Origin of the sequence: Nocardia ignorata NBRC 108230, assembly GCF_001612905.1 — a bacterium.
Classification (GTDB): Bacteria; Actinomycetota; Actinomycetes; order Mycobacteriales; family Mycobacteriaceae; genus Nocardia; species Nocardia ignorata.
Window position 1 is genome coordinate 336,951 of the sequence record NZ_BDBI01000002.1, and the last position, 115,343, is coordinate 452,293.

Below are 115,343 nucleotides of genomic sequence, written 5' to 3' on the forward strand. Positions count from 1 at the left end.
CCACCGGCAAGCCCAAGGGGGTTGTCGTCTCGCACGCCGCGATCGTCAACCGGCTGATCTGGATGCAGGACGCCTACCGCCTCACCCCCGCCGACACCGTCCTGCAGAAGACACCCGCCACCTTCGACGTCTCGGTGTGGGAGTTCTTCTGGCCGCTGCAGATCGGTGCCCGTCTCCTCCTGGCCGCCCCCGACGGTCACCGTGACCCGGCCTACCTCGCGGACCTCATCGACCGTGAAGCCGTCACCGTCGCCCACTTCGTCCCCTCGATGCTCACGGCGTTCGTCGGCGCGCTGGGTGCCGACATCGCCCCGATGACCGGGCAGCTCACCGCGCCCCGGTGCGCGTCGCTGCGGCTGGTCTTCGCCTCGGGCGAGGCGCTGCCGCCGACGCCCGCCCAGGCCGTGCGCGAGCTCACCGGTACAGCTGTGCACAACTTGTACGGCCCCACGGAAGCCGCAGTCGACGTGACTTTCCACGAGGTCGTCGACGCCGACGAGGTCACCGTCCCGATCGGCGCCCCGGTCCACAACACCCAGGTCTACGTCCTCGATACCCGCTTGCGTCCGGTTCCGCCCGGCGTCCCCGGCGAGCTCTACCTGGCAGGTATTCAGTTGGCCCGTGGCTACGCGGGTCGCCCCGACCTCACCGCCGACCGCTTCGTCGCCAACCCGTTCACTCCCGGCGAGCGCATGTACCGCACCGGTGATCTGGTGAGCTGGACGGTCCTCGCCGACAGCGACCCGGCAGCGAGTGTGTCGCACATCGACGCCCGCACCAGTGGTGCTGATTCCTCGGACGACACCGATATTCGCGTCGGAGGAGACGTGGACAGAGCGCCGGTGCGCTGTGCACGTGGCGAGCTGCAGTACTTGGGCCGCACCGATTTCCAGGTCAAACTGCGCGGGCTCCGGATCGAGCTCGGTGAGATCGAAGCAGCGCTGTCGAGGGTGCCCGAGGTTGCCCAGGCTGCGGTTCTGGTCCGCGACGACGTGCTGGTCGGCTATCTCGTCGGCGCCCCGGATCTCGAGGCCGTCGAGTCGACGCTGGCTCGCACCCTCCCGGCCTACATGGTCCCGTCGGCGTTCGTGGTGCTCGACGAGTTCCCGCTGAACGCTTCCGGCAAGCTCGACCGGAAGGCGCTGCCCGCACCGGTTTTCGAGGCCGCGGCATTCCGTGCGCCGTCGACCGAGGTGGAGCGGATCGTCGCCGCCACCTTCGCCGCCGTGCTCGGCTTCCCGGCCGATCGGCAGGTCGGTCTCGACGACGACTTCTTCGCCCTCGGTGGCAACTCGCTCACCGCCACCCAGGTCGTCGCCCGGCTCGGTGCCGCCCTCGACACCCAGGTCCCCGTGCGTCTGCTCTTCGACGCACCGACGGTCCATACACTGGCCGAACGATGCGCGGCTCTGCAGGGCATCGGCGGCCGGGTAGCGCTCACGACTCGCGCACGCCCGCAGCATATTCCGCTTTCGCCCGCGCAGCGGCGCATGTGGTTCCTCAATCGCTTCCTCGCCGACGCCGACGGTCCCGGCGACGCCGTCGACAACATCCCGGTCGCCCTGCGCCTCACCGGCGACCTCGATATCGCCGCGCTCGAGGCGGCCCTCGCCGATGTGATCGACCGGCACGAAACCCTGCGGACCAGTTACCCCGAAGGCCCTGACGGCGCCGAGCAGCGGATCGCCGCCGCCGCCCCGCTCGCGCTGACACCCGAGCCGGTCACCGAACGGGAACTGCCCGCCCGCCTGCTGGCATGTGCCGCGGTGCGCTTCGACCTGACCACCGAGATCCCGTTCCGCGCGGCACTGTTCGCGACGGACGACGCGCACGTCCTCGTCCTCGTCGTCCACCACATCGCCGCCGACGGTTTCTCCCTCGGCCCGCTGGCCGCCGACCTGATGACCGCCTACGCCGCCCGCCGCGACGGCATCGCCCCCGCCTGGTCGCCACTGCCGGTCCAGTACGCCGACTACGCCCTCTGGCAGGACGAGGCACTCGGCGACCCTGTCCACCCCGGCTCGCTCGCCCACACCCAGCTCGCCTTCTGGCAGCGCACCCTCGCCGGTCTGCCCGAACAGCTGGAACTGCCGACCGACCGGCCACGTCCGGCCGATTCGAGCTTCCGCGGCGGCGTGCACCGGTTCCAGATCGACTCCGATCTGCACAGTGAGCTGCGGGAACTCGCGCGCAAGCACGAGGCGACCCTGTTCAGCACCGTGCACGCGGCGCTGGCCGTGCTGCTGGCGCGGCTGTCGGGCAGCGGTGACATCGCCATCGGCACCCCGGTCGCCGGCCGCGGGGAGGCCGCCATCGACGGCCTGATCGGCATGTTCGTCAACACCCTCGTCCTGCGCACCCAGGTCGACCCGCGCGCCGAATTCGAAACCACCCTCGATGCCGTGCGCGCGGGCGACCTCGACGCCCTCTCCCACGCCGACGTCCCCTTCGAGCAGGTCGTCGAGGCCGTCGACCCGGCACGGGCCCGCAACCGGCACCCGCTGTTCCAGGTGGCTCTCGTCCTGCAGAACTTCACCGTTCCCGCACTCGACGCGGCCGGATTGCACGCGGCCCCCGTCGATTTCGACGCCGCCGTCGCGAAGTTCGACCTCCAGTTCACCCTGCGCGAATCCGACGACATCGACGGCCGCGCAGACGGCATGGCCATCGAAATCGCCTACGCCACCGACTTGTTCGACGAATCCAGCGTGGCTGTCCTCGCCCGCCGCTTCACCCAGGTGCTGGCCGCTGTCGTCGCGGACCCGACCGTCGTCGTCGGCGACATCCAGTTGCTCAGCGCCGAGGAGCAGCAGCGCACGCTGCACGACTGGGCGAGCGTCGAGGCCGCGGTGGCCGAGACCGGCGACAGCATGGTCGACCGGTTCGCCCGCGCCGCCCGCATCGATCCGCAGGCCGTCGCGGTGAAGGCAGGGGAGCGGCAGCTCACCTACGCCGAGCTCGATGCCTGGTCCAGCCGTCTCGCCCGGCGTCTCATCGCGGCAGGAGTCGGCCCCGAGGCGCTGGTGGCCGTCGCTCTTCCGCGCACTGTCGAACTCACCGTCGCGCTGCTCGCGGTGCTGAAGGCCGGTGGCGGTTACCTGCCGATCGACCCGAACTATCCCGCCGACCGGATCGAGTACGTCCTCGACGACGCCCGCCCGCTGTGCGCCGTCGCCAATGCGGAGACCGGCCTGCCGCGCGACTGGTTCGGCGGGCCGGTGATCGACCCGAACTGCGGCAACCTGGCCGACTTCGGAGCCGAACCGCTCACCGACACCGATCGCCGTGCCCCGCTCGCACCCGCGCACACGGCCTACGTCATCTACACCTCCGGTTCCACCGGCCGCCCCAAGGGCGTGCAGGTGCCGCACGCGAACGTGCTCGCGCTGCTGGATAATACGGCCGCGAAGTTCGAGTTCGGGCCGTCGGATGTGTGGACGATGTTCCACTCCTACGCCTTCGACTTCTCGGTCTGGGAACTGTGGGGAGCCCTGCTGCACGGTGGCTCGATCGTCCTCGTCGACTACTACACCTCCCGCTCACCCGAACAGTTCCGCGAACTCCTGATCCGCGAACAGGTCACCGTCCTCAACCAGACCCCATCGGCCTTCTATCAGCTCATCGCCGCCGATCTGGACGCCCCGGCCATCGCCGCCGATGGGGTCGCGCCCGCCGTCGCTGCCGATCCGGTCGCATGCGCCACCGATGCGGACCGGCCGTGTGACCCGTCCGTCGGTGCTGAATCCGGCAGTGGGGACGCCGACCCGGATGCGCTTCCCGCGGGCGGCAGGGCAGACCGCGCCACGGCGGATGCGCAGGGTCTGCGTGGCTCGGCCGAGGGTGCTCCCGCCGACTTCGCGCTACGCGCGGTGATTTTCGGCGGTGAAGCGCTGGAACCGCAGCGACTGGATGCTTGGTTCGCCCGCCATCCGCACGCGCCTCGACTGGTGAATATGTACGGCATCACCGAGACCACCGTGCATGTGTCCTACCGCGAGATCACCCCGGACACCGGCTCGGCCAGCGTGATCGGCGGCGCCATCGCCGGACTCACCGTGCGCGTCCTCGATTCGCGGCTGCGTCCCGTTCCGGCGGGCGTGCCCGGTGAAATCTACGTGTCCGGCCCACAGTTGGCGCGCGGCTACCTGAACCGACCCGGCCTGACGGCGAGCCGCTTCGTCGCCGACCCGTACGGTCCGCCCGGGTCGCTCGCCTACCGGTCCGGCGACCTGGCCCGCTGGAAGGCGACCGGTGACGGCGCCGACCTCGAGTACCTCGGTCGTGCCGACCAGCAGGTGAACCTGCGCGGCTTCCGGGTGGAACTCGGTGAGATCGAGGCGGCGTTGCTGAACAGCTCGGCGGCGCCCCGCGAAGTCGCGGTGCTGGTGCGTACGGATCTCGTCGACGAGCCAAGGATCGTGGCCTACCTCGTGCCGGGTACCGCGCACATCGATGCCTCGGCGCTGCGCCAGGAACTGTCGCGCACACTGCCCGAGCACATGCTTCCGGCCGCGGTCGTGCCCGTCGAGCGGATTTCGCTGACGGTCAACGGCAAACTCGACCGGGCCGCGCTGCCCGCGCCGGTCTTCGAGGCCACCGTGTACCGCAAGCCCGCCACGGTCACCGAGGAGATCGTGGCCGCGGTCTACGCCGAGGTACTCGGCACCGGTGACCAGCCGGTCGGCGCCGACGACGACTTCTTCGCCCTGGGCGGCAGCTCCCTGCTTGCGGCCAAGGCTGTGGCCCGCATCGGCGCGGCACTCGACCGCAGGGTCGGTGTGCGCACCCTGTTCGAGGCGCCGCGCGTCGGCGACCTGGCCGCCGCCGTGGACGCGCAGGCGAAGGTGGACCGTCCCGCCCTGGTCGGCCGGGCACGCCCCGACCGCCTGCCGCTCTCGCCTGCCCAGCAGCGCATGTGGTTCCTCAACCGCTTCGACCGCACCTCGGTGGCCTACAACATCCCGTTCGCCCTCCGCCTCACCGGCGACCTGAACATCCGCGCACTCCAAGCGGCCGTTGCCGATCTGATCGCCCGGCACGAATCCCTGCGCACCATCTACCCCGAAGTCGACGGCACCCCCGTCCAGTCGATCGTCCCCGCCGCGCAAGCGATCGCCTCCGGCGGCGGGCTCCCAGCCGCCGCGTCCTTCGACGTGGTCGAGACCCGCGTCGCCCCAGTAGCCGATCACGTCGCAGCCGCGACCGTCGATTCGACTCCTGCGCGGGCCGGAGCCATCCCGGCGCTGGTCGCGGTGGACATCACCGATGAGTCTGTGCCGCACGCTGTTCGGGAGCTGGCCGAAACCACCTTCGATGTCACCGCCGAAATCCCGGTCCGGCTGCGGCTCTTCCGCCTCGGCGAGTCCGAGTTCGTGCTGGCGGCGGTCCTACATCACATCGCCGCCGACGGTTCGTCGATCGCACCGTTCGTCGCCGATCTGATGCGCGCCTACACCGCCCGGCTCGCCGACACCGCGCCCGGCTGGACGCCGCCCGCCGTCCAGTTCGCCGACTACGCCCTCTGGCAGCGTGAACTGCTCGGCGACGACAGCGACCCCGAATCGGTCGCCGCCCAGCAACTCGCCTTCTGGCAGCGACAGCTCGCGGGCCTCCCGGATCAGCTGGCGCTGCCGACCGATCGTCCGCGCCCGGCCCGGCAGAGCCTGCGCGGCGACAAGGTGACTTTCACCGTCGACGCCGACCTGCACGCCGGGCTCGCCGCGCTCGGCCGCGCGCACGGCGCCACCCTGTTCATGGTGGTGCACGCGGCCTTCGCCGCCCTGCTCGCGCGGCTCTCCGGCACCGGCGACATCGCCGTCGGCACCCCGACCGCCGGTCGCGGTGAGGCCGAACTCGACGAGGTCATCGGCATGTTCGTCAACACCCTGGTGTTGCGCACCCCGGTGACGCCCGCGGCGCCGTTCACCGAGCTGCTGGCGGCGGCCCGCACTGCCGACATCGCCGCCTTCGCCCACGCCGATGTGCCGTTCGAGCGGCTGGTCGAGGTGCTCAACCCGGCCCGCTCCACCGCCCGGCACCCGCTGTTCCAGGTCGGCTACTCCTTCCAGAACCACGATCGTGGAAACCTGGAGTTGCCCGGCCTCACCGTGACCGACATCGAATTCGATTCCGGCGTCGCGCAATTCGATCTGCACCTGTTCGCCCTGGACAACTACACCGCCGACGGGTCACCCTCGGGTATCGACATGGTGCTCGGCTACGCGACCGACCTGTTCGACGACACCACCGCCGAGCGGTTCGCCCGGTCTCTGCACCGCATCCTCGAATCCGTCACCGCCGTACCGGAAACCCGCGTCGGCGACCTCGACCTGCTCGGCGCCGACCGCGTTCGTGTGCTCGAGACATGGAACGCCACCGCGCACCCGGTCGCCCCGGCCACGCTGGCCGACCTCGGCGCCCGGCAAGCGGAGCGGACCCCGGACGCGACCGCCCTGATCGACGCCGATACCGGGGAATCCCTGGACTACCGCACCTTCGACGCCCGGGTGAACCGCATCGCCCGCCTGCTCATCGCCGAAGGTGTCGGCCCGGAACGCACCGTGGTGCTCGCCATGCGCCGAGGGCTCGACCTGGTGATCGCCATGCACGCCGTGGTCCGTGCCGGTGGCGCGTACGTGCCGATCGACCCCGACCACCCGGCCGACCGCATCGCCTACATCATCGAGACCGCCGCGCCGATGTGTGTGCTCACCACCGTTGCCGACGGTGTGCCCGTCACGGTGAACGTTCCCGTCTTCGAGCTGGATCATCGTGCGCTGGAGGAGGTGACGAACGAGCCGGTCACCGATGCCGAGCGCATCACCCGGCTGCGCCCGGAGCACCCCGCGTACGTCATCTTCACCTCAGGCTCCACCGGCCTGCCCAAGGGTGTCACCGTCCCGCACGCGGCCGTCGTCAACCAGCTGGCCTGGCTGCACGACCGTTTCACCATGACCGGCACCGACCGTGTCCTGCTGAAGACACCGGCCACCTTCGACCTGTCGGTCTGGGAATTCTGGTCCCCCCTCACCAGCGGTGGGGCGCTGATCGTCACCCGCCCAGGTGACGAACGAGAACCAGATCGTCTGCGCGACATCATGAACCGCTACGGCGTCACGGTGCTGCACGCCGTCCCATCACTGATCGGCATGCTCCTCGCCGGTGCCGATGTCGACGCCCCGACCGCAACGACCCTGCCCCTGTCGCTGCGCGCGGTCCTCGCCATCGGTGAAGCGCTACCGGCCGCGACCGCCACCCAGTTCCTGGCGTCCGGCACCTCGGCTCGTCTGCACAACCTGTACGGGCCGACCGAGGCCGCTGTCTCGATCACCGAACACGAAGTCGCGCAGCACCCTTCGCATGGGGTTCCGATCGGCTCGCCCGAGTGGAACAGCGCGGTGTACGTGCTGGATACCCGACTCAACCCCGTGCCGATCGGGGTGGCGGGCGAGCTGTATCTGGCCGGCGCGCAGTTGGCCCGTGGCTACCACGGCCGCTACGCCCTGACCGCCGATCGCTTCGTCGCCAACCCCTTCGAGCCGGCCGGGACACGCATGTACCGCACCGGCGACATCGTCCGCTGGCGCGACGACGGCACGCTCGAATACCTGGAGCGCGCCGACTTCCAGGTCAAGATCGGTGGCTTCCGGATCGAGCTCGGTGAGGTCGAAACGGCCCTGCTGCGCTGCACCGATGTGCGTGCGGCGGTCGCGATCGCCAAGGACGACGACCGCGCGGGCACCCGCCTGATCGCCTACGCGGCGGTTGCCGACCTGACACCCGGTGACGAGCAGACCATCGCGTCGCGCCTGCGTGGCGAACTCGCGGGCCACCTGCCCGCCTATATGGTCCCCGCCGCCGTGGTGGTGCTCGACAGCCTGCCACTCAATGCCAACGGCAAAGTCGACCGAGCCCGGCTGCCAGAACCGGCCTTCACCGAGGCGGCCTTCCGCGCACCGGTCACCGCGCTGGAACAGCTTGTCGCACAGGTTTTCACCGAGGTGATCGCCTGCCCGAGCGCCGGTCTCGACGACGACTTCTTCGCCCTCGGCGGCAACTCGCTGATGGCGACCCGGCTCGCCGCCCGGCTCGGTGCCGCACTCGGCGCCCAGGTGCCGGTCGCGGCCGTTTTCGAGGCACCGACCGTCGCGGCCCTCGCCGAGCGGCTGGCCGCCGCCGACCGCACGGACGCACGCCCGCCGCTCACCCGGCGCACCGAGGCCGGACCCGCCGTCCTCGCACCCGCGCAGCAGCGCATGTGGGTGCTGCACCAGCTGTCCCCGCAGTCGTCGGCGTACCACATCCCCGCCGCCATCCGCCTCACCGGCGAACTCGACCTGGCGGCCCTGCAGGCCGCGATCGCCGACCTGCTCGCCCGCCACGAGAGCCTGCGCACCCGGTACCCGGACACCCCGGACGGACCGGTGCAGCAGGTACTGCCCGCGTGGTCGTCGGCGGTCGACCTGACGCCCATCCCGGTCGCCGCCGACGACGTCGAGGCCCGGATCGTCGCCCTGGTCGCCCAGCCGTTCGACATCACCGCCGCACCGCCGGTTCGCGTGGCGCTCTACAAACTCGGTGAGAACGAGCACGTACTGGTCGTCGTCGTCCACCACATCAGTGGCGACGGTTACTCGATCGCACCGCTCACCCGGGATCTGGTGCGCGCTTACGTCGACCGTGCTCAGGGCAACGAACCAGGCTGGGCGCCACTGGAAATCCAGTACAGCGACTTCAGCGTCTGGCAGCGAACCATGCTCGGTGACGAGCACGACCCGGACAGTGTGGTGTCCCAGCAGCTGCGGTACTGGTCGCAGGAGCTCGCGGGCGCACCGGAACTTCTGTCGCTCCCGACCGACCGCCCCCGCTCCACGCGACGCGAGACGCACGGCGCGACTGTCGAATTCGGGGTCGATTCAGCACTGACCCGACGCCTGGACGAGGTGGCTCGCAGCAACAACACCACCTTGTTCACCGTCGTCCACAGCGCTCTCGCCGTGCTGCTCGCCAAGCAGTCGGGCAGCAGCGATGTCACCGTCGGTGCCCCCGTCGCCGGTCGCGGTGCGCGCGAACTCGACGATCTCGTCGGCATGTTCGTCAACACCGTCGTGCTGCGCACCGAGGTCGACTCCCGTGCCCCGTTCACCGACCTGCTCGCCCAGGCCCGCCGCCGCGACCTGGCCGCCATCGCGCATGCCGATGTCCCGTTCGAGCAGGTGGTAGACGCGCTCGGGCGGACCAGATCGGGCGCCTACACGCCGCTGTTCCAGGTGATGCTCACCTTCCAGAACATGCCACCGGGCAGCATCGACCTACCCGGCCTACGCGTGCAGCCGCTCGACCCGGGCCTGACCGAAGCCAAGTTCGACCTGCACCTGACCGCCGTGCAGCGCTACGACGCCGACGGCGAACTCGACGGCATCGACATGCATTTCGGTTACGCCACAGACCTTTTCGACGAGAAGACCATCCGGGTGCTCACCGAGCGATTCCGCAAGGTGCTCGCCGCCGTCGCCGCCGATCCCGCCGTGGTGGTTCGGGCCATCGACGTGCGCACCGACGCCGAGCAGGCACCCACCGCACCGACCACCGCCGACCTGCCGAGCCTGATCGGCTCAGCGGCCCGTGTGGCGCCGGCGACCGTGGCATTCGTCCACGGCGAGCACGCCATCTCCTTCGCCGAGCTCGACGCCAAGCTCACCGCCGTGAGCCGGTCGATGGGCGCGAAGATGAAACCCGAAGCGCTGATCAACGTCGCGCTGGCCGGGCTGGTGCCCGGTGTGCTCGGCGCCCTCGGCGCGGCGGGTCTAGCCACCACTTTGCACACACTGGTGACCGATGCCGCCGCGGTGATCGCCGGGGCGGGGTCGGCTGACGACTCGGAAGGACAACTCTGATGTCGCACACGAATTCGGTCACGGCCGCCGTCCCGTTCGACACGCTGGGGCGTGAGCTCCCGAACGAAGACGGGCGTGACCCGGCGACCCTGCTCGCCGCATTCATCGACCAGGTCGCCGACGACCCCGATGCGCTCGCTGTCGTCGACGGCGAACGCGCCCTCACCTACGCCGAGATCGCCGACCGCGCCGAAGAGCTGGCGGCGGTGCTGGTGGAACGCGACGCCGGTCCCGAGACCACGGTCGCGGTGTGCCTGCCCCGTTCCGCCGAACTGGTGGTGGCCGTGCACGCCGTGATCGCCTCGGGGGCGGCGTTCGTTCTGCTCGATCCCGACGCACCCGCCGACCTGCGTGCCCGCACCCTTGCGCTGGCGGCGCCCACCCTGCTGCTCACCCGGACCGTTCCCCCGTCCGCCGACCCGGGTCTCGACACCGGCTCGACAACCGATGCTGTTGTCGAACAGGGTGTTTCGGTTCAGGTGTTGACCGGCGCGGACAACCCGCCTGCTGAAGGTTCCCGTGCTCTTCCCGGTCCGGGTGCCGACAATCCCGCCTACCTCGTCGTCGACCCGACCGCCTCGACCGCCGTCGTCATCGGACATCGTGCGGCACACGCCAATTCGGTCTGGCGGTATCGGATGTGCGGCATCGGGGCAGGCGATTCCGTGCTGTGGCACGCACCGCTCGCCTCCCAGGCCGCGATCGGTGAACTCCTGCTCGCCCTGCAATCGGGCGCGGCACTCGCACTGCCCGTCGGCGACACCCTCGCCGAGGCGATCGCCGAAACCCGGGTTACCACAGCCGCGTTCGACCCGGCCCAACTCGCGGAACTGACCGAGCTACCCGACGCCGAGGAACTACTCGACTCGCTACGCGTGGTACTGGCCCGAGGCGCGACCCTCCCGGCGAGAACCGCCGCGGCCCTGCGTTCGGTGAGTGGCGCCACCCTGTGGCAGGTGTACGGCAGACCGGAAACCGCGGGCGAGGTCGTCGCCCACGAGGTGACCGGCGCCGACCTCGAAGTGGTGCCACTCGGGTGCGCCGCCGACGACGTGGAACTGCTCGTTCTCGACGAACATCTCGAACCCGTCGCCGACGGTGAGGTGGGCGAACTGTACATCTCCGGCGTGCAATTGGCGCGCGGCTACCTCGGCAGGCAGGCGACCGCCGCCACCTTCCTCGCCAACCCCATCGGACCCGTCGACGACCGCATGTTCGCCACCGGCGACCTGGTGCGTCGCAGGCCACCGGGGGAGGGGTGGGCCGCCGAACTCGAATACGTCGGGCGGGTGGACGATCGCGCCGACCGGTACGCGGTCGTCCCGGTACGCGGCGGACTGCCGGGTGAACTCCTGCTCGACGAGTTCGAAGCCCAGGCCGCCGCGACGCCTTTCGATCCGGCCGTCGTCCACGCGGCGGGTTCCGGATCGATCATCACCTACGGTGACCTCGACCGGCGGACCAATCAGCTCGCCCGGCACCTGGCCGCGCTCGGCATCGGGCCGGAATGCCCGGTGCTGGTGGATATTCCGTGCTCGATCGAGCTGGTCGTCGGTGTGTACGCCGTGCTGAAGGCGGGTGGCGCGGTGGTGCCGGTCGAGGCCGGGGTGCTGCCGCCGGTCGTCGGTCCCGCGCTGATCGTCACCGTGGCCGGGCGCGAACACACTGCGGTGTACGACATTCCGCGGGTGGTCATCGACGACGTGGCGCTGTCGGACTACTCCGACGAACCCATCACGCCCGGTGAGCGGCGCGCGCCCGTACTTCCGCAGCATCCGGCCTTCGTGCTGTATCCGCGCGGCGCCGGGCAGGGCGTCACCGTGAGCCACGCGGCGGCGGTGCACCGGATCACCGCCATGCAGAGCAGGCACGGGCTCACCGGCCGCGACGTGTACCTGCACCAGGCCACCGAATGGCACGGATATGTGCTGCCGTTGCGGGTCGGCGCCACCGTTGTCCTCACCGAACCTCCTGATCCGGCCCGGTTGACCGACCTGATCGCCACCTACGGCATCACCGCCGCCGACTTCACCCCGCAGCGGCTCACCGAATTCACCGAACACCTCACCGGCGTCGCCGACGGTGTGCCGACCCTGCGCAGTGCCGTCGTGCTCGGCGCCCCGCTCACCGCCGCACAGATCCGCGACTTCGCCGCCGTCTCCGCCGCGCACCTGCACCACGACTACGGTCGCGCCGAAGCGACCGTCACCCTCACCTACCCCGAACAACCCCGCGCCGACTCGGGTGAACCCCCGCCGGTCCGGGTTCGGGAATGGAACCGCCGCGTCTACGTGCTCGATGCGCGACTGCGCCCGACCAGTCCCGGCGTCGCGGGCGAGCTGTACCTGTCGGGCGCGCAACTGGCTCGCGGCTACCGCGACGACCCGACCGTCACCGCCGAACGCTTCGTCGCCAACCCCTTCGGCATCCCCGGCGAACGCATGTTCCGCACCGGTGAACGCGCCCGCTGGGAAATCGACGGAACCACCGCCGCTCTGGTCCGCCTCGGCACTACCAACCCCACCAGGAAGGCACTCCCATGACCAACCCGTTCGACGACGACAACGCCCAGTTCTACGTCCTCGTGAACTCCGAAGGCGAACACTCCCTCTGGCCGACCTTCGCCGCCGTCCCCGGCGGCTGGACCGTGGCTTTCGGTGCCGCCCCCCGCACCTCGTGCCTGCACTACGTCGAATCCCACTGGCTCGACATGCGCCCCAATTCCCTCATCGCCGCCATGGCCAACGACCCCCGCCCCGAGTAGGCCCGTCACCGTCGGGGCCGGCTTCGGCGGGACAACTAGCCGAGCAGTACCCGGCGCATGAGGAAGCCGACTCGGGCGCGACCGGCCAGGGGTGTGTTGCCGAAGGCTTGGCCGAGGTCGATGACCATGGCGAAGGCCGCGTGGACGAGGAAGCGGGCCTCGGCGGGGGTGAGGGTGGGACGGACCTCGCGGACGAGGCGGGCCCATTCCTGGACGCTGAGACGCTGGATATTGCGCAGGACCGCGCGTTCCTCGGCGGGGACGTGGCCGAATTCGGCGTAGTAGACCACCGCGAGAGCGCGTTCGTCGAAGGTGTCGGCGACGAACTGGTCGATCAGCACATCGAGGGCGGCGGCACTGTGCGGGGTGCTCGCGACGGCGGGACCGATGGCGCCGGACACCCGGTCGGCGGCGCGGCGGAACGCGGCGGCGAGGATGTCGCTCTTCCCACGGTAGAAGCGGTAGACCGCCGAAGCGGCGGAAAGACCGGCGGCGGAGGCGATGTCCTCCACACTCACATTCGGGTAGCCACGTTCGTGGAACAGCTCGACCGCTTTGCGCAGCAGCAGTTCGTGTTTGAACGCGGCGGGGATCTGTGCCCGCACCGACTGCTCGGAAGCTGTTGCGGCAGGCGGAAGCTCGCACTCGAGCAACGACATGCACGCCGAGCCGAGAAGCTTGTGCACCGCCCGCGCGGGGAGGGCGGCGTGGTGGTCGGCGAGGCTGGTGACCACGCCGAACATGGCCGTGGACACCAGGCGTAGCTCCTCGGCACTCAGTTCCGGACGCAGGACGGCGAGTTCACGGTCGAACCCGGCGAGGACGGAACTCTGCTGCCGATCGAGAACCGCCCGGTCGGCGGGCTCGAGATAGCGACCCTCCCAGCGCACCAACGTGACGGTCGCCCGGTTCTCGAGGGTGGCGCCGATGAGCCCGGCGAGCCTGTGCCGCAACCGTTCCGGCGCCGACCGGACCTCGGCGGGTACCTCGACGGCCGTGGTGAAAGCCTGGCCGACCCGCAGCAATTCCTCCCGGAACAACGCGTACTTACTGGGGTAGTGCCGGTACAGCGCGGCCGAGCTGATGCCGAGCGCGGCCGCGATGTCCTCCATGCTCACCCCGTGATACCCGGCGGCCCCGAACGCCGCCGCCGAGGTGGCCGCGATCTGCGCGCGCCGATTCTTCGGCCTGCGCCGCACACCATCGACTACCGACCCACGTGCCACACGAGACTCGCCGACATTCATACCCGAAGTGTATTAAACGGTGTCGGAGGGCGTGATCCGGGCATACCAGTCGAGCAGTGCCGGGTCGTCGACCGCGCTGCGTTCCACGACGCGAGCCGGATCGGCGCCCTGGAAGAGCTTCTTGATGGGCACCTCGAGCTTCTTGCCGGTGCGGGTGTGCGGAATGCCCGGGGCGTCGCGGATCTCGTCGGGCACGTGCCGGGGCGAGACCTCGCTTCGGATGGCGGCATTGATCCGGGTTTTCAGCTCGTCGGTGAGTTCGGCGCCGGGTGCGAGCACGACGAACAGCGGCATCCAGTAGCCGCCGTCGGGCTGTTCGGCGCCGATCACCAGGGCCTCGGCGATCTCCGGGAACTGCTCGACCACCTGGTAGATGTCGGCGCTGCCCATGCGGATACCGTGCCGGTTGAGGGTGGAGTCGGAGCGTCCGTGCACCACCACGCTGCCGTGCTCGGTGAGGGTGATCCAGTCGCCGTGGCGCCACACGCCGGGGTAGGTGTCGAAATAGGCGTCGCGGTAACGCTTTCCGTCCTCGTCGCGCCAGAAATAGACCGGCATCGACGGCATCGGCTCGGTCACCACGAGCTCACCGACCTCGCCGCGCACCGGCTTGCCCTGCTCGTCGAACGCGTCGAGAGCCACCCCGAGATACGGTGCCGACAGCTCACCCGGCCACACCGGTACGGTCGGCGCGCCACCGGCGAAGGCCGACACCACATCCGTGCCACCGCTGATCGAACTCACCTGCACACGCGGGCCGACGTTCTCGCTCAGCCACAGCGCGCTCGTCTCCGGCAGCGCCGAACCGGTGATGCCGACCGTGCGCAGGGCGGACAGGTCGTGATCGGTGCGCGGCACCGCACCGGCCTTGATGCAGCCGAGCACATACCCTGGGCTGGTGCCGAATACGGTGGCACCGACCTGGGCGGCGATGCGCCACAACGCATCCGGGCCGCCCGCGGTGGGGCTGCCGTCGTAGGTGACGATGGTCGCGCCTGCCAGCAACCCGGCGACCTGGAAGTTCCACATCATCCAGCTCGGGCTGGTGTACCAGAAGAAGACGTCATCGGTGCCGATATCGGATTGCAGGGCAACCGCTTTGAGGTGCTCGAGCAGCACGCCACCGTGGCCGTGGACGATGCCCTTGGGCAGTCCCGTCGTGCCGGAGGAGAACACGATCCACAGCGGATGATCGAAATCGACCGGGGTGGTTTCGATGATGCCGAAATTCTCGTCGGTGACCGTGTCGGCCCAGGCCAGTGCGTCCGGCACCGAGAGACCGAGCTGAGGCACGACGACGGTCGCGCGCAGACCGGGCAGCCCTGCTCGCAGCGCGGCGATATCGGCTCGCTTGTCGTGGTCCTTGCCGCCGAAACGGTAGCCGTCGGCGGTGACGAGCACCGTCGGGTCGAGTTGTCCGAGCCGGTCGAGCGCGGCCTTGGCGGAGTAGTCCTGTCCACAGGCGCTCCACACCGCACCGATGCTCGCGGTCGCGAGGAAGGCGACGACCGCCTCCGGGATGTCGGGCAGATACCCCACCACCCGGTCACCCGCCTCGACCCCGTGTTCCCGCAGGGTACGGGCGAGAACGGTGACCTGCTCGATGAGGTCGGACCACAGGATCTCGCGCGGTTCGGCGTCCTCGTGCAGGGCGATGATCGCGGGCCTGCCGAACTGGGCCATCCGGATGATCTGGTCGACGTAGTTCAACCGCGTGCCCGGAAACCATTGTGCCCCCGGCATTTCCCGGGAACCGAGGACCTCGCCCGCCGTCTCACCGAGTTCGAAGTAGTCCCACAGCGCCTGCCAGAACCCCTCGAGGTCGTCGACCGACCACTGCCACAGGGCTCGGTAGTCCGGATAGGAGACGCCGGTGCGGGCGGTGACGAACGCGGCGAAATCGGTGATCCGGGCAGCCGCGATGTCGTCGTCGGTCGGTACCCATTGTGGTTGCACTGGCGTGGTCCTCCTCGGTTCAGGACAGGTCGGCGCGGCGCACGATCTGCTCGGCATGACGCAATACCGGTGCGTCCACCATGCGCCCTTCGAAGGCGAATACGCCACGGTGGTTCGGGACTTCGGCGAGAACCCTTCGCGCCCAGTCGGTTTCGGCCTCGGAGGGCGCGTACCCGGCGCGGATCACCGGAACCTGACTCGGGTGGATGGCGACCTTGCCGTCGAAGCCGACCGCGACCGCGTCGAGCGTTTCCGCCGCCAGGCCGTCCAGATCCTTGATGTTCAGATACACCGAATCCAGCGCGAACCGGCCGAACGCCTTGGCGGCGAGCAGGCTGGTGGAACGCACATGCCGGGCGATGTCGCGGTAGCTGCCGTCGGCGTGCCTGCTGGCATTGCCGCCGAGCCCGGCGATCAGGTCCTCCGCGCCCCACATCACCCCGATGGCATTGTCCACCTGCACCGTTTCGGTGACGCGCACGGCGCCCAGGGGTGATTCGACCAGCACGATCACCTCGCACTCGGCGAGATTGCGCACCTGCTCGGCGGACTCGCACTTGGGCAGCATCACCCGCCGGTAGTCGGTCTTGGCGAGCACCGCCAGGTCATCGGTGTGGTCGTCGGTGCCCGCGGCGTTCACGCGGATCACGGTGTGCTGCGGGTCCAGTGGGGTGTCGAGCAATGCCTGCCGAGCGGCGGCCTTGTCGGCGGGGGCCACGCCGTCCTCGAGGTCGAGGATCACCACGTCGGCGGCCGCGGCGGCTTTGGCGAAGCGTTCGGGACGGTCGGCGGGGCAGAACAGCCAGGCCGGACCCGTCGGCTGCCAGGCGCTCATGTGGTCGGCGCCTTGCGTACCAGGGTCTGCCGGACCGCGGTCGCCACCACCACGCCGTTCTGGTTGCGCGCGGTGTGCGTGAGGCTGACGATGCCCTCGCCGGGACGGCTCTTGGACTCGCGTTTGCCGGTGACCAGGGTTTCGGCGTACATGGTGTCGCCGTGGAACAGCGGGGCGGGCACGGTCATCTCGGAGAAGCCGAGGTTGGCGACCAGCGTGCCCTGGGTGAGCTGGGCCACCGAGAGCCCCACCAGCGTCGACAGCGTGAACATCGAATTCACCAGTCGCTGGTTGAACGGTGGCTGGGCGTCGGCGAACGCCGCGTCCAGGTGCAGGGCCTGGGTGTTCATGGTGAGGGTGGTGAACAGGACGTTGTCGGCCTCGGTGATGGTGCGGCCGGGCCGGTGCTCGTAGATCGTGCCGATCTCGAACTCCTCGAACCACAGGCCGCGCTGCACCACGCGCTTCTCGGTCACAGTCCGAGCTCCCTTGCGATCAGCATCAGCTGTACCTCCGTTGTGCCCTCACCGATTTCCAGGATCTTGCTGTCACGGTAGTGCCTGGACACCACGTACTCGTTCATGAACCCGTTGCCGCCGAAGATCTGGGTGGCGTCGCGGGCGTTGTCCATGGCCGCCTCACTGGCCACCATCTTCGCGATCGAGGCCTGCTTCTTGAACGGTTTGCCCGCCAGCATGAGGGCGGCCGCGTCGTAGTAGGCGGTGCGCGCGGTGTGGGCGCGGGCCTCCATCCTGGCGATCTTGAACGCGATGGCCTGATTGCGGCCGATGGCCTGGCCGAACGCCTGCCGCTCGCCCGCGTACCGCACGCTCTCGTCCACACAGCCCTGCGCGGCGCCGACCGCGAGCGCGGCGATGGCGATGCGGCCCTCGTCGAGGATGCGCAGGAAATTGGCGTAACCGCGACCGCGCTCACCGAGCAGGTTCTCGCGCGGCACCCGCACATCGGTGAAGCTCAGCGGATGGGTGTCGGAGGCGTTCCAGCCCACCTTGTTGTAGGCGGGCTCGGCCACGAAACCCGGCGTCGAGGTCGGCACGAGGATCGTGGAGATCTCCTTCTTGCCGCCGTTGTTGCCGGTCACCGCGGTGACGGTGACCAGGCGGGTGATGTCGGTGCCCGAGTTGGTGATGAACTGCTTGCTGCCGTTGATCACCCAGCTGTCACCGTCCTCGACGGCCGTGGTCCTGGTGCCACCGGCGTCGCTGCCCGCGTCGGGCTCGGTGAGGCCGAAACCGGCCAGCGCCTGCCCGCTGGTGAGCTGGGGCAACCACTCCGCGCGCTGGTCGTCGTTGCCGAACCGGTAGATCGGCATGGCGCCGAGGGACACACCCGCTTCGAGGGTGATGGCCACGCTCTGGTCGACCTTGCCGAGTTCCTCCAGCGCGAGGCACAGGGCGAAGTAGTCGCCGCCCATGCCGCCGAACTCCTCGGGGAACGGCAGGCCGAACAGGCCCATGTCGGCCATGCCTGCCACGACCTCGTACGGAAAGCTGTGGTCGGCATCGTGTTTCGCCGACACCGGGGCGACGACCTGCTGGGCGAAGTCGCGCACGGTGAGGGCGAGCTGACGGTATTCCTCCGGCAGGGAACCGGTGGACAGGTAGTCGGTCATGCGGTGGTTCCTTCACGTTCGGTGTCGGCGTCGGCCGTGTTCGTGTCGTCGGTTTCGGCGGGATGGGCGACGACGCGCACCAGCACTTGGTCCAGCTTCACCTGGGTGCCAGGCGAGGCGAGCACCTCCACCGTGCCCGCTACCGGTGCGGTGAGGGTGTGCTCCATCTTCATGGCCTCGATCACGATCACCGGATCGCCAACGGCGACCGTCGCACCGTTCGCGACCGGTGCCGCGATCACCGAACCCGGCATGGGGCTGCGGATTTCGGCGTCACCGACGTGCGCGGCATCGCCACGCACACTTGCCTCCGCCACTTCGCGCAGCACGCAGACGCGCCCGTTGCCGCTCACCCACAGCTGGTCGTCGGCTTCGGCCACTCGCAGGGTGCGTCGCAGGCCGTTCACGGTGAGTGCGAGTCCGTCGTCGAGCAGCGCGGCTGTCAGTGAGCAGGCGACCGGATCGCCGGGGCGTTGCGATGTAGCCGGGTGCTGCGGGCTGCCCGGGTCTTGTGTGTCGTTCGCCAACCACACATTGGCGGAATCCGGTGTACCCGTGATGAACACGTGGCGCACCTGATCGCCCGAAGCGAGCCGGATCGCGGTCGGCGCCGGCGTTCCGAGTCGCCAGCCCGACGGAATCGACCACAGGTCGGCATCGGGCTTCGGCCAGCGACGCAGCCAGTGATACGTGGCGGCGGCGATGAATTCGTCATCGGTCGGCTCGGCGGGGGCGAAGTCGGTGACGCGGCGGTCGAGCAGCGCGGTGTCGAGGCGGCCCGCCTGCACATCGTCGTCGGCCAGCAGGAAGCGCAGGAACTCGATATTGCTGGTGACACCGAGCAACACCGTCTGTTCCAGCGCCCGGTCGAGCGCGGCGAGCGCATCGGCGCGGGTGTTGCCGCGGGCGATCACCTTCGACAGCATCGGGTCGTAGTCGCTGCCGACCACGGTTCCCACGGACAGCCCCGAATCCACCCGGATGCCCTCGCCTTCCGGCTCGGTCAGGGCGAGCACCGTGCCACCGGTGGGCAGGAATCCGCGGCCCGGGTCCTCGGCGTACACGCGGGCCTCGATCGCGTGCCCGACCAGGTGGATCTCGTCCTGGGTGCGCGCCAGTTTCTGCCCGGCGGCCACCCGGACCTGGCATTCCACCAGGTCGATGCCGGTGACCATCTCGGTCACCGGGTGTTCCACCTGCAGTCGCGTGTTCATCTCCATGAAGAAGAACTCGTCGGGCCGGTCGGCCGAGACGATGAACTCCACGGTGCCCGCGCCCACGTAGTCGACGCTGCGCGCGGTATTGCAGGCCGCGGTGCCGATCCGGGCCCGGGTGGCGGCGTCGAGCAGCGGCGAGGGTGCCTCCTCGATGACCTTCTGATGCCTGCGCTGCAAACTGCACTCGCGCTCGCCCAGGTGCACCACATTGCCGAAAGCGTCTGCCAGCACCTGCACTTCGATGTGCCGTGGCCGGGTGACGAAACGTTCCAGGAACAGGGTGTCGTCGCCGAAGGCGGCGCCGGCTTCGCGGCGGGCGCTCACCAGCGCGGCGGGCAGGTCCTCGGCCCGCTCGACCAGGCGCATGCCCTTGCCACCACCACCGGCCGACGGCTTCACCAACACGGGATAGCCGATATCGGGTGCGGCGGTGATCAATTGGTCGTCGGTGAGGCCGGGTTCGGCGATGCCGGGGACCACCGGCACACCGAACGCCGTCACCGTCTTCTTCGCGGTGATCTTGTCGCCCATCACCTCGATGGCCTTGGCGGGCGGTCCGAGGAAGACGATGCCCGCATCGGCCAATGCGGCGGCGAACGCCGAATTCTCCGACAGGAAGCCATAACCCGGGTGCACCGCCTGCGCGCCGGAACGCACAGCGGCGTCGACGACCTTCTCGATCGACAAGTAGCTCTCGCGCGCGGGCGCCGGGCCGAGTCGCACCGCGACATCGGCCTCGCGCACATGGCGCGCGTTCTTGTCGGCGTCGCTGTACACCGCGACGGAACGAATGCCCATGGCACGCAACGTCTTGATGACGCGCACCGCGATCTCACCGCGATTGGCGACCAGGACGGTGTCGAATTCGACGGGTTGGGATTTGTTCAGCATGTCGCTCACATCCGGAAGACGCCGTAGGAAACGGGTTCGAGTGGCGCTTGCGCACACACCGAAAGGGCTAGTCCGAGCACGGTTCTGGTGTCGGTGGGGGCGATCACGCCGTCGTCCCAGATGCGCGCCGTCGCGTAGTAGGGGTTGCCCTGGGTTTCGTACTGCTCGCGGATCGGGGCCTTGAATGCCTCCTGATCCTCGGCCGACCAGGGCTTGCCCGCGCTGTCGAGCTGGTCGCCGCGCACCGTGGCCAGCACCGAGGCGGCCTGCTCGCCACCCATCACCGAGATGCGGGCGTTCGGCCACATCCACAGGAAGCGCGGCGAATACGCGCGCCCGCACATGGAGTAGTTGCCCGCACCGTAGGAACCGCCGATCACCACCGTCAGCTTCGGCACCCGCGCGCACGCCACCGCGGTGACCATCTTCGCGCCGTGCTTGGCGATACCACCGGCCTCGTAGTCGCGGCCGACCATGAAGCCGGTGATGTTCTGCAGGAACAGCAGCGGAATCTTGCGCTTGTCGCACAGTTCGATGAAATGCGCGCCCTTCATGGCGGATTCGCTGAACAGCACGCCGTTGTTGGCGACGATGCCAACCGGATGACCGTGGATGCGGGCGAAACCGGTGACCAGGGTCTTGCCGTACTCGGCCTTGAATTCCTGGAAACCGCTCTCGCCGTCGACGATCCGGTCGATCACCTCGCGCACGTCGTACGGTGTGCGCGGGTCGACGGGGACCACGTCGTAGAGCTCGTCCTCGGGCTTGGCGGGCGGGGTGCTCGGCAGCACCTCCCACGGGGCCTCGGGGCGCGGGCCGAGCGTCGAGACGATATTGCGCACGATGCGCAGCGCGTCGCGGTCGTCGTCGGCGAGATGATCGGTGACGCCGGAAGTGCGCGAATGCAGCAGGCCACCGCCCAGTTCCTCGGCGGTGACGACCTCGCCGGTCGCCGCCTTCACCAGCGGCGGGCCGCCGAGGAAGATGGTGCCCTGGTCGCGCACGATCACGGCCTCGTCGGCCATCGCGGGCACATACGCGCCACCGGCGGTGCACGAGCCGAGCACAGCCGCGATCTGCGCGATGCCGCGCGCGCTCATGTTCGCTTGGTTGTAGAAGATGCGGCCGAAGTGGTCGCGGTCGGGAAACACCTCGTCCTGGCGGGGCAGGAACCCGCCGCCGGACTCGACCAGGTACACGCACGGCAGGTTGTTCTGCGCGGCCACCTCCTGGGCGCGCAGGTGCTTCTTCACCGTGATCGGGTAGTAGGTGCCGCCCTTGACCGTCGGGTCGTTGGCCAGCACCAGGCATTGCCGGCCCGCGATCCGGCCGATGCCCGCGATCACGCCCGCGCCGGGGCATTCGTCGTCGTACATGCCGTTGCCCGCCAGGGGCGCCAGCTCGAGGAAGGGGCTGCCCGGGTCGAGTAGTTCGTCGATGCGGTCGCGGGGGAGGAGCTTGCCCCGGGCGACGTGGCGTTCGCGCGACTTCTGCGGGCCGCCGAGCGCGGTCGTGGCCAGCCGTTGCCGCAGGTCCGCCACCAGGGCGAGGTGCGCGTCTCGATTGCTCGTGGCGGCCTCGGTGTCGTTGCCGAGGTCGTGTGTCACCGTCATCGGGCCATCCTGCCATCCGGTTAATCGCCAATAACTGAAATTCAGGTTAATGTTGATTAACCAAGTTGTCCAGAGGTGGAAGGAGCGCCGGTGGCCGAACCCGTCCAGGCGACCCGGCGCGAGCAGCTCAAGGCGCAGCGCCGCGAGCAGTTGCTCACGGCAGGCGCCCGGTTGATCGCCGACCGGGGTTTCCTCGGTGTGCGCCTCGACGACCTGGGCGCCGCCGTCGGTATCAGCGGACCCGCCGTCTACCGGCACTTCGCGAACAAAGAGGCACTGCTGGTCGAACTGCTCGTCGGCATCAGTGAGCATCTGCTCGCCGGCGGCCGCGCCGTGGTCGCCGAATCGTCGACGGCCGCCGAAGCCCTCGCCGGCCTGGTCGACTTCCACCTCGACTTCGCCTTCGGCAACCCCGAACTCATCCGCATCCAAGACCGCGACCTCGACAAGGTCCCCACCCCCGAACGCCGAGTCCTGCGCCGCACCCAGCGTCAATATGTGGAGGTGTGGGTCGAAGTTCTCCGTGAACTGACCCCCGCCCTCCCTGAGGACACTGCCCGCATCCAGGCCCACGCCGCCTTCGGTTTGATCAACTCCACGCCGCACAGCGCATCGGCGGCGAGTGCGGCCAAGGCTCGGCCGGTGCTGCGAGAGATGGCATTGGCCGCACTCGGGGGCCTGCGGGGCTGCGTCGAGCGGATCGGGTCCGAGGATTCCGGATCGCTCACCCGTCCACGGTGACCGGGAGGTCCAGCGGGGCCAGCCGGCCGTCGTTCATGCGGTAGACGGCGTCCATGCGGTGCAGGTGGGTGGGATCGTGGGTGACCAGGATGGTGGCGGCGCGGTGGTCGCGGGCGATGGTGGTGATGAGATCGATGATCGCGGCGCCGCGCTCGGAGTCCAGCGCGCTGGTCGGTTCGTCGACCACGAGCAGGGAGGGGTCGTTCATCAGGGCGCGGGCGATATTGACCCGCTGACGCTGTCCGCCGGAGAGCTGAGCCGGACGCTTGTCCGCGTGCGCGGACAAGCCGACCGCGTCGAGTAGCTCCCTTGCACGCGAACCGGTTACGTCCCGCCGAGCGGGCGACCGAAAGAACGCGCTCCCGCCGAGGTGCGCGGTGACCTCCAGCTGTTCGACCGCTGTCAGTGCCGGAATGAGATTAGGCTGCTGGAAGACGATGCCCATCATGGTGCGGCGGACGGTGGCCGCTTCCCTCCTGTTGAGCCTCTCGAGATCGACTCTGCCCGTGCCTGTTTCGAGCATCACTGAGCCCTCGTCGGGTCGGATCAGGGTTGCGGCGACGGCGAGCAGGCTTGACTTGCCCGACCCGGACGCACCGGTGACAGCGGCGATCGTGCCGCCGGGCACATGCAGGTCCACCGTGTCGAGCGCGGTGAGCCGCCCGGCGCCGTCGGGATAGGTGAGCGTGACATCAGCGAGGGTGAGCGCCATGGGAAGTCCTTCAGCGAGTCGCGCCGAGCGCGGTCAGTGGATCGGTGGTGAACAGGAAGCGCAGCGCGACCGCGGCACCGGCGAGACCAAGCACGATCAGGGCGAGCGCGGGCAACAGAGTCGTCGAGAGCGAGAGCACGAAGGGCATTGCGTCACCGATGAACAGTGCGGCGGTCGCGGTGATACCCAGGCCGGCCGCGACACCGGTGACGAGCACGATCGCCGCCTGCGCCAATGCGTCGAGCACCAGCGAACCCGAAGTCGCGCCGAGGGCCTTCAACGTGGCGATATCCGGCTGCCGCTGCACCGTCCACACGGTGAAGAAGGCGCCGATCACCAGCGCGGAAATGGCGAACAGCAGCACCGTCATCAAGGTGAGCGAGCTGTTCTCGGCCTGATAGGAGCCGATCGCCGCGACGGCGTCGCGGGCGGCAACCGTGTGCGTCCCGGCTTCGGCGTCGAGATTGTCGCGGGGGTCGTAGCCGAGCACGGCGAGAACCGTTGCCGCGCCGGCGCGGGGGCTTACCGCCTGCCAATCCGACATGCTCGTCCAGAGCACCGGGGTGTGGCTGTACCACTCGTCACCGGCGACGTCGGCGACGGTGAACTCGCGCCCGGCCAGCACCACGGTGTCGCCGGTGTCCGCGGCCAGTTCGCGCGCGGCACCGACACTCAGCACCACCGCACCCGGTGCGGTAGCAGGGCGATTGCTGAATGCGGACGGATCGCCGCCGAACACCGCGACCTGTCCCGGGCTCCCGCCCGCGTGTTCGGCACGGGCACGCGAGATGCCGATCGGGGTGACCTCGATCCCGTTAACCGCCCGCCACTGCGCGAGCTGTTCCTCGGTGAGCACCGAGGAGTCGAAGGAGGGGGCGGCGCCGGTGTCGGCGAACACCACCCGGTCGGCGCGCAGGCCCTGGACGGCGGAGATGTTCTGGTGGGCCAGCCCGGCGGTGAGACCACTGAGGAAGCTGACAAGCACAGCGACCAGCAGGACAACTGTGGTGATCAACAGGAATCGTCCGCGGGCGGCCCGCAGATCTCGGAGTGCGACGAACATGCCTCCACCCTCGTCGGATGCGCGTGCCGTGCCATCGCACCGGCGCAGGAAATCTGGTCCATCCAAGGTCGGCCCGTGTTTACACCTTTCGATGGATGCCGCCGCGATAGCCGCACATAAGCTGGTCGGGTGAAGTCGTCCCTGCTGACGCCGGTCGTCACCACCCTGCGCCTCGGTCTGCACGTGCTGGTGACGGTGCTGGCCGTGGTCGTTGCGGTGCGGGCGCTGCTGCCCGGCGGGGGCGGACACGGTGCCCTCGTGGTGGGGTTCACGGTGCTGTGGTTGGTCGTCTACTTCGCCGGCACCGAGATGCCGCTGCGCTCGGGCGATCGGAGCCCGCGGATCGTCTGGGTGTGGCTGGCTGCGCTCACCGGGCTGTGGCTGGCTCTGCTCGGGTTCACTCCCGACGCGGTCTACCTCGCTTTCGGACTGTTCTTCGTCTACCTGCACCTGCTGCCGAGGCCATGGGGCATCGCCGCCGTTGTACTGGCGACGGTGGTCGGAGTGGTCGGATTCGCGGCGCATCGTGGCTGGTCGGCGGGGGCGGTGGTCGGGCCGGTGCTCGGTGCGCTGGTCGCTGTCGGGATCGGGTTCGGGTATCAGGCGCTGTATCGCGAGGCCGTCGAACGTGAACGCTTGATCGACGAGTTGGTCAGCACCAGGGCGGTTCTCGCCGACCGGGAACGCACGGCGGGCAGGCTCGCCGAACGCGAGCGCCTAGCCAAGGAGATCCACGACACCGTCGCCCAGGGGCTCAGCAGCATCCAGTTGCTCCTGCACGCAGCCGAACAGGCCGCGCCGGATCACCCGGTGCTGGACCGGATTCGGCTCGCCCGCGAGACCGCCGCCGCCGATCTGGCCGAAACCCGAAGGCTCATCCACGAATTGGCGCCCGCCGCGCTGGAAGGACAGTCGCTGGCCGAGGCGCTGGACCGGATCTGCGAACGCGCGGGGACGGCCACGCTGTCGACCCAACTGCTGGTGGAAGGCGAACCGGAACAGCTGCCGATGCCGGTGGAGGCGGCGCTGGTGCGGATCGCGCAGAGCGCCGTGGCCAATGTGGTGCAGCACGCCGCCGCCTCGCGTATGCGAGTCACCCTCACCTACGACGACACCGACGTGCACCTCGATATCGTCGACGACGGCGTCGGCATCGATACCGAGGTCCTACGCAGGCCACGCTCCGGGGCATACGGATTGGCCGCGATGCGCAGCCGCGTCGAGCAACAGGGCGGACGGATGACCATCGAATCGGAACCGGGACACACGGCTGTCACCGCGTCCTTTCCCCTGGGAGCGGGCGCATGATCCGGCTGCTGCTCGCCGACGACCACGCCATCGTGCGGGCCGGTCTGCGCGCCCTGCTCGAGGCGGCAGGCGACATCACTGTCGTCGGCGATGCCGCCGACGCCGACGCGGCGGTGGCCTTCTGCGCCGCGAATCCGGTCGACCTGGTGCTGATGGATCTGCGCTTCGGGGACGGCCGCACCGGCGCCTTTGCGACGGCGAGCCTGCGCGCTCTCCCCGACCCGCCCGAGGTCCTCGTGGTCACCAATTACGACACCGATGCCGACATCCTCGGCGCTATCGAGGCGGGTGCCGTCGGCTACCTGCTCAAGGACACCCCGCCCGCAGAACTCCTCGCCGCGGTACGCGCCGCCGCGGCGGGGGAGAGCGTGCTCTCGCCGACGGTCGCGTCGCGCCTGATGACCAGGGTCCGGCGCGCCGACACCACACTCAGCCCGCGAGAGGTCGAGGTGCTGCGGCTGGTCGAGGCCGGGTTGTCCAATCGGGACATCGCCAAGCAGCTTTTCCTCAGCGAGACGACGGTGAAGTCGCATCTGGTGCACATCTACGCCAAGCTCGGGGTGAAATCCCGGACCTCGGCCGTGGCGACCGCGCGGCAGCGACGTGCGCTCTGATATCGGCCGACAGTGGCTACAATTAGTTATGCATTTGTCGCCACTATAAGGAGCGTCATGGAGATCGGTGTGCGGGGCCTGCGGGACCATCTCAGTAGCTATCTGGCTGACGTGCGAGCGGGCCGGACGGTGACAGTGACCGATCACGGCAAGCCGATCGCCCGGATCGTCCCTGTTGATCGGCTGACCGCACTGGAGCAGCTGCGGGCGGAGGGGCGAATTCAGCCGGCTCGAAAGCGTAAGCAACCCGCACCGGAACCGGTTCAGGGCAGTGGAATCGTGTCCGATCTGATCGATGATCAGCGCCGGTGATCGGCTACTTCGATACGTCGGCGTTCATCCCGCTGCTGGTCGTAGAGCCCAACAGTGCCGCATGTAGACGGTTCTGGGATCTCGCTGACGACGTCGTCGCAAGTCGGCTGCTCTATGTCGAATCGGCAGCGGCATTGGCTCAAGCGCACCGGATGGGCAGGCTCGACACCTCGGCATTTCGCACGGCTTCGCGTTTGCGGGACGAACTGTGGCAACAACTCGACGTGACCGAGGTAGATGAGAGGTTGGTCCAAACTGCGGCGGTCTTCGCGGAGCGTTATGCGCTTCGGGGTTACGACGCCGTCCATTGCGCGGTCGCCGCACAACTCGATGACCCTGACCTAGTTGCGGCATCTGGTGACGGGAAGTTGCTCGCCGCCTGGAAGTCCTTGGGAATCGCGACATTCGATTCGAACGCACCTGACGACCAGCGCGATCAGTCGATCGGAGACCGATCCACCTTCGACTAGTCAGGTCATAGGTCGGGGACCTGCGGGTCTATGTCGAGCGAAGTCGGTTCGAAGTCGATGTCGTCATCGTCCATGCTCAGGCGGGCGGCCGAATCCCGACTGTCGGCGATCTGATTCCACAGCCAGCTCGGGCCGACTGTCTCGGCGCCATGCGCTGCGACTCTTACGCGCAACTCCCGGTCGGCGGTAACTACGATGATCGTGGCGTAGTCCTCGGTGGCGACCACGTCGACGATCGTATCGTCGCCCGACCTTTCGGCGAGAACGGCTTTCAGCGGGGCGGAGGCCGCGTCCGCGCTTGCTTTCGCGGCACCTTCGAGCACCACGATGACATCGGTGGTGTCGGTGAGGCCGGCGAGTTCGGCAAGCAATCGCCGGGCGGCACCGGCTCGGTCCTTCCACCACCCGTCGGGGCGCGAACCGATGACGTTGGCCGCATCGACGACGATCAGCTGGTCCATCAGTCCAGTCTGCCCCTCCCGCGAGGAGCGACAGGCCTCGCGGGTTCCTGGGTGGCGGCGGGGGAGGGGCCTACGCTGGGCACATGACTTCCCTGACGGATCCTCAGGTGCGAGAGTTCCTTTCCCACGGCACACGGACGGGCAAGGTGGCGTTCACGGCCAAGGACGGGCGGCCGTTGGTGACGCCGATCTGGTTCATCGTGGAAGGCGATGAGCTGGTGTTCAACACCGGGAAGGAGACCGCGAAGGGACGGGCGTTCGCGCGGGATCCCCGGGTTGCGGTCTGTGTGGATCTGGAAGAGCCACCCTATGGGCTGGTGGAGGTGCAGGGGACGGTCGAGTTGTCGGAGGATCCGGCGGAGCTGGTGCGGACCGCGACCGCGATCGCCGCCCGGTACATGGGTGCGGACCGGGCCGAGGAGTTCGGCAAGCGCAACGGGGTGCCGGGGGAGCTCGTGGTGCGGGTGCGGCCGACGAAGGTCATCGCGCATTTCGACATGACCGGGTAGGTCAGCGGGGCGCGGGCACATCCGGTTCGGGCGGGAGGACGGGTACTTCGGTCGGGAAGACGGGCTCGTTGTTCATCGGTGCGGCGTCCAGGCCGGGAGCGGACGGGTCATAAGGCGCGGGATCGCGGTCGAAGATCGGATTGCTGCAGGAAGCGCCGGGTTCCGGTGTGGTGTAAGGGTTGTTGCGCAGGGCGGTGATGAACTGGTCGACGCGCGCGTCGGTCGCACTGTCGGGGACGAGCTGGTGGCCCCACGACTGCAGCGAGATCGGATCGGCCATGTTCGGGATGGGCGACATGAAGGTGTATGTCCTGCCCTGCACCTTGTTCCGCAGCGTCGCCTGATCGTCCGCACTCACCCGCGCGGGGTCGTAGGCGATCCACACCGCGCCGTGTTCCATCGAGTGCACCGCGTTCTCGGTCCGGATGCCCTCGGGATAGACGACACCGTCGCAGGCCGCCCACACCGCATCGTGCGTGCCACCCATCGGCGGGATCGACGTGTACGCCACCCGCTGCGTGCTCGGCACATGATTGCCGAGCGGGTATGCGGCGGTGACGACACCGGGGATGTCCTTCGCCGGGTCCTGGTTGTCCTCGGAAGGCGCGAAGCTGTCCATGGCCGTCGTCGGATGACCTTTGACGGCATCGTCACCACAACCCGCGAGCGTGACCGACGCGACCGCCAGCAGGCACGCGCTCACTCTGTTCCGTACCCGCATGGGCCCCTCCTCGTCGTGCCGGCGCTCGCCGTCCGAGACGAACTTACTGGCAGTCCGTCCACACCGCCGTGGAGTCGGCTCCGGCGGTGCGATCAGGTGTTGGAACGACTGGTCGAGATGAACCGTTTGCCAGGGTCGACCATCTTGCGCACGGTCGCGCCTTTCGCATACTCCCCGAGCGCAGTCATATTCCAGCCGTGTGCGTCGCGGGTGAGCATCGCGAGGAAGACGCCCGTGGTCGGTTCGCCCTGGGACAGTTCGAAGCGGACCAGTTCGGAGCCGGTGTGGTCGTCGAGGAGACGGCAGTGTGCGCGACCGACCTGATCGAACTTGTGGCCCGCGAAGGAATTGACGGTGAAGATCAGGGCGTAGACCTCGGCGGGTAGGGCCGTCAGGTCGACGGTGATGACCTCGTCGTCGCCGTCACCGTGGCCGGTCAGGTTGTCGCCGGAGTGTTTGATGGCGCCGTCGAATGCCTCGCGACGTAGGAACCAGACGTTGGTGAGTTTCTTGGCCCGGTCGTCGTAGGCGATGACGGAGGCATCGAGGTCGATCTTGGTGCCGTGGGTCGCCGGGTCCCAGCCCAAGCCCATTCGCACCTGGGCGAGTGGCGGTGCACCGGCCTTGGTGAGCGACACCGTTTCGCTCTTGCGCAGGGTCACATGTCCTTTCGACAGGTCGACCGTCGGGCGTCCGAAGCGCGGTGGTTCGGGGGAGGTCGTCGGTGCGGATCGAACCTCGGGCGGTGGGGCAGGCTGGCTCTCGGCGGGTGACGGCGGCTGCGCCCCGGCTGCCGAGTCCTGGGCCGGTTCGTCATCGACGCTGATGCCGAAATCGGTCGCGATACCCGCCAGCCCCTGCGCGTATCCCTGACCGACCGCACGGACCTTCCACCCATCCCCGCGCCGGTACAGCTCGCAGGCGATCAGCGCGGTCTCCGGCCCGAGCCCGGTCGGGGTGAACGCGGCGAGCAGGGCGCCGGTCGATTCGTCGGTCACCGTGATCCGAGGCGGTCCGGCCCTGCCCCAATCGGCGGGTCCGGTGCCGTCGAGGCTGACGGTGAAGGCGATCCGGTCGATCTCGGCGGGCAACGCACCGAACGACACACGGACGGCCTCGGCCGAGACGACCTCGACGCCCGGCCCGACCGGCTGGTTGTAGAAGACGAAATCGCTGTCGCAGCGCACCTTTCCGGCGGCGGTCAGCAAGAGCGCGGCGAGGTCGGCTCCCGTGTCGGCCGCCACCGTGACCCGCACCTCGCTCGACGGCACCGGTGCGTTCGCGCCCTTGGACAACTCCATGGTCTACCTCAACTCATCGGGAGCCCGTCGTCGCAACGGCCTTCGTCGCCACCGAACCTACTGCCGTGCCCGGCGGGCATCCAGCCGAGCGAGCGCAAGGAACCAGGATTCCTTCTCCGCCAGACCCATCGACATCCCCGATGACCAGCAGAAATACGCGCGTCGTTGGCAGGTCGGGGCGGTAACCGGGGCTACCGTTTCGACAAGTTTCGTAAGCGACGAGGCCGGCGAACGGAGTTCTGGCATGGCCGGACGGACTGCGGCCCAGGCGTGGGTCGCCACGCTTGTCGGTGTGGTGCTCGTGCTCGGCACCGCGACGCACGCGTCGGCCCAGCCGCCGGGCCCAGCCGCCCAGCGCACGTCCGACCATTTCGAGGATCCCGAATCCGGCTTGTCGATCGACGTGTTCTATTGCAGCGACCGAACCCAGACCTACCGGGTCCCACCGGGCACGACGAGCCTCTACATCGAGGCGGTCGGTGGACAGGGTCAGACGCCGAACCCGAACTTCACCGGCATCGGCGGGCTCGGTGGCCAGGTCAGCGGTGGGCTGCGGGTGAGTCCGCAGCAGGAGTTCCAGGTCCAGGTCGGGTGCGCGGGTGGCGAGAACGGCGGCTTCTCGCCGTACGCCTCCGGTGGTGCCAGGGGTGAAGCGGTCGATCAACTCACGAATTTCGGCACGGTCTACTCGAGCGGCTGGGACGGCGGTGGTGGTGGCGGCGCGTCGGCCGTGCTCGGGCCCGACAACGAGCCCGTGCTTGTCGCGGGCGGCGGAGGCGGCGCGGGTGGCAACGCCCCGGACTGCTATTCCGTGTCGCCCGTGCAGGATTCGACGTTCTTCTATTGCGGTGGCGGCTCCCGTCGCGACGGCGGTGACGGTGGCGACGGCAGCGCGGCGGTCGGCTGGCAGGAAGGCCCGCCGTGGACCGGCGGAGCGGGAGAGAACAACCCGGCGGGCACCACGCCGAGCGGTCTGACCTGCGGCGGCACCCGCGCGGGCGGTGCGGGCCACACCTTCGACAAGACCGGCGGCGGTGGTGGCGGGGGCGGCGGGGGCGGTGGCTACCTGGGGGGTGCCGGACAGGGCGGCGGCTGCGGCGGAGCGGCCGCACCGGAGACACCGATCACGCACGGACCGCACGCCGCGCCGGGCGCCGGTGGCGCGGGTGGTGGTGGCGGGACTTCGTATGCGTCGCCGAGCCTTTCGAAGGCGAGCGTGACCACCGCGTCGGTCTCCGGTGACGGCTACGTCCTGTTCCTCACCTCGGCCGACGGTGTCCGCACGACGACTTTCGGTGTGCACGGCGAATCCGCGCAGTACTACTGCGTCGGCGACGGCGTGGATGAGATCTTCGCCGACGTACTCGGCGGGTCCGGCGCGGGCGGTGGTCACGACTTCGGCGATGTGGGCACCGGTGGCGCGGGCAGCGGTGTGCAGGCGGTGATCGCGGTGCAGGAACGCAAACAGCTGAAGATCGATGTCGGGCATTACGGCGGGCCCGGCGGCGGCTGGGGATACGGGACCGGCGGGGCGCGTGGCACCGCCGACTCCGGCGCGTCCTACAGCGGGGCGGGCGGTGGTGGCGCGTCGGCGGTGAGCCAGAACGCCGCCGACTGCGGCACTCGACCGTCCTCGGACAACCGGCCGATCATCGTCGCCGGGGGTGGTGGCGGCGGCGGGGGCAACGGCTTCAGCGCCGATGGTGGCGACGGTGGCGACGGCGGTCCCCAGCCCGGCGACGGCACCAGTGGCGGCTTCGGTGGCGGCTTCGGCGGTGAGGGCGGCAGCGAGCGTGGCGTGCACGGCGGCCACGCCACCGGCAGCTCCACCGGCGGTGGGGGCGGTGGCGGTGGCGGCGGCAGTCACGGCGGCGGCAAGGGCCACGGCGCGCAGGACGGCAACGACGGTGGCGGTGGCGGTGGGGGCGGCGGCGAGTCGATCGTCGACAGCGTCGCGAACCAGCCACCGCACTTCTACAACGGGCCCGACGGCAGTCATGGGAACCGGGACCGGCTCAACGACGGCAAGGTGCAGCTGATCGTCCCGATCCCGTCGAAACGCAGTCGGGTGGAACTGATCTCCGGCAACAGCCAGAGCGCCTACTCGGGACAGCCCTTCGCCGAACCGCTGCGGGTGCGCTTCGTCGACGCGATCCACGGACCGCAGGCGGGCAAGTCGATCACCTTCGCCATGCCCGCCGGCCAGCCGCCCGCCGCCGTGTTCGACAACGGCCGCGACACGATCCGGGCGACCACCGACGCCGACGGCTACGCCCAGGTGAACCTGACCGCGCTGCCCGCGACGCGGCAGGGCGAACTGCCCGGCGGTTTCCTGGTCGACGCGTCGGCCACCGACGATCCGGCACACCTGATCGGCGGCGCGGTGTTCCGGCTGCACGACGACCAGGTGCCGACCGAGATCGAGGTGACGACGACCGCGCCGAACCACATCGCCCAGGTCGGTGAACCGGTCGGTTTCAGCGCGAAGGTGAGCCAGAAGCCGGGAACCACACCGGCGTTCGGGACACCCACCGGGCATGTGCGCTTCGAGATCGACGGTGTCGCGACACCGGGACCCATCGAGCTGGTCGACGGGGTGGCGACCCTGCCGCCGGTCGACGGCCTGCGGCCCGGCACCCACCACGTGCTCGCGACCTATCTGGCCGACGACCCGAGCAGGGTGTTCGCACCGGTCTTCGGCAGTGTCGGGGTGCTGGTGCAGACGGTGAAGGTGCCCACCGAGGTCCACCTGACCCTCCCGCCATCGCCGGTGCTCGCCGGTGCGGTCGTCGGCGCCACCGTCACCGTGCCGACGCCGAAGCCGGACGCGCCGAAACCCACCGGCGCCATTCAGTTCTCCCAGAACGGTTCCGCACTGGGCGATCCGGTGAGCCTCGGCCCGGACGGCACGGCGAGTTCGCCGCCGTTGCGGGCAGGCTCAGGCACGGTCGAGGCGCACTATTCCGGTGACGAGGTCTACGAACAGTCGACAGGCCGGGCCGAACTCACCGTGTACACCGCCACCTCGACGACGAAGGTGAGCGCCGGCCACAACCCGGTCACCTACTTCGAGCAACTCGACCTCACCGCGACGGTCACCCGTGACCCCGCAGGCGCGATGGACACCGGCACCGTCCAGTTCTCCGCAGACGGCAAGCCGCTCGGCGCACCGGTCCCGGTCGACGCCGGGCTCGCCATCGCCCGTGATGTCGACGTCTCCCACCTGGGCTTCGGCACTCATCTGATCACCGCCGACTACTCGGGCGACGCGGAGTCCGGCGTGGCGCCCAGCCGCGGCACGATGACGCTGTGGGTGCTGAAGGTCGGCGGTTCGCCGGGCGACCACCCCAGCGACGTCGGCGTGCACCTCGACCTACCCCGCACCGCCGACCCCGGCCAGCGGGTGACCGCGACCGTCACCGTCACCAATGTCGGCGGACGACAAGCCGCCGACGTCGAAGCCCGGCTGTCGACCCAGGGCTGGCACCGCCTGCTCGATCCCGGCGGCGGTGAGGTGCGGCAAACGCATGTGCGATTCCGGCTCCCCACCCTCGAAGCGGGTGAGACCCGGACCTTCAGCGTCGTCCTCGAAGCGCCACAGCGCCTGGCGCTGATCACCTCGTTCCTGCACGCGTCGAGTGCGAGCACCGACATGAACCCGGCCGACAACCTGCACCTCGCCTCGACCTTTGTCCGGGCGCGAATGAGCTGAGACCTTCTCGGCGTTCTACGCTGCTGCCATGACGGTGCATTTCATCGGGGCGGGCCCCGGCGCTGCCGACCTGCTCACGGTGCGCGCGGTGAACTTCCTGCGCGACAGCCCGGTCTGCCTGTACGCGGGCACCTACCTCGACCCCGAGGTACTGGCCCACTGCGCGCCCGGCACGGAACTGATCGACACCCAGCGCCTCGACCTGGACCAGATCACCGCCCACCTCGTGCGGGCCCATGAGGCGGGTAAAGACGTCGCCCGCCTGTGCTCGGGCGACCCGTCCATCTATTCGGCACTCACCGAACAAACCCGCCGCCTCGACGCACACGGCGTCCCCTGGGACATCACCCCCGGCGTCCCCGCCTACGCGGCGGCCGCGGCCGTCCTCGGCACCGAACTCACTGTCCCCGAGGTGGTGCAGTCGGTGGTCCTGACCCGCACCCAGGCCCGCTCGACGAAGATGCCCGAGGGTGAGGCCCTGGCGAACTTCGCCGCCACCGGCGCCACCCTCGTGCTGCACCTGGCCATCACGAGGATCGAAACCCTCGCCGACGAACTGGCCGAGGAATACGGCTCAACCTGCCCGGTCGCCGTCGTCTACCGAGCCAGTCAGCCCGAACAAATGGTCCTGCGCGGCACCCTCGCCGACATCGCCGCCCAGGTCGAATCGGCGGGTCTGCGCCAAGCCGCCGTCATCCTCGTCGGCCGTGCGATGAACATCCCCGCCACCTGCGCCCAGTCACACCTCTACGACCCGGCCCGTCAGCGCGGGGAGTGATCCGCGCCCGGGCATGTGACCCATCACTCAATCGCTCGCGCGCCCGACCGCGCGAGTCGGGATGTGAGGTGCACGGAACAGTCAGCAAACCGGGTGCGACGGATCTACCTGGGTCGATGCCCGCCAGCTATGGAGGTGGTTGGTTGCGGGGCAGCGGCACCGGTAGATTGGTGCGATGGTTTGCGACGAGCACACCGGCGCGGTCGGCCGGACGGTCCGAAGCATGGTCTCGGCCATGTAACGAGATCGGCTGAGCCGACAGATAGTGCCTATGGACATTTTTTGCCTGATTGATTTCGAGAATTGAACCCGAGACGCAGGCGCCACCGCTGGATCTGGCTGGGCGTCTGCGTTCCGGTGTCGTCGGGGAGCGCCTGGAACGGGTGTTCCGGAAGCGAGGTTTGGGTTGGACCGGCTGGATTTCGGCGGAAACGGCGAAACTGGTGACGGACGTGGAGGCTCTTCGGAGTACTTCCCGCTCTCGCCCGCACAGCTGGGTATCTGGTACGCGCAGCACGTCGACCCGCTGGTGCCGATCAATATCGCCCAGTACGTCGACCTGCGTGGCCGCCTCGATGTGGCCGCGCTCGAGCGGGCGAGCGCCGGTGCCGCCACCGACCTCGAATCGGGCTGGCTGCGCATCGTCGAGATCGACGGCGAGCCGATGCAGACCATCGACCCCACCCAGGACGCGACGCTGATCTATGTCGATCTGCGTGGCGAGGCAGACCCGGAGGCCGCCGCCGCCGAGTGGATGCGCGCCGAGTACAGCCGCCCGCTCGACATCGTCGCCGACCGTCTGGTGCAGGCCGCCGCGCTGCAGCTCGAGGACGAGCGCTGGTACTGGTACGCCCGCGTCCACCACATCGTGCTCGACGGTTTCGGCGCCAACAACTTCGTCAACCGCACGGCACAGCTCTACACCGCCGAGGTCACCGGCATCCCGGCCCCGCCGAACAAGGCCGCCGATCTGCGCTCGCTCTACGAGTCCGAGATCGCCTACCGCGACAGCACCCGATTCCAGTCCGACAAGGAGCACTGGGCCCAGCGTGTGGCGGGCCTGGAAGAGGGCAGCAGCCTCACCGGTCGGTCGGCGCCGCCGTCGCCGGTCAACGACATCACGAGCGCCGCGCTGTCGCAGGACCAGGACGACCTGCTCGCCGCCGCCATCACCCGCCACGACAGCACCGCCGCCCCGCTGCTGATCGCCGGCTTCGCCGCCTACCTGGCCCAGATCACCGGCACCGAGGACGTCATCCTCAGCCTGCCGGTCACCGCCCGCACCACCGCGACCATGCGCCGCTCCGGTGGCGCGACCTCCAATATCGTGCCGCTGCGCCTGCGCGTCGGACACGACACCACCCTCGCCCAGCTGCTGCGTTCGGTCACCACCGAGGTGTCGGGCGCGCTGCGTCACCAGCGTTACCGGCACGAGGACATCCGCCGTGATTCGGCGGGCGACGGCATGGTCTCCACGGAGTTCTTCGGCCCGTGGGTCAACATCATGCTGTTCGACAACCAGCTGCGCTTCGGTGACATGGAGGGCACGCTCAACGTGCTGTCCACCGGCAGCATCGAAGACCTGGGCGTCAACTTCTACCAGTCGCACGGCGGCACCCGCTCCCACATCGACTTCGAGACCAACCCGAACCTGTATTCGGCCGAGGAAGCGCGCACCCACCACGCCCGCTTCCTCGAGTTCTTCGACCGTTTCCTCGCCGCCGACGCCGAACTGCGCGTGTGGGCGCTGCCCGTCACCGGCGCCGAGGAGCTGGAACGCTCGCTCACCGAGTGGAACGATTCCGCGCACGAGGTCCCCGCGACCACGCTGCCCGCCCTGCTCGACGCCCAGGTCCCGCGCACCCCCGACAACATCGCCCTGGACTTCGAGGGTGAAACGCTCACCTACGCCGAGTTCGCCGACCGGGTGAACCGGCTCGCGCGTTTCCTGATCGCCGACGGTGTCGGCCCGGAATCCCTCGTCGCCCTCGGCATGCGCCGCTCGCTGGAGCTGGTGATCGGCATGCACGCCGTGCTGCGCGCCGGTGGCGCGTACGTGCCGATCGACCCGGATCATCCGGCCGACCGCACCGCCTACATCCTCGAATCCGCGGCACCGGTCTGCGTGCTCACCACCAGCCGTGACGACCTCGACCTGCCCGCCGATGTCGCCCGGGTGGAGATCGATCGACTCGACACCACCGGTTTCGACGCCACACCTGTGTCCGATGCCGACCGGCTCGCCCCGCTGCGCCCGGACAACACGGCCTACGTCATCTACACCTCCGGTTCCACCGGCCGTCCCAAGGGCGTCGCGGTCACCCATCACGCGATCGTCAACCAAGAGCTGTGGATGCTCGACGAGTACCGGTTGACCGCCGACGACGTGTACCTGCAGAAGACCGCGACCACCTTCGACGTGTCGCTGTGGGGTTACTTCCTGCCGCTGATGGTCGGCGCCAAGCTGGTCATCGCCTCGCCCGACGGACACCGCGACCCGCTGTATGTCGCGGACATGATCGAACGCCACGGCGTCACCGTGACGGATTTCGTGCCGTCCATGCTCACCGTGTTCGTCTCCCATGCCACCGCCGCCCAATGCGAAAGTCTGCGTGCGGTTTTCGTGATCGGTGAGGCGCTGCCGCCGGAGACCGCCGCCGGTCTGCGCGCCATTTCCAGCGCGGGACTACACAACCTGTACGGTCCCACCGAGGCCGCCGTCTCCGTAACCTATTGGGAGGCAACCGAAGCCGACACCGTCACGGTGCCGATCGGTATCCCCGAATGGAATGTCGAAGTCTACGTGCTGGATTCGCGGCTGCGCCCGGCCGCGATCGGTGCACCGGGTGAGCTGTATCTGGCCGGTCGTCAGCTGGCCCGCTGCTACCGCGGCCGCCCCGACCTGACCTCGGACCGCTTCGTCGCCAACCCGGTCGGTGGCCCCGGCGAGCGCATGTACCGCACCGGTGACCTGGTGCGCTGGAACAGCGACGGCGTCCTCGAATACATCGGTCGCACCGACTTCCAGGTGAAGTTCCGTGGTCAGCGCATCGAACTCGGCGAGATCGAGACCGACCTGCTCGCGCACCCGAGCGTCAGCCAGGCGGCGGTGCTCGTGGTCGACACCGCGACCGGTCAGCAGCTGGTGGCCTACGTGGTGCCCGCGCCCGGTCAGTCCGCCGACCCGGCGACCCTGACCAGGTTCGTCGCCGAGAAGCTGCCGAGCTACATGGTGCCGGCGTCGATCATGGTGCTCGACGCGTTCCCGCTCAACACCAGCGGCAAGCTCGACCGCAAGGCCCTGCCCGAGCCGGTGTTCACCGCCGCCGCGGGCGATTTCCGTGCTCCGCGTACCGCGGCCGAGCAGATCGTGGCGGGCATCTTCGCCGATGTGCTGAGCCAGGAACGGGTCGGCGCCGACGACAATTTCTTCGAACTCGGTGGCAACTCGCTGGTCGCCACCCAGGTCGTGGCTCGCATCGGCGCCGCGTTCGGCATCCAGCTGGGCGTGCGCGCCCTGTTCGAGACCCCGACCGTCGCCGGCCTGGCCGCGCGGGCGGAAGCCGTTGCGCCCGCCGAGATCTCGTCTCGCCCGCCGCTGGTCGCCCAGGAGCATCCGGATCGGGTGCCGCTGTCGCTGGCTCAGCAGCGGATGTGGTTCATCAACCAGTTCGACCCCGCCGCGCCCACCTACAACCTGCCCTTCGTGGTGCAGATGAAGGGCCGTGTCGAGGTCGACGCGCTCATCGCGGCGCTCAATGACGTCGTGGTGCGTCAGGAGTCGCTGCGCACGATCTTCCCCGATGCCGACGGCGGCTTCCAGCGGGTACTCGGCGCCGACGAGTTCGACCTCGGCATCACCGTGTCCTCGATCGATCAGGCCGAGCTGCCCGCCGAGCTGGTCGACTTCGCTTCGAGGGGTTTCGATGTCACCCTCGAGCTACCGATCCGGGTGCGGATCTACCGGGTCACCGGCGGAACCACCAATGGCACACCGGAATACGCGGTCGCCTTCGTCGTCCACCACATCGCCGCCGACGGTTTCTCCTTCGGCCCGCTGGCCCGCGATGTCGCCACCGCCTACCTCGCCCGCGCGGCGGGGCTGGCCCCGGCGTGGGAACCGCTGCCGGTGCAGTACCGCGACTACACGCTGTGGCAGCGTGAGCTGCTCGGTTCGGAGTCGGACCCGGAGTCCATCGCGGCCCGTCAGATCGACTACTGGCGCCGGGCGCTGGACGGCCTGCCCGATCAGCTCGACCTGCCCGCCGACCGGATCCGCCCGCAGCAGCAGAGTTTCCGTGGCGCGCAGCTGGCCTTCGACATCGACCCCGACCTGCACGCGGACCTGATCGCCCTGGCCCGCGCCAAGGGCGTCACGCTGTTCATGGTGCTGCACGCCGCGCTCGCGGTGCTGCTGTCGCGGCTGTCCAACACCCGCGACATCGCGGTGGGCACCCCCATCGCCGGTCGTGGTGAGCAGGCGCTCGACGACCTGATCGGTATGTTCGTCAACACCCTGGTGCTGCGTTCCGACGTGGATCCCGGCCTGTCGTTCGCCGATTTCCTGGCCCGTACCCGCGACACCGACCTGGCCTCGTTCGGCAATGCCGATGTGCCGTTCGAGCGGCTCGTCGACGTACTCAACCCGACCCGCTCCCAGGCCCGCCACCCGCTGTTCCAGGTGATGCTGTCGTTCCAGGAGATGGCGCACGGCGAGCTGGAGCTGCCCGGTCTCACGGTCAGCGCCGACGAGCTCGAGGTCGCGATCGCCAAGTTCGACCTGCAGTGGACCATCACCGAACAGCACAGCAGCGGTGGTGCCCCGCAGGGCCTCGCGGCGGTCGCGCAGTTCGCGACCGATCTGTTCGACGCCGAGACCGTGCAGTCGTTCATCGACCGGCTGCTGTCGATCCTGCGCGCGATCACCGTCGACCCGTCGGTGGCCGTCGGTGACATCGATCTGCTCGGCGAGCAGGAACGTCTCGATGTGTCGCGCGAGTGGGTCGGTTTCGCCCCCGACGGTGGCACCGGGCAGTTCGCCGACCGGTCGACCACCCTGGTCGACCTGTTCGAGTCCGCTGTCGCGGCCCATCCGGACAATGTCGCGGCCCGCTACGGCACGGAGTCGCTGACCTACGCCGAGCTGGACTGCCGCGCGAATGCGTTGGCGCGCAAGCTGATCATCGACGGCGCGGGCCCGGAATCGTTGGTCGCGGTGATTCTGCCGCGTTCGCTGGATCTGGTCGTCGCCCTGCTCGCGGTGGTGAAGACCGGTGCCGGTTACGTGCCCGTCGACCCGACGTATCCGGCCGAGCGCATCGCCTACGTGCTCGAGGATTCGCGTCCGACCAGTGTGGTGATCGATGCCGACTCCGAGGTGGAGCTGGCCGACGACCTGCCCGTGCTGGTGCTCGGCGAGCTCGATGACGCCGACGGCGCGCCGATCACCGACGCCGACCGCCGCGCGCCGCTGTCGCCGGACAATGTCGCCTACGTCATCTACACCTCCGGCTCGACCGGTCGCCCCAAGGGCGTCGCCGTCGCGCACCGGAATGTGGTGCGACTGTTCGCGAACACCGATCGTGATTTCGGTTTCGGCCCCGACGATGTGTGGACGCTGTTCCACTCCTACGCCTTCGACTTCTCCGTCTGGGAGCTGTGGGGTCCGCTGCTCTTCGGCGGCACCGTGGTGGTCGTCGACTACTTCACCTCGCGCTCCCCGGAGCAGTTCCTGGACCTGCTGCGCACCGAGCGCGTGACGGTACTCAACCAGACCCCGTCGGCCTTCTATCAGCTGGCCGAGGCCGACCGCAATGTCGGTCCCGGCGTCGAGCCGCTGAGCCTGCGCTACGTGGTGTTCGGCGGTGAAGCGCTCGAGCTGCGTCGTCTGTCGGATTGGGTTGCTCGCCACGGTGATTCGTCGCCGACGCTGGTGAACATGTACGGCATCACCGAGACCACGGTGCACGTGTCGTACCGCGCGCTCGATGCCGAAACCATCGCCGCCGCTTCGGGTTCCATCGTCGGCCGCGCCATCGCCGGTCTGAGCGTGTATGTGCTCGACTCGCGTCTGCGCCCGGTGCCGGTGGGCGTCGCGGGTGAGATGTATGTCGCGGGACCGCAATTGGCGCGTGGCTACCTCGGCCGCCCGGACCTGACCGCCACCCGGTTCGTCGCTAGCCCGATGGGTGACGGCGAACGCCTCTACCGTTCCGGCGACCTCGCGCGCTGGAACCGTTTCGGCGAGCTCGAATACCTCGGCCGCGCCGACGACCAGGTGAAGGTGCGTGGTTTCCGCATCGAACTCGGCGAGATCGAAGCCGCTGTGCTGTCGCACCCGGAGATCGCCCAAGCCGCGGTCATCGTGCGCGAGGACCAGCCCGGTGGTCAGCGCATCGTCGCCTACGTCGTCGCCGAATCGCACAAGCTCGACCTCGACGAGGTCCGCCAGTTCGCCGCCGACCAGCTCCCGGCCTACATGGTCCCCTCGGCGTTCGTGCAGCTCGACGCCATCCCGCTGACCGTCAACGGCAAGCTGGACCGCCGTGCCCTGCCCGCCCCGGTCTTCGAGGTGCGCGAATTCCGTGCTCCCACAACGCCGATCGAGCAGATCATCGCGCAGGTCTTCGCCGACGTGCTCGATCTGCCGCGCATCGGCGTCGACGACGACTTCTTCGAACTCGGCGGCAACTCGCTGATCGCCACCCAGGTGGTCTCGCGCGTCGGCATCGCCCTCGATACCCGCGTTCCGGTGCGGATGCTGTTCGAGGCGTCCACCGTGGCCGCGCTGGCCGCGCGCGTGGAATCGCAGGCGGGCGACGGCGCCCACAAGGCCCTGGTGGCGCGCGAGCGGCCCGAGCAGGTGCCGCTGTCGCTGGCTCAGCAGCGCATGTGGTTCCTCAACCGCTTCGACACCGCCTCGGCGGTCAACAACATCCCGGTCGCCATCCGCCTGTCCGGCGACCTCGACGTGGCCGCCCTGCAGGTCGCCGTCATCGACGTCATCGACCGGCACGAGTCGCTGCGCACCGTCTTCCCCGACTCCGGCACCGGCCCGGTGCAGGTGGTCCTCGACGCCGCCCAGATCGTGCCCGACCTCACCCCGTACCGGGTCACCGAGGAAAACCTGATCGATCACCTGATCGACCTGGCCTCGATGGCCTTCGACGTGACCAGCGAAGTACCGCTGCACGCACGGCTTTTCGAGATCTCGGACTCCGAGTACGTGCTCGGCATGGTGGTGCACCACATCTCCGCCGACGGTTGGTCGATGGCGCCGCTCTCGCGCGACGTCATCATGGCCTACGCCGCGCGCACCTCCTGGGAGGCGCCGACCTGGGCCGAATTGCCGGTCCAGTACGCCGATTACGCGCTCTGGCAGCGCGAGGTGCTCGGCTCCGAGGACGACCCGACCTCGCTGATCTCCTCCGAGATCAACTACTGGAAGCGCGAACTCGCCGACCTGCCCGACGAGCTGGTGCTCCCCGCCGACCACCCGCGTCCGCCCGCCGCCAGCTACCGAGGCGGCACCTACAGCTTCGTGATCGCGGGCGAAACCCAGCGTGCCCTCATGGAATTGGGCCGCCGCTACAACGCCTCGCTGTTCATGGTGATGCACAGCGCCCTCGCGGTGCTGCTCGCGCGCTCGAGCGGATCGTCCGACATCGCCATCGGCACCCCGGTGGCCGGTCGTGGCGACCAGGCGCTCGACGATCTCGTCGGCATGTTCGTCAACACCCTGGTGCTGCGCACCGAGGTGGACGGCGCCACCGCCTTCGCGACCCTGCTCGACCAGGCCCGCGAGACCGACCTGCAGGCCTTCGCCCACGCCGACGTGCCGTTCGAGCGGCTCGTCGAGGTGCTCAACCCGGCCCGTTCGCAGGCACGGCACCCGCTGTTCCAGGTGATGCTGTCGTTCCAGAACACCAAGCAGGCCTCGCTGCAACTGCCCGGCCTGTCGGTGAGCGGTATCGACTACGACGCCCAGCTGGCCAAGTTCGACCTGCAGCTGACGCTGACCGAGGTGCAGGACACCGACGGTGAGGTCGGCGGCATGTCGGCCGAGTTCTCCTACGCGCTCGACCTGTTCGAGGAATCGACAGTCGCCGCGTTCGCCCGCCGCCTCGACAACATCTTCGCCGCGATCGTCGCCGACCCCGAGGTGCCGGTCGGCGACATCGACCTGCTCGCGCCCGAGGAGCACGCACAGGTCCTGGTCGACTGGAACGACACCGCGCACACGGTGCCGCACGCCACCCTGGTCTCGCTGTTCGACGCCCAGGTGGAGCGCACCCCCGACGCGGTCGCGCTGGTCTTCGAAGCCGAACAGCTCACCTACCGCGAGCTGCAGGAGCGCGCCAACCGCATCGCCCGCAGGCTGATCGCCGACGGTGTCGGCCCGGGTTCGCATGTGGCCCTTGCCATCCGGCGTTCCACCGAACTCGTCGTCGCCATGTACGCGGTGCTGCAGACGGGCGCGGCCTATGTGCCGCTCGACCCCGATCAGCCCGCCGACCGCATCGGCCACATCATCGAGACCGCGGAGCCGCAGCTGGTGCTCACCAGCCGTCGCGACGGTTTCGAGGCCGAGGGCGTCACCGTGCACGCCGTCGAGAACATCGAGGCGCCCGCCGACTTCAGCGGTGCCCCGATCACCGACGCCGAGCGGGTGCGTCCGCTGCGCGACAGCAACACCGCCTACGTGATCTTCACCTCCGGTTCGACCGGCCGCCCCAAGGGTGTCGCCGTCGACCACGCCGCGATCGTGAACCGGCTGCTGTGGATGCAGCACGAGTACCCGATCGACGACACCGACGCGGTGCTGCAGAAGACCCCCGCCACCTTCGACGTGTCGGTGTGGGAGTTCTTCTGGCCCCTGCAGGCCGGTGCGCGCCTGGTGGTCGCCAAGCCCGACGGTCACCGCGACCCGGTGTACCTGGCGCAGATCATCGCCGAACAGTCGATCACCACAGCGCATTTCGTGCCGTCGATGCTGTCGGTGTTCGTGTCGACCCTCGGCAACAACGGCAACGGCGACGCGGTGCGCATGCGTCAGGTGTTCGCCTCCGGTGAGGCGCTGCCCGCGCCCACCGCGCAGCGCCTGCGTGAGCTGACCGGTGCCCGCCTGCACAACCTGTACGGCCCCACCGAGGCCGCCGTCGACGTGACTTATCACGAGGTCGTCGACGCCGACGTGGAGTCGGTGCCGATCGGCCGTCCGGTGTGGAACACCAAGGTGTTCGTGCTGGATTCGCGCCTGCACCCCGTCGCCTCCGGTGTCGCGGGTGAGCTGTACCTGGCGGGCGATCAGCTCGCCGTCGGCTACCTCAACCGGGCCGACCTCACCGCCGACCGCTTCGTCGCCAACCCCTACGGTCCCGCCGGTTCGCGCATGTACCGCACCGGCGACCTGGTCACCTGGACCCGCGACGGTGAACTGAACTACCTGGGCCGCACCGACTTCCAGGTGAAGCTGCGCGGCCTGCGCATCGAACTCGGCGAGATCGAGGCGACGCTGCTGGCCCAGCCCGGCGTCGCGCAGTCGGTCGTCGTCGTCCGTGCCGACGCGCACGCAGGCGATCAGCTCGTGGGTTACGTGGTGCCCGAGCAGGGCTCGGCTCTCGATGTGGCCGCCGTCAAGGCCGGGCTCGCCGCCGAGCTGCCCGCCTACATGGTGCCCTCGGCGCTCGTCGTGCTCGAGGCGTTCCCGCTCAACGCCTCCGGCAAGCTCGATCGCAAGGCGCTGCCCGCGCCGGTGTTCGAGGCCAAGGTGTTCCGTGCGCCCTCGACGCCGATCGAGGAGATCGTCGCCGAGATCTTCGCCGACCTGCTCGGCGCCGAGCGCGTGGGCGTGGACGACGACTTCTTCGCCCTCGGCGGCAACTCGCTGGTCGCCACCCAGGTGGCGGCCCGCCTGAGCAAGGCGCTCGACGCCGAGGTCGGCGTGCGCACCCTGTTCGAGGCGCCGACCGTCGGCGCGCTCGCCGCGCGGGTGGAATCGCACGCGGGCAGCGGTCTGCGCGCCGAACTCACCGCGCGTCCGCGTCCGGAGTACCCGCCGCTGTCGCTGGCACAGCAGCGCATGTGGTTCCTCAACCGCTTCGACGCCGAGGACACCGGCACCTACAACATCCCGGTCGCGGTGCGCCTGCAGGGCCTGCTCGACTTCCCCGCGTTGCGTGGCGCGGTCGCCGACGTGATCGCCCGCCACGAGTCGCTGCGTACGGTCTTCCCGTCCCACGACGGCACCGCCTACCAGAAGGTGCTCGCCGCCGCGGCCGCCATTCCCGACGTGGAACTGGTCGAGGCCGACGAGACCGACATGGCGACCTCGCTCTACGAGTTCGCCCGTCGCGGCTTCGACGTCACCGCGAATCCGCCGGTGCGCCTTCGGGTCTACGAGCTGAGCGAACGCGAGCACGTGCTGGTGATGGTGGTCCACCACATCGCCTCCGACGGTTTCTCGCTGCGCCCGCTGGTGCGCGACCTGATGACCGCCTACGTCGCCCGCACCGCCAACGCCGAGCCCGGCTGGCCGCCGCTCGCCGTGCAGTACGTGGACTACGCGCTGTGGCAGCGCGAGGTCCTCGGCGACGAGAACGACCCCACCTCGCTGATCTCCGAGCAGCTCGACCACTGGCGCACCGCGCTGGCCGACCTGCCCGACGAGCTGCGCCTGGGCCACAAGTCGCGGCCCGCGCAGGCCAGCTACCAGGCGGGCACGCACCGCTTCGAGGTGCCGGGCGAACTCGTCGACGCCCTCAACCGCGTGGCGCACGAGCACAGCACCACTCTGTTCATGGTCGTGCACAGCGCGTTCGCCGTGCTGCTCGCGCGCCTGTCGGGCACCTCCGACATCGCCATCGGCACCCCGGTCGCCGGTCGTGGCCAGCAGGCACTCGACGACCTGGTCGGCATGTTCGTCAACACCCTGGTGCTGCGCGCCGAGGTGGACCCCGGCGTCACCTTCACCGAGCTGCTCGGCCAGGTGCGCGAGAACGATCTGGCCGCCTTCGCCCACGCCGACGTGCCGTTCGAGCGCCTCGTCGAGGTGCTCAACCCGGCCCGCTCGCAGTCGCGGCATCCGCTGTTCCAGGTGATGCTGTCGTTCCAGAACCTGGGCCGCACCACCCTGGAACTGCCCGGTCTGACCGTGTCGGAGCTGGGCATCGACCAGCACACCGCCAAGTTCGACCTGCAGCTCGCGCTGAGCGAGGTCCCGGCCGACGACGACAGCCACCTCGACGCCGAACTCGTCTACGCCACCGACCTGTTCGACGCCGCGTTCGCCGCCACCTTCGGCGCCCGCCTGCTGCGTGTGCTCGGTGCGATCGTGGCCGATCCGACCGCGCCCGTCGGCGACATCGAACTGCTCGACAATGCCGAGCGCGCGCTGGTGCTCGATCGGTGGAACGACACCGAGTTCGCGGTCGACGCGGCGCTGAGCACCCCGAGCGACGACGACCCGGCCACCCTCAACGCGCTGTTCGAGGCGCAGGTCGCGCGCACGCCCGACGCGACGGCTCTCACGTTCGAGGGGACGAGTCTGTCCTACGCCGAGTTCGCGGTCCGCGTGCGCAAGCTCGCCCGCTGGCTCAAGGACGCCGGTGTCGGCCCGGAATCGTATGTGGCCCTCGGCATGCGGCGCTCGATCGACCTGCTGGTCGGCATGTACGCCGTGTCCGCCGCCGGTGGCGCGTACGTGCCGCTGGATCCTGATCACCCGGCCGAGCGCATCGAGCACATCCTCGACACCGCCCAGCCGGTGTGCGTGCTGACGTCGGGGGAGAGCCTGCCCGCGGCCGCCGGTCGCGAGGTGCGCATCGATCGGCTCGACCTGTCCGGCCACTCGGCCGAGCCGGTCACCGACGCCGACCGGCATCGCCCGCTGCGCTCCGGCAACACCGCCTACGTCATCTTCACCTCCGGTTCGACCGGTCGCCCCAAGGGTGTCGCGGTGAGCCACGCGGCCATCGTCAACCGCCTGGTGTGGATGCACGCCGCCTACGGTCTGGCCGCCGACGACGTGGTGCTGCAGAAGACGCCCGCCACCTTCGACGTGTCGGTGTGGGAGTTCTTCTGGCCGCTGCAGGTCGGTGCGCGCCTGGTGGTCGCCAAGCCCGACGGGCATCGCGACCCGGCCTACCTGGCCCGGCTGATCGTGGCCGAGCAGGTCACCACGGTGCACTTCGTGCCGTCGATGATGGCCGTGTTCGTCACCGAACCGCTTGCCGCCGACTGTGTTTCGCTGCGCAATGTGTTCGCCTCCGGTGAGGCGCTGCCCGCGCCGACGGCGCAGCGCCTGCGCGAACTCACCGGTGCCGCGCTGCACAACCTGTACGGCCCCACCGAGGCCGCGGTCGACGTGACCTTCCACGAGGTCACCGAGGCCGACACCGATACCGTGCCGATCGGCGCGCCGGTGTTCAACACCCGTCTGTACGTGCTGGATTCGCGGCTGCGACCCGTTCCGGTCGGTGTCGCGGGTGAGCTGTATCTGGCGGGCGTGCAGCTGGCCCACGGCTACGTCGGTCGCCCCGACCTCACGATGGACCGCTTCGTCGCCGACCCGTTCACCCCGGGCGAGCGTATGTACCGCACCGGTGACCTCGTCACCTGGACGCCGGACGGCGAACTGGAATACCTGGGCCGCACCGACTTCCAGGTGAAGCTGCGTGGTCTGCGTATCGAACTCGGTGAGATCGAGTCCGCGCTCACCGCGCTGCCGCAGATCGCGCAGGCGGTCGTGGTGGTGCGCGCCGACGAGCACACCGGCGACCAGCTGGTCGCCTACGTGATCCCGGAGACCGGGCAGAGTGTCGACACCGACGCGACGAAGGCCGCCCTGTCGGCCGAACTGCCGGTGTACATGGTGCCCGCCGCGTTCATGGTGCTGAACGCCTTCCCGCTCAACGCTTCCGGCAAGCTCGACCGCAAGGCGCTGCCCGCCCCCGTGTTCGCCGCGCGGGTGTTCCAGGCGCCGGTCACCCCGGTGCAGCAGATCGTCGCCGCCACCTTCGCCGAGGTGCTCGGCGCGGGCCAGGTCGGTCTCGACGACGACTTCTTCGAACTCGGCGGCAACTCGCTGGTCGCCACCCGGGTCGCCGCGCGCCTGTCGGAGGCGCTCGACGCCCAGGTGCCGCTGCGCGCGCTGTTCGAGGCGCCGACCGTCGCCGCGCTCGCGGCCCGTGTGGAAACCGCGTCCGGCCGGGGCTCGCGCGTGCCGCTCGCACCGCGTCCGCGCCCCGAGCTGGTCCCGCTGTCGCAGGCCCAGCAGCGCATGTGGTTCCTCAACCGCTTCGACAACCGCACCGCCGTCAACAACATTCCGATCGCCGTCCGGCTCACCGGTGAACTCGACACGGCCGCACTGGAATCCGCCATCGCCGACGTGATGGCCCGGCACGAGTCGCTGCGCACCTTCTACCCTGAGATCGAGGGTGCGGGCTACCAGCAGATCCTGCCCGTCGACGAGGTCCGTTTCGCGCTGCCTGCCCAGCCGGTCGCCGCCGAGGATGTCGTCGCCCGCGTGGTCGAGCTGGCGAGCGTGCAGTTCGATGTCACCCGCGAGGTGCCGTTCCGCGCGAGCCTGCTGCGCATCGATGAGCGCACGCATGTCGCCGTCCTGGTGATGCACCACATCAGCGGCGACGGTTTCTCGCTGCGTCCGCTGCTGCGTGACGTGGTGGTCGCTTACACCGAACGCGCTCGCGGTGAGGTGCCCGCGTGGGCGCCCCTCGAGGTGCAGTACGCCGACTACACGCTGTGGCAGCGTGAGGTGCTCGGCGAGGAGTCCGATCCCGATTCGGTCGCCGCGGGTCAGCTCGCCTACTGGACCGAGCAGCTGCGGGACCTGCCCGACCAGATCGAACTGCCCGCCGACCGGCCGCGTCCCGAGATCGCGACCAATGCCGGTGACCTGTACCGGTTCTCGATCGACGCCGAGCTGCATCGCGCGCTCACCGAGATCGCCCGTGCCCGTGGCGTCACCCTGTTCATGGTGATGCACGCGGCCCTGGCCACCTGGGCCGCGAGACTGTCCAACAGCACCGACATCGCCATCGGCACCCCGATCGCCGGCCGTGGCGAGCGTTCGCTCGACGACCTGGTCGGCATGTTCGTCAACACCCTGGTGCTGCGCAGCGAGGTCGACCTCGGCGGGCGCTTCGGCGACCTGCTCGAGCAGGTCCGCAAGGTCGACCTGTCGGCCTTCGCCAACGCCGACGTGCCGTTCGAACGGCTCGTCGAGGTGCTCAGCCCCACCCGCTCGCAGGCGCACCACCCGCTGTTCCAGGTGGCGCTCACCTTCGAGGCGGCCACCGCCGCCGACACCGGCACCGTCGCGCTGCCGGGTCTCGACCTCGACGTGGTCGATTTCGACCCGGGCACAGCGAAGTTCGACGTGCAGCTCACCGTCGGGGAGGCCGCCGACGGCTCGCTCGCCATGTCCTGGAACTACGCCACCGATCTGTTCGACGCCGAGACCGTCGCCGCCTTCGGCGACCGCCTGGTCCGCATCCTGCGCACGGTGGCCGAGAACCCGGACGTGATCGTCGGTGACATCGACCTGCTCGGTGAGGCCGAACAGCGCGATGTCGCCCAGCGCTGGGTGTCCTCGGGCGCCGACGCCATCGCCCTGCCCGTGGTGCACGATGCCAGCACCCCCGCCGGCTACCGGCGCGGGCTGTTCGGCAACCGGCACACCACCCTCGTCGACCTGTTCGACGCGGCCGCGGCCGCCTACCCGGACCGGATCGCCGCCAAGTTCGGCGTCGAATCGCTCACCTACGCCGAACTCGACCGGCGCGCGAATGTGCTGGCGCGCAGGCTGATCGACGACGGTGCTGGTCCGGAGTCGCTGGTCGCGGTGATCCTGCCGCGTTCGCTGGATCTGGTCGTCGCCCTGCTCGCGGTGGTGAAGACCGGTGCCGGTTACGTGCCGGTCGATCCGACCTACCCGGCCGAGCGCATCGCCTACGTGCTCGAGGATTCGCGCCCGACCAGCGTCGTGCTCGACTCCACCGTTCAGGTGACGGTGCCCGCGCACCTGCCCTCGGTGGTCCTCGACGGGTTCGCCGTGGAGACCGGCAATGTGGAGGACGCCGACGACGCGCCCATCACCGATGCCGATCGCCTCGCGCCGCTGTCGCCGGACAATGTCGCCTACGTCATCTACACCTCCGGCTCGACCGGCCGCCCCAAGGGCGTCGCCGTCGCGCACCGGAATGTGGTGCGGCTGTTCGCCAATACCGATCGCGACTTCGGCTTCGGCCCGCGCGACGTGTGGACGCTGTTCCACTCCTACGCCTTCGACTTCTCCGTCTGGGAGCTGTGGGGTCCGCTGCTGTTCGGCGGCTCGCTGATCGTCGTGGACTACTACACCTCGCGTTCGCCCGAGCAGTTCCTGGAACTGCTGCGGGTGGAGCAGGTGACGGTGCTCAACCAGACGCCGTCGGCGTTCTATCAGCTCGCCGAGGCCGACCGGAACGCCGGACCGGGCCTCGATCCGCTCGCCCTGCGCTACGTGGTGTTCGGCGGTGAGGCGCTCGAGTTGCGCCGCCTGTCGGATTGGGTTGCCCGCCACGGCGATTCGTCGCCGACGCTGGTGAACATGTACGGCATCACCGAGACCACGGTGCACGTGTCGTTCCGCGCGCTTGACGCGAAGACCATCGCGGCGGCGGCCGGTTCGGTCGTCGGCCGGGCCATCGCGGGCCTGAGTGTGTTCGTGCTCGACTCGCGTCTGCGCCCGGTGCCGGTGGGTGTCGCGGGTGAGATGTATGTCGCGGGACCGCAATTGGCGCGCGGTTACCTGGGCCGCCCCGATCTGACCGCCACTCGCTTCGTCGCCAACCCCCTCGCGGGCCCGAACCAGGCCGGTTCGCGGCTGTACCGTTCCGGCGACCTCGCGCGCTGGAACCGTTTCGGCGAACTCGAATACCTCGGCCGCGCCGACGACCAGGTGAAGGTGCGTGGTTTCCGCATCGAGCTCGGTGAGATCGAAGCCGCCGTGCTCGCTCAGCCCGGCATCGCGCAGGCGGCGGTCATCGTGCGTGAGGACACCCCCGGTGACCAGCGCATCGTCGCCTACGTGGTCGCCGACGCCGACATCGAGCCTGATCTCGACACCGTGCGTACCGGTGCCGCCGAACAGCTGCCCGCCTATATGGTTCCGGCCGCGCTCGTGCGGCTCGAGTGGATCCCACTCACCGTCAACGGCAAACTCGACCGCCGCGCCCTGCCCGCCCCGGCCGTGCAGGCGCGTGCCTTCCGCGCCCCGGTCACCCCGGTGCAGGAAACCGTGGCCGCGGTGTTCGCCGACGTGCTCGGCCTGGACCGGGTCGGCGTCGACGACGACTTCTTCGACCTCGGCGGCAACTCGCTGATCGCCACCCGCGTCGTCGCCCGCATCGGCGCCGCGCTCGGTGCGACGGTGCCCGTGCGTGCCCTGTTCGAGGCGTCGACCGTGGAAGCCCTCGCGGCCCGGGTGGAATCGCACACCGGCGGCACCGCCCGCGCGGCGCTCGTCGCCCGCGAACGCACCGACGGCGAACTGATCCCGCTGTCGTTCGCCCAGCAGCGGATGTGGTTCCTCAACAAGTACGACACCACCTCCTCGGCCTACAACCTGCCCGTCGCGATCCGCCTCACCGGCGACCTCGACGTCGAGGCGCTGTCGCTCGCGCTGGCCGACCTCGTGCGCAGGCACGAATCGCTGCGCACCCGCTACCCCGAGCACGGCGGCACCCCGGTGCAGCAAGTCGTAGCGGCCGAACGCATTTCGCTGGATCTGCGCCCGGTGACCGTCGCCGCCGACCAGCTTTTCGAGACCGTCACCGAGTTCGTCTCCACCGGATTCGATGTGGCGGAAGAAGTTCCGTTGCGCGCCCGGCTGTTCCGCGTCGATGAGCACGAGCACGTGCTTGTCGTGGTGGTCCACCACATCGCCGCCGACGGTTTCTCCATCGCCCCGCTGACCCGCGACGTGATGCTGGCCTACACCGCTCGCGCCCAGGGCACCGCGCCCGGCTGGGCGCCGCTGCCGGTGCAGTACGCCGACTTCGCCGTCTGGCAGCGCGCCGTCCTCGGCACCGAGGACGACGCCGATTCGCTGATGGCTCGTCAGGTGTCCTACTGGCAGCGTCAGCTCGCCGGTGTCCCCGACGAACTGACCCTGCCCTTCGACCGTCCGCGTCCGGCGGTCGCCTCGCTGCGCGGCGCTTCGGTGCACCGCGAGCTCTCGCCCGAGCTGATCGCCCGCCTCGACGAGGTGGCCCGCCGGCAGGGTGCCTCGCTGTTCATGGTCATGCACACCGCGCTCGCGGTGCTGCTGGCCCGACTGTCCGGTTCCGACGACATCGCCATCGGCACCCCCATCGCCGGCCGTGGTGAGCAGGCCCTCGACGACCTAGTCGGCATGTTCGTCAACACCCTGGTGCTGCGCACCGGTGTGCGCCCCGGTGAGTCGTTCACCGACCTGCTCGAGCAGGCCCGCAAGACCGACCTCGACGCCTACGGCAATGCCGACGTGCCGTTCGAGCGCCTGGTCGAACTGCTCGCACCCGAGCGGTCGCAGGCCCGCAACCCGCTGTTCCAGGTGATGCTGGCCTTCCAGAACCTGGACCGCACCACCCTGGAACTGCCCGGTCTCGCCGTGTCGGCGCTCGATCTCGACGAGAGCGTCGCCCGCTTCGACCTCCAGTTCACCCTGTCCGAGCTGGGCGAACCCGGCCACGGCGGGATGGCGCTGGCGCTGAACTACGCCACCGAACTGTTCGACGAGGCGACGGTCGACACCATCGCGACCCGCTGGGAGCGTGTGCTCGAGGCCGTGGCCGCCGACGCCTCGGTGACCATCGGCGCGATCGACGTGCTCGACGCCGCCGAACGGGCCGACCTGGTGTTCCGCGTCGGCGCACCGCCGGTGCCCGCCCGCACCCTGCGCAGCCTGCTCGCCGACGCCGCCGCGGCAAACCCGACCGGCGATGCCGTCGTGTTCAAGGGGACGACTCTGTCCTACGCCGAACTCGACGAACGTTCGAACCGCTTGGCGCGCTTGCTGATCGCCGAAGGCATCGGCGCCGAAGATCTCGTCGCCGTCGCCGTTCCGCGTTCGGCCGACTCGGTGTTCGCCGCCTGGGCCGTCGCCAAGACCGGTGCCGCGTTCGTCCCGGTCGACCCGACCTACCCGGCCGACCGCATCGCGCACATGATCACCGACTCCGGTTCGCCGTTCGGCCTCACCGTCGCCTCCGTGCGTGACGGGCTGCCCGAATCCGCGCGCTGGCTGGTGCTCGAGGATCTCGATCTGGCGTCCTACGACGGGTCGGCGATCGCCGACGACGAGCTGGTCCGGGCAACCACGCCAGAACAGCCCGCCTACGTCATCTACACCTCCGGTTCCACCGGTGTGCCCAAGGGTGTCGTGGTCACCCACGCCGGTCTCGCCAACTTCGGCGAGGAGCAGGCGCAGCGCTACCACCTCGATTCGTCCACGCGCGCACTGCATTTCGCCTCGCCCTCGTTCGACGCGTCGATCCTGGAACTGCTGCTCGCCCTGGCGCGCGGTGGTGCGCTGGTGGTCGTCCCGCCGGGTGTGTACGGCGGTGACGAACTGTCCGAACTGATCCGCGCCGAGCGGGTCACCCACGCCTTCATCACCCCCGCCGCCCTGGCGACCTTCGACCCGAGCGGCCTGGATTCGCTGCGGGTGCTGGTCGCCGGTGGTGAGGCGGTGCCCGCCGATCTGGTGTCGAAGTGGGCGGTTCCGTTGGCGGACGGCACAATCCGTGCCTTCCACAACGGCTACGGTCCGACCGAGACCACGATCATGACGAACATCAGCGATGCGCTGGTGCCGGGTGAACTGGTCACCATCGGTGGACCCACGCGCGGCATGCGCTCGCTGATCCTGGACGCCCAGCTCCAGCCCGTTCCGGTGGGTGTCGCGGGTGAGCTGTACCTGTCGGGCATCCAGCTGGCGCGCGGCTACCACGCCCGCCCCGGCCTGACCGCCGACCGGTTCGTCGCCGACCCGTTCGTCCCCGGCGAGCGGATGTACCGCACCGGTGACGTCGTGCGCTGGACGCCGGAACGCACCGTCGAGTACGTCGGCCGCTCCGACTTCCAGGTGAAGATCCGCGGTTTCCGTATCGAACTGGGCGAGATCGACTCCGCCCTCGCCTCGCACGACACGGTCGACTTCGCCGTCACCCTCGGCCACAAGAGCACCGCGGGCGCCGTCTCGCTGGTGTCGTATGTCGTTGCCGCGCCGGGCCGTTCGATCGACGTGGCCGCGCTCACCGCGCACGTCGAGGAACGCCTGCCCGCCTACATGGTTCCGTCGTCGATCATGGTGATCGACCGGGTGCCGCTCACCCCGGTCGGCAAGCTCGACCGCAAGGCCCTGCCGGAGCCGGTGTTCGCCACCGAGGTCTCCTTCCGGGCCGCGCGCACCCCGATCGAGCAGACCATCGCCGAGGTGTTCGCCGAGGTCCTCGGCGTGGAGCGCGTCGGTGTGGACGACTCGTTCTTCGCCCTGGGCGGTGACTCGATCGTCTCCATCCAGCTCGTCTCCCGGGCCAAGGCTCGCGGCGTGCTGTTCACCCCGCGCCAGGTGTTCGAGCAGCGCACCGTCGCCGGTCTGGCCTCGGTCGCCGAAACCGCCGATGTGGCAGCGGCTTCCGCCGTGACCCTGGCGGAGCTGCCCGGCGGTGGCGTCGGTGAGATGCCGTTGACCCCGGTGGTGCGGTTCATGGCCGAGCGGTCGGGTTCGTTCGACCGGTTCAACCAGACCATGGCCCTCGAGCTGCCCGTCGGCATCGACCGGACGGGGATCGCGGCAACCGTCGGCGCGGTCGTCGACCGCCACGACATGCTGCGCTCGCGGCTGCACCAGGTCGGCGGCCGCTGGGTCGTCACCACCGCCCCCGCGGGCAGCGTGGACGCCGACACCCTGATCGACCACACCACCTTCGACCCGAACGTCTCCGACGCCGAACTGTTCGAGATCGCTTCGGCCGCACTCGATGCGAGCCTGGATCGGCTCGATCCCGCCGCCGGTGTCGTCGTGCGCTTCGTGTGGCTGGAGCCCACCGAGCCGGTGACCCCGACCATCTCGCTGCCCGGCACCGCAGCGGCGGCGCAGGGGTCCGGCGAGGTCGCGTCCGCGAGCTCGTCCGCCGATACCGAGAGCAAGTCGGCGCGCCGGGCCGGACGACTGATCGTGGTGGCTCACCACCTCGTCGTCGACGGTGTGTCGTGGCGAATCCTGGTGCCCGACTTCGTCTCTGCCTGGGGTCAGCTGTCCTCGGGCCGGCAACCGGAGCTGGTCGCCCCCGCCACGTCCATGCGCGCCTGGGCGCACGCCCTGGCCGACGAGGCACGCGACCCCGACCGCCTCGCCGAACTCGACTTCTGGCGTGAGGTCGTCGAAACGCCCGACCCGCTGCTCACCGAGCGGCCGATGAACCCGGCCGTCGACGTCTCCGGTGTGATCGAGAAGCTGCCGGTGGAGGTGTCCGCCGAGGTCACCAAGGCCCTGCTCACCACCGTGCCCGCCCTGTTCCACGGCGGCGTGAACGACGGTCTGCTCACCGCGCTCGCGCTGGCCGCCGCCAAGTGGCGCACCCGTCGCGTCCCCGGCAAGTCGGACGACGCGAACGACGCCCTGCTGGTGCGCCTGGAAGGCCACGGCCGCGAGGAAGAAGTCGCGCCCGGTGCCGACCTGTCCCGCACGGTCGGCTGGTTCACCGCGATCTTCCCGGTGCGCCTCGACCTGACCGGCATCGATCTCGACGCCGCCCTGGCCGGTGGTCCGGCGATCGGCCAGGCCGTGAAGGCGGTCAAGGAACAGCTGCTCTCGGTGCCCGACAAGGGCATCGGGTACGGCCTGCTGCGGTACATGAACGCCGACACCGCCGCCGAGCTGCCCACCGAGCTGCCCGGCCAGATCAGCTTCAACTACCTCGGCCGGGTCGCCGACAGCGATGTCCCCGACGCGCTGCGCGGTTTCGGCTGGATCCCGGCCGCGGAGCTGGCCTCCCTCGGCGGCGCCTACGACGCCGACATGCCCGCCATGGCACCGCTCGATGTCAACGCGATCGTCGTCGGCGACAAGCTCAGCGCCAATATCGGTTACCCGAGCACCCTGCTCGGCGAGGCCGAGGTCCGCGAATTCGCCGACCTGTGGGTCACCGCGCTGGAAGCCGTTGCCCGGCATGCCAATTCCGCCGACGCGGGCGGCCACACGCCGTCCGACTTCGCGCTCGTGCGCGCCACCCAGCGCGATATCGACGTCTGGGAGCGCCGCTACCCCGAGCTGACCCAGGTGTGGCCGCTGGCCGCACTGCAGGCCGGCCTGTTCTTCCACGCCCGCCTCGCCGCGAGCTCGGTCGACGTCTACACCGCCCAGGCGGTGCTCACGCTCACCGGTCATGTCGACGCCACCCGTCTGCGTGCCGCCGCCCAGGCCCTGCTCGACCGGCACGAGACGCTGCGCACCGCGTTCGTCACCGATCACGACGGCAACGCCGTGCAGATCGTCCTCGACAACGCCCGTGTGGTCTGGGCCGAACACGACCGCACCGAAACCGGCGAGTTCGCCGACCTCGTCGAGGCCGACCGCAACGCCCGCTTCGACCTGGCCGAGCCGCCGCTCATCCGCTTCACCCTGATCCAGGTGGGCGAGCACGAATGGCGTTTCGTGGTGGCCAACCACCACATCCTGCTCGACGGCTGGTCGATGCCGCTGGTGATGCGCGACCTGCTCGCGCTCTACGCCCTGCACGGTGACGCGAGCGCGCTGCCCGCCGTCCGCTCCTACCGTCACTTCCTGGAATGGGTTGCCCAGCAGGATCATTCGGCCTCCGTGGCCGTCTGGTCCGATGCGCTGCGCGGGGTCACCGAGCCCACGCTGCTCGCCCGCCCGGACGCGAGCCGCGAGATCACCGCCCTGTCGGACGAGTACCTGTTCGATCTGGACGAGATCACCACCGGCCGCCTGGTCGCGCTGGCCGCCGACCTCGGCGTCACCCCGAACACGGTGCTGCAGGTGGCGTGGTCGATCGTGCTCGGCCGGATGACCGGTCGCGACGACGTGCTGTTCGGCACCACGGTGTCCGGTCGTCCCGCGCAGCTGTCGGGCGTGGAGTCGATGGTCGGCCTGTTCATCAACACCGTGCCGGTGCGCGTCCGCTTCGGCGCCGCCGAATCGGTGCGCGACGTGCTGACCCGCACCCAGGGCGAGCAGGCCGACCTGCTCGACCACCACTACATCGGCCTGGCCGAGATCCAGTCGGCCGCCGGTGTCGGTGGCCTGTTCGACTCGCTGGTGGTCTTCGAGTCCTACCCGGTCGACGCCGAGGGCATCAAGGCCCAGGCCGCCGACATCGACGGCATGGCCGTCACCGGCTTGGACGCGGCAGACGCCACCCACTACCCGCTCTCGCTGATCGCCCAGCTCGACACCCAGCTGCGCATCCGCGCCGGCTACCTGAGCGACCTGTTCGATGCCGCGACCGTGCACCGCATCGCCGAGCGCCTGATCCGGGTGCTCACCGCGATCACCGCCGAACCGACGGTGGCCGTGGGCGATATCGAACTGCTCGACGCCGCCGAACGCGCACTCGTCGTGCACGAGTGGAACGCCACCGCGCACGAGGTGGATCAGCGCGCCACCCTGGTCTCGATGTTCGAGGAGCAGCTGGCCCGCACCCCGCAGGCCACCGCCCTCACCTTCGAGGGGACGAGTCTGTCCTACGCCGAGTTCGCGGCACAGGTGTACCGCCTGGCCCGTTGGCTCGTGGACCGTGGTGTCGGCCCGGAAACCTCTGTGGCCCTCGGCATGCGCCGCTCGCTCGACCTGGTCGTCGGCATGTACGCGGTGAGCATGGCCGGTGGCGCCTATGTGCCGCTCGACCCCGATCACCCGGCCGAGCGCACGGAATACATTCTGGCGACGGCGGATCCGGTGTGTGTGCTCACCTCGGGCACCGATCTGGAGATCGACACCGCGCAGGTCCGCATCGACCTGCTCGACCTGTCCGGCTACGCCGACACCCGCCTCACCGACGCCGAACGCACCTCCCCGCTGCGTCCGTCGAACACCGCGTACGTGATCTTCACGTCGGGTTCGACGGGTCGTCCGAAGGGTGTTGCCGTCAGCCACGGCGCGATCGTCAACCGCCTGGTGTGGATGCAGGCGCAGTACGGCCTGACCGAGGCCGATGTCGTCCTGCAGAAGACGCCCGCCACGTTCGACGTGTCGGTGTGGGAGTTCTTCTGGCCTTTGCAGATCGGTGCGCGCTTGGTCGTCGCCAAGCCCGACGGTCATCGTGACCCGGCCTACCTGGCCGAGATCATCGCGGCCGAGGGTATCACCGTCACCCACTTCGTGCCGTCGATGCTCGCGGTGTTCGTCGCGGATGCCGCTGCCGCGCAGTGTGATTCGCTGCGCATGGTGTTCGCCTCCGGTGAGGCGCTGCCGCCGAAGCCCGCGCACCGCCTGCGCGAACTCACCGGTGCGGCGCTGCACAACCTGTACGGCCCCACCGAGGCCGCGGTCGACGTCACCTTCCACGAGGTCGTCGACACCGACACCGACACCGTGCCGATCGGCGCCCCGGTGTTCAACACCGAGGTCTACGTCCTCGACGCGCGCCTGCGGCCCGTCCCGGTCGGTGTCGCGGGTGAGCTCTACCTCGCGGGCACCCAGCTGGCCCGCGGCTATGTCGCCCGCCCCGACCTCACCGCCGACCGCTTCGTCGCGAATCCGTTCGGTGCGAACGGCGAGCGCATGTACCGCACCGGTGACCTCGTCACCTGGACCGAGCAGGGCGAGCTGGAGTACCTGGGCCGCACCGACTTCCAGGTGAAGCTGCGCGGTCTGCGCATCGAGCTCGGCGAGATCGAGTCCGCGCTCACCGGCCTCGACGAGGTCGCCCAGTCGGTGGTGGTGGTCCGCAGCGACCAGCACACCGGCGACCAGCTGGTTGCCTACGTCATCCCCGCCGTCGGCCGTGCGGTCGACATCGAGGACGCGCGCGAGGAACTGGGCAACAACCTGCCCGCCTACATGGTGCCGTCGGTGATCATCGTCCTCGACGAGTTCCCGCTCAACGCTTCCGGCAAGCTCGACCGCAAGGCCCTGCCCGCCCCGGTGTTCGAGGCCGCGGTGTTCCGCGCGCCGACCACCCCGGTCGAGGAGATCGTCGCCGCCACCTTCGCCGGTGTGCTCGGCCTGGACCGGGTCGGCCTCGACGACGACTTCTTCGCCCTCGGCGGCAACTCGCTGACCGCCACCCAGGTCGCCGCGCGCCTGTCGGCCGCCCTGGAATCCGATATCGGCGTGCGCGAACTGTTCGAGGCGTCCACGGTCGCCGCGCTGGCCGCGCGGGCCGAGACGCATTCCGGTGACGAGCGGCGCGCCCCGCTGGTCCCGCAGCAGCGCCCCGCGCGGGTGCCGCTGTCGCTGGCCCAGCAGCGCATGTGGTTCCTCAACCGCTTCGACCCCGAGTCGGCCGTCGACAACATCCCCGCCGCCGTTCGCCTGTCCGGTCTGCTCGACCGCCAGGCGCTGCAGGTGGCCGTCGCCGACGTGCTGGCCCGCCACGAGTCGCTGCGCACCTACTACCCGGAGGCCGACGGCGCCGCCCATCAGGTGATCGTCGCGACCGGCAAGGTCATCCCCGACCTCGCCCCGATCGAGACCACCGAAGCCGAACTGCCGCAGCGTCTTTCGCAGCTGGTGCTGACCGCGTTCGACGTCACCGCCGAGGTGCCGTTCCGCGCCGCGCTGTTCGAGGTGAGCCCCACCGAACACGTGCTCGCCCTCGTCGTGCACCACATCTCGGCCGACGGCTTCTCCATGGGCCCGCTCACCCGCGACGTGATGACCGCCTACAGCGCCCGCGTGGAAGGCGCCGAACCGGCCTGGCGACCCCTCGAGGTCCAGTACGCCGACTTCGCGCTCTGGCAGCGCGGGGTGCTCGGCGACGAGGACGACGCCGCGTCGGTGATCACCAAGCAGATCTCGTTCTGGAGCGAGCACCTGCGCGGCCTGCCCGAGCAGCTCGACCTGCCCGCCGACCGGCCGCGCCCGGCCGTCGCCAGCGGTCGCGGCGCCACCCACACCTTCGAGATCGACGCCCGCACCCACGCGGCGCTCGCCGAGCTGGCCCGCACCCGTGGCGTGACCCTGTTCATGGTCACGCACGCGGCCCTGGCCCTGCTGCTCTCGCGACTGTCCGGTGAGTCCGACATCGCCATCGGCACGCCCATCGCGGGCCGTGGCGAACGCGCCCTCGACGACCTGATCGGCATGTTCGTCAACACCCTCGTGCTGCGCACCGAGGTCGACGGCGCGGCGAGCTTCAGCGAGCTGCTCGCCCAGGTCCGCACCAGTGACATCGCGTCGTTCGGCCACGCCGATCTGCCGTTCGAGCGGTTGGTCGAGATCCTCAACCCGGCCCGCTCGCAGGCGCGCCACCCGCTGTTCCAGGTGATGCTGGCCTTCCAGAACACCGGCCAGACCAGCCTCGAACTGCCCGGCCTCACCGCCAGCGGTGTCGACCTGCCGATCGACGTCGCCAAGTTCGACCTGCAGGTGGTGCTCACCGAGAAGCCCGGTGACACCGCAGGCATGGTCGCCGAGCTGATCTACGCGACCGATCTGTTCGACGCGTCGACCATGCACCGCTTCGGCGCCCGCTTCACCCGCCTGCTCAATGCCATCGCGGCCACCCCGAACCGCGCCGTGGGCGACATCCCGCTGCTGGATGCCGCCGAGGTACAACTGGCCGTTCGCGGCTGGAACGACACCGCGCGCGAGCTGCCCGGCGCGGGCACCCTCGTCGACGAGTTCGCCCGCCAGGCCACGGCCACCCCGAACGCGGTCGCCCTCATCGACCCGGCCACCGGCGAAACCCTCACCTACGCCGAATCCGCCTCGCGCGTACACCGTTTGGCGCACCGCCTGATCGAGGCCGGTGTCGGCCCGGAGAAGCTGGTCGCCCTCGGCCTGCGCCGCAGCATCGACCTGGTCGTCGCGGCGTACGCGGTGCAGGAGGCAGGCGGCGGTTACGTCCCGCTCGACTTGGACCAGCCCGCCGACCGCATCGCCTACGTGCTCGAAACGGCGAACCCGGTAGTCGTGCTGACCACGAGCCGCGACGGTTTCGCCGTCGACGAGCCGACCACACTGGTCATCGACGCGATCGACCTGTCCGCCTACTCCGACACCCCGGTCACCGATGCCGAGCGCATCGCACCGCTGCGCCCGCAGCACCCGGCCTACGTCATCTTCACCTCCGGTTCCACCGGTCGCCCGAAGGGTGTGGCGGTGCCGCACTCGGCGGTGGTGAACCAGATCCGTTGGATCACCGCGGAATACGGCATCGGTGCCGACGACGTGGTGCTGTTCAAGACGCCCGCCACCTTCGACGTGTCGGTGTGGGAGCTGTTCGGCCCGCTGAGCACCGGTGGCAGCTTGGTCGTCGCGAGCCCCGACGGGCACCGCGACCCGCGGTACCTCGCCGATGTCATTGCAGCGCAACGGGTCACGATGACCTCGTTCGTCCCGTCGATGCTCACCGTCTTCGCGGGCAGCATCGATGCGGCTGCGGTGGAGGGCGGAGCTCTGTCCTCACTGCGCGCCCTGCTGATCGCCGGTGAGGCCTTCACCGGTGACGCCGTGGCCGCGCTGCGGCGGGTGAGCGACGCCGAACTGTTCAACCTGTACGGCCCGACCGAGTTCACCGTGCACGCCACGCACGGCCCGGTCGCCGACCAGGTCGACGGCGCCGTCCCGATCGGCGCGCCGGTCTGGAACGCCGAGGCCTACGTGCTCGACGCCCGCCTGCACCCGGTCCCGGCCGGGGTCGCGGGTGAGCTGTACCTGGCCGGCTCCCAGCTGGCGCGCGGCTACTTCGGCCGCCCCGACCTCACCGCCGACCGCTTCGTCGCCGACCCGTTCGGTGACGACGGCACCCGCATGTACCGCACGGGAGACCTGGTGCGCCGCGACGAGCACGGTGTGATCACCTACCTCGGCCGCACCGACTTCCAGGTGAAGCTGCGCGGTCTGCGCATCGAGCTCGGCGAGATCGAGGCCGCGCTCACCGCGCACACCACCGTCGGCCAGGCCGTGGTGATCGTGCGTTCGGATGCCCGCACCGGCGATCAGCTCGTCGGCTACGTGGTGCCCTCGGCGGGTGCGACCGTCGAAACCGAAACGCTGCGTGCGCATCTCGGTGCGCAGCTGCCGTCGTACATGGTTCCGGCCGCGTTCGTCGTGCTCGACGAGATGCCGCTGAGCGCCAACGGCAAGCTCGACCGCCGCGCCCTGCCCGACCCGGTGTTCGAGGCCCGCGAGTTCCGTGCGCCGAGCACCCCGATCGAGGAGATCGTCGCCGCCACCTTCGCCGAGGTGCTCGGCCTGTCCGAGGACCAGCCGGTCGGCCGCGACGACGACTTCTTCGACCTCGGCGGCAACTCGCTCATCGCCACCCAGGTCGTCGCCCGCCTCGGCGCCGCACTCGACACCCGGGTTCCGGTTCGGGTGCTGTTCGAAGCACCGTCGGTGGCGGCGCTGGCCGCCAAGGTGGAAACCCACGCGGGCAGCGGCAGCCGCCGCGAGCTCGTCGCCGGGCCGCGCCCGGAACAGGTGCCGCTCTCGCTCGCCCAGCAGCGCATGTGGTTCCTCAACCGGTTCGACAGCGCCACCGGGGTCAACAACATCCCCCTCGCTGTCCGCCTGACCGGTGACCTCGATGTCGACGCGCTGCGCCAGGCCGTGGCCGACGTGGTCGAGCGGCACGAAGTGCTGCGCACCGTCTACCCGGAAACCGTCGACGGCCAGGGCGTGCAGGTCGTGCTGCCCGCGGCCCAGGTGCCGATCACGATCGATCCGGTCACCATCGGCGAAGACGAGATCCGCGACCGCATCAGCGAACTCGTGCTCGCCGGCTTCGACGTGACCGCCCAGGTCCCGGTGCGCGCCGAACTGCTGCGCGTGGCCGGTTCCATGGACGGCTCGCACCCCGACACCCACGTGCTCGTCTTCGTGGTGCACCACATCTCCGGCGACGGCTGGTCGGTGCGTCCGCTGGCCCGCGACGTGATGATCGCCTACGCCGCCCGCTCGCGCGGCGAGGCACCGGGCTGGGCGCCGCTGCCCGTGCAGTACGCCGACTTCGCGCTGTGGCAGCGCGAAACCCTCGGCTCGGAGTCGGATCCGTCGTCGATGATCGCCCAGCAGGTGGCCTACTGGTCGAACACCCTGGCCGGGCTGCCCGACCAGCTGGATCTGCCGAGTGACCGCCCGCGTCCGGCCGTGGCCTCCAACCGCGGTGGGGTGCACGAGTTCTCGATCGACCCGGCACTGACGCACAGCCTCAACGCGCTGGCCCGCGAACACGGCGCCAGCCTGTTCATGGTGGTGCACGCCGCGTTCGCCGCCCTGCTCGCGCGCCTGTCCAACAGCGACGACATCGCCATCGGCACCGCTGTGGCGGGCCGTGGTGAAGCGGTGCTCGACGACGCCATCGGCATGTTCGTCAACACCCTCGTGCTGCGCAGCACGGTCGACCCGGCGCAGTCGTTCGCCGAGCTGCTCGCCGCCACGCGCGAGCACGACCTGGCCGCCTTCGGCCACGCCGACCTGCCGTTCGAGCGGCTCGTCGAAATCCTCAACCCGGCCCGTTCGCAGGCGCGTCACCCGCTGTTCCAGGTGATGCTGTCGTTCCAGAACACCGGCGAGGCCTCGTTCGAACTGCCCGGCCTCGAGGTCGCGGGCGTGCCGCTGGACGTGGTGACGGCCAAGTTCGATCTGCACCTGAACCTGACCGACCGCTACCGCGCCGACGGTTCCGCCGACGGCATGACCGCCGAGTTCGCCTACGCGACAGACATGTTCGACGCCGACACCATCGCGAACCTGGCCAAGCGCCTGGTGCGGATGCTGTCGTCGGTCGTCGCCGAGCCGACCCGCCCGATCGGTGACGTGGAACTGCTGGCACCGGTCGAAAAGCGCCAGGTCGTCGCCGACTGGAATGCCACCGCGCACCCGGTCGACCAGGCCGCGACCCTGGTGTCGATGTTCCAGGCACAGGCCGCGACCAGCGCGAACACACCGGCCCTCACCTTCGAGGGGACAACTCTGTCCTACGCCGGGTTCACCGCCCGGGTGAACCGCCTGGCCCGGCACCTGATCGCCCAGGGCGTCGGCCCGGACACCATGGTCGCGCTCGGCATGCGCCGCTCGCTCGACCTGGTGATCGGCATGTACGCGGTGAGCGTGGCCGGTGGCGCCTACGTGCCGCTCGACCCCGACCACCCGGCCGAGCGCACCCACTACGTACTCGAGACCGCGGCACCGGTGTGCGTATTGACCACGGCCCGTGACGAATTCGACGCGGGCGCGACCACCGCGCTGCACATCGACAGCCTCGACCTGTCCGGGTACTCGGACGCGCCGGTCACCGATGCCGAGCGGATCGCGCCGCTGCGTCCGTCGAACACCGCGTACGTGATCTTCACCTCCGGTTCGACGGGTCGTCCGAAGGGTGTGGCGGTGAGCCACGCCGCGATCGTGAACCGCCTGGTGTGGATGCAGGCGCAGTACGGCCTGACCGCCGACGACGTGGTGCTGCAGAAGACGCCCGCTACCTTCGACGTGTCGGTGTGGGAGTTCTTCTGGCCTTTGCAGATCGGTGCGCGCTTGGTCGTGGCCAAGCCGGACGGTCATCGTGACCCGGCCTACCTGGCCGACCTGATCGCGGCCGAGAGCGTCACCACCGCGCACTTCGTGCCGTCGATGATGTCGGTGTTCGTCGCCGAACTCGCCGAGGACGACGGCCGCGCCGACAGCCTGCGCCTGGTCTTCGCCTCCGGTGAGGCGCTGCCCGCGCCGACCGCCCAGCGGATGCGCGCCCTCACCGGCGCGGCCGTGCACAACCTGTACGGCCCGACCGAGGCCGCCGTCGACGTCACCTTCCACGAGGTCACCGACGCCGACACCACCTCGGTGCCGATCGGTGCGCCGGTGTTCAACACCCAGGTGTACGTGCTGGATTCGCGCCTGCATCCGGTCCCCGTCGGTGTCGCGGGTGAGCTGTACCTGGCCGGTGTGCAACTGGCCCGCGGCTACGTGAACCGCCCCGATCTCACCGCCGACCGCTTCGTCGCCGACCCGTTCGGCATCGACGGCGCCCGCATGTACCGCACCGGTGACCTCGTCACCTGGACCGAGCAGGGCGAGCTGGAGTACCTGGGCCGCACCGACTTCCAGGTGAAGCTGCGCGGCCTGCGCATCGAACTCGGCGAGATCGAGTCCGCCCTCACCGCACTGCCCGCGATCGCCCAGTCGGTGGTCGTGGTCCGTGGCGACGAACGCCTCGGCGACCAGCTCGTCGGCTACCTGATCCCGTCGGCCGGTTCCACTGTCGACATCGACGCGGTGCGCGCCGAACTCGGCAGCGCCCTGCCCGCGTACATGGTGCCGACGGCATTCGTGATCCTGGACGCCTTCCCGCTCAACGCCTCCGGCAAGCTCGACCGCAAGGCGCTGCCCGCGCCGGTGTTCGAGACCAAGGTGTTCCGCGCGCCCTCGACCCCGATCGAGGAGATCGTGGCGGGCACCTTCGGCGACGTGCTCGGCGTGACCCGCGTGGGTGCCGACGACGACTTCTTCGAACTCGGCGGCAACTCGCTGCTGGCCACCCAGGTCACCGCCCGCATCGGCGCCGCCCTCGACACCCAGCTCGCGGTCCGCGACCTGTTCGAGGCCTCGACCGTGTCGGCACTGGCCGCCCGGGCCGAGCACAACGCCGGTTCCGGCCGAGCCCGCCCGCGCCTGAAGGCGGGGGAGCGGCCCGAGGTCATCCCGCTCTCGCCTGCCCAGCAGCGGTACTGGTTCCTCAACCAGTTCGACACCTCCACCTCCGCGGTGGACAACATCCCGCTGGCGGTCCGCCTCACCGGCGACCTCGATGTGCCCGCGCTCGAGCAGGCCATCGGCGACGTGTTCGCCCGTCACGAGATGCTGCGCACCGTCTACCCGGCCTCGCCCGACGGCCCGCGCCAGGTGATCCTGCCGAACTCGCAGATCAGCGCGCAGGTGCACCACATCGAGGTCGACGAGTCCGAATTGCTCGGTGCCGTTGTCGAATTCGCGATGACGACCTTCGATGTCACCCGAGAGGTGCCGCTCGCGGTCGCGCTGTTCGAACTGAGCGAGACCGACTACGTGCTCGCGTTCACCGTGCACCACGTGTCCGCCGACGGTTCCTCCATGGGCCCGCTGGCGCGCGACATCATGGCCGCCTACGTGGCCCGCGCCCAGGGCGAGGCGCCGCAGTGGGCGCCGCTGCCGGTGCAGTACGCCGACTACGCGCTGTGGCAGCGCGAGGTGCTCGGCGACGAATCCGATCCGGAATCGTTGGCCGCCAAGCAGGTCGCGTACTGGACCGAGGCGCTGGCCGGCCTGCCCGACCAGCTCGAACTGCCCGCCGACCGGCCGCGCCCGCCCGCGCAGTCGTTCCAGGGCAAGGCGATCCGCTTCGAGATCGACCCCGACCGGCACGCCGCCCTGCACAACCTGGCCCGTGCCAACAACGCCTCGTTGTTCATGGTCGTGCACGCCGCGCTCGCCGTGCTGCTCGCGCGTCTGTCGGGCACCGACGACATCGCCGTCGGCACCCCGATCGCGGGTCGTGGCGAGCGTGAACTCGACGACCTGATCGGCATGTTCGTCAACACCCTGGTGTTCCGCACCGCCGTCGACTCCGGCGCCTCCTTCGCCGAGCTGCTCGCCGACGTGCGCGAACGCGATCTGGAAGCCTTCGCCAACGCCGACGTGCCGTTCGAGCGGCTCGTCGAGGTGCTCAACCCGGTGCGCTCCACCGCGCGCAACCCGCTGTTCCAGATCGGTCTGTCGTTCCAGAACCTGGCCGAGACCACCTTCGAACTCCCAGGTCTCACGGTGAGCCCGGTCGACTACGACTCGCAGCTGGCCAAGACCGACCTGCACGTCACCCTGTACGACCGCTACACCGACGACGGCGCCCCGGCCCAGCTGGTCACCGAATTCGGTTACGCCATCGACCTGTTCGACGAGTCGACGGTGCAGAGCTTCGCCGACCGCTTCGTGCGGGTGCTCGACGCGGTCACCGCCGACGCGAGCGTCCCGGTCGGCGACATCGACCTGCTCGCCGAGCCGGAGGCCGAGCGGATCGTCACCGCGTGGAACGACACCGCGCACCCGGTCGACACCGACGCCACCCTGGTGTCGCTGCTCGATGCGACTGTGGCAACGACTCCGAACGCGATCGCGCTGGTCGTCGACGAGCCGGAGTCCGACGACGCAGACACACGCGCCGCTGTCGCGTACGGCCGAATCGTCTCGGGTCGTCGCGAGTTCACCTACGCCGAGCTCGATGCCGAGGTCAACCGCCTCGCGCGGTATCTGATCGAGCGCGGGATCAGCGCCGAGGACCGGGTGGCCCTGGCCATCCGCCGCTCCGCCGAGTTGATCATCGCGATGTACGCGGTGGCCCGCACGGGCGCGGCCTACGTGCCGATCGACCCCGATCAGCCCGCCGAGCGCACCGACTACATCCTGGAAACCGCCGCACCGGCTGTCGTGCTGACCACGGCGAGTGCCGAATTCACCACGGCGGCGGCCGAAGTGGTCGTCCTGGACGACCTCGACCTGAGCGCGGTGAGCGCCGAGGCGATCACCGGGCGTTCGCTCGTGCCCGCGAACACCGCGTACATCATCTTCACCTCCGGCTCCACCGGTAAGCCCAAGGGTGTCGCGGTCTCGCACGGCGCGATCGTCAACCAGTTGCTGTGGGAGACGGCCGAATTCGGCATCGGTGCCGACGACGCGGTGCTGCTCAAGACCGCGGCCACCTTCGACCTGTCGGTCTGGGAGTTCTGGACCGCCGCCGTCGCCGGTGCCCGCCTGGTGGTCGCCACCGCCGACGGCCACCGCGACCCGGCCTACCTCAACGACCTGATGCGCGCCACCGGCGTCACCACCCTGCACGTGGTGCCCTCGATGCTCGACGCGTTGCTCACCGAGTCCGGTGCCGCGCTGCCGCGCACGCTGCGCCGGGTGCTCGCGATCGGTGAGGCGCTGCCCGCCGCGACCGCGCAGCGCTTCCGCACCGCGAACACGGCCGCGCTGTTCAACCTGTACGGCCCCACCGAGGCCGCGGTCTCGATCACCAGTCACGCGGTGACCGATGCCGACCAGGTGTCGGTGTCGATCGGTGGCCCCGAGTGGAACAGCCGTGTGTACGTGCTGGATTCGCGTCTGCGCCCGGTTCCGGTCGGTGTCTCCGGCGAGCTGTACCTCGCCGGTGCCCAGCTGGCGCGCGGTTACTACGGTCGCGCGGATCTGACCGCCGACCGCTTCGTCGCCGACCCGTTCTCCACCACCGGCGAGCGCATGTACCGCACCGGCGACCTCGTCGCCTGGAACGCCGACGGCGAACTCGACTACCGGGGTCGCACCGACTTCCAGGTGAAGATCCGCGGCTTCCGTATCGAACTCGGCGAGATCGAGGCGGCGCTGCTACGTCAGCCCACCATCTCCGCGGCGGCCGTGCTCGCCCACACCGATCCGGTGGTCGGCGATCGCCTCGTCGCCTACGTCGTGGCCGACGCGGGCGAGATCGACAAGGTCGCGCTGCGTAACGCGCTGGCCGACGAACTGCCGTCCTACATGGTTCCGACCGTGTTCCTGCGGCTCGATGCCCTGCCGCTGAACGCCAACGGCAAGCTCGACCGCAAGGCGCTGCCGGAACCCGAGGTCGAGAAGGCCGTGTTCCGCGCACCGGTGAGCCCGAGCGAACAGCTCGTCGCCGCCACGTTCGCCGAGGTCTTGCGCCTCGGTGAGGACAAGCGGTTCGGTCTCGACGACGACTTCTTCGCCTGGGGCGGTAACTCGCTGCTGGCCACGCAGGTCGCCGCCCGCCTCGGCGAGGCACTCGACACCCGCATCCCCGTGCGGTTGCTGTTCGAGGCGTCGACCGTGTCGGCGCTGGCCCATCGGATCGAGCAGCACGCCGAGACCGGTGACCGCAAGGCGCTGAAGGCCGGTCCGCGTCCGGAGTACATCCCGCTCTCGCTGGCCCAGCAGCGGATGTGGTTCCTCAACCGCTTCGACACCCAGTCGGCGGCCTACAACGTGCCCGTCGCGGTCCGCCTGTCCGGCGAGCTCGACGTGGCCGCGCTGCGCGCCGCGATCCTCGACCTGGTGAGCCGCCACGAGATCCTGCGCACCGTCTACCCGCAGACCGAAGCCGGTGCGGCACAGGTCATCCTGTCGCCCGCGCAGGCCGCGCCGGAACTGCTCGAGCGCACCGTCGCCGCCGACGAGGTGGAATCCGCTGTCGGCGAGCTGCTGTCGACGATCTTCGATGTCACCGTCGAGGTGCCGCTGAGGGTCGCCCTGTTCCGGGTGGCCGACAGCGACGACTTCGTCCTGGCCATGGTCGTGCACCACATCTCCGGTGACGGCTCGTCGGTCGCCCCGCTGACCCGCGACCTGATGACCGCCTACGCCGCCCGCGCCGCAGGCTCCGAACCCGGTTGGGCACCGCTGCCCGTGCAGTACGCGGACTACAGCATCTGGCAGCGCGAGCTGCTCGGCAGCGAGGACGATCCGGACTCGATGGCCAGCAAGCAGGTGGCCTACTGGAAGCAGGCCCTCGCCGAGCTGCCCGACCAGCTCGACCTGCCCGCCGACCGGCCGCGTCCGGCCGTGCAAAGCTTCGCGGGCAGCAAGGTCGACGTGCGGATCAGCGCCGAGACCCACCGCGCGCTCGTCGAACTGGCCCGTGGGGAGGGCGCGACCCTGTTCATGGTCGTGCACACCGCCCTCGCGGTGCTGCTCGCGCGCCTGTCCGGCACCGACGACATCGCCATCGGCACCCCGATGGCCGGTCGTGGCGAGGCCGTGCTCGACGACATGATCGGCATGTTCGTCAACACCCTGGTGTTCCGCACCAAGGTCGACAGCGGTGAGGCCTTCACCGACCTGCTGGCCCGCCAGCGCGAAGACGACATCGCCGCCTTCGCCAACGCCGACGTGCCGTTCGAGCGGCTCGTCGAGGTGCTCAACCCGGTGCGCTCCACCGCGCGGCACCCGCTGTTCCAGGTGGGTCTGTCGTTCCAGAACCTCAGCCGCGCCACCCTTGAACTGCCGGGTCTGACGGTCGCGGGCCTGGACATCGACAGCAACCTGTCGCAGTTCGACCTGCACCTCATCATCAGCGACGTCTACGACGAAACCGGTGAGCCCGAAGGCATTTCGGGTCTGCTCACCTACGCCACCGACCTGTTCGACCGCGCCACGGTCGAGGGATTCCTGCGCCGCTTCGAGCGCCTGCTCGAGGCGATCGTCGCCACGCCGCGCACCGCCGTGGGCGATATCGAACTGCTCGCCCCCGCCGAGCGTGCCGAACTGCTCGACGGCCGCAACAACACGGCCAACCCGGTCGACACCGAGGCCACCCTTGTCTCGCTGCTCGACGCCACCGTGGCCGCCGATCCGAAGGCGACCGCCCTGGTCACCGACGACGGCAACCAGCTCACCTACGCCGAACTCGACGCGAAGGTGAACCGCCTTGCGCGGCATTTGATCTCGCTCGGTGTCGGCCCGGAGGCACGGGTGGCGCTCGCCATGCGCCGCTCGGTGGACCTGATCGTCGCGATGTACGCGGTGGCCAAGTCCGGTGGCGCGTACGTGCCGGTCGACCCCGATCAGGCGGCCGAGCGCACCGACTACATCCTCACCACCGCGGCACCGGTCTGCGTGCTCACCAACGACGAGTTCACCACCGACGCCGCACCGGTCGTGCGTATCGACGAACTCGCACTGGAGAGCCTCAGCGCCGCACCGGTTTCCGACGACGAGCGCACCGAGCCGCTGCGCCCGGACAACACCGCGTACGTGATCTTCACGTCCGGTTCGACCGGTCGCCCGAAGGGTGTCGCGGTGCCGCACGGCGCCATCGCCAACCAGTTGCAGTGGAAGCTGGTCGAATTCGGCATGGACGCCGCCGACGCGGTGCTGCTCAAGACCGCGGCCACCTTCGACCTCTCGGTCTGGGAGTTCTGGTCGGCGGCGGTGTGCGGTGGTCGCCTGGTGATCGCGGCGACCGACGGGCATCGCGACCCGGCCTACCTCAACGAGCTGATGATCCGCGAATGGGTCACCACGCTGCACGTGGTGCCGTCGATGCTGGACGCACTGCTGGCCGCCGGCATGCCGGATTCGCTGTGGCGGGTCCTCGCCATCGGTGAGGCGCTGCCCGGTTCGCTGGCCCAGCGGTTCCGCACCGCGTTCCCGCGCACCGAGCTGTTCAACCTGTACGGCCCCACCGAGGCCGCGGTCTCGATCACCTCGCACCGGGTGAACGCGGCCGACCAGGGCTCGGTGTCCATCGGCTCGCCCGAATGGAACAGCCAGGTCTATGTGCTCGACGAGCGGCTGCGCCCGGTGCCCGACGGTGTCGCCGGTGAGCTGTACCTCGCGGGCGCCCAGCTGGCGCGCGGCTACTTCGGCCGCGCCGATCTGACCGCCGACCGCTTCGTAGCCAACCCGTTCGGTACCGGTACCCGCATGTACCGCACCGGTGACCTGGTGGCCTGGCACAACGGCGAACTCGACTACCGGGGCCGCACCGACTTCCAGGTGAAGATCCGCGGCTTCCGTATCGAGCTCGGCGAGATCGAGGCCGCGCTGCTCGCGCAGCCGGAGATCGCGCAGGCGGCCGTCGTCGCCAAGTCCGATCCGCGCACCGGTGACCGTCTCGTCGCGTACCTGGTCGGTGCGGATGTGGATGTGGCGCAGGTGAAGTCGACGCTGGCCGCGAGCCTGCCGTCGTACATGGTGCCCGCCGCGTTCGTCGTGCTCGACGCGCTGCCGCTCAATGTGAACGGCAAGCTCGACCGCAAGGCGCTGCCGGAGCCGGAGTTCGAGGCCCAGGCGTTCCGCGCACCGTCCACCCCGATCGAGGAGATCGTGGCGGGCGTGTTCGCCGACGTCCTCGGCGTCGAGCGGGTCGGTGCCGACGACGACTTCTTCGCCCTCGGCGGCAACTCGCTGCTGGCCACCCAGGTCGCGGCCCGCCTCGGCGCCGCCCTGGACAGCCGGGTTCCCGTGCGCCTGCTGTTCGAGGCGTCGACGGTGGCCGGGCTCGCGGTGAAGGTCGAGCAGGGTGCCGGTGCCGGTGGGCGTCGCGCACTGGTCGCCGCACCGCGACCGGATCAGGTGCCGCTCTCGCTGGCTCAGCAGCGCATGTGGTTCCTGAACCAGTTCGACACCAGTTCCTCGGTGAACAACATCCCGGTCGCCGTCCGCCTGTCGGGCGCGCTGGATGTCGAGGCGTTGCAGCTGGCCGTCGCCGACGTGCTCGCCCGTCACGAAACCCTGCGCACGGTGTACCCGTCGGCCAACGGCACACCGCACCAGGTCATCCTGCCGGTCGAGGGCAATGTGCCGGATCTGACGCCGGAAGATGTTGTGCCCGAACAGGTTCGGGACAAGATCGCCGAACTGATCACCGCGGGCTTCGACGTGATCGACGAAGTGCCCTTGCGCGCCAAGCTGATGCGGGTCGTGTCGCCGGTCGGTACCGACGCGAGCACCGAGTACGTCCTGGTGTTCGTGGCCCACCACATCAGCGCCGACGGCTGGTCGATGGGCCCGCTGACCCGCGACGTGATGATCGCCTACGCCGCCCGCGCGGCAGGCGAGGCGCCCGGCTGGGCGCCGCTGGCGGTGCAGTACGCCGACTTCAGCATCTGGCAGCGCGAGGTGCTGGGCTCGGAGACCGACGAGAACAGCCTGCTCTCCCAGCAGGCCGCGTACTGGAAGCGCGCGCTGGCCGGTGTGCCCGACGAGCTGAACCTGCCACTGGACCGGCCGCGTCCGAGCACGCAGTCCTTCGCCGGTGGCCGGGTGCTGTTCCCGATCGACGGTGACGTCCACGCCGGGCTCACCGCCATCGCCCGCGAACAGAACGCGACCCTGTTCATGGTCGTGCACACCGCGCTCGCGATCTTCCTGGCGCGCCTGTCGGGCACCGAGGACATCGTCATCGGCACCCCGATCGCCGGTCGTGGCGAGGCCGAGCTCGACGACGTGATCGGCATGTTCGTCAACACCCTCGCCCTGCGCACGCAGGTCGGCGGACAGCAGAGCTTCGGCGACCTGTTGGCCCAGGCCAAGGAGTCCGACCTGGCCGCCTTCGCCCACGCCGACATCCCGTTCGAGCGCCTGGTGGAACTGCTCAACCCCGAGCGCTCCACCGCGCGGCACCCGCTGTTCCAGGTGGCGCTGTCGTTCGAGAACCTGCCCGACGCCGGCTTCGAACTGCCCGGCCTTTCGGTCTCGGCGGTCGACTTCGACGTCGACACCGCCAAGTTCGACCTGCTGCTCACCGTCCGCGAGGCCGGGGCAGGTGACGAGGCCGGTGCCTACGCCGAGTTCTCCTACGCGAGTGCTCTTTTCGATCAGTCGACGGTGGAGAAGTTCGCGCAGCGGTTCCGCCGACTGCTCGCCGAGGTCGTCGCCGACACGACCACTCCGGTGGGCGATCTGGAACTTCTCGACAGCGTCGAGCGCACCGAACTGCTCACCCGCACAGGTGGTCCCGCGCTCGCCACGAGCACGCTGCCCGAGCTGCTGGCTCAGGCTGTGGCGGCCAACCCGACCGGTCAGGCGATCGTCGCCCCCGAGTGGGTCGACACGGGTCTGCTCCGGGCGCTCACTGCCGCACCGCAGGTCGATGCCGACACCATCGCGTCCGCAAGTGTTGGCGCGCTCGCGTCGCGCACGTCGGCGGACGAGCCGGTGGCATCGGGCGATGTCCGCTCGCTGACCTACGCCGAGCTCGACGCCGCGTCCTCGCGTCTGGCCCGGGTGTTCATCGAGCGCGGCGCCGCACCGGAGACGGTCGTCGCCATCGCCATGCAGCGGTCCCTGGAAACCACCCTCGCCATCTGGGCGGTAATCAAGTCGGGTGCGGCGTTCCTGCCGGTCGACCCGAAGTACCCGGCCGAGCGCATCGCGCACATGATGTCGGATTCGGGTGCGGCCCTTGGCATTACGGTGTCGGCCGAGGTAGATCACCTGCCCGCGCCCGCGCTGGGGGACTGGCTCGTCCTCGACGACGCGGCACTGCACACGCAGGTCGCCGCGCAGTCGGCCGAGCCGATCACCGACGCGGACCGTCGCGGAACCGTCCGCGCGGACAACACGGCGTACATGATCTACACCTCGGGTTCGACGGGTCTGCCCAAGGGCGTCGTCGTCACCCACACCGGTGTGGCCAACTTCGCCGCCGCCGAGGTGGCGCAGTTCGGGCTCGGCAAGGACGCGCGGACCCTCGCGTTCGCCTCACCGTCGTTCGACGCGTCGATCCTCGAATTCCTGCTTGCCGTCGGGTCGGCGGGCACCCTGGTGATCACGCCGGTCGGCGTGGTCGGTGGTGAGGAACTGGCCGAGATCATCGTCGGCCAGGGCCTGACCCACGTGTTCCTCACCCCGCTCGTCGCGGCGTCGATGGAACCGTCGGCACTGGCCGGGCTGGAGGCCCTGATCGTCGGTGGCGACAAGGCGCCGGTCGACCTGGTGGCGAACTGGCACAGCGCGGGCACCGACCCGGCGCACCACCGGTTCTACAACGCCTACGGCCCCACCGAGGCGACCATCGCGACCAACCTGTCCGACGCGCTGCTGCCCGGCGACACCATGAATATCGGTGGCCCGATCCCCGGCGCGACCGTGCTGGTCCTCGACAGTCGCCTGCATCCGGTCCCCGAAGGCGTGTCCGGTGAGCTGTACCTGGGTGGCGTGCCGCTGGCACGCGGCTACCACGAGCGCCTCGGCCTGACCGCCGAACGCTTCGTGGCCAACCCCTACGGTGAACCGGGCTCGCGCCTGTACCGCACCGGTGACGTGGTCGCCTGGCGCACCGTCAACGGCAAGCCCGTCGTGGAATACGTCGGCCGCAACGACTTCCAGGTGAAGATCCGCGGCTTCCGCATCGAACTGGGCGAGATCGACGCCGTGCTCACCGCACACGACGACATCGATTTCGCGGCCACCATCGGCCGCACCACCGACGCGGGCGCCACCATCCTGGTGTCCTACGTGCGCCCGGTCCCCGGCCGTGCCGTCGAACCCGCCGCCCTGGTCGAGTTCGTGGCGCAGCAGCTGCCCGCGCACATGGTCCCCGCCTCGGTGATGGTGCTCGACGAGATCCCGCTGACCCCCGCGGGCAAGCTGGACCGTCGCGCCCTGCCCGAGCCGGTCCTCGCCCCGCGCGAGTTCCGCACGCCCACAAGCGATATCGAGGCGATCATCGCCGCCGTCTTCGCCGAGGTGCTCGGTGTCGACGCGGTGGGCCTGGACGATTCGTTCTTCGCCCTCGGCGGTGACTCGATCCTGTCCATCCAGCTGGTCTCGCGGGCCAAGGACCGTGGCGTGCTGTTCAAGCCGCGCGACGTGTTCGAGAAGCGCAGTGTGGCCGGGCTGGCCGAGATCGCGGTGCCGGCGGGCGACACCGAGCAGATCGTGCTCGAGGAACTGCCCGGCGGCGGTGTCGGCGACATCCCGATGCTGCCGATCATGCGCCAGATCCTCAGCAGCGGCTCCACCTACGACCGGTTCTCCCAGTCGATGGTGCTCCGCCTACCGGAGAACATCTCCGAAGAGGTGCTGCACGCCACCATCGGTGCGGTCTTCGACCACCACGATGTGCTCCGCTCGCGGGTCGCGCGCGCGGAGCGAGCGGTGAGCCCGGAGGCGGTAGCGGAGCGTGACCACGCAGGGCTCTCGGGAGCGCAGCAGGGTGACAGTGAGAACGGTTGGGAGTTCGAGGCGTTGGCGCCCGGCGCGGTCGATGTGAGCGCCCTGGTGCGTCGCGTCGAGGTGTCCGGTGACGTCACCGACGAGGAATTGTCCGCCCTGGCCAGCGCCGAGTACGACCAGGCCATGGGTCGACTCGACCCGGCCGGTGCCGCCATGGTGCAGTTCGTGTGGTTCGCCTTCGGCGCGCCGACACAGAGCCCGCGCCGTCGCGACGCCTTGCTCATCGTCGGCCACCACTTCGTGATCGACGGTGTGTCCTGGCGCATCCTGATCCCGGACCTCGGCATGGCCTGGGGTCAGATCGCGGCCGGTCAGCCGGTGAACCTGCCCGCCAACGGCACGTCCATGCGGCGCTGGGCGCACAGCCTGGTCGAGCAGGCCGCCGACCGTCGCACGGAACTGCCGTTCTGGCGTGAGGTGTCCACAACGCCCGACCCGCTGCTGGGTTCGCGTCCGTTCGACCCGAAGGTCGACACCTTCGCGACCGTCGACCGGGTGCAGGTCACCCTGTCGCCGGAGGTCACCGACGCGGTGCTCACCGCGATCCCCGGCCTGTACCACGGCGGTGTCAACGACGGTCTGCTCACCGCTTTGGCGTTGGCCGTATCTCGTTGGCGCGGAGACGAATCCGGTACCGCGGCGTTGATCAAGCTGGAGGGCCACGGCCGCCAGGAAGAGATCGTCGCCGGTGCCGACCTGTCGCGCACCGTCGGCTGGTTCACCACCGCCTTCCCGGTGCGTCTGGACCTGGCGGGCGCCGACCTCGACGACGCCTTCGCCGGCGGCGCCGTGCTCGGCGACGTGATCAAGTCGGTCAAGGAGCAGATGCTCGCGGTGCCCGACAAGGGCATCGGCTACGGCATGCTCAAGTACCTGACCGAGCAGGGCGCCGATCTGCCGAGCGTCGGCCAGATCAGCTTCAACTACCTCGGCCGGGCGGGCACGGGCGAGATCCCCGCCGAACTCGCCGAACTCGGCTGGATCCCGGTGGCCGACCTCGGTCAGCTCGACGCCGAGATGGACCTCGACATGCCGGCCAACGCGACGCTGGACATCAACGCCATCGTCGACGACGGCGACGAGGGCCCGCAGCTCGGCGCGAACATCGCCTTCCCGACCGGACTGCTCTCCGCCGAGCGGGCACAGGAGTTCGCCGACCTGTTCGTGGCCGCGCTCACCGCGCTCGCCACACACGCGCAGCGGTCCGACGCGGGTGGTTTCACCCCGTCCGACATGCCGCTGGTGCGCGTCGAACAGTCCGATCTCGATGTGTGGGAACGCGATTACCCCGCACTGTCGGAGGTGTGGCCGCTCTCGCCGCTGCAGGCGGGCCTGATGTTCCACGCCATGATCAGCTCGGCGACCGTCGACGTGTACACCGTGCAGGCCGTGCTCGACCTGACCGGCACCCTCGATGCCGAGCGGCTGCGCAAGGCCGCTCAGGGCGTGCTCGACCGCTACCCGAACCTGCGGACCGCCTTCGTCACCGACTCGGCCGGTCAGCCGGTGCAGGTGGTGCTCGGCGAACTGGAGGTGCCGTGGCGTGAGGTCGACCTGACCGAGCTGCCCGAGGACGTGCGCATGCCGCGCATGCAGCAGCTCCTCGCCGCCGACCGCGCCAACCAGTTCGACATGGCGACCGCGCCGCTGATCCGCTTCGGTCTGTTCAAGACCGCCGAGAACAAGGCGCACCTGTCGATCACGGTGCACCACATCCTCGTCGACGGCTGGTCGATGCCGCTGCTCATGCGCGACCTGCTGGTGCTCTACGCGGTGCACGGCGACCTCACCGCCCTGCCGCGCGTGGCGTCCTACCGCAACTTCCTGTCCTGGCTCTCGGGCTGGGATCGCGAAGTGTCGCTGCGGGCCTGGGCCGACGCGCTGGCCGGGGTGGAAGGACCCACCCAGCTGGCGCCGCCGCCGCGCACCGAGGAGCGCTTCGAGATCGACAAGGTCGTCGTCGAGATCGACAACGACCGCACCCGGGCGCTCGGCAAGTTCGCCGGCGAGCTCGGTGTCACCGTGAACACGCTGCTGCAGACCGCGTGGGGCATCGTCGTCGGGCGCCTCACCGGCCGCGACGACGTGGTGTTCGGCGCCACCGTCTCCGGTCGCCCGGCCGAGCTGCCCGGCGTGGAGTCGATGGTCGGCCTGTTCATCAACACCCTGCCGGTGCGCATCCAGATCGACGACCGGATGACGGCGGAGAAGCTCACCCAGAAGGTGCAGTCCGAGCAGGCCGAACTGCTCAGCCACCACTTCGTCGGCCTGTCCGACATCCAGCGGGTGGCCGGTGCCGGTTCGCAGTTCGACACGCTGCTGGTGTTCGAGTCCTACCCGATGGACAAGGACGCCGTCACCGCGGCGAGCTCGATCGACGGCATGCAGGTCACCGGTGTCGGCCTCGACGACGCCACCCACTACCCGCTCACGCTGGTGGTGATGGCCGAGTCGACCATCGAGATCACCATGCGCTACCTGCGCAGCACCTTCACCGAGGACGAGGTCCGCACCCTGTCCGCCCGATTGCTGCGGGTGCTCGACGAACTGCTCGAGAACCCGACGGGCCTGGTCGGTGACATCGACATCCTCGATGCCACCGAACGCGCCAAGCTGCTCGCCGAATCCGGTGTGACAGCGGCCGGTTCGGCGCCCGCTTCGGTGACCGGTGTCGGCGCGCAGACGGTGGCCAAGGTGCTGGCCGAGGTCGTGGAGGCCGACCCGCAGGCACCCGCCCTGCTGCGCGGTGACAGCGAGATCGCCTACAGCGCACTGGATCGCAAGTCCTCGCAGCTGGCCCGCGTGCTCATCGCGCGCGGCGCCGGTCCGGGCGACGTGGTCGCCGTGTCGCTGCCGCGTAGTGTGGATTCGGTGCTCGCCGCCTGGGCGGTGCAGAAGGCCGGTGCCGCGGTGCTGTTCGCGGGCGAGGAGACCGGAGTCGAGCTGGCCGCCGCCGGCGCGGCGTTCGGCATCAGTGCGGCCCCGGTCGCCGGGGTGGCAGGCGAATGGCTGGTCCTGCCCGACGTGGAAGGCGAGATCGCCGCAGCCGCAGCGCATCCCGTCTCCTACGCCGACCGCATCCGCCCGCTGGCCGAAGACCACCCGGCCTTCGTCCAGGTCGCCGCCGACACCACAACGGTGCTCACCCAGTCCGACGCCGTCGCCCTGGCCGAACGCCTGCGCGACGAACACGGCATCGACTACGAATGCACCACCTACACCACCCACGCCTCCGGCCCCGCCGCCATCCAGGAATTCCTGGTCTCGGCCACCGCGGGCGCCCTGTCGGTCCTGCCCGCCGGCTCGGTCGAAGACGACCTGGCCGACGGCGAGGTCACCCACTGGTTCGTGGTGGCGGGCGAGGCGACCGACGCCGCCGACGGCGAGGTGACGGTGATCATCGCCGAGTAGGACACTTGATCACCACGCTCTGGTGGCGGCGTTTGCCGAGAGGCGGCCGCCACCAGAGCGTGATGATCTTGCTCGGAGTGGCGTCAGCGCACGGTTTTCGAGGTCGCGACGGCGGTCTGGGTGAAGGCCCGGACCATGGCTGTTTCGCCGCTGCTGCGCCAGACGAGTCCGTAGGCGACCGGGGCTGTGTCGGTGAACGGGAGATACGTGATCGTGGGGCGGGCGTAGTAGTCGGCGCCCTGTGCCGCGCATACCGCGACACCGCGATCCGCCGCGACCAGTGTGAGCAGTTCCTGCCACGACGTGGCGGCCTCGATCGGTCGGGTGCCGTCCGATGGCGACGGAATGAACGCGTCCAGGAAGTACTGCGGCAGACCAGCGATCGTGATGCTGGTTTCGCCCTTCAGATCCTCGACGCTCACCGCGTCGCGGTCGGCCAGCCGATGTCCGGCCGACACGGCGAGGACCCGCTGGTCGAAGAAGATCGCGGGCCCGGAGACGAGATCCGGTTCGTCCACCGGGAATTCGATGAGAGCCAGATCGAGGGCGCCTGCGCGTAACGGGCCGTAGCGATCCGACAGCTGAACCTCACAGACCACCACCTCGCAGTCGGGATGGTCGGTGCGGAACGCGTCCGCGATCCGCAGGATCGCCTCGCCGGCCAGGGGACTGGAGAACCCGGCTGCCAGGGTGCCGCCGATACCGCGTGCGGCGTCGGTGGCCCGCGCGAGCGATGCCACGATGCCGAGGTGATGCGGTTCCAGATCGGCGAACAGACGCCTGCCGATCGGTGTGAGCGAGACCCGGCGGCTGGTGCGGTCGAACAGCGGCGCGCCGATGCGGTGCTCGAGCGTTTTGATCAGCTGGCTCACCCGGCCACGCGACAGGTGCAGCCGCTCGGCGGTCCGCCCGAAATGCAACTCCTGCGCGAGAATCCGGAAAGCCTCGAGCTCCTGCCAGTCCATCTACCACCCTCCATGATCGGTTAGTCTGCCTAACCGACGCGTTAGAACTTTACCGTTGTTCCCGGCATCACCGCTGCTCGAAGCTTGATTCCTGCCACCCGTCCCAGGGTGGCGGGGTGTCGAGGAACGGATGGAAATGGTTCTGTTAGAAGCCGACAGCGACCGCATGAGCGGTCGCGTGTGGGGGATGTTGCTCGTCTTGTGCGCGGCGATCTTCCTCGAAGGCGTGGATGTGTCGATGATGGGCGTCGCGCTCCCCGCGATTCAGGCCGACCTGGGGATGACAACCGGCGAACTGCAATGGGTGGTGAGCGCCTATGTGCTCGGGTACGGCGGTTTCATGCTGATGGGCGGACGGGCCGCCGACCTGCTGGGCAGGCGCCGGATGTTCCTGTTCTGGCTGGCGATGTTCCTGGTCTTCTCCGGCCTCGGTGCCTTCGCCGCCGACGGCTGGGTGCTGATCCTGTCCCGGCTGGTGAAGGGCATCGCCGCGGCGTTCCTCACCCCGGCGGGTCTGTCCATCATCACCACCAGCTTTCCCGAGGGCCGGTTGCGTAACAAAGCGCTGCTCGTCTACGCCGGGACGGCCGCGGCCGGGTTCTCGCTCGGCCTGGTCGTCGGTGGTCTGCTGACCTCGATCGACTGGCGATGGGTCTTCATCGCGCCGGTCTTCCTGACGGCCGCCGTGCTGGCCGCAGCTATCGTGCTGGTACCGAAAGACGAACCGGCCGAGCGTTCTTCGGGCGGTTTCGACGTGACCGGTGCGGTGAGCGTCACCGGCGCCGTGTTGCTGCTCGTCCTCGCGGTGGAGCGGTCGACCCATGTCGGCGCGGTGCAGACCATCGCCATGTTGGTGATCAGCGCGGTATTGCTCACGGTGTTCGTGCTCACGGAGCAGCGCTCGCGTTCGCCGCTGGTGCGGCTCGGCATTCTCGCGTCGGGCCCGCTGGTGCGCGCCAATCTCACCGCGATCCTGTTCTCCGGTTCGTTCTTCGCCTTCCAGTTCATCGCGGTGCTGTACCTGCAGCAGTTGCGTGGCTGGTCGCCGCTGCAGACCGGTCTGGCCCTGCTGGCCATCGGCATCGATGCCGTCCTCGCGCCGACGCTCACACCGTGGCTGGTCAACCGGTTCGGCAATGTCCGGGTGATCTTCGGCGGCCTGCTCACCGCCCTGCTGGCCTACGCACTGTTCCAGCCGATCGGTCTCGACTGGACCTACGTCGCCATGTTCCCCAGCATGATTCTGCTCGGCCTGGCCTTCGCGCTGGTCTACGGGCCGCTGACGATCGCCGCCACCGACGGTGTCGTCGAGGAGGAACAGGGCCTGGCCGGTGGGCTGCTCAACACCTCGTTCCAGTTCGGCGCGGGCCTCGGCCTGGCGATCGTCACCGCGGTCAGCACCGCAGCGATCGGGGCGGCCACGGCGCCGAGCGCGATTCTGGACGGTTACCGGACGGCGTTGCTGGTGCCGATGGTCGCCGCGGGTCTCGGTGCGCTGGTCATGGTCTTCGGTCTTCGCTCGCCGGTGCGGGTGACCGCATGACGATCACAGTGGACTCCTTCGCCGCGATCGAGGAGGAATTCAACGCCTACGTGGGCGCCATCGTCTCGGCGACCATGGTCACCGTCGACGCGAAGAACCGGCCACGGACGCGGGTGCTCATTCCCGTCTGGGAGGTGGTCGACGGGCAACCGCTCGGCTGGCTGGCCACCTTCAAGACCCGGGTCAAGGCAGCCCACATCGCGGGCAACCCGTACACCAGCTTTTCGTACTGGGAGCCGAGGAACAACTCCGTCGCGGTCGACGCGCACGCCGAATGGGTCGACGACGTGGACGTCAAAGCTCATGTGTGGCGCCTGTATCGCAAGACGAGCCCACGCGGCGCCGGTTACAACCTCGGCGCCTTCTGGCACTCACCGAGTGATCCGCGGTTGCATGTGCTGCGGTTGACGCCGTGGCGGGTGCAGGTCATTCGTGGTGTGGATCTGCGCAGCAGGATCTGGAAGCCCGCTGCTACACGATGAATTCGGCGATCCACCCCGGCGATCGTCGGGGTGGATCCGGGTTGTCAGCGACGGAGCAGGCCGGCGAGTCCTTCGAGAAGCAGATTCAAACCGAAGGTGAAATCAGCTGTACCCGAATGTTTTCCGTCGATGACGAGCGAGGCCAGAGTGTGCATGTGCGGATGCGTTTCGGTGGGGATGAGCGGAAGGAATTCCTCTGCGGACGAAGCGTATTCGGAGGGATCGAGGGGGAAATTGACGGCTTGGAGCGTGAAGCCGTAGATGTGGCTGTCGAGGGCGTTCCAGGCCCGGTCGGCTTGTTCGTAGGTGAAGCCCGCAGCGATCAGGCAGGCCAGGGTCGCTTCGACATAGCGCAGCATCGCGGGGCCGACATTCACCCGGGAGCCAAGCAGGCCGGTGGCCCATCGGTGCCGGAGCAGGACCTCATGGGCCGAAATCGCGCGACGGCGTAGTTCTTCCTGCCAGTCACCACCCGCCTCGGGCACGTAGATCTCCTCGACCACCAGGTCGATGAGCCCGTCGAGGATGTCCTCCTTGTGGGCGACATGGTTGTACAGCGACATGGCTTCGACGCCGAGAGCCTTGGCGAGCTTGCGCATCGACAGCGCGTCGAGGCTCTCCGCATCGGCCAGGGCGATCGCCGCCCGCAGGATTCGTTCCCTGCTCAGCGGGGTACGTGGCGGCATGTTTTCCTCCTTGACCTACTTACGGCGTAAGCGTAGCGTCTGAGGTCAGCGACTTACGCTGTAAGTGCGAAGGAGGGGTCGCTCATGACCGATGTGGATACCGAGCGGATGACGGCATGGGTGGCACCGCGTTACGGTGGTGGGGAAGTGCTGCGCACGGAAATCGTGCCTCGGCCGGTGCCCGGTGAGCGGGACGTGGTCGTCTGTGTGCATGCGGCATCGTTGTGCAGCGGCGACCTGCATTTACTCAGTGGCACGCCGTATTTGCTCCGTGTGGGCTTCGGGTTGCGCAGGCCGAAGAATCGAATGATCGGCCAGAATCTCGCCGGTGAGGTTGTTGCTGTCGGTGCCGAGGTCAGTGAATTCGAGGTCGGAGACCGGGTTTTCGGTGAAGTACCCAGCGGGGCGTTCGCCGAGTTCGTCCGCGCCGACGTGAAATGGTTTGCCCTCGTGCCCGACGGCCTGGACATGGAAACAGCCGCTGCCATGCCGGATTCTGGAATGACCGCCCTCCAGGGCTTACGAGACATCGGCAAGCTCGCGCCCGGGCACCGAGTGCTCGTCAACGGCGCATCGGGCGGGGTGGGAACTTTCGCGGTGCAGATAGCGAAAGCCCTCGGCGCCCACGTGACCGCCGTCTGCAGCACGCGCCACATCGAGATGGTCCGCGAAATCGGCGCCGACACCGTCATCGACTACACCACCACAGATTTCGCCGCCACCGGCGAGGTCTATGACATCATCTTCGACCTCGCGGGCAACCGGAAGCTCCGCGACTGCCGCCGCGCCCTCGACTCGGAAGGTGTCTTCATCTCCTCGGCAGGCGCACCGGGCGGCAACTGGTTCGGCCCGATCCGCTGGCTCGGTTCGGTCCTCGTCGCCAACCTTTTCACCCGTCAAACCCTCAAACCACTCCTTATGCGCCCCACCGCCGCCGATTTGACCTACTTGGCCGAGCTGGTCGCCCAGGGCCAGGTGCGACCGGTGATCCAACGGAGTTTCGCTCTGTCGGACACACCGTTGGCGATCCAGGCGTTGCAAGCGGGGCATGCCTCGGGCAAGACGATCCTCACCGTGCCTTAGTCCGCGCGGAAGAGAGCGGCAAGGTCGACGGTGTGCGCCATCGCCGCGGCACCCGCATCGTTGAGGTGCATACCGTCGCCGCTGTCGAATTCGGGCCGGATGAAGTCGGGGCGCGCGGGGTCGGCCACCGCACGGTCCACATCGAAGACGGAGTCGAAAATGTCTGTCCGGCGCAGCCATTCGTTGACCGCGTGACGGGTGGGCTGTGTCTCCACGAGCGGCATGCCGGGATAGACGCAGCCGGCGTAGGGACCGATGGTCGCGACGTGGATGCGTAGGCCCGCGGCGTGTGCGCGGTTCGCGAGATCGGTGAAACCGGCGATCAGTTCGTCGGCGGTCGCCGAGGGCTGCCCGCCCATCGCACCGAGAATCAGGTCGTTGATGCCGAAATTCACCAGGATGTCGGTAACGCCGGGAACCTCGATGGCATCGGAATCGAAACGTGAGATACCGGATTCACCGATCTCTTCTGCGGTCAGCCGGTTGCCCGCGATGCCGTTGTTGACCACCCATCCGTGAGGGAGTCGGTCGTTGAGGACATCGACGGAACGACGGTTGGCGCTCACTGTAGTGCCGACCCCTTCGAACCAGGAGTCGCCGAACGCCACGGCGATCGGCGGCGGGGTGGCGTCGAGAACGTCCACGCCGGTGACGAAGAACCGGAACGGGACTTCCTGCGCATCGGGGAGTTCCACATCAGCGGTCCGGTCGCCGGTGACGAGATAGGAGATCTCGCCCGGCTGATGGGCAAACGTCGCCAACCCCGTCGATTCAGGCAGGTACAGGCTGAGCAACAGGTCTTGGCCGGCGGCAACCGGCAGGTCGATCGGATCGCTCACGAGATCCGCACCCGGCTCGATGACCGCGCTCGGCTCACCACCGAAGCGAATCTCATGATCGGCATCGGAGTCGATCGCCGAGCCGGCCTTGCGCAGCGCCACCCGAGCGGCGCCGATGCGCAGGGGCGTCGCGCCGTACCGGTTGGTCAGACGCACCCTCATCGCCGTACCACCGCCGGCCATGTGGAGGACATGGCGCACCGTCTCGTCCGTGAACTCGCGTGATTCGGCGAGCTTGATCTGCTCATCGGGGTTGATGACACCGTTCCGGAACCCGGCGACCCAGTTGTTCTGCATGACCACTCCGATACTTGCTGCGCGGAATATTGCGTACGCATAGGTCTACTCGGAGATATTCCTCATGTCAACAATCCCCACGGCAAGCATCGACTAGGGTGCTTCACATGTCCGAACTGTTCTACGACCCCCGGCTGACCATCTCCGGCCTGCTCTTCGAGGCGCACAGCGGACTCATCGCGAAGCTCGAACCCACCTGGCACGCCCACGGCCTGTCCGGCCTCGACCTCAACGCCCTCCTCCGCCTGAGCCGATCCCCCAAGCGCCGCCTACGCATGTCCGACCTGGCAGCCCAAACCGAACTCTCCACCAGCGGAGTCACCCGCCTGGTCGACCGCCTGACAAAGTCCGACCTCGTCGAACGCCAACTGGACCCCACCGACCGCCGCATCGCCTACGCATCCCTAACCCCCACCGGCCTCCACCGCCTCGAAGAAGTCCTCCCCGACTACCTGTCAGCCCTCGACACCTGGCTCATCGACGTACTAACCCCCACCCAACTCGACGGCCTGGTCACCGCCCTCCGCATCCTCCGCGACGCAACCAACCCGTCAGCAACCGCCATCGGGGAGTGATGTCTCGCTGAACGCAGAACCGGCGTCGACGATGAATGCACCGATGGCCGAGCGGCAGCTCGATCGCCTCGGCGAGGCAATCCTGTTGCAATCGTGGATGTTCCGCAACTGCCCTCGAGTAGCGACAGTGAAGGCTGCGGCTTACTCGCCCTGCGCGCCGCATTTCGTCCCAGAGTCCGTCCGTGTCGTTGCGGCGCAGCTTCCATCGGCGATGTGCAGACATCAGTTGAAGGCGACATGGGGCTTGGCAGAAACTACTTAGAGTTAGCCCAGAACCATCAGTTAACTCAACGTGCTCAACCTGTCGGGTGAAGTCCAGTAGGGTCGAACGGATGCTTGGAGGGGTTGGACCCAGCCCTAAAAGCGTGTCTCATGTCGTGATTAATTGCCAAGGTTTCGGGATATCCGGTCCGACGGCCCGCGGAATCTCCCTCTGCCGCCAGTCGTCAGTTCTCCCGGTTCATCCGAACGGCTGCCAATATCAGATGCCGGTCGGAAATATGGAAATCACACTCGGGGAAACGCAAACTACTTGGCCTACGTGCATTTCGCTGGATTGGCTTTGGATTTCAAGCAGGAGGTTTCCTGGCTTGAGGTCTAGGGCAATGATCCCGTCCTCGTAAACGGTATTGACGGTGCCACAGACTTTAAGTCCCTCATCCTTCAGATAAATCCCCTCTCTAGGGGAATTAGAGCCACACACTTCAATTTTTGAGTGTTCATCGTCCACCTCTATCTCCACGTCGTACTGGACACCACCGACGCCCGGGCTCGTGCCAACCCACACTGCGGGCCACTCGCCGCCGTGTGACCTGACCATGCCGGACTTGCCGGTCGGCATGTCGGTCAGCAGGGTTACCAGCATTACCATGCTCCCTTCGGGAAGGGCACCCGAACAACTCGGTTGTCGAGGTGCCATGCGTTTGCGGTGGGATTATAGGTCCATGTTTCTTCGTGATAGTGAAATTTGGTTGGCTTGCTACCCATTTCGTGGTTACCGAACCGGATGCTGCGGGTTCCGTCTTCTGAGACGACTCTGTTTGGATCGGGAAGGCCGGTGCGCGGATGCAGGTTTGTGTGCTCGCCGGGACCGAGAAATTCGTCCCACCGCGCGGGCACATCAATGGGTTTCACTGGTTTGGGATGATTGTGCTCTTGCTCTAGGACTGGCGCGTTCGCTTTTGCATGGTCAGCACCTTCGCACCCCGCATCTGGCATGAGACCGAGCGGATCGGTCCACCGCGTCGGGTTGTATGGATAGCTGTAAGGATTGGGAGACGGGTCTAGTCCAAGTGGGTCAGGTGTAAGGAAGCGTCCGCAGTTCGGATCGTAGGTACGGGCAAAATTAAAGTGCAAGCCGGTTTCGGCATCATAGTATTGGCCGCAGAATCTCAGTGGTGACCGAGCAGGGCCGTTCCAAGTAGTCCTTCCCCATAGATCTGTGGTTGTTGTGCCAGTTATCACGCCATTCGCTGGCATCAGCAACTCGGTCGGCAGACCCGATTTCCCTGAAATGGCGGCGAACAGTTCGCCAGCACCCAGCGTGGGTTCGGATTTCTCGCACTGAGATAGAGGTCGATACGTTCCTGGCTCGTACTGCCATTGAGTCACCGTTCCCGATGTCCGCTGTTCGACTAAGCTCATTCGGTCGTAGGTGTACTCCACGCGGCTGCTGAACGAGGTGCCGGAATCAATGGTGCATTGCTTACTGATTCGGCGGCCGAGTGCGTCGAAGGTGTACTGCCACCATTCACCTTCTGGTGTGTACACGTCGGTCAACTGGTCGAAGGCGTTGTAGCGGTAGTGCCAGACGGCGGGTTTTCGGGAGATTCGGGTGGTTACTTTGCGGATGAGGCGGCCGGCGGGGTCGTAGTAGTAGTAGTGGTTGCGGCCGTCTCGGACGAGGAGGTTGTTGTGGTATTCGCGGCCTTCCATTCGCTGGGGGGCGGCTGGTTCGGCGGGGTCGGGTGAAGGGGTGGGGAGGCTGGCGGTGATGTTGGAGAGGGGGTCGTATTCGTAGGCTTCGGTGAGGGTGTTGTTGCGGGTGATGGTGTTGACTCGGCCTATGGGGTCGAGGGTGTAGGTGGCGTGGGTGGGAGGTGTGTCGGGGCGGGTGGTGGTGTGGTGGGTGAGGTAGCCGTCGGGGCGGTAGGTGTAGTCGTCGCGGCGGATGGTGAAGGGGGCGGGGCGGTTTGCGGTCGAAGGGCCGAAGTCGCCGAGGTCGAGGGTGAATTCTTCGGCGGGGAAGCCGGTGACTTGTTGGGTGGCGATGTTGCCGGTGAGGGTGAAGGTTCGGTCGATTTGGACTTCACCGACGCGCCAGCCGGTGAGGCGGCCTGCGGGGTCGTGGTTGAACGAGATCTCGGTGTCGTCGGCGTGGAGGGCGGTGACCTGGCCGAGGGTGTTGTGGCGCCAGGTGGTGACGGAGCCGGTGGGGGTGGTGCGGCGGATGCGGCGGCCGCGATGGTCGTAGTCGTTGACCAGGGGTGGTTGGTCGTCGAGTTGTTGGGTGGCGACTTGGCCGGTGGGGGTGTAGGTGAATCGCAGTGTGTGCGTGATGGTTTCGTCGGTGCCGTTGACGGCGGTGAGGACGCGGCCCGCGGGGTCGTGGGTGTAGGAGAGGAATTCGCCGGTGTCGGCGGTGATGGACGTCAGGTTGCCGAGGATGTCGTAGCGGTGGTGGCGGGTGACGCCGGTGGCGGGCGTGACCGTCGCGACGCGGCCGGTGATGGTGTGGGTGTATGTGGTGGTGGCGCCGGTGTAGTCGGTTTCGGCGGTCAGCCGGCCCGCGAGGTCGTATTCGTAGGTCCAGCGTTGGCCGAGCGGGTTGATGACGGCGATGAGCTGGCGTTCGGTGTTGTAGAGGTAGCGGGTGGTCGAGCCGTCGGGGTCGGCGCGGGTGGAGACTTTGTCGAAGCCGCCGTAGGTGTAGCGAGTGACGCCGCCGTTGCGGTCGGTGTGGGTGAGGAGATTGTTCTCGCCGTCGTAGGTCCAGGTTTCGGCGAAGCCGTCGGGGTCGATCCGCCGGGCGGGGCGACCCAAGGGCGTCCACTCGTAGCGGGTCGTCTGCCCCAGTGGGTCGGTGACCTCGACGGGACGGCCGAAGGGGTCGCGGCGGATTTCGGTAGTCGCGCCGTAGGGGTCGGTAATGGTGACCGGCAGACCTGCCGCGTCGACGTCGATACGGGTGACGGCCCCGTCCGGGTCGCGTACTTCACTGACCGCCCCGCAGGGATGGTGTTTGTATTCGGTGCGGGCGCCGGCGGCATCGATGATGGCGACGAGGTTGCCTGCTTTGTCCCACTCTCGATGCACGGTTGTGCCGTCTGGCTGGGAGATGGCGGTGGGACGGTTGGCATAGGCGTACTCGACGGCGATATCGGTGCCGTCCGGGCGGATGATCTTTGCTACGTCACCGTCAGAGGTGTACTCGTAACGGGTGATCGCACCGTCGGGTTCGGTGACCTGCAGTGGTTTACGGGCGGTGTTGTAGTCGATATGACGGCGGCCGCCGTCGGCAGCGCGGAAGTCGCGCAGGCGTAGGTCGTTGTCGAATCCGTAGCCGGTGACGCCGCCACGGGAGTCGGTGAGCCGGGTGAGACGACCCGTGCCGTCACCGAGTTCGAGGTATTCGTAATCCGCGTTGAACACACCGTCGGCGCCGCGCTGGGTGATGACGCGGCCTGCGTCGTCGTAAGTGTTGACCACCCAGCTGCCGTTGGAATCCGTCCACGACAGCATCCGGTGGTGTTCGTCGTAGGCGAAGCGGGTGATTCCACCGACCCCGTTGACCTCCGAGGTCAATTCGCCGTTCTCGTACCCGAATTCACGCACCGGCACAACGGTGTCAGCTACTTCGTCTGCCACAGAGATTGTGGTGACGCGACCGTTGTCGGTACCAAGAAGAACACGGTAGCCACCGGAATGGGTGACCTCTACCGGATCACCATTGCTGTTGTAGTGGAACCTGATTCGATTATGGTGGCGGTCGGTTATCGCAGAGATCGCGAAATTGCCGAGAAGAGTATCGATACCGCCGAGCACGGGTTCGGGTGCGAAGTGCCACACCACCTCGCGGTCGGGGTCCCATAGACGGTATCCACCCGTCTCCGTGCGAGTGAGTTTCCAGCGCTGACCACCGGTGATCGGCTCGACACCGACACCGACCTCGGCATGTGGATAAGGCAGAAGCATGCCGTCGTCGAAAACGACCGTGACGCACTCGTCTTCGACCACGACGCGCATGTCCAACGTCGCCGACCAGGAAGGGCCGAACCAACGGCCGAACCGGTAGTTGGAATGGTGGGCGCGTTTCAGCACCAACCGAAGGACGCCGGGCAGATCGAGATCGGTGAGCGGAAGGAGGAATTCGCCGGTGGCCAAGTTGACCGGATCGCCGCCTTCGGAGGTCTGGTCGCGCGTGCTGTTACTGGCGGGACCGCCGTCGTCCGCCTCTTCGCCCACACTGGGTTTGCCGTCGCCACCGGCGTCTACCTCGGAACGAACGTGAGGATCACCGTTGTTGTTCGAGCCATCTTGACCACCGGGTTCGGTGCTGTGGGACGGGTCGCCGTCATTGACGGTAGCGGGATCGTCCGCCTCGGGGGAGGGTGCCCCTTCTTGTTTGGGAGGAGTGTTGTCATTTCCGTCCGGCGTGGTGTCGTCGCCGCTCTGGGACGACTCGTCTGTATCCGGCTTCGGTTGGCCGACAGGCGGCTCGTCAGCGTTGTTCGGGTTCGGTGCCGGTTCGTTGGGCGCATCGTTGTCCGGTGTCGCAGCGGCGGGTGGTTCCGGCTTCCCGCTCTCGGGGCCATTGTTGTCGGGTGTGGAATCGCCGGTGAGGGTCGACGGGTTGTCAGCGGGGTTCGCCACAGCAGGCTCGCCCGATTGCCCGTCGGGGTTGGCGGGGGCGGGGTCGCCCGCTTGCGCGGCTGGGTTGGTCGGTGGCGCGTCAGGAGAGGTGCCTGCCGGGTTCGCGGCGGGAGCTTCGGGCGTGGCGGGCGGGTTGGCTGCCGGTGGATCGCCGACAGTGGCCGCGGGGTTCGTTGCCGGTGCGGAGGGATTGTCCGGGGGATCGGCAACCGACTGGGCAGGCGCGGATGGCGCCTCGGGCGCGTTTCGCCCGCCTGCACCGGCGGCGTTGTCGAGGACGTTGCGGGCGGTGTTGCCCGCATCAGCCACATCGGTGACCCGGTTCACGGTGCTGGCAGTCAGCTTCGCGGCGCCGCCGGCGCCACCCGTCGCGAGGGTCGTCAGGGCATCGCCGGTGAGGGCTCCCAACGCCTCGGTCGGATTCGCCTTGAACCCGGCGAGCATCGCGGAGGCAGTCGCTTTCGGGTCTGCGGCCGCGAGGATCATCCCCGTGCTCATGTCCGACATCTTCGACATGTACTCGGCGGGGTGCGTCGCGTTGTACAAATCCAACGGATTGATCGACCGCACGAATTGCACCAGGCCGGTCAGCGAGGTCAGCAGCCCGGTCGTGATATTTGCCTGAGCGTGCTCCATCATCGCGCCGAGGTCTTCGAAATTGCTTCCCCAACGAGACAGGAAAGGTGGCTCTTCCGGCGCGGTCTCCGTGGCGGCGGTAATTGCCGTGACGGCCGTGTTCGCCGCATTATCCCGTTGTGTACGAGCACCGTTGAGAATGGATCGGGCCTCGTCGCGCATGGCGGTCCATGTGTCGGTCAGGCTCTTGTCCTTGCGATCCTTGTCGGACTTGGCGTTCCACTCGTTTTTCCGATCGCGTTCCTCGTTGTCGGCGGCTTGCCATTTCGCGATCGCCTCGGCGGCTTTGGTCTGTGCGGCCTCGACCTCGTGCACCCAGGCATCCAGGGCGCCCTTGGCCTTGCCCATCGCATCTGCGCCGTCCCACCACAGCTTCGGCTGTTTGGCGAATTCCTCGTGGAATGCCGTGGATGCGTCACCGGTCCAGTCGGAGACATCGATCTTTCGGAGAGCGTCACCGGTTTGGTCTATCGCCGTACCGATCTGACCGAGTTGTTCGGCAACCTCTCGGATCTTGGCCGGCTCACCGCGGATCAGCTCTTTCGGATCGGTGGTTTCGCCGAGCTCCTTCTCCGGCACCGCGCCACCGGTGGCGTCGACGATCTTGTCGCCCGCGTCGTCGAGCCACTCCGACAACCCGTCCGCACCAACCGCTTTCGCCGCGCCCGACCACGTGTCCAACGCAGAGTTGTAGGCCTGACCGACCTTTTCGGTCGCGGACTCGAGACCCTCTTCGATGGAGTCACCGAGATCATTGATGAAATCGCCGATACCCATGGCTACTGCCCCCCGGCGGATTGCTTTGCTTGCTGAATTTCTGCGACCTTGGCCGCGACACCGGTATCCGGCAGGAACATGCTGCCCAAACCGCTCTGATCAGGCGTGTCACCGGACACCAGGTACTCGCCCACCTGCCCCAACGTCGAGACGTTGTCACCCATATGCGAAAACGCTTTGCCGAAAGAATCCGCGCTGTAGTCGGCTTGGGTGGCGAGATTCCAGGTGTTGTTCGACAACACCTCGCCCCAGTCCATCGCCTCGATCTCCGCTTTGCTCAGATGCGGATTCCCCGCGAGGTGGGTGAACATCTGCTTGAACGAGGTAGAGACCTGGTCGTCGATCAGGTGGTAACGACCTGCGGACAAGTCGAGAATTTCGGCGATCGCGTTACCCGACTGAACCAACGCCCGTACACCCCACGACCAGCGTTCGGCGAACGTTTCGAAGGAGGCTTGCACATTCGCCTTACCTGCCTCCATCGCCGACATCGTCAACTCCGCGAACCCGCGCCCAGTCGCAGCGGTCTCCTCGATACCGAACTCTTTGAGCTCGCTGATGATGGCGTTGATCCCGTTCGCGGCCTGGGTGAGCAGGGCCGGATCGACATTCAGATCCGACATCAGCGGCGCTCACCCTCGGGCGATGGTTCCTCCGTCACGACCGGCGGGAATACCATCGGCGCCGCACCCGACATGTCGACTGCCACACCGGTCGGCTCCTGCTGCCCCTCGGCGAACTCACGCAGACGTCGACCGAGGAAGGTGTGGAACCGGTACTCCTGATCCGCGACCACACCGCGAGCACTCATGAACCGCGCGTACTCCGGTACCCCCGTGAATGCGCACAACCACGCAACCCCGCCGGACTCCATCGTGAAGACCCGGTCTTCGGGGCCGGACAGCGGCACCAGCAGCGTCGACTCGTCGAACGCCGCCGTCAGTGCGTTCGGCACGCCGAATCCGGCGTAGAAGGCGGCGATCTCCGAACGCAGGCGCGCTGAATCGACCTCGACCATCGTCATGTCCGCTCCCGATCTCCCCTCGGACAAATCAGGCACCCACGGTAGCGAACGAACGGCGCCACCTCCACCGTGTCGCCGGTCACCGCACTCGCTGCGAAAACCTCGGGTCCAGTGCGGGCCAGGGCTTGGCGCCCTGCCGACGTGACCGATTCGCCCGGCTCAGTCGGTGGAGCGGTATTTGCGGACCTTGCTGAGGTTGCCGCAGCGGTCCATGGAGCACCAGCGGCGGCGGCCGGGGCGGGAGGCGTCGACGAACAGCAGTCCGCAGTTGTCGGAGGCGCAGATTCGGATGCGGTCGGCCAGGGGGCTCGAGAACAGGTCTATCGCGTCGCGGGCGAGTGTGGACAGGGCGGCCCGGGCGGTGGGGGCGGGGTGGGTGAGCGAGGCGTCGGCGGTCAGGTGGGGGACCAGTGGAGGGGTGCCGGCGATGGTGTTGACGGTGTCGATATCGATGGGGTGCAACGGTTTCGATTCGGCTGCGCTACGGGCGGCGCGGTCGAGCGCGGCGCGCAGGGCGCGGAAGGCTGGCAGGTCGGCATCGTCGGCGGCGATATCGGGGACGCCGAGGATCACCCCGAGCCAGTGGCCCAGATCGGCGGGGGTGTGCACGATCTCCCAGACCTCGAGCTCACCTTCACCGCCGGTGTGCACCAGGTCGAGGCAGGGACGCCCGGTCCGGAAGCGGCGGCGCACGGCGGGGGGCAGGGAATTCCGGTCTTGCATGACACTAGTTTAACCGGTTACGGTGTCGGCATGGCAGTCGCGACTTACATCAATCCCGAATCCCTCCACTCCAACCCGGCGTTCTCGCAGGTGGTGCGTGTCCCGGCCGGTGCCGATCTGATCTATGTGGGCGGTCAGAACGGCGTGGATGCCACCGGCCGTGTGGTCGGCCTCGACCTCGCCGCGCAGGTGCGCCAGGCCCTGGTCAACCTGCGGGCATGCCTGGCCGCCGCAGGCGCCGAGCCGTCCGACGTGGTCAAGTGGACGCTGCTGCTCGCCGAGGGTGCGAGCCTGCAGGAGGGCTTCGCGGCATTCGGTGCCGAGTGGGGGCACATGCCGAACCCGCCCGCGATCACTGCTGCCTTCGTCTCGAAACTGGCCGTCGAGGATGCGCTCATCGAGATCGAGGCCGTGGCCGCCGTCGTACCGCGCTGAGGTCAGTCGAGTTCGCCTGCGCTGCGCCAGGATTGGCGTTCGGCGCCGAACGCCTCGGCCTGGGTGGAACGGAAGTCCGCGATCGAGTCGGCGTTGTCGGTGAGGAAGCGCCGGTAGTCGGCAAGGCGGAATTCGCCGTCCTGCACGGCGATCTCCACCTTGCCGGCAGCGAAGTCGGCGCGTAGGTCGAGCAATTCGTCCGCTTCCACAGCGTGCCAGCGGATACGGTCGAAGTACCGGAGCAGCCACGGGGTTTCGGCTTCCTCGGCGAACCGGTCGACGCCGGGTCCGGCCGTGCCGGACGGTCTTGCCCGGTGGTTCCAGACCTGGGTGGTTCGGCCGACGAACTGGTAGCCGCCGGGGCCCTCCATACCGTAGATGCACAGGTAGGCGCCACCGATGCCGACGGCGTTTTCGGGGGTCCAGGTGCGGGCGGGGTTGTATTTGGTGGTGACCAGGCGGTGGCGGGGGTCGGTGGGGGTGGCGACGGGGGCGCCGAGGTAGACGTCGCCCAGGCCGAGCACCAGGTATTCGGCGTCGAAGACGGTGCGGTACACGTCGTCGACGGAGGCGAGTCCGTTCATGCGGCGGATGAACTCGATGTTCCACGGGCACCAGGGGGCGTCGGCGCGGACGCCGTGCATGTAGCGGGTGATCGCTTCGCGGGTGGCCGGGTCGTCCCAGGAGAGGGGGAGGTGGACGGTGCGGCTCGGGACGATTAGCTGATCCGAATTCGGCAGTTGCGTTTCGGCTTCGGCGAGCAGGTCGAGGAGCATCGGGATGGGAAGCAGGGCCGGGTCGACGCGGATCTGTAGCGACCGGATGCCGGGGGTGAGTTCGAGGACGCCGCGGGCGCCGAGGGCGATGAGGTGCTGATGCAGGGCGTGTACGCGCGCCCGTAGGCCGAGATCGAGGGTGAGGGTGCCGTATTCGACGAGGACACCGTCGTCGCCCTGGCGGCGGTAGGTCACGCTGGTTTCGTCGTCGGCTTCGGTGCGGCGCAGGATGCCGTCGTCGCCGTCGCGTCCCGCCGAGACGACCGTGCCTGTGGATGCGCGCCGCTGCGGTCCCAAAGCTTCTGCGGGAGCGGCATGTTCGGATCGGATTGCCACGAAACGAACGGTGTCGCCCGGAGTGAGCTGGCCGAGTTTCCATCGGTCGGCGGCAACCACGGTCACCGGGCAGACGAAACCGCCGAGACTCGGTCCGTCGGGGCCGAGGAGGATGGGGGTGTCACCGGTGAAGTCGAGCGCACCGATCGAGTAGGCGTTGTCGTGGATGTTCGACGGGTGCAGTCCCGCTTCGCCGCCATCGGTGCGCGCCCACTCCGGCTTCGGGCCGATCAGGCGTACACCGGTGCGGTCGGAGTTGAAGTGCACCTCGTAGTCGGTGCCGAGAATGGTGCCGAAGTCCTTGCGGGTGAAGAACTCCGGTGCGCCGTGCGGTCCTTCGGTGACGGCCAGTTCCCAGCGCTTGCCGAAGGCGGGGATGTCGGTCATGGGGACGGCGGCGGCCAGGCGGGTTCTCGGCTCGCCCAGCTCGAGCGTGTCGTCGGCGCGCAGGGCAGCACCGGTGCCGCCACCGAACTTGCCGAGGGTGAACGTCGCCGCACTGCCGAGGAACTGCTCGACCTGGATACCACCGGAAACCAGCACATAGGTGCGCATGCCGGGCCCACGGATCGCCCCGATGTCGAGCACGCCACCGGCAGGCACCTCGACCGTGCGCCATTGCTCGACCGGACGACCGTCGACCCGCACCTCGGCGACCGCTCCGGTGACACACACCCACGTCGCCGCACCGAACCGCAACGCGGGCCCGCCGAGCGTGCATTCCAGCCCGGCCGCCCCCTCGGCGTTGCCGAGCACCCGGTTACCGAGCCGGAACGAGAGGTCGTCCATCGGACCAGAGGGCGGAACCCCGATGTGCCAGTAGCCGATTCGCCCGGGCCAGTCCTGCACGGTGGTCTGCATTCCGGGCCGAACGACCTCGATCCGTCGCTGGACGGTCGGCTCGTGGTCTGCGGTGTCGGTGTCCGACGCGGGCGCCGACTTCGAGACCTGGACGGCATCGGCACCCGTGGCCGGAAAGATGGCTTCGGTCGGGGCCGCGGTGACACTGGAATCTGTGAGGGTGCGGCTCATCGGGTCACCACCATGCGGACGGGCGTGGGGTCGAAACCGTTGCACGGATTGTTGATCTGGGGGCAGTTGGAGACCAGGACCAAGGTGTCGATCTCCGCGCGCAAGGTCACCTTCTTACCCGGCGCCGACAGTCCGTCGACGATGCCGAGCGTGCCGTCCGCCTCCACGGGCACATTCATGAACCAGTTGATGTTGGACACCAGATCCCGCTTGCCGAGGCCCCATTCGAGGGCGGCGGTGAGGAAGTTCTCCACGCAGGCGTGCTGGTGGCGGGTGTGGTGGCCGTAGCGGAGGGTGTTGGATTCCTGGGAGCAGGCGCCCGCGATGGTGTCGTGGTTACCGACCTCGTCGGCGACCACGGTCATCAGCGCGGTGCCGCGTTCGGTGCGCAGCACGCTGCCGGTGGTGAGGAAGATATTGCGCTGGGCGGCGATGGTGGCCTGGGCGCTGTAGCGGTCGGTGTGGTCGGCAGCCGAGTACAGCAGGCAGTCGACGGCCTGGTTGCCGTGCAGGTCGATGATCTCGAGTTGCTCACCGGCCCGGACGATCGCCGACCACGGCGCCCGCGCCGGAACAGTCTCGTCCAGGACGACGGTGCGGGTGGACGTTGTCATGCCGGAACCTCCGTGTGTTGTGCGGCCGCCCACGCGACCTCGGTGTTCTCCACTGCCCGCCGGTACTCGGGGTCGTCGTTCGGTGAGTCGAAAGCCTCTGCGGCCCAGGCGACCAGATCGAGGTCGCCGGTAGGGCGATCGTCGAGCGGGTGGGCCGCATTGGCGACCAGCAGGGTCACCGGCAGATGCACGAACAGGTCGATCGCCCCGCCCGCCGGACCGTTGCCGGTCGCCGCGAGGGCACCGTCGGCCCCCACTCGCACCCCACGGAACAAGGCGATCGACGGCCCGACATCGCGCGGCTCGAGCCCCTGCTTGGCCGCGGCCAAGTGCAGCTGGTGGCGGGCTTCGCCGGTCGGACCGCACAGGGTGTCGTGGTGCCCGGAGGTGTCGGTGAGCACGGTGGCCAGCACGCGCCCCTGATCCGACAACAGTGGATGACCGGCACTCAGATACGCCTGCCACGGGACCTTCACGGTGTCGGCGACATTCAAGCGCTCCCAAGGCGATTCGGCGCGCAGCAGGAAAAGATGCGCACACGTTGCCCCGGAGGGGTCGGACAAGCGAACCCTGGTCCCGCGGCCGAGGACGACATTCGCATAGCCCCCGGACGGAATACGCAACGCCAGAGTCGGTTCGACGCCCGGTGATATCTCCGGGCGGGCAATCGTGGCAGCCGCAGCCTGAGCCCGCGCGTGGGCTCGCGCGCCGTCGGTCGATCCGGTCGCTATCGCGATTTCCTCGGTAAGGACGGGAGTGGGCGCGGTGTCCTGGCCCCGCGCGGCGTCTGCGGATGGGGTAGCCGTCATCAGGATCTCCTCCGTACATACAGGCCGAGACTTCTCGGCAAAACGGTTGATGGACTGGGTGATTCGTCGACCTCTGCACCGCAGCGTCCGGGTTGTGGCGGCCACCAGGCAGGGCTGAGGTGGTGATCTCGATCCACGCGCTCAGGCGGGAGCTGGTGCGACCGCCGGTTCGACCGCCTCGGATTTGGTGACCACGACTCGGTACACCACCGCGCCGACGGCGAGGATCACACCGACCGACAGCGGTCCCGCCCACAACTGCCACCAGCTACCACCGGCGGGCGTGTACACCTCGGGTCGCGGCCAGGCCAGGTTGATCACCATCGCGATGCCCCACACCACCGCCAGCGCGTTGACCGGAACGCCCCAGCGGCCGAGGGTGAACAGCGTCGCGTCATCGGGGGCGGGCAAACCCTTGATCCGCCGCACCAGCAGCGGCACCGTGACCAGCAGATACGCCAGATACAGGCTCACGATGCACACACTGGCCAGCGTGGCGAAGATGGCCGGGTTGCCCAGGTTCAGCACCAGCAGCCCGATGCCGAGCGCGCCGATCACCACGGCGGGCCACACGGGCGTACCGAACCTCGGATGCACGGTGGAAAGGGCCTTGGCGAAGGGCAGCTTGCCGTCACGTGCCATCGAGAACATCAACCGCGAACCGGCCGTCTGAATCGCGAGCGTGCACACGACCACCGCCACCGCGACACAGCCGAGCAGCACCGACCCGGCGGGACTGTCGAGCTTGGCCATGATGACGTAAGCCAATCCGCCGGAAGCCAACTCGCCGTCGGTGAGGCTCGGCGCCGCCATCAGCGCGCCCAGCAGCATGAGCCCACCGCCGAGCGCCGACACCGACAGCGCGAGCAGAATCGTGCGCGGGGCGACCCGGCGCGGATTCTTCGTCTCCTCGGAAAGCTCACCGGCGGAATCGAATCCGACCATCACGTACGCCGCCATCAGGCCCGAGATCAGGAACGCCGCCCAGAACGGACCGGGCGCGGCCTGATCGGTCTGCAACACCACGGCCGGACCGCGTTCGGAGCCCGCGAAGAACAGCCCGATGATGGCGAGCACACCGACGATCTCGATGGTGACCCCGATCGAGTTGATCCGCGCCATCAGATCGATCCCGATCACATTGATCGTGGTGGTGACCACCAGCAGCACGCTGCCCAGCAGCACCGCGTTCATCGCGCCGTCGCGTGAAGTGAGCGCGGTGTCGGAGCCGATGATCTGGAAGCCGCTCCAGATGGTGGGCAACACCACCTGCAGGGCGATGGCGGCGGCCGCCGCGGTGACCACCTGGGCGATCACCATCATCCAGCCGGCGAACCAGCCGACGAGGCCACCGGCCAACCGGCGCGACCACTGATAGATGCAGCCCGAGATCGGATACCGCGCGGCGAGCTCGGCGAAGTTCAGGGCGACGAGGAACTGCCCGGCGAAAACCAGCGGCCACGTCCAGAAGAACGCGGCACCGCCGAACGAATAGCCGAAACCGAAGAACTGGAAGATGGTGGTGAGGATGGAGACGAACGAGAAGCCCGCGGCGAAGGACGCGTAGCGGCCGAGCTTGCGGTGCAGGACGGGTTCGTAGCCGAACTGGGCGAGGTCGGCGCCGTCGCGCGCGGCGTCGGGCAGGGCTGGGGTGGCGAGCGTCGTGGCCATATCGGAGTCCTTCGGCGGTGCGGCCAATATCTATCAGTCGATAGTTTTGCGCTCGCGATCGCTCGAACGGTGTCGTGCGTGTATCGACTCCGAGGCGTGCCGTAACTTCTGTGTTGCCTACGTTTCTGTCGAATGACAGAAATTGAACGGTCCCGCATCGCACCTGGTGAGGTGCCCATTGCGGGAGTGGTGACGCACCGGTGACACAATCGACGACGTGGCAAACCTCGGACCCGGGCGTCCCCGGCTGGAACAGCGCCGTCGGCGCGGGACGACGCCGCGCGCGGAAATCCTCGACGCCGCGGCGGAGCTGTTCACCACCAAGGGGTATGCCAACACCTCCACTCGCGCGGTCGCCGACGCGGTCGGGATCCGGCAGGCCTCGCTGTATCACCACTTCGCGGCCAAGGACGACATCCTCGACGCACTGCTCGCCGAAACCGTGGCGGGCCCGGTGGAATTGGCGCACAAGCTACACGCCGAGCCCGAGGACGCCACGACCAAGCTCTACGCGCTCGCCCTGTTCGATGTGCGCCAATTGCGCGGCGCGCGCTGGAATCTCGGCGCCCTGTATCTGCTGCCGGAACTGCGCACCGAACGTTTCGTCGCCTTCCGTCGCCGCCGCGACGAACTGCGCGAACACTACGAGCGTCTCGCCGCCGAATCCTGTGCTGCGGCAGGGCAATCCGACGATGCGCGGAGTCTGCCGTTCCGGTTGGTCGAGACGGTGATCGCGATCAGGTCCGACGAAGGGGCCGCGGGCGAGGAGGCCGAGCGCGTCATCCCGGACGCTATCCTGCGCATCGTCGGTCACCAGGGTGCGATGGATGCAGTGCGAGCCGCCGCCGACGCCTTGCTCGACCGCCTGTCGGACTGAGTGACCGGCGCGGCACGAGGCCGCGCCGGGAACTCTCAGCCCTTGATGAACGCGAGGATGTCGCTGATCAGCTCCTGCTGGTAGGCACCGAAGATGCCGTGCGGCGCACCGGGGTACACCTTCAGCGTGCCGTCCTTCACCAGCTCGATCGACTTGTGCGCCGAGTTCGCGATCGGCACGATCTGATCGTCGTCGCCGTGCGCGATGAGGATCGGTACCTCGAGTGCCCGCAGGTCCTCGGTGAAATCGGTCGCCGAGAACGCGGCAACGCATTCGTAGGCGGCCTGGATGCCCGCGAGCATGCCCTGCCGCCAGAAGTCGTCCATGGCGCCCTTGGACACGGCGGCACCCTCGCGGTTGAAGCCGAAGAACGATGGGGCCAGCTCCTGGTAGAAGTTGGACCGGTCGGCCAGCACCCCGGCGCGGATGTTGTCGAACACCGACATGGGCAGACCGTCGGGGTAGGCCTCGGTGGCCACCATGATCGGCGGCACCGCGCCGATGGTGACGACCTTGGCGACCCGCTCTCGGCCGTGGCGCGCCGCGTAGCGCACGGCCTCGCCGCCACCGGTCGAATGCCCGACGACGATCACATCGCGCAGATCGAGCGATTCGACGAGTTCGGCGAGGTCACGCGCGTAGGTGTCCATGTCGTTGCCCTGCCACGGCTGCGAGGAGCGGCCGTGTCCGCGCCGGTCGTGGGCGATGACGCGAAAACCGGCGTCGGCGAGGGTCTTCCGCTCGAGCGCCCAGGCGTCGGAGCTCAGCGGCCAGCCGTGGCTGAAGACGATGGGCTGCCCGGTGCCCCAGTCGGAGAAGTAGATCTCGGTGCCGTCGGATGTCGTGAAGTAGGACATGGCGATCCTGTCGAACGAGGTGGATGGATAGGTTGCTCATAGTTGTCGAGCGCAGGTGGGGCTGTCGCCTACCGGAACGGCCGCGAATCCCGCTATTTCGGACGAACAGTAGATTTGTGGCTATGTCTGCAGCCCCGGATCGCCCACGCCACAACGCATCTACTGGGACACGGCGTATCGGGTTTCTCCTGTTCGACGGGGTGAAGGCGCTCGACTACGTCGGCCCGGCCGAGGTGTTCGTCGAGGCGAATCAGTTCGCCGATGCCTATGAGATCGTGCTGCTCTCACCCACCGGTGCGCCCGTGCAGACCTCGGTCGGCGGGGGAGTTGCTGTGGACGGGGCGGCCGCCGATGTGCTGGCGCTCGACACGCTGGTCGTGCCGGGCAGCGAGGTGCGCCCGGCCCAGTTCGTCCGTCCTGAACTACTCGACGCCGCGCGCGGCCTCGCCGCGCGGAGCAGGCGGGTGGTGTCGATCTGCAGCGGTGCCTTCGTCCTCGCCGAACTTGGGCTGCTGGACGGGCGCGGCGCGACGACGCACTGGAAGTTCGCCCCCGAGCTGGCCCGCCGGTATCCGCGCGTGGAGGTGCTGGCGGATCGGATCTTCGTCCGCGAGGCCGATATCGCGACTTCGGCCGGCGTCGCCGCGGGCATCGACCTCGCGCTGGCGCTGGTCGCCGAGGACCTCGGCAGCGCCGTGGCCCGTCGGGTCGCCCAGGGTCTGCTGGTCTACCTCCAGCGATCCGGCGGGCAGGCACAGTTCTCGACCCCGTTGCGCGCGGTGGCGCTACCGCCGGGCCCGGTGCGCGCGGTGACGGACCTGATCGCCGAGGACCCGTCACGACGGCACAGCGTGCAGGAACTCGCCCGCCACGTGAACGTGAGCCCACGCCACCTCACCCGGCTCTTCACCGAGGAGGTCGGGCTCAGCCCGGCCGAATACGCGGCGAACATGCGCTTCGATCTGGCCCGCGCCCAGCTCGAGGCGGGCAGTTCGGTGCGACGGGCCGCCGCCGACGCGGGCTTCACCAGCCCCGAGGCGCTGCGGCGCACCTTCATCGCACGGCTCGGTGTGTCGCCGTCGGATTACCGGCGGCGGTTCACCTCGGGGCTCAGCGCCTGAGTCAGCGGGAGGTCGGCGGGGCGATCTGCCAGTGCTCGTTGAGGGCGGCGGCGATCTCGGGCAGCACGGTGATCGGAATCCGCTTGGCGCGCAGCATCTCCCGGATCTCGTTCACCTGTTCCCGCTTGCGCATGTCGTAGGCGCCCGAGACCGGGCCCATGACCGGTGGGATCGAGAGCAGTACGAGTTCGTCGCCGTTCTCGGTGAGGTCCAGGGCCAGTGCCCAGCGGCCGCGCTCGTCGAGGGTGAACCGCCCGGCCACCACCCGGTCCCACGGCACCGTGGCCGACCGGAACGGGGTCCGCACGTAGATGCCGTGCTCGGTGAGCTCGACGACATCGCGGACGAACAGCGCGACACCCACCGCCACGCCGCCGACGGCGCCGACCAGCAGGCCGGTCACCACCCGGTTGGCGCCGAACATCGCCACCATCAGCCCGGCGATCCCGATGGTGACCAGCAGCCCGATCAGGCAGTAGAACAGGCTCCTGCTCGCGGGCACGACCCCGGCACGCACGTCGGCCATGCGGACCTCCCTCTCACGATTCGTGGCCAACCCTAGCGCCGGTCACGCGATCGGGCTCACGACCCGAGCGATACCGCCGCTTCGGAGGTCTCGACCAGGAAGGTGAAGGTTTCCTGGAAGTACAACTGGACGGTGTCGGCGTCGTGGCTGAGGTAACCGATCGACAGGTCCTGACCGATGGCCAGTTCGAAGTCGCCGCCGCGGGTGGTGAGGGCGAAACCGCCGGTGATGGCCGGTGCCCAGATGATCTCGCCGTCGATGAGGCGCTCGATGTGGGTGCGGATCGGGTGGCCGTGGTCGGAGGTTTCGCTGACCTTGGTGTAGAGGTCGGCGCTGAGCAGCACCGAGTAGGGGCCCTGGACACCGGCCAGGCGCAGCCCGGTGAGGGCACGCGAGATGGCGTCGGGGATGTCGACCACATTGCTCGGCAGCGTGATCGGGGTGCAGGAGGCGGCGGCGCGGATGCCGGTGATGCCCGCGGCGGCGTAGCCCTCGAAGATCGCGCGGTCTTCGGCGAAGGCGATCTTCTGGGCGGCGTCTTTGAGGTTGTCGAGGTCGGCATCGGGGGCGCCGCGTTCGATGTCGTCGAGTTCGGAGCGCTGCAACGTGAAGGGCACCCGGAGTTCCACGAGCGGCTGCACCACGCGCTGGTGTGCTTGTACACCGTCGTCGGGGGAGTCGATCGGGGTGAGCCTGCCGCGGTTGAGCGCCGAGTAGCCGACGCCGTGCGGGCCCGAGACATCGACGACCCGGCGTCCGGCGATATTGCGCTTGAACGTGCGGGTGGCCTCCTCCTCGATCTCGGCCCAGGCCTCGTCGGTGATCGGCGCGAGTTCGCGATGCAGGTTGTTCATTCGGATACTCCTTCTCATCGAGTTTTCATCGAGCCGATGGCGAGGGCGCCGTCGGAACCCGCTGCGGAGGTATTTGCCCGTTCCACCGGAATTATCTCGGGCAATGGTCCGGATTCCGCCTCGTCGGCGATGTTCGCGGGCGCGTCGGGCAGATCGTCGAGGAAATCGACGGTCGGGGTGAAGAACAGGGTGCCGGTGACCGCGACGGAGAAGTCGAGGATGCGGTCGTAGGCGGCTTCCTCGGTGCCGAGAAACATGCGCTCGAGCATTCGCTCGGTGACACTCGGGGTGGCGGCGTAGGCGACGTAGTAGGTGCCGAACTCGCCGTCGGCGACCGAGCCGAAAGGCATGTTGGCGCGGACGATCTGGCGTTCGGTGCCGTCGTCGTCGACGATGGTGTTCACCGCCACATGCGAATCGGCGGGCTTCACATCGTCGGGCAGTTCGTAGTCGCCGAGCTTGGTGCGCCCGATCACCCGCTCCTGCTCCTCGATCGACAGGGCGTTCCACTGGTCGAGCGGGTGGGTGTACTTCTGCACGATCACGTAACTGCCCCCGGTGAATTCGGGGTCCTCGGCACCGATCAGGGCAGCGGCGGCCGCGGCACCACCCTCCGGGTTCTCCGTGCCGTCGACGAAGCCGAGCAGGTCGCGCTGTTCGAAGTAGCGGAACCCGACCACCTCGTCGATGACCGTCGCCGCGCCACGCAGCCGTTCGGCGATCACCATGCCCAATTCGAAGCACGGGCCCTGGGTTTCGGCGCGGATGTGGAAAAGCAGGTCGCCGGGGGTGGCGGGCGCGCTGTGTACCGGACCGTTGTATCCCGGGAACTCGTGCAGCTCAGCCGGTTTGGGCCCGGCGAACAGGCGGTCCCACGCGGCGGAACCGATCGAGGTGATGCAACTCAGGCCCTCGCCGGGCACCCGGAATCCGACCGATCGCCGTAAACCGTTGATATCGGCGAGCACATCGCGCACCACCGATTCGCCGCCCTCGTCGATGGTGACGACGAGGAAGAGCGCGGCAGGCGACAGTGGATCGAGAATCGGTTGTGGCTCACCCATGGCGTCCAGAGTACGACGCCGTACCGACAGGTACTTATTTGGCGACGGTGAGCAGGAAGGTCACGTCGTCGATGGCTTTGACGCTGTGACGGGCGCGCGGAACCACGATCAGATCGCCTGCCGAGCCCTTCCACTCGTCGGTGCCCGCGATCAGTACGAGCGTGCCGGTGAGGACCTGGATCGTCGCGTCGCCGGCATTGTCGTGTTCGGCCAGGCTCTGCCCTTCGGCCAGCGCGACGACGGTCTGGCGCAGGGCGTGGGTGTGGCCGCCGATGAGGGTTTGCGAACTCCGACCACTCGTCGAGGTGGCCGCCAGCTTCAGCTGTTGACGGGCCACCGCGGTCAGCGATTTCTTGTCCATGGGAACGCGCCTTTCGCAGGCTTCTCGCGGGCAGGTCTTCGCCTGGGAGTATGCCCGACATCACACCCGCGCTCGGGCGTTTTGCCGCGACCGTTAGCGACGTGTTGTCACTGCCGGACGTAGTGCCGAATGCGGTAGCGCAGGCCGTTTTCGGCGGTGCGCCACGGGGTATCCGGTGCGTGCCATTCCGCGCCGATCACCGGGGCGAAGGCATCGCCTGCCACCGTGGTGTCGACCTCGGTGACCAGCAGCGTGGTCGCCAGCGGTAGCGCCTGGCGGTAGATCTCGCCACCACCCGCGATCCAGGTGTCGGCGGTGCCGGTCATGGCCAGCGCGTCGGGCAGCGAGGCGGCGCGTTCGGCGCCCTCGGCGGCCCAGTCGGACTGGCGGGTGACGACGATATTGCGTCGACCGGCCAGCGGCCGGAAGGCGGCGGGCAGGGAGTCCCAGGTGCGCCTGCCCATGATCACCGGGTGGCCGGTGGTCGTCTCCCGGAAATTGGCCATGTCCTCGGGCAGTCGCCACGGGATGGTGTTGTCGACGCCGATCACACCGTCGTTGGCCTGCGCCCAGATCAGGCCGATCATGCGGTTGCTCACACCGCCACCGGTGCCTTGATGGCCGGGTGGTGCTGGTACCCGGACAGTTCGACGTCGTCGTAGGCGTAGTCGAACAGGCTGGTCGCCGGGCGCAGGTGCAGGGTGGGGAAGGGGTAGGGCTCACGGGTGAGCTGTTCACGCACCTGGTCGACGTGGTTGTCGTAGATGTGCACGTCGCCACCGGTCCAGATGAACTCGCCCGGCTCCAGCTCGGTCTGCTGGGCGACCATCAGGGTGAGCAGCGCGTAGCTGGCGATATTGAACGGCACACCGAGGAACAGGTCGGCGCTGCGCTGGTACAGCTGGCACGACAGCTTGCCGTCGGCGACATAGAACTGGAAGAAGGCGTGGCAGGGGGCGAGCGCCATCTTGTCCAGGTCGGCCACGTTCCACGCCGACACGATCATCCGGCGCGAATCCGGGTCGGTGCGCAGGGTGTGCAGCACCTGGGCGATCTGGTCGATGTGGGTGCCGTCGGGTGTCGGCCAGGAACGCCACTGCACGCCGTACACCGGGCCGAGCTCGCCGTCCGCGTCCGCCCATTCGTCCCAGATGGTGACGCCGTGCTCGCGCAGCCACGACACGTTGGAATCGCCGCGCAGGAACCACAGCAACTCGTAGACGATGGACTTCAGGTGCACCCGCTTGGTGGTGATCAGCGGAAACGCCTCGGCCAGGTCGTAGCGCAGTTGATGGCCGAAGATGCTTCGGGTGCCGGTGCCGGTCCGATCGGCTTTCGGCGTGCCGTGTTCGAGCACGCGCCGGAGCAGATCTTCGTACTGCGTATCAGGGGTGGCCACGCCTGCCGATTCTACTGCTGTGCACACCTGGCAAGCTCTGCGCGTATGCGCAAGCTCTACGTGATCGGTATCGGTGCGGGCGACCCCGACCAGGTGACGATGCAGGCAGTCAAGGCCATACGGCGGGCCGAGGCGTTCTTCGTGATCGGCAAGGGCGCCGAGAAGCAGGAACTCGTCGACGTGCGCACCGCGATCCTGCGCGAGTACGTCGACGGCCCGCACCGGGTGCTCGAGATCGCCGACCCGCCCCGCGACCGCGCACCCGCCGACTACACCGGTGTGGTGCAGGACTGGCACGAACGGCGCGCGGTGCTGCTGGAAGAGGCCTTCGAGCAGGTGGACGGCGACGGCGCGATCCTCGTCTGGGGCGATCCGGCCCTCTACGACAGCACCCTGCGCATGGTGGAGCGGGTGCTCGACCGTGGGCGGGTTCGGTTCGATTACGAGGTGATCCCCGGCGTCACCAGCGTCGCGGCACTGGCCGCCGCCCACCGGGTGGTGCTGCACCGCATCGGTGAAGCCGTGCACATCACCACGGGTCGCAGACTGCGCGAAGAGGGCCTCGGCCCGGGTTCTACGGTGGTGATGCTCGACGGCGAATGCTCGTTCACCGAGGTGCCCGGCGACGATATCCAGATCTGGTGGGGCGCCTATCTCGGTATGCCCGACGAGATATTGATCGAAGGCAATCTGCGTGAGGTGGAGAAATCCATTCTCGAACGTCGTGCGCGAGCGCGCGCCGAAAAAGGCTGGATCATGGACGTCTACCTGTTGCGTTCCGAATAGCTAGACTGACGCTTGTGCCCGAGTTACCCGAGGTAGAGGCGTTGGCGCAGTTCCTCCGGGATCATGCGGTCGGTGCGGTGGTGGGTCGCGTCGACGTGGCCGCGTTGAGTGCGGTGAAGACATTCGATCCGCCGGTGACCGCGCTGTCCGGCCGGGACGTGACCGGTGCGGGCCGGTGGGGCAAGTTCCTCGGAATGGATTGTGGCGGGCTGTGGTTGATCACCCACCTGTCACGTGGCGGCTGGTTGCGGTGGGTCGACGAACCGAATCCCTTGCCGCCCAAGCCCGGCGGTAAGAGCCCGCTCGCCCTGCGCGTGCATTTCTTCACTCCCGAAGGCGCGACACCCGCCATCGACCTCACCGAGGCGGGAACCAAGAAACGCCTCGCGGTGTACATAGTGGAGGATCCGCAGTCGGTTCCGGGCATCGCCCGGCTCGGTCCCGACGCGCTCGCGGTGACCGAGGACGAATTCGCGGCCCTGCTGCACGGCACATCGCAACGGATCAAGACCGCGCTGGTGGATCAGACCCTGCTGGCCGGTATCGGCAATGCCTATTCCGACGAGATACTGCACACCGCACGCATTTCGCCGTTCGCGAATACGAAAACGATGTCCGCGGAAACTGTTTCGCAGTTGTACGCGGCGATGCGTTCGGTATTGCTCGACGCCGTCGATCGTTCGACCGGGCAGGACGCGGCCCGATTGAAGGGGGAGAAGCGATCCGGCATGCGGGTGCACGCCAGGACCGGACAGCCGTGTCCGGTGTGTGGCGACACGGTGCGCGAGGTGTCCTACGCGGAGCGCTCTTTTCAGTACTGCCCGACCTGTCAGACCGGCGGCAAGGTGCTCGCCGACCGGCGGATGTCGCGGTTGCTCAAGTAGTCAGCGGTCCCGCCAGGTTTCCAGCAGCCGTAACCAGAATTCGCTGACCGTGGGAAACGCGGGTACCGCGTGCCACAGGGTGTCCAAAGGCACCCGCCCGACCACCGCGATGGTGGCGGCGTGCAATTGCTCGCCCATGTCGGGCCCGACGAAAGTGGCGCCCAGAAGGCGGTTTTCGGCGGTGTCGACGACGATCTTCGCGCGGCCGTGGAAATCGTCGCGCGACAATGCGGAACCGGCTACCGAGATATCCATTTCGACGGTGTCGACCGCGTATCCAGCCTTGCGGGCCTGCTGCTCGGTCAGGCCGATGGCGGCGAGTTCCGGTGCGGTGTAGACGACTTGGGGAACCTGCTCGTGGTCGGCGCTCGCGGTGTAGCGGCTCTTGTCCAGCGGCGATCCCTGTGCGCGAGCGGCGATGACATCCCCGCACACGCGGGCCTGGTATTTGCCCATATGTGTCAGTGCCGCACGGTGGTTCACATCGCCCACCGCGTACAGCCATTCACCGGGAACATCGCGGACAGTCAAGTGATCGTCGACGTCGAGATAGCCTGCCGACAGGCCGACGGTCTCCAGGCCGAGGTCGTCGGTCGCGGGTGCGCGACCGGCCGCGACTACCAGCTCGTCGGCCTCCAGCTCACCGTTGTCGAGCACCAGCGTGACCGGGCCGCCGTGGATGCGGCCGACCCCGGTGTCGGCGGGGTCGCGGCGCGACACCATCAGCGCCTCGGTGTTCACGCGAACCTCGACGCCCTTGTCGCGCAGGCCTCGCAGCACCAGCTCGGCGGCGAAGGGCTCCACCCGTGGCAGCAGCCGGTCACCGCGCACCAGCATGGTCACCTCGGCCGCGCCGAGTTCGATCAGCCAGGTCGCCGCCTCGCACGCGACGACACCGCCGCCGATGATCGCGACGCGGCGCGGTACGACCGTCAGATTGGTGGCGTCGCGCGAGGTCCAGGGCAGGGCATCGCGCAGTCCGGGAGTGTCGGGAATCGCGGCTGTTGTTCCGGTCGCGATCACGACAGCGTGCCTGGCGCGCAGTTCCCGCACCCCCGCGTCGGTGTGCACTTCGACCCGCCGCTCCCCGGCGAGCCTGGCCGCACCGCGGATCGGGTCGATGCGCGCCGATTTCGCCCAGTCGACCTGGGAGGTGTCGTCGCGGTGGTGGACGAAGGTGTCGCGGCGGGCCAGCACATCGGCCACCTGGGGGCCGCTGGCCGTCAGCCCGGGCAACCCGGCGGTGAGATCGAGCACGGCACCTGTGCGCAGCAGTGTCTTGCTGGGAATGCACGCCCAGTAGCTGCATTCGCCGCCGAACAGTTCCCGTTCCACGAGCGCGGCGGTACGGTCGCTGCCCGCGATGGCGTACGCGGCGGCGTTCTCGCCCGCCGGGCCGCCACCGATCACGATGACGTCGTACTCGTCGGTCACTGCAAGTAACCCTCGACCTCACGCGGCGAGCGCATCTGGGTGTCTTCGGGAGAGGCGTCGGCGCCTGCGCGGGCGCGGCGCTGGCGCAGCAGATCCCAGGCCTGGTCGAGCATCACTTCCAGCTGGGCGAGCTGCTTGCGCTCGCTGACCGGGTCGATCTCGCCCGCCGTCGCCTTGGACCGCAGTTCGTGTTCTTCGTCGACCAACTGCTTGATCTTGGCCAGGATGTCCTGATCGGTCATGTGCTCACCACTTCGATTCTCGGAGGGGTAGTGCCGGGCGAACCGCGACCCGCGCGGGTCCTGGTCCATGCTACGACCGCCGGGTGACATGGGCGGCGAGACAGTCGGCCGCGATCGGGACGGCCCGGGCCAATTCGGTGCTGGTCAGGGCCGTGTAGCCGAGGGCGACACCGAACCTGTGCGGCGTGGCGAGATGGTGGCGGGCCAGCCCGTCGAGCAGGACTCCGCGGCTTCGGGCGGCATCGACCGCGGCGGCCTCGGCGGCGACGTCGGGCAGTTCGACGACCACATGCGACCCGGCGTCGTCACCGAGGACCGGCAGGCCCCGGTCGGCGAGCTCACCGACGAGCAGGGCGCGCCGTGGCGGGACCATCCGGCGCAGGCGACGCAGATGCCGGGCGAGGTCGCCGTTGCGGGCGAATTCGGCGAGCACCAGTTGGCCGGCCGGGCTCGGGGAACTGCCGATGCGGGCGCGGTGCGCGAGGACGGCCTCGGTGATGTCGGGACGGGCGACGAGCCAGCCGACACCGAGGGTGGGGGCGATGATCTTGCTCGTGGTGCCGAGGTGGACCACCACGTCCGGCGCCATCGCCGCCAGCAGCGGCAAGGGTGCGGTGTCGTAGCGCAATTCGCCGTCGTAGTCGTCCTCGATGACCAGAGTGCCGGTGCTGCGGGCGAATTCGACCAGTTCCACCCGGCGCCCGGCAGGCATCCGCGCGCCCATCGGGAACTGGTGTGCCGGTGTGCAATACACGGCACGGACACCCGCCGGAATGCGGTCGACACACAGCCCGTGCGCGTCGACGGGCACCGGGAGCACCGTCATTCCGGCGGCTTGGAACGCACCGACCGCGCGCAGATAGCCGGGGTCTTCGATGGCCACGGTGTCGCCGGGACGGAGCAGGGCCGCGGCGAGTTCCCCGACGGCGGTGCTCGTGCCCGCGGTCGCCAGTACCACCGATGCCGCGCCCGCGGCCAGTCCGCGATGCCGGAGCAGATGCTCGGCGACGGCATCGCGATAGCCGGGCTCGCCCGCTCGATCCTTGCGGGCCTCGGGTGCGCGGTCACCGGCCGAGCGCCACGCGCGGCGCCAGGCCGCGCGGTCGAGGGCCTCGATGCACGGTGCGCCCGCGGCGAGGTCGAGCAGGGTCGGTTCGTTCTCGATGCCCTTCCTCGCGACGGTGCTCGGCGGTGCTGTCGCGGGGGCGGTGCTCAGGTAGGTGCCGGAGCCGCGTCGACCGGTGAGCCAGCCCTCGGCGTGCAATTGGTCGTAGGCGGCGGCGATCACGGCCCGGCTCACGCCCAGCCGTTGCGCGAGGGTGCGCGAGGGCGGGAGCCGGTCGCCGACGCGCAGGACGCGGGTGGTCGCGGCGGTGCGCAGGGCATCGGCTACCTGCACCGACAGGGGTTCGGTGGCGGTGCGGTCGAGCGGGATCGGGAAGTCGTCGAGCATCGCCCACCTCTGATTGGACTGTCGTTCCTACATTGAATTGGACCTGTCCGAGGGCCAATCGTGCGGCGATGCTCATCTTATGAGCACGCACACCAGAACGCCGCTGTCCCCGACCCCGCGCACCACGGTGACCAGATCCAAGGAACGCGCCCGCAGCGATCGGGCCGAACTGGACGCGGTGCTCGACGCGGGACTGATCTGTCACCTCGCAGTGGTGCTCGGTGGTTCGCCGGTGGTGCTGCCGACCGTGTACGGCCGCGCGGGTGACACGATCTACCTGCACGGTTCCACCGGCGCGGGCAATATGCGCGCCGCCATCGGCACCGACATCAGCATCGCGGTGACCCACGTCGACGGCCTGATCTATGCCCGCTCCGCCATGCACTTCTCGATGAACTATCGGTCGGCGGTGGTGCGCGGGCGGGCCGAACTCGTCACCGACGAGGACGAACGTCTCGAAGCGCTGCGGGTGATCGTCGAGCATGCGGCGCCCGGTTCCTGGGACCGTGTCCGCCCACCCAGCCGCAAGGAGATGGCTGCCACGATGGTGCTGGCGCTCGACCTCACCGAGGCGTCGGTGAAAGTCCGGACCGGCGGGCCGAAGGACGACGAGGACGATATCGCCGCAGGTGGGGTGTGGGCCGGGGAGCTACCGTTGCGGCAGGTGTGGGGTGCGCCGGTGCCGTCGGCGGACCTGGAGCCGGGGATCGAGGTGCCCGCCGGAGTGGCCGACCGAGTGGATTCGGCGATGCCGGTCGCGCTTCGGTAGGGAACGGGTCGGACGTTCCACAGACCGCTGCGGACGGACGTCGGTGATTCGATCATGTCGCGCAGTGCGGCGGTGGAGTCGTGCGATTCGCTCGTCGTGGCACCTCGGTGGGCGGGTGCGCGCTCGGTACAGTCCGGCCTATGCCGTCGAGTCCGCTCAGCGGGGGCGAGCCGCCCGAACAGTTGTCGTGCACCGAGGATCGGGTGGTGGACGCGGCCTTGGCAGTGCTCGACGAGGGTGGGGCGGGTGCGCTCACGGTCGAGGCGGTGGCCGCGCGACTCGGTGTCGACCCGGCCGCGCTGGCTTGTGATCGGAGCGGACTGGAACGGGCCGCCATCGAACGCGTGCTATCGAACGTGCGGCTCGGGCCGCTCTACGACCGCGGTGTCGAGTGGGTTTCGGCGGTGATCCAGTTGGCGCTGAGTATGCGGTCGCGGCTGTGGGAGCATCCGGCGGTGGCGGTGCTGATGATGTCGGGTCCGCACGACGGTCCGGCGGCGGACGGGCCCGCCGCACGCGATATCGAGGAGGCGTTGTTCGCCTGCTTCGCGCGCGGCGGTCTGCATACGCAGATGCGGGCGCACGGGGTGTACGCGGTGCTCGTCTACGTCCTCGGTTCCACAGCGCTCGATATCGCGGAGACCGACGGAATACCGCCGCTGCCAACTGATTCGGAACGGATCGCGCGGCGCCGCGAGCAGCTCAGGGACCTGGACGTGGATCGCTGGACGCGTACCGCCGCGCATGTGGACGAGATCGCGGCGTGGACATCCGTCGACCAATTCGTGTGGGGGCTGAGGGTTCTGCTCGTGGGTATGACGGCGAATTGAGTTGCCGCAACCGAGGGGTCACTGCTATCTCACCAGGGCTCGGCGGTCAACCCGACTTTCGACAGCACGCGATCCGCTGCCGCGGTGAGTGATTCGTGTTCGTCCAAGCTGACGAGCGCCAGCGTGTAGGTGTCGGTCAGACGGGAGAGGTAACCGGAGAGGCGAGTACGCGGAAAATCCGTGATGCCCGGATGGATCGCGCGGGCGGCCACGCGGGTGCACTCATGCGGGCCGACGGTGCGCAGGGCGTCGGGCATTGTGCCGATATTGGAGCACAGGATGTCGCGCTCACCAGCACCTTTGCTGAGCTTGTGCGCCAAGCGATCAGGGAGTACCTGCAGGATTTCCTCGGGCAGCCCGGCGGGCGCCGACATGCGGCGTAGATAGGCGTCGCGGGCTTTGACGCGGATCGTCTCCGGGGTGTCGGCGTGGTCGATCCGGATCTCGGTCACGGCGAGATCGTTGTCCACGCGTGGTTCGTCGCGGGTGTCCACCGGCAGGCTCGCGGTGATGGTGTCGTCACCGAAGCCGTTCTCCCACAGAATGTTCGCGACCAGGTAGATAAACAGACTGTTCGGCGTGCCACCCGCTTCCGCCGCGACGGAATCCCATTGCGCCGCATCGAAAGCCAGCAGGGAGCTGCGGACGGTGCGACCTGGAGTCACCGTGGGAACGATGGCCTTGGGCGGTCGGGGAACACCGTTGCGCAGTGCGCGCGCGGTCCCCCCGAGTACCGTTGCCCACTGCGTCCGAGCATCGGTCCAGTCCGAACGGGGCTCGTCCGCAGACCGTTCGCGGCGCTGGTGTCGTGAGGTGGAGGCGACCGCAGTCGACGCACGTTCCGTAGGTACGCCGTTCAGCGATCGCAAGGCCAGCGCGACAGCGTGGATCAGCCCTCGAGCGTCGGCAAGGGCGTGCGAACAGGTCAGGGCGACAACGGTTCCGCCGTCTGCCAGAGGCGCCGCCGACAACCGCCAACCGGGGAAGAACTCGGGATCGAGGTCGGCGCCGAGCCTATCGGCCCACGGCAGGATTTCCCCGTCACTCAGGGGAGCACAGTGGGCATCGGTCGCGAGGTAGTCGAGCGGGTGGGCGCGGACGGTGGGCTGCCAGGCACGGCGGGCGCCGGGGACGCGGGCGCGGACGACTCTGCGGCCCAGCGGACCATGACTCAGCTCGTGGTGGATCTGTCGCAGCAGAGCCGGATCCATCGTGTCCGGTGTTCGCCACAGTCCCTGCAGGGCGATCGGCGTGCCCATTCCCCGATGGGTACGCAGGAAGATCTCGTCGACGACGGTCAGGCGGTCCATTACGACGTGGAGGTGGCGCCGTGCCTGCCCGCGCCCGCGGCGAAGCGGGCCGCACCCTCCAGCGCGCCATCGGCGAGAGCCTTGACACCGTGCGCGAATTCGATGCGCAGCGCCTCGTCTTCGGATCGACCGACCTGGTCGTACACGGATGCGCGGTCGGAACGCAGGCAGGTCTGCGGGAGCGCCGCGAGTTGCCCGGCCAATTCCTCGGCCATCCGGCGCGCATCCCCGGTGGGAACCACACGGGTGACCAGCCCCATCTGCAACGCTTCGGGCGCGCTCACCGGCCGACCGGTGAGAATCATGTCCAGCGCCCGCCCCTCGCCGACGATGCGTGGCAGACGCACCGTGCCGCCGTCGATGAGCGGCACACCCCAGCGGCGGCAGAACACGCCGAACACGGCGTCCTGCTCGGCCACCCGCAGGTCGCACCACAGTGCCAGCTCGAGCCCACCGGCTACCGCGTGCCCGGACACCGCGGCGATCACCGGTTTGGACAGCCGCATCCTGGTGGGCCCCATCGGTCCGTCACCGTCGGGCGCAGCCTGGTTGCTGCGGTCGGTGCCGAGCGATTTCAGGTCGGCACCCGCGCAGAACGTGCCGTGCTCGCCCCACAGCACCGCCACCGAGGCGGTCGGGTCGGCCTCGAACGCGCGGAAAGCCTCCGCCAGGGCGCGGGCCGTCGGCCCGTCGACGGCGTTGCGGGCGTGAGGGCGGTTCAGGATCACCGTAGTGACCGGCCCCGCCTTCTCGACACGCACCGAATCGGACGCGGGACCTGAGCTCATAGCTCGACCATACGACGAAACCCACCCTTGTGTGAAGAGGTGAATCGGTGGTTCACTTCTTCGTATGGTGTACCGGAGGACGCCGGCCGTACAGGCCCGGCTCGACGCGCAACGTGCGCTGATCGTGCAAGGTGCGACGGCCGTGCTCTCGCGCGACGGGTTCGCCGGCTTGTCGATGGCCGCGGTGGCCGCCGAGGCGGGTATCGCCACCGGCACGGTGTACAAGCAGTTCGAGAACAAGGCCGCGCTGGTGTCGGCGGTGTTCGAGAAGGTGGTCGCGCGCGAGGTCGCCGCGGTGCGCGCAGCGGTCGCCGAGGGCGACGTGACGCAGCGGGTCAGCGCGGCCGTGGAGACCTTCGCCGGGCGTGCGCTCAAGAATCCGCGACTCGCCTACGTATTGCTGGCCGAACCCGTGGACGCCGCCGTCGACGTGCAACGCCTGGCATTCCGCCGCGCCTTCACCGCCTCGTTCGAAGCGGCCATCACGCACGGCGTCGCCGAAGGCGCACTGCCACCGCAGGATTCGCACCTGTCGGCTGCCGCGCTCGTCGGCGCCATCG

At 68.8% G+C, this 115,343-nt stretch carries 59 protein-coding genes and 1 pseudogene (2 of these 60 cut by a window edge); 24 read left to right on the forward strand and 36 right to left on the reverse strand.

Translation table 11 applies throughout. The features are described 5' to 3' along the window. The 3 genes in view from NI2_RS02030 to NI2_RS02040 are tightly spaced (each overlapping or abutting the next) and all read left to right on the forward strand, a layout consistent with a single transcriptional unit that may run on beyond the window. Window positions 1–9,896, forward strand: the 3' portion of a protein-coding gene (locus tag NI2_RS02030) for a non-ribosomal peptide synthetase (RefSeq protein ID WP_067485231.1). 8,380 nt of this gene lie to the left of the window's left edge; only the last 9,896 of its 18,276 coding nucleotides appear in the window; its start codon lies beyond the left edge, outside the window; the stop codon is at window positions 9,894–9,896. Continuing rightward, a complete protein-coding gene (locus NI2_RS02035; protein WP_067485234.1) occupies window positions 9,896–12,439 on the forward strand; it encodes an AMP-binding protein in 2,544 nt (847 codons plus the stop codon). Before NI2_RS02030 ends, NI2_RS02035 begins: the two co-directional genes overlap by 1 nt. Further along, window positions 12,436–12,660: an MbtH family protein gene (locus NI2_RS02040; protein ID WP_067485237.1), complete on the forward strand. Its 225-nt coding sequence runs from the start codon at window positions 12,436–12,438 to the stop codon at window positions 12,658–12,660. The genes NI2_RS02035 and NI2_RS02040 overlap by 4 nt, the downstream gene beginning before the upstream one ends. Window positions 12,661–12,695: 35 nt before the next feature. On the opposite strand, the gene NI2_RS02045 is transcribed toward NI2_RS02040, so the two are convergent. Genes NI2_RS02045 through NI2_RS02075 form a run of 7 tightly spaced genes read right to left on the reverse strand, consistent with a single transcriptional unit; the run spans window position 12,696 to window position 22,052 of the window. Further along, a complete protein-coding gene (locus NI2_RS02045) occupies window positions 12,696–13,907 on the reverse strand; it encodes a TetR/AcrR family transcriptional regulator (RefSeq protein WP_067485240.1) in 1,212 nt (403 codons plus the stop codon). 12 nt (window positions 13,908–13,919) lie between these two features. Further along, window positions 13,920–15,863: an acetoacetate--CoA ligase gene (locus NI2_RS02050; protein WP_243749762.1), complete on the reverse strand. Its 1,944-nt coding sequence runs from the start codon at window positions 15,861–15,863 to the stop codon at window positions 13,920–13,922. Between the two features lie 19 nt (window positions 15,864–15,882). Further along, the gene (locus NI2_RS02055) at window positions 15,883–16,698 is read right to left on the reverse strand and encodes an HpcH/HpaI aldolase/citrate lyase family protein (RefSeq protein WP_067485246.1); all 816 of its coding nucleotides are present in this window, start codon (window positions 16,696–16,698) and stop codon (window positions 15,883–15,885) included. After that, entirely contained in the window at window positions 16,695–17,174 is a 480-nt protein-coding gene (locus NI2_RS02060; protein ID WP_067485249.1) for a MaoC family dehydratase, read from the reverse strand. Before NI2_RS02060 ends, NI2_RS02055 begins: the two co-directional genes overlap by 4 nt. Next, window positions 17,171–18,331, reverse strand: a complete 1,161-nt coding sequence (locus NI2_RS02065) for an acyl-CoA dehydrogenase family protein (protein ID WP_067485252.1) — start codon at window positions 18,329–18,331, stop codon at window positions 17,171–17,173. Before NI2_RS02065 ends, NI2_RS02060 begins: the two co-directional genes overlap by 4 nt. Next, complete coding sequence (locus NI2_RS02070) at window positions 18,328–20,439, reverse strand: acetyl/propionyl/methylcrotonyl-CoA carboxylase subunit alpha (RefSeq protein WP_067485886.1); 2,112 nt, start codon at window positions 20,437–20,439, stop codon at window positions 18,328–18,330. Before NI2_RS02070 ends, NI2_RS02065 begins: the two co-directional genes overlap by 4 nt. Before the next feature lie 5 nt (window positions 20,440–20,444). Next, window positions 20,445–22,052: a carboxyl transferase domain-containing protein gene (locus tag NI2_RS02075; protein ID WP_243749761.1), complete on the reverse strand. Its 1,608-nt coding sequence runs from the start codon at window positions 22,050–22,052 to the stop codon at window positions 20,445–20,447. A gap of 90 nt (window positions 22,053–22,142) precedes the next feature. Here NI2_RS02075 and NI2_RS02080 point away from each other — a divergent pair, with 90 nt between their 5' ends. Beyond that, window positions 22,143–22,793 (forward strand): SACE_7040 family transcriptional regulator, encoded by a 651-nt coding sequence (locus tag NI2_RS02080; RefSeq protein ID WP_067485890.1) that lies wholly within the window; start codon window positions 22,143–22,145, stop codon window positions 22,791–22,793. Here the strand turns inward: NI2_RS02080 and NI2_RS02085 are convergent. Both NI2_RS02085 and NI2_RS02090 read right to left on the reverse strand, forming a co-directional pair. Next, complete coding sequence (locus NI2_RS02085) at window positions 22,777–23,505, reverse strand: ABC transporter ATP-binding protein (protein ID WP_067485255.1); 729 nt, start codon at window positions 23,503–23,505, stop codon at window positions 22,777–22,779. The genes NI2_RS02080 and NI2_RS02085 overlap by 17 nt on opposite strands. 10 nt (window positions 23,506–23,515) lie before the next feature. Further along, window positions 23,516–24,568, reverse strand: a complete 1,053-nt coding sequence (locus NI2_RS02090) for an ABC transporter permease (protein ID WP_067485259.1) — start codon at window positions 24,566–24,568, stop codon at window positions 23,516–23,518. A gap of 129 nt (window positions 24,569–24,697) precedes the next feature. On the opposite strand from NI2_RS02090, the gene NI2_RS02095 reads away from it, so the two are divergent. From NI2_RS02095 to NI2_RS02110, 4 genes are read left to right on the forward strand one after another with little or no spacing between them, the layout of a single operon-like run. Further along, complete coding sequence (locus NI2_RS02095; protein WP_067485262.1) at window positions 24,698–25,876, forward strand: sensor histidine kinase; 1,179 nt, start codon at window positions 24,698–24,700, stop codon at window positions 25,874–25,876. Further along, window positions 25,873–26,490: a LuxR C-terminal-related transcriptional regulator gene (locus tag NI2_RS02100; RefSeq protein WP_067485265.1), complete on the forward strand. Its 618-nt coding sequence runs from the start codon at window positions 25,873–25,875 to the stop codon at window positions 26,488–26,490. Before NI2_RS02095 ends, NI2_RS02100 begins: the two co-directional genes overlap by 4 nt. A 57-nt stretch (window positions 26,491–26,547) precedes the next feature. Then, on the forward strand, window positions 26,548–26,802 hold the full coding sequence (locus NI2_RS02105; protein WP_067485268.1) for a type II toxin-antitoxin system Phd/YefM family antitoxin: 255 nt from the start codon (window positions 26,548–26,550) through the stop codon (window positions 26,800–26,802). Next, window positions 26,799–27,272 (forward strand): type II toxin-antitoxin system VapC family toxin, encoded by a 474-nt coding sequence (locus tag NI2_RS02110; RefSeq protein WP_067485271.1) that lies wholly within the window; start codon window positions 26,799–26,801, stop codon window positions 27,270–27,272. The genes NI2_RS02105 and NI2_RS02110 overlap by 4 nt, the downstream gene beginning before the upstream one ends. A 107-nt stretch (window positions 27,273–27,379) precedes the next feature. Here the strand turns inward: NI2_RS02110 and NI2_RS02115 are convergent. Next, window positions 27,380–27,733: pseudogene (locus NI2_RS02115) on the reverse strand (PIN domain-containing protein); the annotation flags it as partial. Between the two features lie 83 nt (window positions 27,734–27,816). On the opposite strand from NI2_RS02115, the gene NI2_RS02120 reads away from it, so the two are divergent. Further along, window positions 27,817–28,242 (forward strand): PPOX class F420-dependent oxidoreductase, encoded by a 426-nt coding sequence (locus NI2_RS02120; protein ID WP_067485274.1) that lies wholly within the window; start codon window positions 27,817–27,819, stop codon window positions 28,240–28,242. Window position 28,243: 1 nt separating this feature from the next. Here NI2_RS02120 and NI2_RS02125 read toward each other — a convergent pair whose 3' ends face one another. Both NI2_RS02125 and NI2_RS02130 read right to left on the reverse strand, forming a co-directional pair. After that, a complete protein-coding gene (locus tag NI2_RS02125; RefSeq protein WP_084475784.1) occupies window positions 28,244–28,963 on the reverse strand; it encodes a thioredoxin-like domain-containing protein in 720 nt (239 codons plus the stop codon). A gap of 92 nt (window positions 28,964–29,055) precedes the next feature. Next, on the reverse strand, window positions 29,056–30,264 hold the full coding sequence (locus tag NI2_RS02130) for a TerD family protein (protein ID WP_208115320.1): 1,209 nt from the start codon (window positions 30,262–30,264) through the stop codon (window positions 29,056–29,058). Window positions 30,265–30,508: 244 nt separating this feature from the next. Between NI2_RS02130 and NI2_RS35510 the strand changes: the two genes are divergently transcribed. The 3 genes from NI2_RS35510 (at window position 30,509) to NI2_RS02145 (ending at window position 79,053) form a co-directional block, all read left to right on the forward strand. After that, window positions 30,509–33,976 (forward strand): Ig-like domain-containing protein, encoded by a 3,468-nt coding sequence (locus tag NI2_RS35510; protein ID WP_067485277.1) that lies wholly within the window; start codon window positions 30,509–30,511, stop codon window positions 33,974–33,976. Between the two features lie 28 nt (window positions 33,977–34,004). Then, window positions 34,005–34,754: a precorrin-4 C(11)-methyltransferase gene (gene cobM, locus NI2_RS02140; protein WP_067485280.1), complete on the forward strand. Its 750-nt coding sequence runs from the start codon at window positions 34,005–34,007 to the stop codon at window positions 34,752–34,754. A gap of 406 nt (window positions 34,755–35,160) precedes the next feature. Further along, window positions 35,161–79,053 carry a non-ribosomal peptide synthetase gene (locus NI2_RS02145; protein ID WP_067485284.1) on the forward strand — a complete coding sequence of 14,631 codons (43,893 nt, stop codon included), beginning with the start codon at window positions 35,161–35,163 and terminating at the stop codon, window positions 79,051–79,053. Between the two features lie 83 nt (window positions 79,054–79,136). Here the strand turns inward: NI2_RS02145 and NI2_RS02150 are convergent, their stop codons facing one another. Beyond that, window positions 79,137–80,018, reverse strand: coding sequence for a LysR family transcriptional regulator (locus NI2_RS02150; protein WP_067485288.1), 882 nt, complete (start codon window positions 80,016–80,018; stop codon window positions 79,137–79,139). A 136-nt stretch (window positions 80,019–80,154) separates the two neighbouring features. Between NI2_RS02150 and NI2_RS02155 the strand changes: the two genes are divergently transcribed. Beyond that, window positions 80,155–81,561 (forward strand): MFS transporter, encoded by a 1,407-nt coding sequence (locus tag NI2_RS02155; RefSeq protein WP_243749760.1) that lies wholly within the window; start codon window positions 80,155–80,157, stop codon window positions 81,559–81,561. Beyond that, on the forward strand, window positions 81,558–82,043 hold the full coding sequence (locus NI2_RS02160) for a pyridoxamine 5'-phosphate oxidase family protein (RefSeq protein ID WP_067485295.1): 486 nt from the start codon (window positions 81,558–81,560) through the stop codon (window positions 82,041–82,043). The genes NI2_RS02155 and NI2_RS02160 overlap by 4 nt, the downstream gene beginning before the upstream one ends. A 44-nt stretch (window positions 82,044–82,087) precedes the next feature. Here NI2_RS02160 and NI2_RS02165 read toward each other — a convergent pair whose 3' ends face one another. Further along, a complete protein-coding gene (locus tag NI2_RS02165; RefSeq protein WP_084475785.1) occupies window positions 82,088–82,729 on the reverse strand; it encodes a TetR/AcrR family transcriptional regulator C-terminal domain-containing protein in 642 nt (213 codons plus the stop codon). An 84-nt stretch (window positions 82,730–82,813) separates the two neighbouring features. Here NI2_RS02165 and NI2_RS02170 point away from each other — a divergent pair, with 84 nt between their 5' ends. After that, window positions 82,814–83,812 (forward strand): NAD(P)-dependent alcohol dehydrogenase, encoded by a 999-nt coding sequence (locus NI2_RS02170; protein WP_243749759.1) that lies wholly within the window; start codon window positions 82,814–82,816, stop codon window positions 83,810–83,812. Here NI2_RS02170 and NI2_RS02175 read toward each other — a convergent pair. Further along, window positions 83,809–84,948: a GDSL-type esterase/lipase family protein gene (locus tag NI2_RS02175; RefSeq protein ID WP_067485897.1), complete on the reverse strand. Its 1,140-nt coding sequence runs from the start codon at window positions 84,946–84,948 to the stop codon at window positions 83,809–83,811. The two genes, NI2_RS02170 and NI2_RS02175, sit on opposite strands and share 4 nt — an antisense overlap. Window positions 84,949–85,055: 107 nt before the next feature. Between NI2_RS02175 and NI2_RS02180 the strand changes: the two genes are divergently transcribed. After that, entirely contained in the window at window positions 85,056–85,523 is a 468-nt protein-coding gene (locus NI2_RS02180) for a MarR family winged helix-turn-helix transcriptional regulator (protein ID WP_067485298.1), read from the forward strand. Window positions 85,524–86,004: 481 nt separating this feature from the next. On the opposite strand, the gene NI2_RS02185 is transcribed toward NI2_RS02180, so the two are convergent. From NI2_RS02185 to NI2_RS02205, 5 genes are all read right to left on the reverse strand, one after another. Continuing rightward, a complete protein-coding gene (locus tag NI2_RS02185; protein WP_067485301.1) occupies window positions 86,005–86,388 on the reverse strand; it encodes a hypothetical protein in 384 nt (127 codons plus the stop codon). After that, window positions 86,388–91,808, reverse strand: coding sequence for a putative T7SS-secreted protein (locus NI2_RS35515; RefSeq protein WP_067485304.1), 5,421 nt, complete (start codon window positions 91,806–91,808; stop codon window positions 86,388–86,390). Before NI2_RS35515 ends, NI2_RS02185 begins: the two co-directional genes overlap by 1 nt. Before the next feature lie 2 nt (window positions 91,809–91,810). Next, entirely contained in the window at window positions 91,811–92,431 is a 621-nt protein-coding gene (locus tag NI2_RS02195; protein ID WP_067485307.1) for a hypothetical protein, read from the reverse strand. Further along, the gene (locus tag NI2_RS02200) at window positions 92,431–92,832 is read right to left on the reverse strand and encodes a hypothetical protein (protein ID WP_243749758.1); all 402 of its coding nucleotides are present in this window, start codon (window positions 92,830–92,832) and stop codon (window positions 92,431–92,433) included. Before NI2_RS02200 ends, NI2_RS02195 begins: the two co-directional genes overlap by 1 nt. Before the next feature lie 159 nt (window positions 92,833–92,991). Continuing rightward, entirely contained in the window at window positions 92,992–93,555 is a 564-nt protein-coding gene (locus tag NI2_RS02205) for a CGNR zinc finger domain-containing protein (RefSeq protein ID WP_067485310.1), read from the reverse strand. A gap of 30 nt (window positions 93,556–93,585) precedes the next feature. On the opposite strand from NI2_RS02205, the gene NI2_RS02210 reads away from it, so the two are divergent. Then, window positions 93,586–93,990 carry a RidA family protein gene (locus NI2_RS02210; RefSeq protein WP_067485313.1) on the forward strand — a complete coding sequence of 135 codons (405 nt, stop codon included), beginning with the start codon at window positions 93,586–93,588 and terminating at the stop codon, window positions 93,988–93,990. 2 nt (window positions 93,991–93,992) lie between these two features. Here NI2_RS02210 and NI2_RS02215 read toward each other — a convergent pair whose 3' ends face one another. The 4 genes from NI2_RS02215 to NI2_RS02230 all read right to left on the reverse strand — a co-directional run bounded on the left by NI2_RS02215 (window position 93,993) and on the right by NI2_RS02230 (window position 99,228). After that, window positions 93,993–96,134 carry a 5-oxoprolinase/urea amidolyase family protein gene (locus tag NI2_RS02215; protein WP_255283993.1) on the reverse strand — a complete coding sequence of 714 codons (2,142 nt, stop codon included), beginning with the start codon at window positions 96,132–96,134 and terminating at the stop codon, window positions 93,993–93,995. Then, window positions 96,131–96,748, reverse strand: a complete 618-nt coding sequence (locus NI2_RS02220; protein ID WP_067485316.1) for an urea amidolyase associated protein UAAP2 — start codon at window positions 96,746–96,748, stop codon at window positions 96,131–96,133. The genes NI2_RS02215 and NI2_RS02220 overlap by 4 nt, the downstream gene beginning before the upstream one ends. Further along, window positions 96,745–97,479: a DUF1989 domain-containing protein gene (locus tag NI2_RS02225; RefSeq protein ID WP_067485905.1), complete on the reverse strand. Its 735-nt coding sequence runs from the start codon at window positions 97,477–97,479 to the stop codon at window positions 96,745–96,747. The genes NI2_RS02220 and NI2_RS02225 overlap by 4 nt, the downstream gene beginning before the upstream one ends. A gap of 219 nt (window positions 97,480–97,698) precedes the next feature. Then, window positions 97,699–99,228, reverse strand: a complete 1,530-nt coding sequence (locus tag NI2_RS02230; protein ID WP_067485906.1) for an amino acid permease — start codon at window positions 99,226–99,228, stop codon at window positions 97,699–97,701. Between the two features lie 217 nt (window positions 99,229–99,445). Between NI2_RS02230 and NI2_RS02235 the strand changes: the two genes are divergently transcribed. Then, window positions 99,446–100,105 carry a TetR/AcrR family transcriptional regulator gene (locus NI2_RS02235; RefSeq protein ID WP_067485319.1) on the forward strand — a complete coding sequence of 220 codons (660 nt, stop codon included), beginning with the start codon at window positions 99,446–99,448 and terminating at the stop codon, window positions 100,103–100,105. A 35-nt stretch (window positions 100,106–100,140) separates the two neighbouring features. Here the strand turns inward: NI2_RS02235 and NI2_RS02240 are convergent, their stop codons facing one another. Next, a complete protein-coding gene (locus NI2_RS02240) occupies window positions 100,141–100,962 on the reverse strand; it encodes an alpha/beta fold hydrolase (RefSeq protein WP_067485321.1) in 822 nt (273 codons plus the stop codon). A 122-nt stretch (window positions 100,963–101,084) separates the two neighbouring features. Between NI2_RS02240 and NI2_RS02245 the strand changes: the two genes are divergently transcribed. Further along, the gene (locus tag NI2_RS02245; RefSeq protein ID WP_067485324.1) at window positions 101,085–102,083 is read left to right on the forward strand and encodes a GlxA family transcriptional regulator; all 999 of its coding nucleotides are present in this window, start codon (window positions 101,085–101,087) and stop codon (window positions 102,081–102,083) included. A 1-nt stretch (window position 102,084) separates the two neighbouring features. On the opposite strand, the gene NI2_RS02250 is transcribed toward NI2_RS02245, so the two are convergent. The 6 genes from NI2_RS02250 to NI2_RS02275 all read right to left on the reverse strand — a co-directional run bounded on the left by NI2_RS02250 (window position 102,085) and on the right by NI2_RS02275 (window position 106,287). Continuing rightward, entirely contained in the window at window positions 102,085–102,609 is a 525-nt protein-coding gene (locus NI2_RS02250; protein WP_067485327.1) for a PH domain-containing protein, read from the reverse strand. 56 nt (window positions 102,610–102,665) lie between these two features. Beyond that, window positions 102,666–103,463 carry a family 1 encapsulin nanocompartment shell protein gene (locus NI2_RS02255; RefSeq protein ID WP_067485330.1) on the reverse strand — a complete coding sequence of 266 codons (798 nt, stop codon included), beginning with the start codon at window positions 103,461–103,463 and terminating at the stop codon, window positions 102,666–102,668. A gap of 14 nt (window positions 103,464–103,477) precedes the next feature. Next, entirely contained in the window at window positions 103,478–104,527 is a 1,050-nt protein-coding gene (locus NI2_RS02260; protein WP_067485333.1) for a Dyp-type peroxidase, read from the reverse strand. 34 nt (window positions 104,528–104,561) lie between these two features. Next, window positions 104,562–104,888: a cupin domain-containing protein gene (locus NI2_RS02265; protein WP_067485336.1), complete on the reverse strand. Its 327-nt coding sequence runs from the start codon at window positions 104,886–104,888 to the stop codon at window positions 104,562–104,564. A gap of 107 nt (window positions 104,889–104,995) precedes the next feature. Further along, on the reverse strand, window positions 104,996–105,487 hold the full coding sequence (locus NI2_RS02270) for a dihydrofolate reductase (RefSeq protein WP_279537542.1): 492 nt from the start codon (window positions 105,485–105,487) through the stop codon (window positions 104,996–104,998). Beyond that, window positions 105,484–106,287 carry a thymidylate synthase gene (locus NI2_RS02275; protein ID WP_067485339.1) on the reverse strand — a complete coding sequence of 268 codons (804 nt, stop codon included), beginning with the start codon at window positions 106,285–106,287 and terminating at the stop codon, window positions 105,484–105,486. The genes NI2_RS02270 and NI2_RS02275 overlap by 4 nt, the downstream gene beginning before the upstream one ends. A gap of 45 nt (window positions 106,288–106,332) precedes the next feature. On the opposite strand from NI2_RS02275, the gene cobF reads away from it, so the two are divergent. Further along, entirely contained in the window at window positions 106,333–107,073 is a 741-nt protein-coding gene (cobF, locus tag NI2_RS02280; RefSeq protein WP_067485343.1) for a precorrin-6A synthase (deacetylating), read from the forward strand. A gap of 14 nt (window positions 107,074–107,087) precedes the next feature. Next, entirely contained in the window at window positions 107,088–107,957 is an 870-nt protein-coding gene (locus tag NI2_RS02285) for an Fpg/Nei family DNA glycosylase (RefSeq protein WP_067485346.1), read from the forward strand. Here the strand turns inward: NI2_RS02285 and NI2_RS02290 are convergent, their stop codons facing one another. From NI2_RS02290 to pdxR, 3 genes are all read right to left on the reverse strand, one after another. After that, entirely contained in the window at window positions 107,958–109,391 is a 1,434-nt protein-coding gene (locus tag NI2_RS02290) for a dihydrolipoyl dehydrogenase family protein (RefSeq protein WP_067485349.1), read from the reverse strand. Next, window positions 109,388–109,633 (reverse strand): DUF2630 family protein, encoded by a 246-nt coding sequence (locus NI2_RS02295; protein ID WP_067485911.1) that lies wholly within the window; start codon window positions 109,631–109,633, stop codon window positions 109,388–109,390. The genes NI2_RS02290 and NI2_RS02295 overlap by 4 nt, the downstream gene beginning before the upstream one ends. A gap of 70 nt (window positions 109,634–109,703) precedes the next feature. Beyond that, window positions 109,704–111,086: a MocR-like pyridoxine biosynthesis transcription factor PdxR gene (gene pdxR / locus NI2_RS02300; RefSeq protein WP_067485352.1), complete on the reverse strand. Its 1,383-nt coding sequence runs from the start codon at window positions 111,084–111,086 to the stop codon at window positions 109,704–109,706. 79 nt (window positions 111,087–111,165) lie between these two features. Here pdxR and NI2_RS02305 point away from each other — a divergent pair, with 79 nt between their 5' ends. Both NI2_RS02305 and NI2_RS02310 read left to right on the forward strand, forming a co-directional pair. After that, complete coding sequence (locus NI2_RS02305; RefSeq protein WP_067485356.1) at window positions 111,166–111,855, forward strand: pyridoxamine 5'-phosphate oxidase family protein; 690 nt, start codon at window positions 111,166–111,168, stop codon at window positions 111,853–111,855. 140 nt (window positions 111,856–111,995) lie between these two features. Then, window positions 111,996–112,685, forward strand: coding sequence for a TetR/AcrR family transcriptional regulator (locus tag NI2_RS02310; RefSeq protein WP_243749757.1), 690 nt, complete (start codon window positions 111,996–111,998; stop codon window positions 112,683–112,685). Window positions 112,686–112,714: 29 nt separating this feature from the next. On the opposite strand, the gene NI2_RS02315 is transcribed toward NI2_RS02310, so the two are convergent. Together NI2_RS02315 and NI2_RS02320 are read right to left on the reverse strand one after the other, a co-directional pair. Beyond that, on the reverse strand, window positions 112,715–113,995 hold the full coding sequence (locus NI2_RS02315; RefSeq protein ID WP_243749756.1) for a hypothetical protein: 1,281 nt from the start codon (window positions 113,993–113,995) through the stop codon (window positions 112,715–112,717). Then, window positions 113,995–114,783 carry a crotonase/enoyl-CoA hydratase family protein gene (locus NI2_RS02320; RefSeq protein ID WP_067485359.1) on the reverse strand — a complete coding sequence of 263 codons (789 nt, stop codon included), beginning with the start codon at window positions 114,781–114,783 and terminating at the stop codon, window positions 113,995–113,997. The genes NI2_RS02315 and NI2_RS02320 overlap by 1 nt, the downstream gene beginning before the upstream one ends. A 64-nt stretch (window positions 114,784–114,847) precedes the next feature. On the opposite strand from NI2_RS02320, the gene NI2_RS02325 reads away from it, so the two are divergent. Further along, a protein-coding gene (locus NI2_RS02325; protein ID WP_067485362.1) for a TetR/AcrR family transcriptional regulator crosses the window boundary here: on the forward strand, window positions 114,848–115,343 show its 5' portion. It continues 110 nt past the right edge of the window; only the first 496 of its 606 coding nucleotides appear in the window; the start codon lies at window positions 114,848–114,850; the stop codon falls past the right edge of the window.

Coding starts and splice junctions, on each gene's coding strand:
- NI2_RS02035 (WP_067485234.1), top strand. CDS start 9,896: ATGTCGCACACGAATTCGGTCACGGCCGCCGTCCCGTTCGACACGCTG.
- NI2_RS02040 (WP_067485237.1), top strand. CDS start 12,436: ATGACCAACCCGTTCGACGACGACAACGCCCAGTTCTACGTCCTCGTG.
- NI2_RS02045 (WP_067485240.1), bottom strand. CDS start 13,907: ATGAATGTCGGCGAGTCTCGTGTGGCACGTGGGTCGGTAGTCGATGGT.
- NI2_RS02055 (WP_067485246.1), bottom strand. CDS start 16,698: ATGAGCGCCTGGCAGCCGACGGGTCCGGCCTGGCTGTTCTGCCCCGCC.
- NI2_RS02065 (WP_067485252.1), bottom strand. CDS start 18,331: ATGACCGACTACCTGTCCACCGGTTCCCTGCCGGAGGAATACCGTCAG.
- NI2_RS02070 (WP_067485886.1), bottom strand. CDS start 20,439: ATGCTGAACAAATCCCAACCCGTCGAATTCGACACCGTCCTGGTCGCC.
- NI2_RS02075 (WP_243749761.1), bottom strand. CDS start 22,052: ATGACGGTGACACACGACCTCGGCAACGACACCGAGGCCGCCACGAGC.
- NI2_RS02085 (WP_067485255.1), bottom strand. CDS start 23,505: ATGGCGCTCACCCTCGCTGATGTCACGCTCACCTATCCCGACGGCGCC.
- NI2_RS02090 (WP_067485259.1), bottom strand. CDS start 24,568: ATGTTCGTCGCACTCCGAGATCTGCGGGCCGCCCGCGGACGATTCCTG.
- NI2_RS02100 (WP_067485265.1), top strand. CDS start 25,873: ATGATCCGGCTGCTGCTCGCCGACGACCACGCCATCGTGCGGGCCGGT.
- NI2_RS02105 (WP_067485268.1), top strand. CDS start 26,548: ATGGAGATCGGTGTGCGGGGCCTGCGGGACCATCTCAGTAGCTATCTG.
- NI2_RS02120 (WP_067485274.1), top strand. CDS start 27,817: ATGACTTCCCTGACGGATCCTCAGGTGCGAGAGTTCCTTTCCCACGGC.
- NI2_RS02125 (WP_084475784.1), bottom strand. CDS start 28,963: ATGCGGGTACGGAACAGAGTGAGCGCGTGCCTGCTGGCGGTCGCGTCG.
- NI2_RS02130 (WP_208115320.1), bottom strand. CDS start 30,264: ATGGAGTTGTCCAAGGGCGCGAACGCACCGGTGCCGTCGAGCGAGGTG.
- NI2_RS35510 (WP_067485277.1), top strand. CDS start 30,509: ATGGCCGGACGGACTGCGGCCCAGGCGTGGGTCGCCACGCTTGTCGGT.
- cobM (WP_067485280.1), top strand. CDS start 34,005: ATGACGGTGCATTTCATCGGGGCGGGCCCCGGCGCTGCCGACCTGCTC.
- NI2_RS02150 (WP_067485288.1), bottom strand. CDS start 80,018: ATGGACTGGCAGGAGCTCGAGGCTTTCCGGATTCTCGCGCAGGAGTTG.
- NI2_RS02155 (WP_243749760.1), top strand. CDS start 80,155: ATGGTTCTGTTAGAAGCCGACAGCGACCGCATGAGCGGTCGCGTGTGG.
- NI2_RS02160 (WP_067485295.1), top strand. CDS start 81,558: ATGACGATCACAGTGGACTCCTTCGCCGCGATCGAGGAGGAATTCAAC.
- NI2_RS02165 (WP_084475785.1), bottom strand. CDS start 82,729: ATGCCGCCACGTACCCCGCTGAGCAGGGAACGAATCCTGCGGGCGGCG.
- NI2_RS02170 (WP_243749759.1), top strand. CDS start 82,814: ATGACCGATGTGGATACCGAGCGGATGACGGCATGGGTGGCACCGCGT.
- NI2_RS02175 (WP_067485897.1), bottom strand. CDS start 84,948: ATGCAGAACAACTGGGTCGCCGGGTTCCGGAACGGTGTCATCAACCCC.
- NI2_RS02180 (WP_067485298.1), top strand. CDS start 85,056: ATGTCCGAACTGTTCTACGACCCCCGGCTGACCATCTCCGGCCTGCTC.
- NI2_RS02185 (WP_067485301.1), bottom strand. CDS start 86,388: ATGCTGGTAACCCTGCTGACCGACATGCCGACCGGCAAGTCCGGCATG.
- NI2_RS35515 (WP_067485304.1), bottom strand. CDS start 91,808: ATGGGTATCGGCGATTTCATCAATGATCTCGGTGACTCCATCGAAGAG.
- NI2_RS02195 (WP_067485307.1), bottom strand. CDS start 92,431: ATGTCGGATCTGAATGTCGATCCGGCCCTGCTCACCCAGGCCGCGAAC.
- NI2_RS02200 (WP_243749758.1), bottom strand. CDS start 92,832: ATGACGATGGTCGAGGTCGATTCAGCGCGCCTGCGTTCGGAGATCGCC.
- NI2_RS02205 (WP_067485310.1), bottom strand. CDS start 93,555: ATGCAAGACCGGAATTCCCTGCCCCCCGCCGTGCGCCGCCGCTTCCGG.
- NI2_RS02210 (WP_067485313.1), top strand. CDS start 93,586: ATGGCAGTCGCGACTTACATCAATCCCGAATCCCTCCACTCCAACCCG.
- NI2_RS02215 (WP_255283993.1), bottom strand. CDS start 96,134: ATGAGCCGCACCCTCACAGATTCCAGTGTCACCGCGGCCCCGACCGAA.
- NI2_RS02220 (WP_067485316.1), bottom strand. CDS start 96,748: ATGACAACGTCCACCCGCACCGTCGTCCTGGACGAGACTGTTCCGGCG.
- NI2_RS02230 (WP_067485906.1), bottom strand. CDS start 99,228: ATGGCCACGACGCTCGCCACCCCAGCCCTGCCCGACGCCGCGCGCGAC.
- NI2_RS02240 (WP_067485321.1), bottom strand. CDS start 100,962: ATGTCCTACTTCACGACATCCGACGGCACCGAGATCTACTTCTCCGAC.
- NI2_RS02245 (WP_067485324.1), top strand. CDS start 101,085: ATGTCTGCAGCCCCGGATCGCCCACGCCACAACGCATCTACTGGGACA.
- NI2_RS02250 (WP_067485327.1), bottom strand. CDS start 102,609: ATGGCCGACGTGCGTGCCGGGGTCGTGCCCGCGAGCAGGAGCCTGTTC.
- NI2_RS02255 (WP_067485330.1), bottom strand. CDS start 103,463: ATGAACAACCTGCATCGCGAACTCGCGCCGATCACCGACGAGGCCTGG.
- NI2_RS02260 (WP_067485333.1), bottom strand. CDS start 104,527: ATGGGTGAGCCACAACCGATTCTCGATCCACTGTCGCCTGCCGCGCTC.
- NI2_RS02265 (WP_067485336.1), bottom strand. CDS start 104,888: ATGGACAAGAAATCGCTGACCGCGGTGGCCCGTCAACAGCTGAAGCTG.
- cobF (WP_067485343.1), top strand. CDS start 106,333: ATGCGCAAGCTCTACGTGATCGGTATCGGTGCGGGCGACCCCGACCAG.
- NI2_RS02295 (WP_067485911.1), bottom strand. CDS start 109,633: ATGACCGATCAGGACATCCTGGCCAAGATCAAGCAGTTGGTCGACGAA.
- pdxR (WP_067485352.1), bottom strand. CDS start 111,086: ATGCTCGACGACTTCCCGATCCCGCTCGACCGCACCGCCACCGAACCC.
- NI2_RS02305 (WP_067485356.1), top strand. CDS start 111,166: ATGAGCACGCACACCAGAACGCCGCTGTCCCCGACCCCGCGCACCACG.
- NI2_RS02310 (WP_243749757.1), top strand. CDS start 111,996: ATGCCGTCGAGTCCGCTCAGCGGGGGCGAGCCGCCCGAACAGTTGTCG.
- NI2_RS02315 (WP_243749756.1), bottom strand. CDS start 113,995: ATGGACCGCCTGACCGTCGTCGACGAGATCTTCCTGCGTACCCATCGG.
- NI2_RS02320 (WP_067485359.1), bottom strand. CDS start 114,783: ATGAGCTCAGGTCCCGCGTCCGATTCGGTGCGTGTCGAGAAGGCGGGG.